Raw genomic sequence first — 113547 nt, 5'->3', positions numbered from 1 at the left:
GCCGGAACCAGAGGGCACGGAGTCGGTTGCCTCCGTCCACAGGTCCTGCTCGGCGCGGTCCGCCTGGATCTGGCGGTACACGAGGAGCCCGCCGATGGCGGCCAGTGCGACCAGGAGCAGCTTCTTCACCGCGCGACCTCGTCTTTCGTTGACGTTGGGGACTTCTGGCGCCCAACAATACACACCGGTCGATACCGATCGGTTACCTGGAACCCCTCAACTGGCCCAACGACGAAGACCCCCAGGCCTGGGGCCTGGGGGTCTTCGACACTGTGGGGCTAACAGGATTTGAACCTGTGGCCTCATCCTTATCAGGGATGCGCTCTAACCAACTGAGCTATAGCCCCATCCGCGCTGCGCGCTGACTCCTGAAGATTAGCGCACAGACGCGGTCGAGCCAAAATCGCCTTCTACGGGGCGTCCGCGCAGGTCATTCGTCCTCGGCGAGCGTGAGCTCGACGCCGCCCACGAAGCCCGCCGACAGGTTGTAGATGAAGGAGCCCAGCGTCGCCAGGGCCGTCATCAGCACCACGTCGATGACCGCGATCACCGAGGTGAAGATCAGTACGCGCGGCAGCGACAGGAACGACTGGAGGTCGAACCCGTTGCTCTCGTTGGACCCGGTGGCCTCGCTGATGGTGCCGCCGACGGTCGAGAAGATGCCCATGGCGTCCATGACCATCCACAGCACCACCGACGCGACGATCGTGCACACGCCGAGCGCGATCGACAGCAGGAAGCTGACCTTCATCACCGACCACGGGTCGGCCTTGGCCACCCGCAGCCGCGCCTTGCGCGTCCTGGGCGCCGTGCGGGTGCCCGGGGCGCCGCGCTGTGCGCCGGGGCCCTTGGGGGCCGCGTACGCCTGCGGGGGCTGGTAGGGCTGCCCGCCGCGGTCCTTGCCCTCGGCGGCGGCCTTCGACTTGGACTGCGACTTCGACTTCGCGGCCGTCTGCGCGTCCGGCTGCGGATCGCGGGTGTCCGTCACCGTTCCCCCTTGTCCCCCCGTGGAGTCCGCGGCGGGGCCACGGGCACCGTTCGCTCCAGTCTTGGCCGGTCCGGCGCCCGTGGCTCCACTCACGCTTACTCCTCGTGCTCCCCAGCCGGAGGCTCGATGCCCCCGGCGGCCTCGGCGGCCTGTCCGTCGGCTGCCCCGGCCTCGATCTCTGTCTCGATCTCGTCGACCTCGTCAGCTTCCTGACCGGCCTCGGCGTTACGAGCGATGCCGACCACGGCATCGCGCTTGCCCAGGTTGATCAGCTGGACGCCCATGGTGTCACGGCCCGTCTCCCTGACTTCGTTGACGCGCGTACGGATCACACCACCGCCGAGCGTGATGGCGAGAATCTCGTCCGTTTCGTCGACCACCAGCGCGCCGACGAGCGACCCGCGGTCTTCGACGATCTTGGCGGCCTTGATGCCCAGACCACCACGGCCCTGGACGCGGTACTCGTCCACTGCCGTCCGCTTGGCGTAGCCGCCGTCGGTCGCGGTGAAGACGAAGGTACCGGGCCGGACGACGCTCATCGAGAGCAGCTCGTCCCCTTCCCTGAAACTCATGCCCTTCACACCCGAGGTGGCACGGCCCATCGGGCGCAGCGCGTCGTCGGTCGCGGTGAAGCGGATCGACTGCGCCTTCTTGCTGATGAGCAGCAGGTCGTCGTCCGCGGACACCAGCTCCGCGCCGATCAGCTCGTCGTCGCTGCCGCTCTCGGTCTCCCGGAGGTTGATCGCGATGACGCCACCCGAACGGGGCGAGTCGTAGTCCTTGAGCGCCGTCTTCTTCACCAGGCCGCCCTTGGTGGCCAGGATCAGGTAGGGCGCCGCCTCGTAGTCGCGGATCGCGAGGATCTGGGCGATCTTCTCGTCCGGCTGGAAGGCCAGCAGGTTCGCCACGTGCTGGCCGCGCGCGTCGCGGCCGGCGTCCGGGAGCTCGTACGCCTTGGACCGGTAGACGCGGCCCTTGTTCGTGAAGAACAGCAGCCAGTGGTGGGTGGTGGAGACGAAGAAGTGGTCGACCAGGTCGTCCTGCTTCAGCTTCGTGCCGCGCACGCCCTTGCCGCCGCGCTTCTGCGAGCGGTAGTCCTCGGTCTTGGTGCGCTTGACGTAGCCGCCGTGCGTGATGGTGACGACGATGTCCTCTTCGGCGATCAGGTCCTCCATGGACATGTCGCCGTCGAAGGGCACCAGCTTGGAGCGCCGGTCGTCGCCGAACTTCTCGACGATCGCGGCCAGTTCCTCACTGACGATGGAGCGCTGCTTCTCCGGCGAGGCCAGGATCGAGTTGTACTCGTTGATCTTGGCCTGGAGCTCGTCGTGCTCGGCGACGATCTTCTGCCGCTCCAGGGCCGCCAGGCGGCGCAGCTGCATCTCCAGGATCGCGTTCGCCTGGATCTCGTCGATCTCCAGCAGGCCCATCAGGCCCTCGCGCGCGATCTCGACCGTGTTGCTGCGCCGGATGAGGGCGATGACCTCGTCGATCGCGTCCAGCGCCTTGAGCAGACCGCGCAGGATGTGGGCGCGCTCCTCCGCCTTGCGCAGGCGGAACTTCGTGCGCCGGACGATGACCTCGATCTGGTGCTGCACCCAGTGCCGGATGAACGCGTCGATCGACAGGGTGCGCGGCACCCCGTCCACCAGCGCCAGCATGTTCGCGCCGAAGTTCGTCTGGAGGTCGGTGTGCTTGTAGAGGTTGTTCAGCACGACCTTGGCGACGGCGTCGCGCTTGAGCACGATCACCAGGCGCTGACCGGTCCGGGACGAGGTCTCGTCGCGGACGTCGGCGATGCCGCCGATCTTGCCGTCCTTCACCAGGTCGGCGATCTTCTGCGCGAGGTTGTCGGGGTTGGTCTGGTACGGGAGCTCCGTGACCACCAGGCACTGGCGGTTCTGGATCTCCTCGACCTCCACCACCGCGCGCATCGTGATGGAGCCGCGGCCGGTCCGGTACGCCTCCTCGATGCCCTTGCGGCCCACGACCAGGGCGCCCGAGGGGAAGTCGGGGCCCTTGATGCGCTCCAGGAGGGCGTCCAGGAGCTCCTCGTGCGAGGCCTCCGGGTGTTCCAGCGCCCACTGCGCGCCCGCCGCGACCTCGCGGAGGTTGTGCGGCGGGATGTTGGTGGCCATGCCGACCGCGATGCCGGCACTGCCGTTGACCAGCAGGTTCGGGAACCGCGCCGGCAGGACGGTGGGCTCCTGGTTGCGGCCGTCGTAGTTGTCCGTGAAGTCGACGGTCTCCTCGTCGATGTCCCGGAGCATCTCCATGGCCAGCGGCATGAGCTTGCACTCGGTGTAGCGCATCGCGGCGGCCGGGTCGTTGCCCGGGGAGCCGAAGTTGCCGTTGCTGTCCACCAGCGGCATGCGCATGGACCACGGCTGGGCCAGTCGCACGAGCGCGTCGTAGATGGAGCTGTCACCGTGCGGGTGGTAGGTGCCCATGACGTCGCCGACGACGCGGGCGCACTTGTAGAAGCCCTTCTCGGGCCGGTAGCCGCCGTCGTACATCGCGTACAGCACGCGGCGGTGGACCGGCTTGAGGCCGTCCCGTACGTCGGGCAGGGCGCGGGAGACGATGACGGACATCGCGTAGTCGAGGTAGGAGCGCTGCATCTCCGTCTCGAGCCCGACGGGCTCGATCCGCATCACGGGCTGCTCCTCCGCGGCGTTCTCGGCGTTCTCCGCGGTGGGGGTGGTTTCGTCGGCCATTGCTGGTCAGAGGTCCTTTCAGGCGGTCAGCTGAGCCGACTCAGATGTCGAGGAAGCGAACGTCCTTGGCGTTGCGCTGGATGAAGGAGCGCCGGGCTTCGACGTCCTCACCCATCAGCACCGAGAACAGGTCGTCGGCCTGCGCGGCGTCGTCCAGGGTGACCTGGCCGAGCACGCGGTGGTCCACGTCCATGGTGGTGACGCGCAGCTCCTCGGCGTTCATCTCGCCCAGACCCTTGAAGCGCTGGATCGAGTCTTCCTTGATCCGCTTGCCGTTCTGCTTGCCCAGTTCGACCAGGGCGTCGCGCTCGCGGTCGGAGTACGCGTACTCGAAGTCGTCGCGGCCCCACTTGATCTTGTAGAGGGGCGGGCGGGACAGGTACACGTGCCCGGCCTCGACCAGCGGCCGCATGAAGCGGAACAGGAAGGTCAGCAGCAGGGTGTTGATGTGCTGGCCGTCGACGTCGGCGTCCGCCATCAGGATGATCTTGTGATAGCGGAGCTTCTCGATGTCGAAGTCCTCGTGCACGCCCGTGCCGAAGGCGCTGATCAGCGCCTGGACCTCGGTGTTCTGGAGGATCTTGTCGATGCGCGCCTTCTCGACGTTCAGGATCTTGCCGCGGATCGGCAGGATGGCCTGGTACATCGGGTTGCGGCCGGACTTCGCGCTGCCGCCGGCGGAGTCGCCCTCGACGATGAAGATCTCGCACTTCGTCGGGTCGTTCGACTGGCAGTCGGACAGCTTGCCCGGCAGCGAGGCGCTCTCCAGGAGGCCCTTGCGGCGGGTCAGGTCGCGGGCCTTGCGGGCCGCGACGCGGGCGGTGGCCGCCTGGATCGACTTGCGGATGATGTCCGCGGCCTCGACCGGGTTGCGGTCGAACCAGTCGTTGAGGTGCTCGTGGACGACCTTCTGCACGAAGGTCTTGGCCTCCGTGTTGCCCAGCTTGGTCTTCGTCTGGCCCTCGAACTGCGGCTCGCCCAGCTTCACCGAGATGATCGCGGTCAGACCCTCGCGGATGTCCTCGCCCGCGAGGTTGTCGTCCTTCTCGCGCAGGAACTTCTTCTCGCGCGCGTAGCGGTTGACCAGGCCGGTCAGCGCCGCGCGGAAGCCCTCTTCGTGGGTGCCACCCTCGTGCGTGTGGATCGTGTTCGCGAAGGAGTAGACCCCCTCCGTGTACTGCGAGTTCCACTGCATCGCGATCTCGACCGAGAGCATGCGCTCCTTGTCCTCGGCCTCGACGTCGATGACGGTCGGGTGGATCAGCTCGCCCTTGCGCGAGTTGAGGTACTTCACGAAGTCGACGATGCCGCCCTCGTAGTAGTACTTCACCGTGCGCGCCAGGTCGTCGTCGGCCTCCTCGGCGGAGTCCGCGCCCACCGTCGCCTTCGCCGACTCGCGCTCGTCCGTCAGCGACAGGGTCAGGCCCTTGTTGAGGAAGGCCATCTCCTGGAAGCGGCGCGAGAGCGTCTCGAAGGAGTACTCGGTCGTCTCGAAGATGTCGCCGTCGGCCCAGAAGGTGACCGAGGTGCCGGTCTCGGCCGTCTCCTCGTTCTTGGCCAGCGGGGCCGTCGGCACGCCCAGCTTGTAGTCCTGGGTCCAGCGGTGGCCGTCCGTCTTGACCTCGACCGCGACCTTGGTCGACAGGGCGTTCACGACGGAGACGCCGACGCCGTGCAGACCGCCGGAGACGGCGTAGCCGCCGCCGCCGAACTTGCCGCCCGCGTGCAGGACCGTCAGGACGACCTCGACGGCCGGCTTCCCCTCGGACGGCACGATGCCGACCGGGATGCCACGGCCGTTGTCGATCACGCGCACGCCGCCGTCGGCCAGGATCGTCACGTCGATCGTGTCCGCGTGCCCGGCCAGCGCCTCGTCGACCGAGTTGTCCACGACCTCGTAGACGAGGTGGTGCAGGCCACGCTCGCCGGTGGATCCGATGTACATACCCGGCCGCTTGCGGACCGCGTCCAGGCCCTCGAGGACCTGGATCGCACTGGCGTCGTAATTCTTCTCGTTGGAGTCGCCGGAATCGGCCACGAAGCGCCCTCTCTGGCACAGCGCAGCCCGTACTCCGGACCAGCATGTACACCGGCGGAGCGGCCGCGTCGATCTGCGTTGTCTGCGTTTGTCGCTGTCACCCCGCGAACCGGGCGGGATTGTCTCCAGTCTACCGGTACCACGGACATGAATGGGGGTTTGCCGGTACCTGAGTACGCATGTGCCGCCCTGAACCTCCTCTCTCCGACTCCCCATATCCGGGGAGGGGCTCAAAGAGGCTCACGCGGGCATCCAGCGCTTCGGCCTGTCAACCCGCGGCTACCGTGAGGGACACCACCGGGAACGGGGGCGACGGGCCGGGCGGGGAAGGCGTGCGGCGGTGCCCGCGGGCGCCCGCCGGAGCCGGGCACGGCTGCGCGGAACCGGGCGCTCCGGCCGCATCGGCACGGGTACGGGTACGGGTACGAGCGGGCGCCGGGCCGGGCGCGGAACGGCGGGCGCGGGCGGGGTGCGGTGCGGTGCGGCTTCGACGGGGTGCGGCGGGCCGGCTCAGCCGTAGGTGTCGCCCGGGCCCGTGCTGCCGGGGCTGCGCCAGGGACCGTGGCGCTTCGGCCGGCCACCGGGACCCTGCACCTTGATCAGCCGGACCGTGCCCTGCCCCAGGTCCGCGTTGAGCCGCGCGACCAGCTGCGGGGCCAGCAGCTTCAGCTGCGCGGCCCAGGCCGAGGAATCGCACCGCACGAGGAGCTCGCGGTCCTCGTAGCGCTCCGGCTCGCAGTGCGCCGCGATCTCGGGGCCGACGATCTCCGCCCAGCGCTCCATCACCCCGGCCACCGCGATCGGCATCTCCCAGCCGCGCTCGGTGCGCAGCCGGTCCAGGGCCGCCATGAGCGGCATCGGGTCGCGGCCGTCCGCCCGCGCGCCGGAGCGCAGCCCCGGCTGCTGCCGGCGCCCCCGCCCGGTCGCCGCGTTGCCACGGGCCCGGGCCTGCTCACGGGCGGCGGCCAGCGCCTGGCGCGCGAGGTCGACCCCGGAGGGCTCCGGGGCCCTGCGCTGCTCCTGACCGCCCTCGCCCGCGCTCACAGCCGGGTCACCTCGCCGCCGGACACCGCGAACCGGGTGCCCGTCAGCACCCCCGGAACGTCGTCGTCCACCGCTGCCGTCACCAGTACCTGCTCGCCCGGAGCGACCAGTTCCGCCAGGCGCTCGCGGCGGCGCGCGTCCAGCTCCGCGAAGACGTCGTCCAGGATCAGCACCGGCTCGGCCCCCTCGGAGCGCAGCAGTTCGTACGAGGCCAGCCGCAGGGCGAGCGCGTACGACCAGGACTCGCCGTGGCTGGCGTACCCCTTCGCGGGCAGGTCGCCCAGGCGCAGCAGGACGTCGTCGCGGTGCGGGCCCACCAGGGTGACGCCGCGCTCGATCTCCTGCTTGCGCACCTCGGACAGGGCCGCCAGCAGGACCTCGTACAGGGCTTCGCGGGTGCGGGCCGCGCCGCTGTCGACCGGCTCGCCGGCCGAGGACTTGTAGCCGAGCCCGAGCGGGCCGCCGCCGGGCGCGAGCTGCTCGTAGGCCTTGTCGGCCAGCGGCAGCAGCGTCGTGAGCAGGTCGAGGCGGTGCGCGAGGAGCTCCGCCCCGGCGCGGGCCAGGTGCTGGTCCCACACGTCGAGGGTGGACAGGTCCATGGAGCGGCCGCCGTGGCGGCGGGCCATCGCGGTGGACTTCAGCAGGGTGTTGCGCTGTTTGAGGACGCGCTCGTAGTCGGAGCGGACGGCCGCCATGCGCGGGGAGCGGGCGGTGACGAGCTCGTCGAGGAAGCGGCGCCGCTCGCCCGGGTCGCCCTTGACCAGCGCCAGGTCCTCGGGGGCGAACAGCACGGTCCGTACGATCCCCAGCACGTCACGGGGTCTGACCTGGGAGGACCGGTTGATCCGGGCGCGGTTGGCGCGGCCGGGGTTCAGTTCCAGCTCCACCAGCTGCTGGCGTTCGCCCTGGGTGACGGCGGCGCGGACGACGGCCCGGTCGGCGCCCATCCGGACGAGGGGGGCGTCCGAGGAGACGCGGTGGCTGCCGAGGGTGGCCAGGTAGCCGATGGCCTCGACGAGGTTCGTCTTGCCCTGCCCGTTGGGCCCCACGAACGCCGTGACGCCCGGGGCGAGGGGAACCTCGGCCCGGGCGTACGAGCGGAAGTCGGCCAGTGAGAGATGCGAAACGTGCATTCGGCGCCGACCTCCCCCGGCTTCCTGCTGCTGTGCTCGTGGTGCTGTGTGGTGCCGTGTGGTGCTTGGCCGCGGTGTGCGGCCCGGCTACTTCTTCTCGACCGCGTGCCCGCCGAACTGGTTGCGCAGCGCGGCGATCATCTTCATCTGCGGCGAGTCGTCCTGGCGCGAGGCGAAGCGGGCGAACAGCGAGGCGGTGATCGCCGGCAGCGGCACCGCGTTGTCGATCGCGGCCTCGACCGTCCAGCGGCCCTCGCCCGAGTCCTGCGCGAAGCCCTTGAGCTGCTCCAGGTGCTCGTCCTCGTCCAGCGCGTTCACGGCCAGGTCGAGCAGCCAGGAACGGATGACCGTGCCCTCCTGCCAGGACCGGAACACCTCGCGGACGTCGGTGACCGAGTCCACCTTCTCCAGCAGCTCCCAGCCCTCGGCGTAGGCCTGCATCATGGCGTACTCGATGCCGTTGTGGACCATCTTCGCGAAGTGGCCCGCGCCGACCTTGCCGGCGTGTACGGCGCCGAAGTCACCCTCGGGCTTGAGGGCGTCGAAGACGGGCTGGACCGCGGCGACGTGCTTCTCGTCGCCGCCGTACATCAGCGCGTAGCCGTTCTCCAGGCCCCAGACACCGCCGGAGACGCCGCAGTCGACGAAGCCGATGCCCTTGGCCTTCAGCTCCTCGGCGTGCTTCTCGTCGTCGGTCCAGCGGGAGTTGCCGCCGTCGACGACGATGTCGCCGGGGGAGAGCAGTTCCGCCAGCTCGTCGACGGTGGACTGGGTGGCGGCGCCCGCCGGGACCATCACCCACACCACGCGGGGGGACTGCAGGCTGTCCACAAGCTCCCGCAGGCTGTGGACATCGGCGAGGTCCGGGTTGCGGTCGAATCCGATGACGGTGTGGCCTGCGCGGCGGATGCGCTCGCGCATGTTGCCGCCCATCTTGCCGAGACCGACGAGACCGAGCTCCATCAGGTGCTTCCTTACGCGTTGGGGCCGTCTTTGCCTGTTCGGGGGCTTCCCCGGGGTCCGGGGTGCCCACCGGATCCGAGCCTACGCCGGGCCGCGCGGCGGGGCCCGCTCCGCACGACGGCGGGCCCGGCCCCCGCAGGCTGCGAGACCGGGCCCGGCGTCGGTGTGCGCGGGGCGTCAGCCGGAGAGGCGCACCGGCATGATCAGGTACTTGTACGCCTCGTCGGCCTCGGCGTCGACGGCCGGACGGCCGCTGAGCAGCGCGGGCTTGGTGGAGGTGGTGAAGCTGAGCTGGGCCGCGGGCGAGTCGATCGCGCTCAGGCCGTCGAGCAGGAAGGTCGGGTTGAAGGCGATCGAGATGTCGTCGCCCTCCAGGTTCGCGTCGACGCGTTCCACAGCCTGTGCATCGTCGCTGGACCCGGCTTCCAGGATCAGGACGCCCTGCTCGAAGCTGAGGCGGACCGGCGTGTTGCGCTCGGCGACCAGGGCCACGCGCTTGACGGCCTCGACGAACGGGGCGGTCTCGATCACCGCGACGGAGTTGAACTCGGTCGGGAAGAGCGTGCGGTACTTCGGCAGGTCGCCCTCGAGCAGCCGGGTGGTGGTGCGGCGGCCCGCGCCCTCGAAGCCGATCAGGCCCTCGCCCTGGCCGGAGCCGGAGAGCGCCAGGGTGACGGTGTCACCGCTGGTGAGGGACTTGGCGGTGTCCAGCAGGGTCTTGGCGGGCACCAGGGCCACGGCGGAGGCGTCCGGGTTCTCCGGCTTCCACAGGAACTCGCGGACCGCGAAGCGGTAGCGGTCGGTGGAGGCCAGGGTGACGCGGTCGCCCTCGATCTCGATGCGGACACCGGTCAGCACGGGCAGCGTGTCGTCGCGTCCGGCGGCGATGGCGACCTGGGCGGCGGCCGAGGCGAAGACCTCGCCGGGCACGGTGCCGGTCGCGGTCGGCATCTCGGGCAGCGCCGGGTACTCCTCCACCGGCAGGGTGTGGAGGGTGAACCGGGAGGAGCCGCAGACCACGGTCGCCCGTACACCGTCTGTGGAAATCTCCACCGGGCGGTTGGGCAGGGCGCGGCAGATGTCGGCCAGCAGCCGGCCGGAGACCAGGACGGTGCCGTCCTCCTCGACGTCGGCCTCGACGGAGACGCGGGCCGAGACCTCGTAGTCGAAGCCGGAGAGGGACAGGGTGCCCTCCTCGGCCTTCAGCAGCAGGCCCGCGAGCACGGGCACCGGCGGCCGGGCCGGGAGGCTGCGTGCAGCCCAGGCCACCGCCTCCGCGAGTACGTCGCGTTCCACCCGGATCTTCACCGGAAACCGCCTCCTGCTGTTGCTCGCTCGTCTGCCGGCCTTCGTCGTCGGCTCGTCGATGCCTCGACCGATGCCGGGGACCAGTCTGACGTACGGCGCCGACAGTCGTCGCGGCTGGCGGTCAAGTCGGGAGCGAGGTGTCGGGGCGGCCGCTCGACGAGTTGTGCACAGGACCTGCTTGAAAACCGAATCCGGCCTAACTCTCTATGGGGGTAGTAGTAGGGCCTGTGGAAACGGTGGATAAGCCCGTTTTCCCAGGTCAGCCCCTGTTTTTTATCCCCACACCCTGTGGGTGGCACCGGTGGACAACACGGTGTCTCTGTGGAGAACGAAAAGTTCTGCACAGGCCGTCCCCAGGAGACCCCCGGTACTCCACAGGTGTGTCCCCAGCTTTTCCCCAGTCATCCACACGGCAAACGTCGACATCCGTGTGACCGCTTTCACTCGCGACGGTGACCGGGGGTGGCTCGTTGCCGAACAGTGGACAAGGGTGTGGAGAACCGCTCCCGTCCTGTGCACAGGACACGGGAACCTGTGGGTCTCCGGTGGACAGAGACGTGGATGACCCTGTGGATGATTTTTCTGTCCACAGCCTGTGGATGAACCTTGCGCACAAGTACACAGGCTGTTGACCTGCCCTGATGGTCCCTCAACCTGCGCTCCTGTGGACAGATTGTGGGTAGTGGAAACTGTCCTCAGGCTGTGGACGGAAGAAAGTCGGCGAATCTGTGGATGACTGCCTTCCGCGGGGGCGTATTCGAACAGACCAGGGGCGCACGGACGAAGAAGGGCGCCCCCGGTTCGATCCGGAAGCGCCCCGTCGTGAGGTGTGAAGCCCCCCTGACGCCACCGCCGGGGGCCCGCGTCAGCCGTTCTTGATGCGGTTGGTGAGCTCCGTGACCTGGTTGTAGATCGAGCGGCGTTCGGCCATCAGCGCGCGGATCTTGCGGTCGGCGTGCATGACGGTCGTGTGGTCGCGGCCGCCGAACTGGGCCCCGATCTTGGGCAGTGACAGGTCCGTCAGTTCCCGGCACAGGTACATGGCGATCTGCCGGGCGGTCACCAGCACCCGGCTGCGCGAGGAGCCGCACAGGTCGTCCACGGTGAGCCCGAAGTAGTCGGCGGTGGCCGCCATGATGTCGGAGGCGGTGATCTCGGGCGCGCTGTCCTCGCCGCCCGGGATCAGGTTCTTGAGGACGTCCTCGGCCAGGCCCAGGTCGACCGGCTGCCGGTTCAGGCTCGCGAAGGCCGTCACCCGGATCAGCGCGCCCTCCAGCTCGCGGATGTTGCGCGAGATGCGGGAGGCGATGAACTCCAGTACCTCCGGCGGGGCGTTGAGCTGCTCCTGCACGGCCTTCTTGCGCAGGATCGCGATCCGGGTCTCCAGCTCGGGCGGCTGGACGTCGGTGATCAGGCCCCACTCGAAGCGGTTGCGGAGCCTGTCCTCCAGGGTGACGAGCTGCTTGGGCGGCCGGTCGGAGGACAGCACGATCTGCTTGTTGGCGTTGTGGAGCGTGTTGAAGGTGTGGAAGAACTCCTCCTGCGTCGACTCCTTGCTCGCGAGGAACTGGATGTCGTCGACGAGCAGGATGTCCATCTCGCGGTAGCGCTTGCGGAACGCGTCGCCCTTGCCGTCGCGGATGGAGTTGATGAACTCGTTGGTGAACTCCTCCGAGCTCACGTACCGCACCCGGGTGCCGGGATAGAGGCTGCGCGCGTAGTGCCCGATGGCGTGCAGCAGGTGCGTCTTGCCGAGGCCCGACTCCCCGTAGATGAAGAGCGGGTTGTACGCCTTCGCCGGCGCCTCGGCGACGGCCACCGCGGCCGCGTGCGCGAACCGGTTGGAGGCGCCGATGACGAAGGTGTCGAAGAGGTACTTGGGATTCAGCCGGGCCGTCGGCTCCAACGGGCCCGAGGTCGAACCGCCGGACGGGGCCGGCGGCGGCGCGGGCCGGCCGGGGGCCTGGCGCGGGGCCGGCTGCTCGTACTGCTGCTGGTCGTAGGACTGCTGCTCGTACTTCTGCTGCTCGTATTTCTGCTGTTCGTACGAGCCCTGGTCGTAGGAGTTCTGCTCGTAGCCGCCGGGCTCCGGCTGCTGGAGGTATCCGGGCTGCGGAGAGGCGTAGGGGTCGCGCTCGGGGAAGCCGCCCAGGCGCGGCTGCTGCCAGCCGTAGTCGTCCTGTCCCCCGCGCGGCCAGGAGCCGGGCTCCGGCCGCTGCTGCTGGTACTCGGGGTAGGCGGGGCGGGCCGTGGGCAGCTGGTCGTCCCCGGGGCCGGTGTGGCCGCCGCCCCGCTGACCGCCGTACGGCTCGTACCCCTCGCGCTGCCCGGAGGCGGAGGGGGACTGCGGCGCGGGCTCGCCCGCGGAGTCGTCCACGGTGATCGCGATCCGGATCGGCCGGCCGCACTCACGGCTGAGGGCATCGCTGATGAGCGGGGCCAGGCGCCCCTCGAGGACCCGCTTGCCCCATTCGTTGGGCACGGCGAGCAGAGCGGTGTCGGCCACGAGGGCCAGCGGCTGGCAGCGCTCCACCCACTGCTTGTCCTTGGGCTCGATCCCCTGCTGACCCTCCCCGAGCAGCTTCTCGAGCACGCGTGGCCACACTGCGGCAAGATCGGCAGGTACGTCAGCCACAGAGCACGCTCTCTCACAGGTCCCGGTCCCACGAATGTGTGGTTCTTTGGGACGGTCGGGACAAAAAATCCGGGATCACACAACGGTAGTCAGGCCGGTGGGTACGGTTCAAGTCGTTGTCCACAGCCTGTGCACAGTGTGGGGCAGGGCGACCTCGGTTTGACCGGATGGCGTAGCCGCGCGTACCGTAACGAGGTCGAATTATCGATGGCTGCTGCCGCCTGCCTACCGATGGGCGAAGGTCACTGATCGTGATCGTTTAGCGGTGTCCACTCGGGCGAACACGCGAGTTCCTCGTGGGCGCACGGTGACAGCCAGGCGATGTAACGCCATACACGATTCATTCTCTGGAGCCCCCGAGTGAGCAAGCGCACCTTCCAGCCGAACAACCGCCGTCGCGCCAAGACCCACGGCTTCCGCCTGCGGATGCGTACCCGTGCCGGTCGCGCGATCCTCGCGAACCGTCGTGGCAAGGGCCGCGCCGCCCTTTCCGCGTAATCACGCGCGGATCGTGACGTCGTGCTGTCTCCCGAGAATCGGCTGAGGCGGCGCGAGGACTTCGCGAGCGCGGTACGGCGGGGCAGGCGGGCAGGACGCCCCCTCCTCGTCGTCCACCTACGTACCAGCGGTGCAACGGACCCGCACGAGCCGGGGGAGATCGATCCCTCGCCGCGTGCGGGTTTCGTCGTCAGCAAGGCTGTCGGCGTCGCCGTCGTCCGGAACCGGGTCAAGCGCCGTCTGCGGCACCTCGTGCGCGACCGGCTGGCCCAGCTGCCCGCCGGTAGCCTGGTGGTGGTACGGGCCCTGCCCGGAGCGGGCGATGCCGGCGTGGACGAGCTGGCCCGTGACCTGGACGCCGCCTTGGCGCGGCTGCTGGGAGGCGTGGCTCGATGAAGTACCCGCTGCTCGCTTTGATCAAGCTGTACCAGTGGACGATCAGTCCGCTGCTCGGGCCGGTGTGCCGCTACTACCCGTCGTGTTCGCACTACGGGTACACGGCCATCGACCGGCATGGTGCGGTGAAGGGGACGGTTCTGACCGCCTGGCGGATCCTGCGGTGCAATCCGTGGTCCCCGGGCGGTGTGGATCATGTCCCACCCCGGAAACGCCCGCGTTGGCACGAGCAGCTGCGCAGTGCGTTGCGTAGATCTCGCAATGCTCAAGGAGCCTGATTAGTGGACACGATTGCCAGTCTGTTCAGCTTTATCACCACACCCGTGTCGTGGGTCATCGTCCAGTTCCACAGCCTGTACGGGGCGATCTTCGGTGCGGACAGTGGGTGGGCCTGGGGCCTGTCCATCGTGTCCCTGGTGGTCCTGATCCGTATCTGCCTGATCCCGCTCTTCGTGAAGCAGATCAAGGCGACGCGTGGCATGCAGGCGCTCCAGCCGAAGATGAAGGCGATCCAGGAGCGCTACAAGAACGACAAGCAGCGTCAGTCCGAAGAGATGATGAAGCTGTACAAGGAGACGGGTACCAACCCGCTCTCCTCGTGCCTTCCCATCCTGGCGCAGTCCCCGTTCTTCTTCGCGCTCTACCACGTGCTCTCGGCCATCGCCAACGGCCAGACGATCGGCGTCATCGACCAGTCGCTGCTGGCGAGCGCCCGCCAGGCACACATCTTCGGCGCGCCGCTCGCGGCCAAGTTCATGGACCCCGCGAGCAAGGTCGAGGCCCTCGGCGCTTCGATCACCGATGTACGCATCGTCACCGCGGTCATGATCATCATGATGTCGCTGTCGCAGTTCTACACGCAGCGCCAGCTGATGCAGAAGAACGTCGACCTCTCGGTCAAGACGCCCTTCATGCAGCAGCAGAAGATGCTGATGTACATCTTCCCGCTGATCTTCGCGGTGATGGGCATCAACTTCCCCGTCGGTGTCCTCGTCTACTGGCTGACCACCAACGTGTGGACCATGGGCCAGCAGATGTACGTGATCAGCCAGAACCCGACGCCGGGCAGCAAGGCGCAGGACCAGTACCTGACCCGCCTCCTGAAGCACGTCTCCACCCACGGCGACGTCAAGGGCCGGGGCAAGAAGAAGATCGTCGCGGCGATCGTGGCCAAGGGGCCGGACCGCAACGACAACGAGCGGAAGTTCATCACCGCGCTCACGAAGCAGGGCATGGCCGCCCAGTCGGACGGCTCCGTGGTGAAGAGCTCCGTGGCCACCGCCGACGCGGACGCGGCGAGCGGCGGTGTCGCGACGAAGCGCCAGCAGCCGAAGCGGCAGTCGAAGTCGAAGCGTCAGACGCCGCCCCCCAGCAAGCCCTCCAATAAGTAGAAGGAGTCCCTCCCGTGACGGAAGGCACCACCACCGCCGCCGCTGAGAGTGGCGACACCCTGACCCGCCTCGAGCAGGAGGGTGAGATCGCGGCCGACTACCTTGAGGGTCTGCTGGACATCGCCGACCTCGACGGCGACATCGACATGGACGTCGAGGCCGACCGTGCCGCGGTGTCGATCGTGAGCGACTCCGCCGGCCGGGACCTGAACAAGCTCGTGGGCCGTGACGGTGAGGTCCTGGAGGCCCTCCAGGAGCTGACCCGCCTGGCCGTGCACCGCGAGACCGGGGACCGCAGCCGGCTGATGCTCGACATCGCCGGTTTCCGGGCGAAGAAGCGCGAGGAGCTCGCGGTCCTGGGTGCCAAGGCCGCGGAGGACGTGAAGGCCTCGGGCGAGCCCCTGAAGCTGGCCCCCATGACCCCCTTCGAGCGCAAGGTCGTCCACGACGCCGTGGCGGCCGCCGGCCTGAAGAGCGAGTCCGAGGGCGAGGAGCCGCAGCGCTTCGTCGTTGTGCTTCCGGCCTGACCGGAGCGTTGTGCGTCGGCCCCGTCTGTGTCGCAGGCGGGGCCGATGTTTGTAAGCCTGACAGTTGAACGGCACGGTATTGGCGTGAGCGGTTCTGTGAGCGGTTCTGTACGGAAGGACGGTCCCCGTGACGGAGGCAGCTGAGCTTCCCCCGGCGCCTGAAGAGGCGCGCGCGGTGTTCGGTGAATTTTTCCCGGAAGCTGTGCGGTATGCGGAGCTGCTGGCGGATGCGGGGGTCAAGCGCGGTCTGATCGGGCCGCGCGAGGTTCCCCGGCTGTGGGAGCGGCACCTGCTGAACTGCGCGGTGCTCTCCGAGGTGGTGCCCGCGGGCGTCACCGTCTGCGACGTGGGCTCCGGCGCGGGTCTGCCCGGCATTCCGCTCGCACTGGTCCGGCGGGACCTGAAGATCACCCTTTTGGAGCCCCTGCTCCGCCGCACGAACTTCCTCCAGGAAGCCGTGGAGCTGCTGGGGCTGGACCACGTCACGGTGGTGCGGGGACGGGCCGAGGAGATGCTCGGCAAGGTCCAGCCGGTGCACGTGGTGACGGCCAGGGCCGTCGCTCCGCTCGACCGGCTCGCCGGCTGGGGCGTCCCGCTGCTGCGTCCGTACGGGGAAATGCTGGCGCTCAAGGGCGACACCGCGGAGGAGGAGCTGGTGGCGGCGAAGGTCGCACTCAGTAAGCTCGGTGTGGTGAAGACCTCGGTGCTCCAGGTGGGCGAGGGCGTCGTCGATCCGCTGTCCACGGTGGTCCGGGTGGAGGTCGGAGAAAGCCCCGGTGGGGTGAGGTTCGCGGCCAAGCGGGCTAAGGCCGCCCGCGTCGGGCGGACCCGCCGACGTCGTTGATCTTGTCGGCTCCGGGGCATTGGGCCCTATAGGTAGGGATTCCGGAGTGTCGTAGCGGCCTGGAGACTCCGTCCGTGCTCCGTCCGGGCATCGTGTTTCACGTGAAACATCGCTCTCTGCTGCACGGAATCATCAGCCGCGGCCGTGCCGCTGCCGCCCCCCGTCACCGCAAGGACGCGGGGGGTACGGAGTTTTCCACAACGGTGGATTCATCCACAGGAGTACGGGCCCCGCTGGTTCGCGACCCGGGTCCCATGGCAGGCTCTGTTCATCGCGAGCCCGCTGCCGAGGAGAGTGACACCGTGCGGTCCGACGCCAACTTCGCGGGGCCGATGGCCGATCCGGTCCCCGGTCCCCGCTCAGAATCACCGGGCGAGGATGTTTCACGTGGAACGTCCCCAGCCACCGCGGAGAGGGACCCCCTGCCTCCGCCCCTCGTCGACAACGACGAGCACGAGGACACTCCGGTCGGCCGGGCCGCCCAGCTCGCGGTCGCGACCATGGGACGGACCGGTGCCGCCCTGCCGCGGCCCGCTCAGACCCGGATCATGGTGGTCGCCAACCAGAAGGGCGGCGTGGGGAAGACCACGACGACCGTGAACCTGGCGGCCTCACTGGCCCTGCACGGCGCACGGGTCCTCGTGATCGACCTCGACCCGCAGGGCAACGCCTCGACGGCGCTCGGCATCGACCACCACGCGGACGTGCCCTCCATCTACGACGTGCTCGTGGACAGCAGGCCCCTGCTGGAGGTCGTCCAGCCCGTGGTCGACGTGGAGGGGCTGTTCTGCGCCCCCGCCACGATCGACCTGGCGGGCGCCGAGATCGAGCTCGTGTCCCTGGTGGCCCGCGAAAGCCGTCTCCAGCGCGCGATCCAGGCCTACGAGCAGCCGCTCGACTACATCCTGATCGACTGCCCGCCCTCGCTCGGCCTGCTGACCGTCAACGCCATGGTCGCGGGCGCAGAAGTGCTGATCCCGATCCAGTGCGAGTACTACGCGCTCGAAGGGCTGGGGCAGCTGCTGCGCAACGTCGACCTCGTGCGGGCCCACCTGAATCCGAACCTGCACGTCTCGACGATCCTGCTGACCATGTACGACGGCAGGACGCGGCTCGCCTCCCAGGTGGCGGACGAGGTGCGCACCCACTTCGGCAACGAGGTGCTGCGTACGAGCATCCCGCGGTCGGTCCGCATCTCGGAGGCCCCGAGCTACGGGCAGACCGTCCTGACGTACGACCCGGGTTCCAGCGGCGCCCTCTCCTACCTGGAGGCGGCCCGCGAGATGGCCCTGCGGGGGGCCGACATCCACTACGACGCCCAGCACGCCCATCTGGGCTCGGGCGCGAACAGCACGAAGAGCATGGCGGAGGGGATCCAATGAGTGAGCGACGTAGGGGTCTCGGGCGGGGGCTCGGCGCGCTGATCCCCCAGGCTCCCCAGGAGAAGGTGCCGGCCGCGGGCGCGGGGCCGGCGGGCCCGTCGGCCGTGCCGGTCCTGACGTCGGAGCGGGGCATCGCCGCGGCGAAGCTCGCCGCGCTGGCGCAGGCCGATGTTTCACGTGAAACATCGGTGGCGAACGTGGTGCCGACGGTGCCGGAGCAGGCCGGCCCGGAGGCGGACACGGTGGCGGGGGCGACGTTCGCGGAGCTCCCGCTGGACACGATCACGCCGAACCCGCGCCAGCCGCGCGAGGTCTTCGACGAGGACGCGCTGGCGGAACTGGTGACCTCCATCCAGGAGGTGGGTCTGCTCCAGCCGGTGGTCGTCCGGCAGGCGAGCCCGGGCCGGTACGAGCTGATCATGGGTGAGCGCCGCTGGCGGGCCTGCCGTGAGGCGGGGCTGGAGCGCATCCCGGCGATCATCCGGGCCACGGACGACGAGAAGCTGCTGCTGGACGCACTCCTGGAGAACCTGCACCGGGCGCAGCTGAACCCCCTGGAGGAGGCGGCCGCTTACGATCAGCTGCTCCAGGACTTCCACTGCACCCACGACCAGCTGGCGGACCGGATCGGCCGTTCCCGTCCGCAGGTCACGAACACCCTGCGACTGCTGAGGCTTTCCCCTCCGGTCCAGCGCCGGGTGGCCGCGGGTGTGCTGTCCGCGGGGCACGCGCGGGCGCTGCTGTCGGTCGAGGACTCCGATGTCCAGGACCGCCTCGCCCACCGGATCGTCGCCGAGGGTCTGTCGGTGCGTGCGGTCGAGGAGATCGTGTCGCTGATGGGGTCAGAGCCGTCGAGCGCGGTGAAGCCGAAGGGCCCCCGTGCGGGCGCCCGGGTGGCTCCGGCGCTCAGTGAGCTGGCGACGCGGCTCTCGGACCGCTTCGAGACCCGGGTGAAGGTGGACCTGGGTCAGAAGAAGGGCAAGATCACCGTCGAATTCGCCTCGATGGAGGACCTGGAGCGGATCCTGGGAACCCTGGCGCCGGGCGAGGGCCGGGTGCTGGATCAGGGTCATTCCGGGGAGTAGTTCCGAGCCTCACCGCACCCTGCCTCTTCGGGCGATGTCCGCACTCGAAGATGCAGGGTGCAGTGGTTACGATGCCGTCATGGGTCGTCGGCTGGTACCGCTCACGCTGGACAACCTCCAGGATCTGCCCAGGCGTTGCAGGAGCTGTGTGTTCTGGGAGCTGGATCCCGTCAGCGGCGGGGCCGCCGTGAAGGCGGGCACCTCGGAGCAGGAGAAGGAGGCCTGGATCTCCGCTGTCCTGCTGGACTGGGGATCCTGTGGCCGGGTGGTCTACGTGGACGAGGTCCCGGTCGGTTTCGTGCTCTACGCCCCGCCCGCTTACGTGCCGCGCGCCGCTTCCTTCCCGACCGGTCCGGTCTCCTCGGACGCGGCGCAGCTGATCACCGCGTGGATCATGCCGGGGTACCAGGGTCAGGGCCTGGGTCGGGTGATGGTCCAGACGGTCGCGAAGGATCTGCTGCGGCGGGGGTTCAAGGCGATCGAGGCCTTCGGCGACGCGCGCTGGGAGCGGCCCGCCTGTCTGCTGCCGGCCGACCACCTGCTGGCGGTGGGCTTCAAGACCGTGCGCCCGCATCCCGCCCATCCGAGGTTGCGACTGGAGTTGCGGACGACGCTGTCGTGGAAGGAAGACGTCGAGCTGGCCCTGGACCGGCTGCTCGGCGGAGCACGGGCGCGCAAGGAACCGGTGCTGCGTCCGCTGTGAGCGAGGACGCCGGATGCGTGAAACGGGGCCGCCCCTTCAGGGGCGGCCCCGTTTCACGTGAAACACGGTGCGGGTCAGACGGCCTTGACCTCGACGAAGTCGGAGAGGTCGCGCAGGATCGCGGCCTTCGGCTTGGCGCCGACGATGGTCTTCGCGACCTCGCCGCCCTGGTAGACGTTCAGGGTCGGGATCGACATGACGCCGTAGCGGGCGGCCGTCGCCGGGTTCTGGTCGATGTTGAGCTTGACGATCTCGATCTGGTCGCCGTACTCGGCCGCGATGGCTTCCAGGGACGGGGCGATCTGGCGGCACGGGCCGCACCACTCGGCCCAGAAGTCCACCAGGACGGGCTTGTCGCTGGCCAGGACCTCGGCGTCGAAGTCGGCGTCGGTCACGGTCTTGAGAGCCACAACGGCCTCCTCTTGATCGGGGTGTGGGGTGTCGGGGGGTGGAGCGTGGATCAGACGGTCGCGGTCGCGGTCGCGTGCTCGGCGTCGGCGAGGGCGGCGAGGAAGCGCTCGGCGTCCAGGGCGGCGGAGCAGCCGGTGCCGGCCGCCGTGATCGCCTGACGGTAGGTGTGGTCCACGACGTCACCGGCACCGAAGACACCGGTGAGGTTGGTGCGCGTCGAGGGGGCGTCCACCTTGAGGTAGCCCTCGTCGTCCAGGTCGAGCTGGTCGGTGAAGAGTTCGGTGCGCGGGTCGTGGCCGACGGCGATGAAGAGGCCGGTCACGGGCAGCTCGGAGGTCTCACCGGTCTTGGTGTTGCGCAGGGTGAGGCCGGAGAGCTTCTGCTCGCCGTGGATCGCGGCGACCTCGCTGTCCCAGGCGAAGCTGATCTTCGGGTCGGCGAAGGCGCGGTCCTGCATGGCCTTGGAGGCGCGCAGGCTGTCCCGGCGGTGGACGATGGTGACCGACTTGGCGAAGCGGGAGAGGAAGGTCGCCTCTTCCATCGCCGTGTCCCCGCCGCCGACCACGGCGATGTCCTGGTCCTTGAAGAAGAACCCGTCACAGGTGGCGCACCAGGAGACACCGCGGCCCGAGAGGGTGTCCTCGTTCGGCAGACCGAGCTTGCGGTGCTGGGAGCCGGTGGTGACGATGACGGCCTTGGCGCGGTGCACCGTGCCGGCGGTGTCGGTGACGGTCTTGATCTCACCGGTCAGGTCCACGGCGACGACGTCGTCCGGGACGAGCTCGGCACCGAAGCGCTCGGCCTGGCCGCGCATGTTGTCCATGAGGTCCGGGCCCATGATCCCGTCCTGGAAGCCGGGGAAGTTCTCGACCTCGGTGGTGTTCATGAGCGCGCCACCGGCGGTGACGGCGCCTTCGAAGACCAGCGGGTTGAGCGAAGCGCGTGCGGTGTACAGGGCGGCCGTGTAACCGGCCGGCCCGGAGCCGATGATGATCACGTTTCGTACGTCGCTCACGGGTTCTTTCCTCGTCTCTGCGGACTTCTTGGTGCCTACCGGGGGCCGGTGCGGACTCTCACCCCACCCAACGGATCCTAAGGCGCCCGCATTCCCCACCTGTCCGCCTCCCGGCCGGGGCGCGGCCGGTTCTGTCGCCGTACGCCTCAGTTCCGGGGATACGTGCTGGTCAGAAGGGGCTTGCCCGGCGCCTGCGCCAGATCGTCCGCGCAGCCGGCGGGGACGAGGTAAGCGTCCACCAAGGAGGCATCCGCCGGATGCGGAACGAGAACGAGGTAGACGGGCGCGCCCTCGTAGTTCCCTCGCTCCGACGCCACCGGTGCCTCCGTGCGGCCGGTGGACCGCAGTACGCAGGGCGGAACCGGTGCGGGCTCCGGTGCCGCCTGCCGGTCGGAGGGAGCCTGCTCGGGGGCGGTGTCCAGTCCCATGGTCTTGTTGGTGCGGTTCTGGCCCGCGGAGGCGAGGAGACGGTGGACGGAGTCCTGGAGGCCCTGGGCCGTGTAGCCGCCGGCGCCCGGGGAGCGGGCGGCGCTGGACGTCTGGTGCGTGGCGCCGTCGGGAGTGCCGGTACCCGTGAACCCGCCGAACAGGTAGACGCCGAGCACGCACGCGGCGGCTCCGGACAGACCGGCGAGCACGGCGATCCTGCGGCGCGCGCGGCGCCGCCCCGGACCCGTTGGCCCGGACGGGTGACCGGCGGGCCGCAGTGCGCCGGTCCGCTCGGGCGCGGGCACGGATGTTTCACGTGAAACACCGGCCGGGGCCGCGGATCCGGTCCCGGCGGGGGGCGGGTCGGCGGGGGCGGCGGCCCGCGAGCCGGTGGAGTCGAGGAGCGCCTCGGCGGCCAGGGCCGCGTCGATGCGTCCGGCCACGGCGGAGGGCATCCGCGGCGGGCCCGGGAGCGTGCCGAGGAGGGAGCGGATCTCCTCCAGGGACGCGCGTACGTCGGCGCACAGGGAGCACGCCCCGATGTGGCGGCGGACCTCGGTGCTGCGGGACGGGGAGAGCAGGCCTTCGGTGAGGTCGGAGATCTCCGAGACCTCCGGGTGCCGGATCGTGCCGGCAGTGCCGGTCGTCGGGGTCACGGTCGTCCACCTCCGCCCTTCACAGCGTCTGGGTCTGGATCCCTGGAGCCGGAATCCCTGGCGTCTGCCGCAGGTGGGACGGGTGTCCCCGGCGTCCGGTTCCTTCCCCGCTCCGCGGCGCTGTTATCCGCGGCATTCGAGCGCAGATGAGTGAGCAGCGGGAGGAGTTTCGCCCGGCCGCGGGCACAGCGGCTCTTCACGGTGCCGGTGGGGACGCCCAGGACGAGGGCGGCCTCGGCGACGGGGTAGCCCTGCATGTCGACGAGGACCAGGGCGGCCCGCTGATCGGGCGGGAGGGTGCTGAGGGCGGCCAGGAGCTGGCGGTGGAGGTCCTCGCGCTCCGCGGGGGCCTCGGCCGACTCGTGGGGCTCCAGGAGGCGCTCCAGGCGCTCCGTGTCGTCGAGCGGCGAGGTCCGGCGGGAGGCGGCCTTGCGCGCGCGGTCCAGGCAGGCGTTGACGGTGATCCGGTGCAGCCAGGTGGTCACGGCGGAGTCGCCGCGGAAGGTGTGGGCGGCCCGGTAGGCGGAGACGAGCGCGTCCTGGACGGCGTCGGCGGCCTCCTCCCGGTCGCCGAGGGTGCGCAGCGCGACGGCCCAGAGCCGGTCGCGGTGACGGCGTACGAGCTCGCCGAAGGCGTGGGGGTCCCCGTCGACGTGCAGCGCCAGGAGTTCCTGGTCGCTGCGTTCCCCGAGCGCGGCTTCGTCCAACGGTGGGCCCCTCCCCTGGCGTGCGTCAGCCCTTGAACTTCACATCCGCGAGGCCCTGCTTGTAGCCGGCCTTGCTGTAGTCGGCGTATCCGCCGTACGGCACGGAGGTGATCCACAGGAGCACGTAGCGGGTCTTGACCGGCGTTTCGGCGGTCAGGTCCACCGCGTTGTCCTTGGTCGTCGCGTCCGCGATCTTCTTCATGTCGCCGACGGAGTTCTTCGGGTGCATGGATTCCGCCGCGTACAGGGCCATCGTGGTGTGGTCCCCGGCGAACTTCATCAGGACCGAGGCGGCGCGGACGTCGTGCTCGGCGCCGAGGTCGTAGATGATCCCCACGCCGGAGGTGATCTGGAGCTTCGGACCGTCGTCGTAGCTCTTGGTCTTCCAGTAGGTCGAGGTGTCGCCGTCGTACGACTTGCCGACCCCGTCGGCGTTCTGGGGGCTGCCGTCCGGGTAGTACTCCGCGGCGCCCTTGATGGAGAGCGGTACGGGGTCCTTCTTCTCCGGGGTGTCGTCCGTCTTCTGCTGCTGGGTGCGCGTGTTGTCGCCGCTGCCCTGCTTGCTGTGGTTCAGCAGGGTGTCCGCGAGCTGCCAGCTGCCCAGGCCGAGGGCGGCGATGAGCAGTGCTGCGACGCTCCACTTCAGGGCGCGGCCGGTGCGGCTCTGCAGCGGGGGCGGCGGCGGAACGGGCTGGGGCGACAGCACGGTGGCCGGGCCGATCGGCGCGGGCCGGCCGTAGCTGCCCTGCTGGTACGTGGTGTGCTGGTACTCGGGCGGGGCGGTGAAGGCGGGCTCCGGCGGCTTGATGCGCGGCATCGCCGCGACGGCCTTGGACAGCTCCTCCGGTGTGGTGCAGGCGGGCTCCTGACGGGACGCGGTGGCCCCGTCGTTGGCCAGGGCGCGCATGGCGAGCTCGCCGAGGCCCCGGTGGACACCGGCGCGGACCTGGTCGGGAGCGATCAGCCCGACGCCCTTGGGCAGGCCGGTGAGGCCGTAGGCGTCGTTCTCGTAGGGCCAGCGCTGGGTCAGGGCGGCGTACAGGAGCGCGCCGATGGCCTCGGTGTCGGCCTGCTGCGGGGTTTCGCTGGTGATGCCGCGCAGGGCGGCGTTCACGGCGAGGCCGCGGATGCGGTACTGGCCCGTGGAGGTGCGCAGTATCGCGCTGGGCGTCAGGCGCAGGTGGGCCAGACCCTCTCGGTGGGCGGCGGCCATGGCCTGGGAGACCTGGCTGACCAGCTGGTAGGCCTCGTGGGGCTCCAGCGGGCCGGCCGCGAGGATGGCGGTGAGCTCCGTGGCGTCGGGCAGCCACTCGTGGACGACGTAGACGAGGTCGTTCTCCTCCACGGCGTCGAGGACCTGGACGAACCGGGGGTCGCCGAGCAGGGCGGAGGAGCGGGCGGCGGCCAGTACGGTGCGGGCCCGGGGGTGGTCGGCGGGCAGGAGGTGGACGCCCACCGCACGGCGCAGCTTCTCGTCCATCGCGCGCCAGCTGCTGAATCCGTCCAGACGGGTGACGCACTCCTCGAGCCGGTAGCGCCGGGCGAGCTTGTGTCCGCTGTGCAGTTCGGGTGCGGCCGCCGGTGCCGCGCTTCTGCGTTCGCCGTCCGTCTCTGGCATGGATCCGTCCGCGGCTCGTCCGTCCTGGGTGTCCACCCCGTCGGCCGTGGCCTTGGCCGCATCTGCGGCCAGCGGCTCGTCGCCGCTGTTGTCGGCCACGTCGACGGCAGCCGTGCTACGTTCCGCCACCGTCGTCCCTGCCTCCCCATCCGTTACGCGCTGTCGGCCAGTCTGCGAAGCCATGCCAATTGTGCCCACAGTCCGGCGCTCCGCACGACACGCGATCGGGGTCCGGTCCGTGAGCGGGCGCCCGCATCAGCGCCCCAGACGTCCGCGGACCATCCCGACCATCGAGTTGAGTTCCTCGATCCTCATCCGCTTCGCGGCGATGAGGAAGACCGCGCCGAGTGCGATGCCGCCACCGATCAGGGAGGCGAGGGACCCCGCCGCGTTGTTGCCCAGCCAGTGCGTGATGGCGTAGGCCACGCCGCCCGCCACGGCGGCCGCCGGTACGCAGGCCCCGATCAGGCGGGTGTAGGTCCGCATCACGTGGGCGCCGTCCAGGTCGCCGCCCAGGCGCTTCTTCAGGCGGCGCCAGGCCACGCCGACGCCGACGGCGTAGCCGAGACCGTAGGCGGCGGCCATGCCGACGACCGCCCAGCGCGCGGGCAGGACGAAGAAGGCGAGCGCGGAGACGCCCGCGTTGACGGCCGCGACGATGACGGTGTTGTAGAAGGGGGTCCGGGTGTCCTCGTAGGCGTAGAACCCGCGCAGGACCACGTACTGGACGGAGTACGGGATCAGGCCGAGGCCGAAGGCCATCAGGATGTAACCGATGTTGGTGGCGTCGTCGGCGCCGGTGCTGGCGTACAGCAGGGTGGCCATCGGAACGCCCAGGGCCAGGAAGGCGAAGGCGCAGGGCACGATCGCGACCGCGGAGGTGCGCAGGCCGTAGGAGATGTCGTCGCGGACGGCCGCGGCGTCCCCGTCGTGCGCGGAGCGGGAGATGCGCGGCAGGACCGCGGTCATGACGGAGACGGTGATGATGGCCTGCGGCATCTGCCACAGCAGCAGGGCGTAGTTGTAGCCGGTGATGCCGGTACCGCCGTGGCCCTGCCTGTCGGCGACCTCTCCCGCCCAGGTGGCGAGCTGGGTGACGACGACGAGGCCGATCTGGTTGGCGAGGACGAAGAAGAACGTCCACTTGGCCAGTCCGGCGGCCTTGCCGAGCCCGTGGCCCTTCCAGTCGAAGCGCAGGCGCATCTTGAAGCCGGCGTCGCGCAGGTAGGGGAGCATCGCCAGGGACTGGACGACGAGGCCGAGCAGGGTGCCGATGCCCAGCAGGCGGACGCCTTCGGCGGTGATGGTCTGCTCGGTGACCCCGGTGCTCGTGAAGCCGCCGAAGGCCCAGATGAAGGCGCCGAAGGTGGAGATGACGATGATGTTGTTGAGGACCGGGGTCCACATCATCGCGCCGAACCGGCCGCGGGCGTTGAGGATCTGACCGAGGACCACGTGCACGCCCATGAAGAACATCGTGGGCAGGCAGTAGTGGGCGAAGGCGACGGCCACGTCCAGGCGCTGCGGATCGTCGGCGATCTTCTGCGACATCATGCCGATGAACAGGGGTGCGGCGAGGACGCAGACGACGGTCACCGCGCCCAGCAGCACGACGACGAGCGTCAGCAGCCGGTTGGCGTAGGCCTCTCCGCCGTCGTCGTCGTTCTTCATGGCGCGGACGAGCTGGGGGATGAACACCGCGTTGAGGGCGCCGCCGCCGACGAGGACGTAGATCATCGTCGGCAGGGTGTTGGCGACCTGGTAGCTGTCGTTGAGGGAGGCGACGCCGATGGCGCCGGCGATCACCAGGGTGCGCGCGAAGCCGGTGATGCGGGAGACGATCGTGCCGGCCGCCATCAGCGCGCTGGACTTGAGCAGGCTGGACGCCCGGCCGGCGGGCTTGGCCGGGGCGGGCGCCGCGACGGGCGCTTCCTCGGCCGGGGCGCCGGGGGCGGCCTGCTGGTCGCGGTAGAGGTGCGTGAAGGCGTCGGGCTGGGGCTGCTCGTCCGTCGCGCTCGTCACGAGCGAGTCCACACCGACGAACTGCGTCGTCGCCGCGTGGTCGCCGTACGGCAGATGGCGGGAGGGGCCGTCGGGCTCGGGCGGCGGGGTCTGGGCCCAGACGCGCGGATCGGGGCCGTGCGAGGGCATCTGCGGGGCCGCGTAGAGGGGACCGGGCTCCTGATAGGTGCCCGGCGGCGGCGGGGGGTGCGAGGCCCGGTCGTAGAGGACCTCGGCGACGGGGTCCTGTGCCGAAAGGTCCTGCGCCCGGTACGGGTCGTAGTCGTAGGCGTCCTGGACATACGGGTCGTGGTCCGGCGCGGGCGCGGGCGCGGGAACCTGCCCGGGCACCGGAGTGCCCGGGGCAGTGCCCTGGGAGGGCGTCGGCCCGCCAGTGCCCTGCGCGCGGTCACCGTCGTACGGCGCGTTCATCGCAACCCCACCTCATCGTCCCCAGGCCGAACGGCCACGGCATCGCTCAACGGTCCACTGTCTCACCCGTGCCGGACCCCTCGGCGCTTTGCGGTCCGGTGTCCGTGGACACGTCACTCGGCTGCGTGTCCTCCCCGTTGACCGCGCGCGCGGCGACGCGCTTGCGGCTGGCGTACATCTTGATGCCCGCCAGGACGAGGAGGAGCACGCCGCCGGCGATGACGAGCATGACGGTGGGAGTGATCTCGGTGGCCTCGACGGTGAACCTGCGTTCCTTGCCGTAGGGCACGCCGTCCTTGGTGAAGAGCCGCGCGGTGACCTCGACCGGACCGCTCGCCGTGGCGTTGGCGGTGAACTTTACCGTCTGGCTGTGGCCGCCCTGGACGGTGACCTCCTGCTCGGCCTCACCGCTGTCGCCGAACATCAGACGGGTGGGATTGGCGGACTTCACGCGCAGTACGAGGTTGTGGACGTCCTGGACGAGGCTGTTCTGGACGCTCACCGGGATGGTGGCGCTGTGCCCGGAGAGGGTGGCGTCCGACTTGGGGACGACCTTGACCTTGTCGGCCAGTCCGATCAGGTAGTCCTGGACCTGGTCCCGGTAGATGCGGCCGTCGTCCTCGCGGCCGCGCCAGGTGGTGGACATCTCCCGGTTCGTGGTGTTCCCGAAGGGGATCTCGACACGGTCCGGGGCGGTGAGGATGACCTTGAAGTGGTCGAGGGTGTTCTGCGTCGTACGGATCTGCTCGAACGCCGAGACCGGAAGTTCCTGCTTGCTCAGCGCCTCCGGGTACTGGCCCGCGCCGGGGACCTGGGTCGCGGCGCCCGGGTCGGGCTTGGCGGCGGCGGCCGCCTCCAGGTCGGAGGGCTGGGTCCAGCGCGCCCCCTGAAGGCCGCGCAGGGCCGTGGCCATCGAGTCCACCTGGCTGGCGGTGGGCCTGCGCTGGGGCGTGACGACGTAGCTGCGGGGCTCTTCGCTGTTCTGCAGGTTGAGGGCGAGGCTGTGGGCCAGGAACTGCTGGATGGCCAGGGTGGAGTCCCCGGCACGGGCCATGTCGCCCTCGAAGGCGGTGGAGAGGTCGGCATCGGCGACGACGGCGGTCGTGCCGGCGCCGATGGGGCGGGCGGCGGACGGCGTGTAGCCGAGGGTGCCCGTCTCCTGGAGGCTGTCACTGCGGGTCAGGACGTTGTGCGCGCCGGCCGAGGTGGCGACGTTGACGATCGACGGGTCGATGGCCCCGTCCACCGGCCACGAGAAGTCCGTGGACGGGGTGACGTGCAGCACGGTCTCGACGGCCTGCTTCGCCTTGTCCGTGGCCGGGCGCAGCTGGCCCAGGGTCCCGGAGACGTCTTTGCCGTGGTGGGCGAGGGAGGCGATGTCCGGGTCGGCGAAGGGCAGCGCGACGACCTTCTTGCCCTGGACGGCGTTCTCCAGGGCGCTCAGCCACTGCTCGGCCACGGCCTTGTTCCTGCCCGGTACGGGCTTCCCCTCGGGGTCGGGGCTGCGGACCCGGTACCCCTTGGTCATGGCGTCGACGGTGGTGAGCAGGTCGGGATCGATGACCCAGGTGACCGGGAGGTCCTTGCCGAGGGAGACCATGCGCTCCAGGCGGCCGCCCGGTGCCAGCTCGGCGGCGAGCGAGTCGTCGAGGAAGACGGGGGTCTGCAGCTCGTCCGAGCCGGTCTCCGCGCTGACGCGGGTGTTGGAGACCAGCGGCCAGACGTAGGTGAGGGGGGAGCGCTTCGCGGCGGGGTCCGGCTGCCAGGGCAGGAAGGTCCGCTGGATGCCCAGGACCTGCTCCGAGGGGTGGCTGTCGGTCGTGCCGGACAGGGAGACGCCGAGCTGGTAGACGCCGTCCGCGCCCAGGTCCAGCTTGTTGACCGGCACCTTGATCGTGAACTGCTGGGCGACCTTCGAGGGCAGCGAGTCGACCTTCACGGCGAAGGCGGAGTCGATCTCCCCCGGGTCCACGCCGGGCCGGAAGCCCTTGCGGTCGGCCACCTCGCCGATGGAGGAGCGGTCGGCGAGCATGGGGCCGACCCGGAGGCCGACGTGGGCGCCCTTGATCGTCTCGCGGCCGTTGTTGACCACCGTCCCCGAGATCGTCAGCGTGTCGCTCTTGACCGGAGCGCTGGGGGACACCTCGTTCAGCTGGACGTCCACGGAGCTGTCGGCGGCCTGGGCCGGTGGCGCGGGGGCGTAGATCAGAGCGGCCAGAACCGGCGTTCCGGTGAGCAGGACGACCGCCCGCCGCAGCCATCGGCGCCGGGCAGGGGAGGGAGCTGCCCCCTGGATGTCTGCCGCCTCGGCCACGCGTCCGCCCGTCCTCGAAGTGTCAGTGGTCGTCGTTTCTGCGTCCACGCATGGTAACGAGGCGCGCTGTGCGCGAGTGCCGCGCCTTGCTCCACATGATCGGTGCGGCCCGTGACCCCCGGGCAGGGGGGTGCCGGGAAACGGGGGAGCCCGCGCCGGGCGGGCCACGTACCCTTTTCTGTTGTGCCGAACGCCAATGAAGACACCCCCCGTGCCCTGAGTCAGGTGCAGCGCCGAGCGGTCAGTGAACTGCTGCGGGTCGCCCCTGTCGCCGACGAGCTCGGCCGCCGTTTCCAGGAGGCGGGTTTCCGCCTCGCCCTGGTCGGCGGTTCCGTCCGCGACGCGCTGCTCGGGCGTCTCGGCAACGACCTCGACTTCACCACCGACGCCCGTCCCGAGGCGGTGCTGAAGATCATCCGGCCGTGGGCCGACTCGGTGTGGGACGTCGGCATCGCCTTCGGCACGGTCGGCGCGCAGAAGGACGGCTTCCAGATCGAGGTGACGACGTACCGCTCCGAGGCGTACGACCGCACCTCGCGCAAGCCCGAGGTCTCCTACGGCGACTCCATCGAGGAGGACCTGGTCCGGCGCGACTTCACGGTCAACGCCATGGCCCTGGCCCTGCCGGAGCAGGAGTTCGTCGACCCGCACGGCGGCCTCGAGGACCTGGCCGCCGGGGTGCTGCGGACCCCGGGCACCCCGGAGGACTCCTTCTCCGACGATCCGCTGCGCATGCTGCGTGCGGCCCGGTTCGCCGCCCAGCTGGACTTCGAAGTGGCCCCCGAGGTCGTCGCGGCCATGAAGGCCATGTCCGACCGGATCGAGATCGTCTCGGCGGAGCGGGTGCAGGGCGAGCTGAACAAGCTGCTGCTGTCCGCGCACCCCCGCAAGGGCCTCGGCCTGCTCGTGGACACCGGTCTCGCGGACCGGGTGCTGCCGGAGCTGCCCGCGCTGCGGCTGGAGAGCGACGAGCACCACCGGCACAAGGACGTGTACGACCACTCGCTGATCGTGCTGGAGCAGGCCATCGCGCTGGAGGAGGACGGCCCGGACCTCGTCCTGCGGCTGGCCGCCCTGCTGCACGACATCGGCAAGCCCCGGACCCGCCGGTTCGAGAGCGACGGCCGCGTCTCCTTCCACCACCACGAGGTGGTGGGCGCGAAGATGACCAAGAAGCGCATGACCGCGCTGAAGTACTCCAACGACATGGTCAAGGACGTGTCCCGGCTGGTGGAGCTGCACCTTCGCTTCCACGGCTACGGGGACGGGGAGTGGACCGATTCGGCGGTGCGGCGCTACGTGCGCGACGCCGGCCCGCTGCTGGGGCGGCTGCACAAGCTGACCCGGTCGGACTGCACCACCCGCAACAAGCGCAAGGCCAACGCGCTCTCCCGGACCTATGACGGTCTGGAGGAGCGGATCGCCCAGCTCCAGGAGCAGGAGCAGCTGGACGCGATCCGCCCGGACCTGGACGGCAACGAGATCCAGCGGGTGCTGGAGATCGGCCCGGGCCCGGCGGTGGGCAAGGCGTACGCCTTCCTGCTGGAGCTGCGCCTGGAGAACGGCCCGATGGACCACGACGCGGCGGTGGCGGCCCTCAAGGAGTGGTGGGCCGCCCAGGCCTGAGGCCGGGCCTCAGATCCGGTCCGGCATGTTTCACGTGAAACATCGCGCACGCGATGGCGCGATGTTTCACGTGAAACGTCGCGCGTCCCGTCGCCCCTGCCAGTGCAGGAGGGCGGCCGTGGCGGCGTAGAGGACGGCCACGCTCAGGACCAGCGCGGCCGACCTGCCGTCGGCGGGCAGCACCAGGGCGGCCACGGCGGCGGCGCCGACGAAGGCCACGTTGACCAGGACGTCGTACACGGAGAAGACCCGGCCCCGGAAGTCGTCGTCGACCTGGGACTGGACCACGGTGTCGGTGGAGATCTTGGCGCCCTGGGTGGCGAGGCCCAGGACGAACGCGGCGGCGAGCATCGGCCCGGGGGCGAAGGCCAGGCCGAGTGCCGGGACCAGAACGGCGGCGCCGGCGGCGCAGGCGACGATCCACCCCCGTGTGCCCATGCGGCCGACGAGCCAGGGGGTCACGACGGCGGCGGCGAAGAACCCGGCGCCCGAGACGCCGATCGCCATGCCCAGCAGCGCCAGCCCGTGGGCCTCGTCGTCCGACCAGGAGTAGCGGCAGAGCATCAGCAGCATCACGAAGAGGGCCCCGTAGCAGAACCGCATCAGGGTCATCGCGGTGAGGGCCTGGGCCGCCTCACGCCGGACGGCCAGGTGCCGCAGGCCCTGGACCATGCCCCGCACGGTCAGGACCACCCCCTGGGCGACCGTGGGATGGACCCGGCCCGGCGGGTGGTCGGGCCCGAGGAGTCCGGCGGCCAGCCGCAGCGCGGCCAGGGCGGCGCACAGGTAGAAGACGGCGCCGACCAGCACGACCAGGGCGTTCGAGTCGGAGACGAGCAGCCGTACGAGGAAGGCGAGGCCTCCTCCGGCGGTCGCCGCCAGGGTTCCGGCGGTCGGTGAGAGGGCGTTCGCGGTGACCAGCTGGCCGGCGCCGACGACCCGGGGCAGGGAGGCGGCGAGCCCGGCCAGCACGAACCGGTTCACGGCGGTCACGGACAGGGCCGAGGCGTAGAACAGCCAGTCGGGCACGTGCGCGACGATCAGCACGGCCGTCACACCGGCGAGGAGGGCCCGCAGCAGGTTGCCGTAGAGGAAGACCTGCCGGCGCCGCCACCGGTCCAGCAGCACTCCGGCGAAGGGTCCGATCACGGAATAGGGCAGCAGCAGCACGGCCATGGCCGAGGCGATGGCCGCGGCCGAGGTCTGCTTCTCCGGCGAGAAGACCACGTAGGTGGCGAGGGCCACCTGGTAGACCCCGTCGGCGGCCTGGGAGAGCAGCCGTACGGCGAGCAGGTTGCGGAAGTCCCGCAGGCGCAGGAGTACGCGCAGATCACGTACGACGGGCATGAGGGCAAGGGTCACACACGCCGAGGGTCCCCGGACACATTTGCCCGGGGACCCTCGGCGGAAGAACAGTCGAAAACCAGCTGTCCTCGAGGACGCCTGGTTCGGCTAGCGCTCGACCTCGCCCTTGATGAACTTCTCGACGTTCGCGTACGCCTCGTCGTCGAAGTACTGCACCGGCGGGGACTTCATGAAGTAGCTCGACGCCGACAGGATCGGGCCACCGATGCCGCGGTCCTTGGCGATCTTCGCGGCGCGCAGGGCGTCGATGATGACACCGGCGGAGTTCGGGGAGTCCCACACCTCGAGCTTGTACTCGAGGTTCAGCGGGACGTCGCCGAACGCGCGGCCCTCGAGGCGGACGTACGCCCACTTGCGGTCGTCGAGCCACGCGACGTAGTCGGACGGGCCGATATGGACGTTCTTCTCGCCGAGCTCACGGTCGGGGATCTGCGAGGTGACGGCCTGCGTCTTGGAGATCTTCTTCGACTCGAGGCGGTCGCGCTCGAGCATGTTCTTGAAGTCCATGTTGCCGCCGACGTTGAGCTGCATGGTGCGCTCGAGACGGACACCGCGGTCCTCGAACAGCTTCGCCATCACGCGGTGCGTGATGGTCGCGCCGACCTGGGACTTGATGTCGTCGCCGACGATCGGGACACCGGCCTCGGTGAACTTGTCAGCCCACTCCTTGGTGCCGGCGATGAAGACCGGGAGGGCGTTGACGAAGGCGACCTTGGCGTCGATGGCGCACTGGGCGTAGAACTTCGCCGCGACCTCGGAACCGACGGGCAGGTAGCAGATCAGGACGTCGACCTGGCGGTCCTTGAGGATCTGGACCACGTCGACCGGAGCCTCGGCGGACTCCTCGATGGTCTGGCGGTAGTACTTGCCCAGGCCGTCGTGGGTGTGGCCGCGCTGAACGGTCACGCCCGTGTTCGGGACGTCGCAGATCTTGATGGTGTTGTTCTCGCTGGCGCCGATGGCGTCCGAGAGGTCGAGGCCGACCTTCTTCGCGTCGACGTCGAACGCGGCGACGAACTCGATGTCACGCACGTGGTAGTCGCCGAACTGGACGTGCATCAGACCGGGGACCTTGGCCGCCGGGTCGGCGTCCTTGTAGTACTCGACGCCCTGCACCAGCGAGGCGGCGCAGTTGCCCACGCCGACGATGGCTACGCGAACCGAACCCATTCCGGTTGCTCCCTGTTTGTTCTCGGAACGAGGTCTGCGAGCTGCAGACCTCATTTTGCAGTTTCGTCGGACGGACCGGGTCGTCTCTGATCCCGTCCCGCCCGCTCGCTCTCGATGAGCTCGTTCAGCCAGCGCACTTCACGCTCCACGGATTCCATTCCGTGGCGTTGCAGCTCGAGCGTGTAGTCGTCGAGGCGCTCCCGCGTGCGGGTGAGGGAGGCACGCATCTTTTCCAGACGCTCCTCCAGCCGGCTGCGCCGGCCCTCCAGCACGCGCATCCGCACCTCTCGTTCGGTCTGGCCGAAGAAGGCGAAGCGGGCGGCGAAGGACTCGTCCTCCCAGGTGTCGGGGCCGGTGTGGGAGAGGAGCTCTTCGAAGTGCTCCTTGCCCGCGGCCGTCAACCGGTAGACGATCTTTGCCCGGCGCCCTGCGAGTGAAGCGGCGACGGCATCCTCCGGGGCGTTGCCCGGCTCCTCGATCAACCAGCCGTTGGCGACCAGCGTCTTGAGGCAGGGATAGAGGGTCCCGTAGCTGAACGCCCTGAAGACCCCCAGCGAGGTGTTGAGCCGCTTGCGCAGCTCGTAGCCGTGCATGGGGGATTCGCGAAGCAGGCCGAGGACGGCGAACTCGAGGATGCCTGAGCGCCTGCTCATCCGCCTGCTCCTCTCTCCGCCGCTGAGTTTATGCCGAGCTGATGTATCGGCTCGATACATCCAGACGATAGAACGGGCCGCTCCCATCGACAAGGGGTGACGTGGTGACCGGCGTCACATCACCAATTCGCACGACGCAAGTTGCCTGATTTGGGGTGAACTTCGGCACTGGTTGGGTTTTGACCGTGCGTAGTCTGTGCGGGCAAGACTCCGGGGGAACCGGAATCACCTGCCGCTTCCAGGCCACTCGCCTGCCCGAGGAGTAGTCGTTCGATGAGCGAGCACCGCCGCAAACCGCCGCAGTCCCAAGGTGGCGGCCGCGCCGCCTCCCGTCGGGCTGCCCAGCAGCGCCCCGGCCGGGGCTCCGGCCCCGGGCACGACGTGCCCACCGCCTCGCCCTCCGCCCCGCCCGGCGGACCGTACGCGGGGCAGTCCGCGTCCGGCAGCCGGGCGGACGCCCGCCGGGCCGCCCAGCGGGGAGCCGCGGGCCGCGGCCGCGCGGGAGGCAAGGGGGGCAAGGGCGGCCGGCTCATCAACTACCCGCGCGCCGAGAAGGAGGGCTGGAAGCGTTTCGTCCCCTCCTGGAAGCTGGTCGGGGGTACGACGCTCGGCTTCTTCTCGGTCATCGTCGCGGGCGCGGGCATCGGCATCGCCAGTGTGGGAACGCCCGACGTGAACAAGGCGGCCAAGGCGGAGAACAACGTCTACGAGTGGGCCGACGGCAGTCAGATGGTGGCGACGGGCGGCTCCACGAACCGCCAGATCGTGCCCATCGACCAGATCCCGCTGTCGATGCGGAACGCCGTGATCGCCGCGGAGAACGAGTCCTTCGAGACGGACAAGGGCGTCGACCCGACGGGCATCGCCCGCGCCGTGGTCAACATGGCCTCCGGAGGATCCACCCAGGGCGGCTCGACGATCACCCAGCAGTACGTGAAGAACATGTACCTGGACTCCGAGCAGACCCTGAAGCGCAAGGTCACCGAGCTCTTCATCTCGATCAAGCTGGGCGTGTCCGAGCGCAAGGACACCATCCTCGCGGGCTACCTGAACACCGCCTACTACGGCCGCGACGCCTACGGCATCCAGGCCGCCGCGCGCGCCTACTTCGGCAAGGACGCCAAGGACCTCAACCCGTCCGAGAGCGCCTTCCTCGCCTCCATGCTCAAGGGCCCCAACCTCTACAACCCCGACGGCGGCGCCGGCAGCGCCGCGACCCCCGAGGCCAACGAGAAGCGGGCCCGCGCGCGCTGGGCCTGGGTCCTCGACCGCGAGGTCTCCGTCGGGCGGATGGAGCAGTCCGAGCGGGACAAGTACAAGGACTTCCCCGAGCGGGTCGACCTGTCCCAGGGCCGCGGCCTGACCGGGCAGATCGGCTACCTCGTCGACGTGGCCAAGGCGTACGTCATGAAGACCGGCGACATCAGCGCCGAGAAGATGGCGCTCGGCGGCTACACGATCCGCACGACCTTCGAGAAGCCGAAGGTCGACGCGCTCGTGAAGGCGGTCGAGGAAACCCGCAACGACTTCCTCGACGAGAAGAAGCGCCCCGAGTACGACACCTTCGTCCAGTTCGGCGCCGCCTCGGTGGACGTGAAGTCCGGGGCGATCGTGGCCCTGTACGGCGGCCCCGGCTTCGACCAGAAGCACTTCACCAACAACGCCAACACCTCCGGCGTCCCGGTCGGCTCGACCTGGAAGCCGTACGTCCTGGCCGCCGCCCTCGAGTACGGCACCCAGAACTCCAAGGGTTCGGGCATCTCGATCGACAGCAAGTACAACGCCGACGACCTCACCGTGATCAACAACCGGGAGGGCAAGCCGCTGCTCAACGAGAACGGCAGGCCCTTCCAGCAGAAGAACGAGAGCCCCGAGGCCCACGGCTACGTGACCCTCAACGAGGCGATGCGCCAGTCGATCAACGTGCCGTTCGCCCAGCTCGTCTTCGACGTCGGTCACACCAAGGTCCGCAACGTCGCGAAGTCCACCGGCATCCTCCCGGAGTCGATGGACGCCAACGACAACGCCTCCTTCGCCCTGGGCACCTCGACACCCAGCGCCATCCGGATGGCCGACTCGTACGCCACCTTCGCCGCCTCCGGCACCCACCGCGAGCCCTACTCGGTGCAGACGGTCCAGAAGGAGGGCAAGGCCCTGCCCGGCTTCGAGCCCCCGAAGGAGTCCCGGGCCATGGACGACGCCGTCGCGAACAACATCACCAAGGTGCTGCAGAACGTCGTCGAGAACGGCACCGGCACCAAGGCGAAGAAGCTCGGCCGGCCCGCCGCGGGCAAGACCGGCACCACCGACCAGAACAAGTCGGCCTGGTTCGTCGGCTACACCCCGCAGCTGTCCACCTCGGTGACCCTCTTTCGCAACGACCCCAATGCCAAGGGCAAGGACCGCAAGCTGCTCTCCATGAACCACGTGGGCGGTGTCGACTCCATCCACGGTGGTGACATCCCGGCCGTGATCTGGACCGAGTACATGCGCGAGGCGCTCAAGGGCACCCCGAGCAAGGAGTTCCCGGAGGCGGAGGACATCGGCGTCGTCGCGGACGCGGCCGGCGCCCCGAAGCCCACGCCCCCGGCGGCCCCCTCGCCGTCGGTCTCGCCCTCGACCTCCCCGTCCACCTCCCCGTCGATGGTCTCCCCGTCCCCGTCCGACGGCGGCAAGCCGTCCTGCAAGCCGTGGCAGATCTTCAGCTGCGACCCGGAGACGGCGGCCGGCGCGGGCAACGGCGGCAACGGGACCGGCGGCAACGGGGGCAACGGCGGACGCGGCGGCGCCGGCAACGGCGGCAACGGGAACGGCGGCAACGGCGGACTGCCCGCCGGCGGCACCACCGGAGAGGCCTCCCCGCCCACCGGCAGGCCGGGCAGGCCCGGCGGGACGACCAACTGGGGCACCACCATGGGCACCGGAGGCTGATCCCGCCCGCCCCGTACCGGTGAGGGCCGTCGCACCCCGTGCGGCGGCCCTCCCGCGCGTCCGGCCGCGTACGGCAGGATGAGCGCATGACCAAGGTGCACGAGGACCGGCCCGTACTGCCCACCCAGCAGGACGAGGTCTCCGCCGCCGGCAGCGAGCTCATCGGCGGCCCCATCGGCCGCCGTGCCCGGCTGGGCGGCCACTGGCTGAACCCGGTCCGCGTCGTGGTCCTCGTGGCCATCGGCATGTTCGCGCTCGGCATGGCGCAGAAGGTGCCCTGCTACGACTGGGCGTGGTTCCGGGGAGCGGGCTCGCAGTACACCCACGCCTGCTACTCCGACATCCCCCACCTGTACTCCGCGCGCGGCTTCGCCGACGGCCTCGTGCCCTACCTCGACCGCTTCCCCGACATCGCGGCCGACCCTAAGTACGGCGGCATGCAGTACCTGGAGTACCCGGTGCTCACCGGGGCCTTTATGCAGGTCGCGGCCTGGCTGACGCCCTCCTCCGGGAGCATGCAGCACCGCGAGCAGCTGTACTGGATGGTCAACGCCGGCATGCTGATGGCCTGCGCCGCCGTCATCGCCGTGTGCGTGGCCCGCACCCACCGCCGGCGCCCCTGGGACGCCCTGCTGTTCGCCCTGGCCCCGGCCCTCGCGCTCAACGCGACCATCAACTGGGACCTGCCCGCCGTCGCCCTGGCCGCCGTCGCGATGCTGATGTGGGCGCGCAGCCGTCCCCTGCTCGCCGGTATCTTCATCGGCCTGGCGACCGCGGCCAAGCTCTATCCGGTGCTGCTGCTCGGGGTGCTGTTCGTACTGTGCTGGCGGGCCGGGAAGTGGCGGGCGTTCGGCGCCGCGGCCCTGGGCGCCGTCGTCTCCTGGCTGGTGGTGAACGCCCCGGTCATGTTCCTCGCCTGGGACGGCTGGAAGCGGTTCTACGTCTTCAGCCAGGAGCGGCCCATCGACTTCGGCTCCGTGTGGCTGCTGATCTCCCAGCGCACCGGCAACCCCCTGGAGGGGGCCAACGCGTACGCGACCGGGCTGACCCTGCTGCTGTGCCTGGCCATCGGACTGCTCGCGCTGACGGCCCCCAGGCGGCCCCGCTTCGCCCAGCTCGCCTTCCTGGTCGTCGCCGCGTTCATCCTGGCGAACAAGGTCTACTCGCCGCAGTACGTGCTGTGGCTCATCCCGCTGGCCGCACTGGCCCGGCCGCGTTGGCGGGACTTCCTGATCTGGCAGGCCGGCGAGATCGCGTACTTCCTCGGCATCTGGTTCTACCTGGCCTACACGACCAGCGGCGACAAGCACCAGGGTCTGCCGGTGGAGGGCTACCAGGTGGCCATCGCCGCGCACCTGCTGGCCACGCTCTACCTGTGTGCCGTCGTCGTACGGGACGTCCTGCTGCCGGAGCGGGACGTCGTGCGCCGCGACGGCTCGGACGACCCCTCCGGAGGCGTACTGGACGGGGCCGAGGACGTGTTCACGCTCTCGGACAAGGCGAAGGCGCCGCGGTACGCGGCGCCTTCGGAGGGACAGCGGGTCGACTGGGGAACGGATCCCCGGCACTGACCGAGGGGGTGCTCAGGCGTCGAGCACCCGGTCGAACTGGGTGGTGGTGTGCCGCAGGTGCGCCACCAGCTCGTCGCCCACACGGGGTTCGGTCGCGTCCGAGGGCACGAACAGGATCGACACCTGCATGTGCGGCGGCTCCGCGAACCAGCGCTGCTTGCCCGCCCACACGAAGGGCGACAGGTTGCGGTTGACCGTGGCCAGACCGGCGCGGGCGACGCCCTTGGCGCGCGGCATGACGCCGTGCAGGGCCTTCGGGGCCTCCAGGCCCACCCCGTGCGAGGTACCGCCCGCGACGACGACCAGCCAGCCGTCGGAGGCGGCCTTCTGCTGGCGGTAGCCGAAGCGGTCGCCCTTGGCGACCCGCGTGACGTCCAGGACGGCACCCCGGTACTGGGTCGCGTCGTGGTCGCCCAGCCACAGCCGGGTGCCGATCCGGGCCCGGAAGCGGGTCTGCGGGAACTGCTGCTGGAGCCGCGCCAGCTCCTCGGCCCGCAGGTGGCTGACGAACATGGTGTGCAGCGGCAGCCGGGCCGCGCGCAGCCGGTCCATCCAGGCGATGACCTCCTCGACGGCGTCCGAGCCGTCGGGGCGGTCCAGGGGCAGGTGCAGGGCGAAGCCCTCCAGCCGCACGTCCTCGATCGCCGACTGGAGCAGGCCCAGGTCCTGCTCGGAGATGCCGTGACGGCGCATCGAGCTCATGCACTCGATGACCACGCGGGCGCCGACCAGGCCGCGCACCCCGTCCACCGAGGAGACCGAGCGGATGACGCGGTCAGGCAGCGGCACCGGCTCCTCACCCCGCCGGAACGGGGTCAGGACCAGCAGGTCGCCGCCGAACCAGTCCTTGATCTTCGCGGCCTCGTACGTGGTTCCGACGGCCAGGATGTCGGCGCCCATCCGGGTCGCCTCCTCGCACAGCCGCTCGTGGCCGAAGCCGTAGCCGTTGCCCTTGCAGACCGGGATCAGTCCGGGGAACTGATCGGTGATCTGCTTCTGGTGCGCACGCCAGCGCGCGGTGTCGACGTAGAGCGTGAGCGCCATGCCCGTCCGGAGCCTCTCTGGGAAAGCTGCTTGGTGCAGCGGTGCGATGTGCGGGGGTGGGGCGGGGTCAGCGGCGGGACATGTAGATGTCGAGCGCCTTGTGCAGCACCTTGTTGAGCGGGAAGTCCCACTCGCCGACGTACTCGACCGCCTCGCCGCCCGTGCCGACCTTGAACTGGATCAGGCCGAACAGGTGGTCGTTCTCGTCCAGCGTGTCGCTGATGCCGCGCAGGTCGTAGACGCTCGCGCCGAGCGCGTACGAGTCGCGCAGCATGCGCCACTGCATCGCGTTCGAGGGCCGGACCTCGCGCTTGTGGTTGGCGGAGGCGCCGTACGAGTACCAGACGTGCTGCCCGACGGTGAGCATCGTGGCGGCGGCCAGCGGCTCGCCCTCGTGCTGGGCGATGTACAGGCGCATGCGGTTGGGGTCCTCGGAGTTGAGGGCCGTCCACTGGCGCTGGAAGTAGCTGAGCGGGCGCGGGCGGAACTTGTCGCGCTCGGCCGTGATCTCGTACAGGTACTGCCAGGTCGGCAGGTCGTCGTAGCCGCCCTGGACGACCTCGACGCCGGCCTTCTCGGCCTTCTTGATGTTGCGGCGCCACAGCTGGTTGAAGCCCTTGAGGACGTCGTCCAGCGAACGGTTCGCCAGCGGCACCTGGAAGACGTAGCGCGGCTGGACGTCGCCGAAGCCGGCGCCGCCGTCCTCGGCCTGCTGCCAGCCCATGCGGCGCAGCTTGTCGGACACCTCGAAGGCGCGGGGCTCGATGACCGAAGCCTCCACGTCCCGCAGGCGCTTGACGTCCGGGTCCTGGATGCCGGCCTTGATGGCGGCGGAGTTCCAGCGGCGGATGACGACGGGCGGGCCCATCTTCACGGTGAAGGCGCCCTGGTTCTTCAGGTGCGCCAGCATCGGCTGGAGCCACTCCTCCAGGTTCGGGGCGTACCAGTTGATGACCGGGCCCTCGGGGAGGTACGCGAGGTAGCGCTTCACCTTGGGCAGCTGCCGGTACAACACGAGAGCGGCACCGACGAGTTCGCCGGACTGGTTGAACCAGCCGAGGTTCTCCGAGCGCCACTCGTTCTTGACGTCGGCCCATGCCGGGACCTGGCAGTGGCTAGCCGAGGGCAGGCTCTGGAGGTAGGCCAGATGCTGCTCTCGGCTGATGGTGCTCAGGGACAGGCTCATGCGGGGTGTCTCCTCCGGCGGCTTCGCTGGCTATGGCGCGAAGCCTACTGCGACGGGGGCGCCACCCTTATGGGGGACGGGCCGGAGCCCCGGCCGGTGTCAGGCCGGCGCCCCGTCGCGGAGGTCCCCCGGTCAGCCCAGCCAGCCGCCGAAGAGGCCTCCGTGCGCCATGCCGAGGAAGAAGCCGATGGCAGACGCGCCAAGGCCGATGATCAGTGCGAAGCGCTCGCGTGTCGTGACCGAGATGAACTGGCCGTAGAGCCCGGTCGCGATGCCGACCAGCCCCGTCCACGAGCTGAGCAGGTGCAGATTGTGGAAGAACGCAGTGACGAACGCCACGGCGCCGAGGACGAGGGTGACCGCCATCAGGGTGTCCTGGAGCGGGTGGGGCTTGCCGTCGGTGGAGAACAGCGAGATCGACTGGGAGGACTGGCGACGCATTGCCTGTGCCATCGGAAGGCACCTCCTGGCTGCAGCAGAGCGGTGCTGCGGGGCCGCCCCCGGCGGGAGCCGGAGGACATAGCACCGAGCACACCCGGTGCTTACAGATTGTGGCCCTCTCCTGCCGGATTTCAACCGGAAGGAGTCGACGGGGTAGTCTGTACGGTCTGCGCGGTGTCTGCTCTCGGACGCCGTGCGTCACGCATCACGACCCTCCTGCCACGGAACGACCGTGGCCGCTGAGTCCAAAGGAGGTGGGTTCCACATGCGTCACTACGAAGTGATGGTCATCCTCGACCCCGATCTCGAGGAGCGCGCTGTCTCCCCGCTGATCGAGAACTTCCTCTCCGTCGTCCGTGAGGGCAACGGAAAGGTCGAGAAGGTCGACACCTGGGGCCGTCGTCGTCTCGCTTACGAGATCAAGAAGAAGCCCGAGGGCATCTACTCGGTCATCGACCTCCAGGCCGAGCCTGCGGTCGTCAAGGAGCTTGACCGACAGATGAACCTGAACGAGTCGGTTCTCCGGACCAAGGTCCTTCGCCCCGAGACCCACTGAACTTCGGTTCAGCGGTAATCGGGACCGAGTAGCACAGCAGCCCAGCAGCAATCCCCGCCGAGAGGTTCATCCATGGCAGGCGAGACCGTCATCACGGTCGTCGGCAATCTCGTCGACGACCCCGAGCTGCGCTTCACCCCCTCGGGTGCGGCGGTCGCGAAGTTCCGTGTCGCGTCCACTCCCCGCACCTTCGACAAGCAGACCAATGAGTGGAAGGACGGCGAAAGCCTGTTCCTGACCTGCTCGGTCTGGCGCCAGGCGGCGGAGAACGTCGCCGAGTCGCTCCAGCGAGGCATGCGCGTCATCGTGCAGGGCCGGCTGAAGCAGCGGTCGTACGAAGACCGTGAGGGTGTCAAGCGCACGGTCTACGAGCTGGACGTCGAGGAAGTCGGCCCCAGCCTGAAGAACGCCACGTCCAAGGTCACCAAGACCACGGGTCGCGGTGGCCAGGGTGGATACGGCGGCGGTCAGCAGCAGGGCGGCGGCGGTGGCAACTGGGGCGGAGCCCCCGGTGGCGGCGCCCCCCAGGGCGGCGGAGCTCCCTCCGACGACCCGTGGGCGTCCAGTGCGCCGGCCGGCGGCCAGCAGCAGCAGGGCGGCGGCGGTGGCGGCTGGGGCGGAAGCTCCGGCGGCTCCGGCGGTGGCTACTCGGACGAGCCGCCCTTCTAAGGCAGCTCGCACCCCCACTTCTTGATTTCACAGGAGAGACACAATGGCGAAGCCGCCTGTGCGCAAGCCTAAGAAGAAGGTCTGCGCTTTCTGCAAGGACAAGACCGCGTACGTGGACTACAAGGACACGAACATGCTGCGGAAGTTCATTTCCGACCGTGGCAAGATCCGTGCCCGCCGCGTCACCGGCAACTGCACGCAGCACCAGCGTGACGTCGCCACGGCAGTCAAGAACAGCCGTGAGATGGCGCTGCTGCCCTACACGTCCACCGCGCGATAAGGAAAGGGTGACCGAACAATGAAGATCATCCTGACCCACGAGGTCTCTGGCCTCGGCACCGCCGGCGATGTCGTCGACGTCAAGGACGGTTACGCTCGCAACTACCTGGTCCCGCGTGGTTTCGCGATCCGCTGGACCAAGGGTGGCGAGAAGGACGTGGCGCAGATCCGCCGCGCCCGCAAGATCCACGAGATCGCGACCATCGAGCAGGCCAACGAGTTTAAGGCCAAGCTCGAGGCCGTCAAGGTCCGTCTGGCCACCCGCGCGGGTGACGCCGGCCGTCTGTTCGGCTCCGTGACGCCGTCCGACATCGCTTCGGCGATCGAGGCGTCCGGTGGCCCGAAGGTCGACAAGCGTCGCGTGGAGCTGGGCTCCCCGATCAAGACCCTCGGTTCGTACCAGGTCTCCGTGCGTCTGCACGCCGAGGTCGCCGCGAACGTGGGCATCGAGGTCGTCGCCGCCTAAGGGCAGCGCATGAAGGGCCGCACCCCGCTGGGGTGCGGCCCTTCTTCGTTTCACGTGAAACATCGCTCCACGGGATGTTCCACGCGGAGCTGCGCATGTCGGTCCACGCGATGTTTCACGTGAAACGTCAGCGGGTGGCCCCCGCGACCAGCCAGCGCCCCGAGCGGGCCCGCAGCTGGAGGGTGACCATCCGGACCAGCATCATCAGGGTCATGGCCCACCAGAGGGCGCTCAGACCGCCGCCGAGGGCCGGAACGAGCAGGGCGGCGGGTATGAAGACCGCGAGCGTCACCAGCATCGCCCGGGCGAGGTAGGGCCCGTCTCCGGCTCCCATGAGCACGCCGTCCAGGACGAAGACCACTCCGCAGACGGGCTGGGCCAGGGCCACGACGAGCAGGGCGGGCAGCAGGGCGTCCTCGACGGCCGGGTCACCGGTGAAGAGCGGGATGAGGACGGGCCGGACCAGCACGACCAGCAGGCCCAGGACGAGGCCCGCGGCGATGCCCCACTGGACCATGCGGCGGCAGACGGCCTTCGCGCCCGAGGTGTCCCCCGCGCCGAGGTAGCGGCCGATGATGGCCTGCCCGGCTATCGCGATGGCGTCCAGGGCGAAGGCGAGCAGGCTCCACAGGGACAGCAGGATCTGGTGGGCGGCGATGTCCGCGTCGCCCAGCCGGGCGGCCACCGCGGTGGCGATCATCAGGATGGCGCGCAGGGAGAGGGTGCGGACCAGCAGGGGTGCGCCGGCCTGGGCGCAGGCCCTGATCCCGGCGGGGTCCGGTCGGAGGGAGGCGCGGTGGCGGCGGGCTCCGCGGACGACCACGACGAGGTAGGCGGCGGCCATGGCGCACTGGGCGATGACGGTGCCCCAGGCCGATCCGGCGATGCCGAGGCCCGCGCCGTAGACGAGGGCCACGTTCAGGCCGCCGTTGAGGGCGAAGCCGCCGATGGCCACGTAGAGCGGGGTACGGGTGTCCTGGAGGCCGCGGATGACGCCGGTGGCGGCCAGTACGACGAGCATGGCGGGGATGCCCAGGGCGGAGATCCGCAGGTACGTCACCGCGTACGGGGCGACGGTGTCGGAGGCGCCGAAGAGGGAGATCAGCCAGGGGGCGGTGGGCAGCACCACGGCGATGACGGCAGCGCCGAGCAGCAGGGCGAGCCAGATGCCGTCCATTCCCTGCCGGATCGCCGCCTGGAGGTCGCCCGCGCCGACCCGCCGGGCGACGGCCGCGGTGGTGGCGTAGGCGAGGAAGACGAAGACGCTCACGGCGGTGGTGAGCAGGGCGGCGGCGATGCCCAGTCCGGCCAGCTGGGGGGTGCCGAGGTGTCCGACGATGGCGCTGTCCGCCATCACGAAGAGGGGCTCGGCGACGAGGGCGCCGAACGCCGGGACGGCGAGGGTGAGGATCTCGCGGTCGTGCCGTCTGGGGGCGGCCTTCGGCGCTGGGGGAGCCTGTGTCATGGGTCCAATCTAATCTTCCACAGGTAAGAGATGCAATTGTCTTTTGATCCTTACCTGGGCGCTGACTTGGGCGTTCCCCACAACCCGTTGGAGGCGATCTTGAGACAGTGGCCAAGAATTTTCTTTCCCACAGCCGGGGAGCATGAAAATCGCAGGTCAGTGGGGTGAGGGGGCGGGGTTGGTGATTTTGTCCACAGCGTCGTCCCCCGCTCCGTGCACAGCTTCGGGGGAGTTACCCACAGCATTCGCTCCGTCGTCCACATCTCATCCACACAGCCTGTGGATAACCAGATTGGCTGACGTCGCCCGCGGGCCTACCGTTGGGCGTTGCCCGACGCGCCGAGAGCCGGTTCGGGCGCCCCGAATGTCAGAGCCGTGTCGTAGAAAGAGTGACACGGCGAGGTCCGCGTTGCGGACGGGAGGAGGCGGCCCGGTGAGCATGCCCGAGCCCACGGACGACCCCTGGGCCGACACTGGTCCCAGTGACCGTCTGCCCGCCCGTACCCGCCGCAACGGCGAGGGCCGCGGCCGCGGGGACGACCGGGACGACCGGGGTCGCGACAGCGGCTCCTGGGACGGCGGCGGAGGCGGCTTCGAGCGCGTCCCGCCCCAGGACCTCGATGCCGAACAGTCGGTCCTGGGCGGCATGCTGCTGTCCAAGGACGCCATCGCGGACGTGGTCGAGGTCCTCAAGGGCCACGACTTCTACCGGCCCTCGCACGAAACGATCTACCAGGCCATCCTCGACCTGTACGCCAAGGGCGAGCCGGCCGACCCCATCACGGTCGGTGCCGAGCTCACCCGGCGCGGCGAGATCAGCAAGGTGGGCGGGGCCTCCTACCTGCACACTCTCGTGCAGTCCGTGCCGACGGCGGCGAACGCCGAGTACTACGCGGAGATCGTCCACGAGCGGGCCGTCCTGCGCCGCCTGGTCGCGGCCGGTACGAAGATCACGCAGATGGGGTACGCGGCGGACGGCGACGTCGACGAGATCGTCAACAGCGCCCAGGCGGAGATCTACGCCGTCACCGAACAGCGGACCTCCGAGGACTACCTGCCGCTGGGCGACATCATGGAGGGCGCGCTCGACGAGATCGAGGCGATCGGATCGCGCTCCGGCCAGATGTCGGGCGTGCCCACCGGCTTCACCGACCTCGACTCACTCACCAACGGCCTGCACCCGGGCCAGATGATCGTCATCGCGGCCCGTCCCGCGATGGGCAAGTCGACGCTCGCCCTGGACTTCGCCCGGGCCTGCTCGATCAAGAGCAACCTGCCCAGCGTCATCTTCTCCCTCGAAATGGGCCGCAACGAGATCGCGATGCGCCTCCTGTCGGCCGAAGCCCGGGTGGCCCTGCACCACATGCGTTCGGGCACCATGACCGACGACGACTGGACCCGGCTCGCCCGCCGCATGCCCGACGTCTCGGCCGCCCCGCTGTACATCGACGACTCCCCCAACCTGTCGATGATGGAGATCCGCGCCAAGTGCCGTCGGCTCAAGCAGCGCAGCGACCTCTCGCTCGTCGTCATCGACTACCTCCAGCTGATGCAGTCGGGCGGCTCGCGCCGGCCCGAGAGCCGTCAGCAGGAGGTCTCGGACATGTCCCGAAACCTCAAGCTCCTCGCCAAGGAGCTGGAGGTGCCGGTGATCGCGCTGTCGCAGCTGAACCGTGGCCCCGAGCAGCGCACCGACAAGAAGCCGATGGTCTCCGACCTGCGTGAGTCCGGTTCGATCGAGCAGGACGCCGACATGGTGATCCTGCTGCACCGTGAGGACGCGTACGAGAAGGAGTCCCCCCGCGCGGGCGAGGCGGACCTGATCGTGGCCAAGCACCGCAACGGCCCGACGGCCACCATCACCGTGGCCTTCCAGGGCCACTATTCGCGGTTCGTGGACATGGCCAACACGTAGCATCCGATCATGGACGCCCTTTCTGAAGATCTGGAACTGCTGCCCTCCACCCGCCGCGCGCTGAGGCACCGGATCGCCGTGGCGCAGAGCGAGGGGCGGACCCCGTCGCTGGTGGCGGCCGTCTCGCGCGGCGGGGAGCTGGTCTGGGAAGGGTCCGCCACCTCCGTCGCGGGCCACGGACCGGACGGAGACGTGCAGTACCGGATCGGGTCGATCACCAAGACCTTCACGGCCGTACTGGTGATGCGGCTGCGGGACGAGGGGCTGCTGGACCTGTCGGACCCGTTGGGCCGGCATCTGCCCGGGACCGCCGCCGACGCGGTGACCGTCGCCCAACTGCTCGCCCACACGGGCGGACTGGCGGCCGAAACCCCCGGCGAATGGTGGGAACGCTCGTCGGCGGCCCTGCGTCCCGGGCTGGCCGAGGTGCTGGGCGAGGATCCCTTCCGGCACGCGCCCGGACGCGTCTTCCACTACTCGAACCCCGGTTACACGCTGCTGGGTTCGCTCGTGGAGGCGCTGCGCGGGAAGCCCTGGGAAGAGGTGCTGCGGGCCGAGGTGCTGGAGCCGCTGGGCCTGCACCGCACGAGCGGTGAGCCGCGCGCCCCGCACGCCGGGGGCTGGGCGGTGCATCCGTGGGCGGACCTGATGGCGCCGGAGCCCTCGGAGGACCTCGGCGTGATGGCCGCGGCCGGACAGCTGTGGTCCACGCCCCGGGACCTGGCGCGGTTCGCGGACTTCCTGCTGCACGGCGACGAGCGGGTGCTCAGCGCGGCGAGCGTACGGGAGATGCGCGCCCAGGCCGCCACCTCCGCGCCCGGCACCGTCGAAGGCGGTTACGGGCTGGGTCTCCAGCTGAGCGACACCGGCGGCCGACGGCTCGCGGGTCACGGCGGCTCCCTGCCGGGATTCGTCGCGGGGCTGTGGCTGAGCGAGGAGGAGGACCTGGCGGCGGTGGTCCTGTCCAACTGCACCTCGGGAGTGCCCGCTTCGACGGTGGCCACCGACCTGATCGGGATCGTCGCGGACGCGGAGCCGCGGTTCCCCGAGCCGTGGCGGCCGTTCCGCGCGTCCGACGCCGTACCGCTGGAACTGGCCGGGCTCTGGTACTGGGGCACCGCGGCGCACGTGCTGCGGCTGCGCGCGGACGGCTCGCTGGAGCTGGCCCCGGCGGGCACGAGCGGGCGCGCGGCCCGCTTCCGCGCCGAACCGGACGGCAGCTGGACGGGACTGACGGGCTATTACGCGGGGGAGACCCTGCGTGCCGTCCGCCGCGGGGACGGTACGCCGAGCCATCTGGACCTCGGCTCGTTCGTGTTCACGCGCGAGCCCTACGACCCGGAGGTCCCGGTGCCCGGCGGGACGGACCCGCAGGGCTGGCGCGGCATCGGCTGACGGGCCCGCTCAGGCGGTGAGTTCGCGCTCCAGAGGGGTGCGGAACCGCGGGGTGACACGGGCGGCGCCCACCCAGTCGGCGAGCCGGGCGGCCTCCGCCGCGACCGCGTCCGCGGCTTCCCGGCCGGGGTCGGTGAGCAGCCGCCACACGACCTCGCCGTCGGGCCGCTGGGCCCAGCCGCCGATGATCTCGCCGTTCCACCACACGGTCGGACCGATGTTCCCGGCGTAGTCGAACAGGGCGGGCCGGTGGGCGGGGTCGAGGTGGAAGCTCCGGTCGGCCCAGCCCATACCGCTGGGGTCCAGACCCGGAAGCAGCGCCGCCCAGGGCTCCGGGGCCGGTTCCGGAGCGGTGTCACCGGGTGAGACGAGCGCGGTCCTGCCGTCGTCGAGCCGGACCTCCTCGGGTCCGACGGCGGCCAGTGCCGTGCGCACCTCGGTGAGGGTCCAGCCGGTCCACCACTTGAGGTCGGCCTCGGTGGCGGGTCCGTAGGAGCGCAGCCAGCGGCGGGCGAGCTCGGCGCGGGCCTCCGCGGCGGGTACGGAGGGCCAGGGCAGGGTGTGGACCCAGCGGAACTGGCTGGATGTCCACGTTCCGCGAGGCCGGTCCCGGCGGATGCGGCCGTCGGCGGCCAGCAGCCGGATCACCCGGGTGGCGACGCCCGTCCGGGCCTCGTACTTCTTGCCCCGGCCGATGGTGATCTTCTGCCGGAGCGCGGGGACCGCCGCCGAGAGCTGGCTCCCGGTGGCGGGCCCACCGGTGTCGAGGGCGTCGAGCGCCGCTGCTTCGGCCGAGGCCAGCCAGTCGGCGTCGAGGCCCCCGCCGTCCTCGGCGAGGTGCTTGAGCAGGCTCCTGCGTTCCCTGGCGGCGATCCCCCGTGCGGTGGAGGAGTCCACGTACGGGGCGGACTCGGCGGACACGGCGAACAGGGTGTTGCGCATGCTGAGCAGGCGGACCAGGCTGACGTCCTCGTACAGAGCCCGCTCGACCTCCGCCGGCCCGCCGCCGCCGAGGCGGGCGCGGGCGGAGAGGTAGACGGTGGCGGCGTCGGTGGCGTGGAGGGCGACGACGGCGTCCGCCGCCAGGACCGCGGACGCCGCACGGGCCGACGGAGCCAGGCAGTGGCGCCGGCCAAGCCGGTCGCGGCGTTCGGCGGCGGTGACGAGGGGGAGGCTGCGGCTCATCCTCCGGATGGTAGGCCGGGCCGCCGACAGCGGCCCGGCGCGCGCCCGGACCCGTCAGAGCTGGAGCTTGAACCCCACGTGGGACGCGGTGAAGCCGAGCCGCTCGTAGAACCGGTGGGCGTCGGTGCGCGTGACGTCCGAGGTGAGCTGGACCAGCTGGCAGTTCTCGGCCCGGGACCGCTCCACGGCCCATTCGACGAACCGGGTGCCCAGACCGCTGCCGCGCTCGTCGGCGTGCACCCGCACTCCCTCGATGATCGAACGGGTGGCTCCCTTGCGGGAGAGGCCCGGCACGATCGTGAGCTGGAGGGTGCCCACCACGCGGTCGCCGCGGACGGCGACGACCACGTGCTGGCAGGGGTCGTCGGTCAGCCGCTTCAGGGCGGCGACGTACGGGGTCAGGTCCTCCGGGGACTCCCGGGTGGCGCCCAGCGGGTCGTCGGCCAGCATGGCGACGATGGCGGGCAGGTCCGCCTCGGTGGCGGGCCGGATGGCCAGCTCGGGGGTTTCGGTCATGGGAATGCCTTCCTGTCTGTTTTCCGGCCCCTGGATCGGGCCGTACTCGTTCAGCCCGCGGCGACGGTCAGCGGGGCCCAGCGCCGGGTCCAGTCGCCGGGAAGACCGGGGACGTCCCGGGTCATCACGGCGTTGAACGCCAGGGATTCCAGGCCCCGGGCCTTGAGCCACGTGAGCAGTTCCTCGTGGCGGACGTCGACGTCCGTGCGCAGGGGCCGGTCGGTGGTGGCGGCCAGCGCGGTCACCAGGGCCCGGGCCGTGGCGGTGTCACGGGCGATCAGCGGGCCGACGACATGGGTGTCCATGTTGGGCCAGAGGGCCGCGTAACCGATGAGCGAGCCGGAGCCGTCCTCCGCCACGAGCACCTTGTCGGCGAAGGCGGGCAGCCGCGTGATCATGTGGGTCCGGTCGGCGCCGAACACCTCCGTGTCCAGCCGCAGGATCCGGGCCAGGTCCTCGGCCCTGGCCGGCCGGACCGGGACGGCCGGGGTGCCATCGGGCTCGGGCAGGAACGGGCCCCGGACCATTTCCGCGCGGCCGGTCGTGTCGAAGCCGAGCTCCTCGTAGAGCGGGCGTCCGTACGGGGTGGCGTGCAGGGTGAGCGGGACGCCGGCGAGGACGTCGTCGCAGACGTGCGCCATGAGGCGGCGCCCGAGGCCCTGGCGGGCGTACCGGTCGGCGACGAGCACCATGCCGATGGCGGCGAGCTCCGGTGTGGCCGGGCCGTACCCGTAACGGGTGACGACACAGGCCGCGGCCAGCCCCCGGCCGTCGGGTGCGTCGACGCCGTAGCCGGTTCCGGCCGCGAGGAGCAGTCCCCACTTGTGGTCTTCGCGGGGCCAGCCGCGGTCCTCGGACAGGTCGGCGCAGTGACGGAGGTCGTCCGGGTGCAGCGCGCGAATGGGCAGGCCGGTGAGTGGTGATGGTGTCACCGGCCCAGAGTGGATCATCCGCTCGGGAGGCGTCCAGGGGATTCGGAAGGTCGGTCAGGTCGGTGTTTCACGTGAAACACCGGCCGGCACCCGGCGCCGGGGCGGCCGTTTCACGTGAAACGGCATTGTTTCACGTGAAACACCGGGACTAGCCTCGGCAACCATGACGCTGCTGCACCTCTTCGATCTCGACGGAACGCTGATGTACGGGTCGGCCGCGCCCGTGGAGATCTCCCGGCAGCTCGGCAAGGCGGCCGAGATCGCCGAACTGGAGCGGGCCTTCGGCGCGCGGGAGATCGGCCCGCACGAGTTCTCGGTGGCCGCCCATCTGCTGTGGGCGGACCTGACGCCCGCACACGTCCGTGCCGCCTTCGACGGCTCCCCCTGGCTGTCGGGCATCCGGGAGGTCTGGCAGGAGATCCGCGAGCGCGGCGACTACTGCGCGGTCATCTCGCTGTCGCCGTCCTTCTTCGTCGAGCTGCTCCTGGAGTGGGGCGCACACGCCGCGCACGGGTCCGTCTTCCCGGAGGTGCCGTTCACCCGCCCCGTCGAGGTGGCGGGGATCTTGACCCCCGAGGCCAAGGTGGACGTCGCGGAACGGCTCTGCGAGCGGTTCGGGGTGACCCGGCGGGACTGCGTGGCCTACGGGGATTCCATGACCGACGCGGTGCTCTTCGAGGCGGTGCCGCGCTCGGTGGCGGTCAACGCCCGGCCCTATCTGGCCGAACGGGCGACGCACGTCTACGAGGGCCGTGACCTGCGGGAGGCCTATCGGCTTCTGGGCCCGGGCCGCCCGGGGGCCGAAGCATCTTAGGGGGGAAGGGGCGCCCGAACCCGGGTTTTCCCCATTCCCCCGCAGTGCCTTCGGGCGGCTGGCACGCTGTGAAACCCGGAACCACGGATTCGAGGCCGTGGCGCGTGCAGACCGACCGAGATGCTCGAAGCGAGGCACCGCATGGACGCTCCGCCCACCAGATCGGCCAGACCGACGGGCCGGATACCGTCCGGGGACGGTGCGATCGAACCCTCCCCGGACGCCGTGCTCATCCGCCGGACCCTCACGGAGATCGCACCCGTCGCCGACAGGGTGACGTCGTACTTCTACGCCCTGTTCTTCACGGGCCATCCGGAGGTCCGGGACATGTTCCCCGTGGCCATGGACACCCAGCGGGACCGGCTGCTGAAGGCACTGCTCACCGCGGCCGAGCACATCGACGACCCGGCGGTGCTGACCCCGTACCTGCGCCGTCTCGGCACCGGCCACCGCAAGTACGGCACCATGGCCGGCCACTACCCGGCGGTGGGCGAGGCCCTTCTCGGGGCCCTGGCCCGGTACGCGGAACGCAGCTGGGGTCCGGAGACCGAGGCGGCATGGGTGCGCGCCTACACCGCGATCTCCCAGATCATGATCGACGCCGCGGCCGAGGACGCGGCCACCCCGGCCTGGTGGCACGCGGAGGTGGTCTCCCACGACCTGCGCACCTCGGACATCGCGGTGCTGACGGTCCGCCCCGACCAGCCCTACCCCTTCCTCGCCGGGCAGTACACGAGCCTGGAGACCCCGTGGTGGCCCCGGGTGTGGCGGCACTACTCCTTCGCCTCGGCCCCGCGCGCCGACGGCCTGCTGTCCTTCCACGTCAAGGCCGTCCCCGCGGGCTGGGTCTCCAACGCCCTGGTGCGCCACGCCCGGCCCGGCGACGTACTGCGGCTGGGACCGCCCGCCGGGTCGATGGTGGTGGACCACAGCACCGACAACGGGATGCTGTGCCTGGGCGGGGGAACCGGCATCGCTCCGATCAAGGCACTCATCGAGGACGTGGCCGGACACGGCGAACGGCGTCCGATGGAGGTCTTCTTCGGGGCGCGCAGCGACCACGGCCTCTACGACAAGGACACCCTGCTCGGCCTGCAGCGTTCCCACCCGTGGCTGTCGGTGCGCCCGGTGGTCGGCGAGGGGCTGGCGGGCCAGTTGCCGCAGGCGGTCGGCGAGCACGGGCCGTGGAGTTCCTACGACGCCTTCGTCTCGGGGCCGCCCGCGATGATCCGCAACGGCGTCGACGCCCTCAAGCGCATCGGGATCCCCGGGGAGCGCATCCGGCACGACGCGATCGAGGAGCTGGCGGGCGCGGCCGGCTGAGACCGGTCCGGGCCCGCCCGCTCCCCTCGGCGGTCAGCCCAGGTCGGGGGCGTGCATCGCACGCACCCCCTCGATGTTGCCGTCGAGGTAGTGACGCAGGGAGAGCGGGACCAGGTGGACGGCGGCGATGCCGACCCGGCTGAAGGGCACACGGACGATCTCGTACTCGCCCTCGGGCTCGTCGATCTCGGGTCCGTGCCGTTGGGCGAGGTCCATCGACTCCAGGTGGCAGACGAAGAAGTGCTGCACCTTCACGCCGGTCACGCCGCCGGAGGCGATGTGCTCGACGGTGTCGACGAAACAGGGCACCACGTCGGTGATCTTGGCGCCGAGCTCCTCGTGGAGCTCTCGGTGGAGGGCATCGACGACGGTGGCGTCGGAAACCTCCACTCCCCCGCCCGGCGTGAGCCAGTACGGGTCGACGCCGGGCTTGGTGCGTTTGATGAGGATCAGGTCGTCACCGTCGAGCAGGATCGCGCGGGCGGTGCGTTTGACCACGGGGCGTTCGGTCATGGGAGAAGAGTGGCCCAGGACGCGGGTTCGCAAACGCGCCACGGTCCGGAACCCGGCGGCTCACCAGAGCGCGGCGGCGCGCAGCAGGCGGTCGTGGGCGCGGGCGAGGTGCGCGAGGGCCAGGCTGCCGGTCCGTACGGCGAGGAACCAGGTCCGCAGCGGCGGCAGGGCGGGTTCCAGCAGGGCGACGGCCTCCCCGCGGTCGAGGGCGTCGTGGCACAGGTAGCGGGGCAGGACGGCGAGGCCGGCTCCGGCGCGCACGCAGTCCCGTACCGCCCGCAGATCGGGCACGACGACGGTGGCGGCGCACTCGGGCACGGAGTCGAACACGGTGGCCCAGTACCGCGTGACCAGCGGCAGGCTCTCGTGGACCTCGACGACCGGGATCCCGTCGAGGGCCTCCGGCCCCTTCGCGCGCAGTTCGGCCGGGTCGGTCAGCGCGGCCCAGTACGGAGCCGCGACCAGGACCAGCTCCTCGTCGCAGAGCGGGCTGGTGGTGAACAGCGCGCCGCGCGGCCGGGAGGTGGTGACGACGAGGTCGTGCTGCCCGGCGGCCAGCCCGTCCAGGCTCTCCCGGGCGTCGGGGGTGAGGGCGGTGCGCAGGCTCTGTCCCTGCCCGACCAGGGGCGCGAGGGCGGGGAGCACCCGCAGGCACAGGAATTCGGGGGGACCGGCGAGGTGCAGGGTGCGCGAGGTGCCGCTGGCCTCGCGCTCGGTTTCGGCGATCCGCAGCAGCGCGTCCAGGTGCGGGGCCGCCTTGTGGGCCAGCTCGTCGCCGACGGCGGTGGGCGTGACCCCGCGGGCCCGGCGGTGGAACAGGGGCCGGCCGAGCTGTCGCTCCAGGGTGCGGATCTGTGAGGTGACGGCGGGCTGGGACAGCCCGAGCAGCGCGGCGGCCCGGGTGAAGGAGCCGGCCCGGTGGACGGCGACGAAGGTGCGCAGCAGGGCCAGGTCCATGGCGGCACCTCTCGGTGGGGGCCTTCAACTATAAATATCCCGATAGGCCCCTGTCGTTACCGTGATTGGACTCTGACGCTGAGTCAATTAGCCTTGTGAACGTGGTTCTTCTGGTACGGAACCCGGGGCGGTCCGAGCCACCAGGGGGGAGGCTCGGACCGCGTTCCCCCGTTGCCGTTCAGGCTCCGGGGCCGGACAGGGCAAGGGCCCGCAGGACGTCCGCGACCAGGTCCGCGGGGTCTTCGGCGCCGGCGGAGAAGCGGATGAACCCCTCCGGCACGGCGTCGCCGCCCCAGCGTCCGCGCCGCTCCGCGGTGGACCGTACTCCGCCGAAACTCGTGGCGTCCTCCACCAGGTGCAGAGCGTCCATGAAGCGTTCCGCGTGCCCCCGGTCGGGCAGCACGAAGGAGACGACCGAACCGAACCCGGTCATCTGCCGGGCCGCCGTCTCGTGCGAGGGGTCCGAGGGGAGGCCCGGGTAGCGCAGCCCGGTCACCTCGGGCCGGCCGGCCAGGGCTTGGGCCACGGCCAGGGCGTTGCCCCACTGGCGCTGGGCCCGCAGCTGGATGGTGGCCAGCGAACGGTGGGCGAGCCAGGCTTCCATCGGACCCGGGACCGCGCCGACGATCTTGCGCCAGCGGCGGACGCCCGCGGCCAGGGCGGGGTCGCGGCAGACGACGTAGCCGAGGAGCAGGTCGCCGTGGCCGGTGAGGCCCTTGGTGCCGCTGGCGACGGAGAAGTCCGCGCCCAGCTCCAGGGGCCGTTGCCCGAGGGGGGTGGCGAGGGTGTTGTCGACGGCGACCAGGGTGCCGCCCTCGTGCGCGGCCGCCACCAGACGACGTACGTCGCAGACGTCGAGCCCCGGGTTGGAGGGGGTCTCGATCCACAGGAGCCGGGCCCCGTCGAGCGCGCCGAGCTGCGCTTCCCCGCCCGTCGGCGCGGTGCGCACGTGGATCCCGTACGCCTCCAGCTGCTCGCGGACCAGGGGGAGCGCCTGGTAGCCGTCGTCGGGCAGGACGACGGTGTCGCCGCTGCGGGCCTGGGAGAGCAGCACGGCGGAGACCGCGGCCATGCCGGAGGCGAAGACGATGGTGTCCACGTCCCCGCCGGGCGCCTCCAGTTCCCCGATGGCGCGTTCCAGCAGGGTCCAGGTGGGGTTGGTGTCGCGGCCGTAGGTGTACGGGCCCGCCACGTCACCGGGGAGGTGGAAGTGGGCGGCGAAGACCGGCCCGGGCAGCGGCGGCTCGTTCTTCACGGCTTCGGGCAGGCCGGCCCGCACGGCGCGGGTGGCGTCGGCGTACCGGCTGGCGGCGGGGGGTCCGCCTGCGGGGTGATCGTTCACGGGGTGGTCTCCTTCAGGGCTGCGCGTACGGCGTCCAGCAGGCCGGGGCTCGCGGCCTCCACCAGCTCCAGGCACTCCTCGAACCCGTCGAAGGAGCCGTAGTACGGGTCCGGCACGTCGAGTTCCTCCCGCGCCTCGTCGTACGAGCGCAGCAGCCGGACCTTGGCGGCGGCCCGCGGGTTCGGGGCGAGGGCGCGCAGGTCCCGCAGGTGGCCGGCGTCGAGGGCGATGACCAGGTCGAGGCGGTCGAACCAGGAGGCCCGGAATTGCCGGGCCCGGTGGTCCTGCTCGTACCCGGCGGCCTCCAGGACGGCGACGGTGCGCGGGTCGGCGCCGTCGCCCTCGTGCCAGCCGCCGGTGCCCGCGCTGTCCACCTCGACCAGGCCGTCGAGGCCGGCGGCGGCGACGTGGGAACGGAAGACGGATTCGGCCATGGGGGAGCGGCATATGTTGCCGGTGCAGACGAAGCACACGCGGTACACGGCGGGCCGCTCAGTTCTTGTCGGGGAGGGCCAGGTTCACGGCCCACGAGACGATGGAGATGATGAGTCCGCCGAGGACCGCGGTCCAGAAGCCGTCCACGTGGAAGCTGAGGTCGAACTGCTTGGCCAGCCACGAGGTCAGCATCAGCATGAGCGCGTTCACCACGAGGGTGAACAGACCGAGGGTGAGGACGAACAGCGGGAACGACAGCAGCTTCACCACGGGCTTGACGATCAGGTTGACGAGGCCGAAGACCAGCGCCACCAGGATCAGGGAGAGCGCCCGTCGGCCCGTGCTGCTGCCGTCGTCGAGGGTGATTCCGGAGAGCAGCCAGACGGCGACGGCCAGGGCCGCCGCGTTGGCGAGCGTCTTGACTACGAAATTCGTCATGTGTCTGATCGTGGCAGAGAAGATCCCGGTGGGACATCGGCAGATCAGCGGATCCCACGGCGGCACCGAGCAAGGGCAAGGGGCACGACAAGGATGAAGGCCTTCAGGCTGGATGAGCTCGAAGCGGAGCGGGCCGCCAATGACGGCGCCTACCTCCAGTTCCTGCGCGAGCGGAACATGTCGGTGGGGCTGTACGCCCTGGACGCCGGACAGAGCGATCCGCAGCAGCCGCACCGGCAGGACGAGGTCTACTTCGTGGTGAGCGGGCGCGCCTCGATCACGGTCGGGGACGAGACGACGACGGTGGCGAACGGGAGCGTCGTCTACGTGCCGGCCGGGGTGGCACACAAGTTCCACCACATCACCGAGCCCTTGAAGGTGATGGTGGTCTTCTCCCCGCCGGAGGGCTGAGGGCCCCCGGGCTGAGGGTCGGGCCCCCTGGCCCCCTAGGGGGCGGATCAGGGGGTTCCGGGGGCTCGCGGCCCCCCGCCGGAGACCCCCTCCTCCTAGCATCGGAGCAGGAAGTCACGGACGAGGAAGAGGTAGGGATATGGACGGCATCCGAGCGACGTTCGCGGGCATGCCCTGGTGGGTCAAGTGGGTGGCCGTTCCGCTGCTGGCGCTGTTCGTGTTCGGCGGGGTGATCCTCAGCATCCTCAGCACGCTGATCACCTTCGTCTTCAAGGCGCTGCTCTTCGTCGCCCTCGTCGGCGGTCTGATCTTCGTGGTCAAGAAGTTCACGGGCCGCGACTCGAAGTCCCCCTCCGGCAACTGGTAGTCCGCCCCTCCCGGGCGTTCCACCCGGGAGCGGTACGGGGATTGACCCAGGAGAGGGAACGGCGCCTTCCAAACCGCCCGCACCACGCGGCCGGTGGATAGGGTCGCGATCTGCGCCGTTCCCTGGGGGTGAGCATTGTCTTCGGTCCACAACGCCGGCGTGCCGACCCTCATCGGTTCGGTACAGCGGGCGCTGCGGCTGCTGGAAGCGGTGGGATCCCATAGCGAGGGAGCCCCGGCGAAACAACTGGCGCGCGAGGCCGGGCTCCCGCTCCCGACGGCGTACCACCTGCTGCGCACCCTGACCCACGAGGGGTACCTGCGCCGGGAGAGCGGGGTGTTCCTGCTCGGCGACGCGGCCGGCCGGCTGGCGGACGCCGGACTTCAGCAGAAACGTCGCAGCATGATCCTCGACTCGCTCGCGCACTTCCGCGACGCGGTCGGCGCCCCGGTCTACTTCGCGGTCTACCGCGAGGGCGAGATCGAGGTCGTGGGCGTCTGCGACACCCCGGCCAGCCCGGCCTGCGAGGAATGGGCCGACTTCCGCGAGACCGGCCACGCGCACGCCGTCGGGCAGTGCCTGCTGGGCCAGCTCGACGCGAGGGCGCGCAGGGACCACTACGACCGCCATCCGGTCGCGGGCATCACGCCCTACACCGTGCGGGACCTCGGCGCTCTGGAGGCGCGGATCGGTTCCATGGAACGGATGCAGCCCGTGGTCGAGCGCCAGGAGTACGCGCTCGGAACCGTGTGCGCGGCCATCCCGATCACGGCCGGAGACACCGCCGCGACGATGGCCATTTCTCTACCCCTGTGCCAAGAGGACCGGTTGCTGTCCGTAGTCGATCGACTGCGTCGGGAAGTAGGCGCGCTGCTGAGCAGCCTCTCCTTCTCTATCAGTATCTGAAAACTCACTCCTTGTGATCTGCTGGCGCTTCCACCACCCTTGTGAGACGGCCTCGAGGGACCATTCCTGGCCACTTCCACTACAGCGGGGTAGGCAATGCGCGAGTCGGTACAGGCAGAGGTCATGATGAGCTTCCTCGTTTCCGAGGAGCTCTCGTTCCGGATCCCGGTGGAGCTGCGGTACGAGTCCCGCGACCCCTACGCGGTGCGCCTGACGTTCCACCTGCCGGGAGACGCACCCGTGACGTGGGCGTTCGGCCGGGAACTGCTGCTCGACGGCATCAACAAGCCGTGCGGCGACGGGGACGTGCACATCGCGCCCACCCACCCGGAGGGGCTGTCCGACGTCCACATCCGTCTCCAGGTCGCCGGTGACCGGGCCCTGTTCCGCGCGAGCGCGGCGCCGCTCGTCGCGTTCCTCGACCGCACCGACCGGCTGGTTCCGCTCGGTCAGGAGCGCAACCTCGGCGACTTCGAGGAGAACCTCGACGAGGCACTCGGCAAGATCCTCGCCGAGGCGCGGCAGAACGAGCAGAACGCCGGCTGAGGAGCGGCCGCCGGCGTTCCGTCAGCGCTTGCGCCTGCGGCCCCGCCCACCGCGGCCGGCCTTCACGGGCCCGTTGACGGCCTCGGGTCCCGGCCGGTCGGCGGACACCACCAGCGCCGCGAGCGCCGTCGTCACGGGGACCGAGGCCACGAGCCCGATCGAGCCCACGAGCGTCCGTACGATCTCCTCCGCGACGAGCTCGCTGTTGGCGACCGAACCCATACTGCTGTTCGCGATGGAGAACAGCAGCAGCAGGGGCAGTGCGGCACCCGCGTACGCGAGCACCAGGGTGTTGACGACCGACGCGATGTGGTCGCGGCCGATCCGGATGGCGGCCCGGTACAGGGCCCGCGGGCCCATCTTCGGGTCGGCCTGGTGGAGTTCCCAGACGGCCGAGGTCTGCGTCACGGTCACGTCGTCGAGGACGCCGAGCGAACCGATGATCACACCCGCGAGCAGCAAACCGCTCATGTCGATCGACGGATAGAGGCCGTGGATCAGACCGGTGTTGTCGTCCGTGTTGCCGCTCAGGAACGCCCAGTCGATGAACAGCGAGCCCAACAGCCCGATCAGCAGCAGGGAGGCGAGGGTGCCGAGGACGGCGACCGAGGTCCTCGCCGTCAGCCCGTGGCACATGTAGAGGGCGATCAGCATGATCGCGCTGGCGCCGATGACGGCCACGAGCAGCGGGTTCGAACCCTGGAGGATCGCCGGGAGGATGAACAGCGTCAGGATCCCGAAGCTGACCACCAGCGCGATGAGCGCGAACAGACCGCGCATCCGCCCGACCACGACGACCGCCACCGCGAAGATCGCGGCCAGCAGCGCCATGGGGAGCTTGCGGTTCACGTCGATCACGGAGTACTGGAGGTCCCGCGGAGCGTCCGGCGCGTAGGCGACCACCACCTCCTGGCCCTTCTCCAACTGCCGTGGCGCGCCCGGCTGGACGATCTCGAAGAAGGCCCGGCCCTTCTCCGGCCCGCTGCCGACCTCGACGGTCGCCTTCTTGCACTCGCCGGACTGCGCGGCCTGCGCCTCGCGCCCCTCGGGGGTGGAGGTGTCGCCGGTGGGCGGCACCTGGGAGGCGTTCACCGATTTGCAGTCGACCTTCGCCAAGGCGACGACCGTGCCCTGCTGGGTCTGGCGGTCGAAGCCCACCCCGGTCCGCTCGTGCGCCGGGGCGCCGCCCGGCCAGAGCACCGCCATGCCGATGAAGACGGCGGCGGCGAAGGGGATCAGCACGGCGGCGATGACCTTGCGCAGGTGCTTGGAGACCGGCGCCGCCGGCCCGTGGCCGTGGCTGTGGCCGTGCGCGTGACCATGGGAGGCACCGGCCGCGGGTCCATGAGGCGCGTGTTCGTGACCGGTGTGGCCGTGGTGATCCGTGGGCTCGGTGGGGGGCTGCAGCGAGGACGTCACCGGCAGATCATCGCAAGAGATGAGGGGGCCCACTGTTCAGCACGCCACAGATGACGCTAGCGTGGGGGCACCTTTGCACAACGCGGGAGCTCGGAGCACCGGGCTGAGAGGGCGCTGATCACCGTACGCGCATGAGAATGCGTACGGGAAGAGGCTGCGTCGACCGCCGAACCTGTTACCGGGTAATGCCGGCGTAGGGAGATCAGGTCTCATGACCATTCAGGACGCACGCACGCCTGCCGCCAGCCAGGACGCCGACGGCCAGACCGAGCGCCAGCCCGGCTGGCACAAGGGATACCTGGCGGGCTCCCGCCCGGACATCCGGGTGCCGGTCCGCCAGGTCCACCTCACCAACGGCAAGGACGTCACGCTCTACGACACGTCCGGTCCGTACACCGACCCGCAGATCGAGACCGACGTCCGCAGGGGCCTGGCGCCCCTGCGCGAGAACTGGATCATCGGCCGCGGTGACACCGAGGAGTACGCGGGCCGTCCCGCGCGCCCCGAGGACGACGGCATCAAGCACACCTCGCCGCGCGGCGGCCTCAAGAACCTCGACGCGGTCTTCCCGGGCCGCCCCCGCCTGCCCCGCCGGGGCCGCGGCGGCGCCGCCGTCACCCAGCTCGCGTACGCCCGCCGGGGCGAGATCACCCCGGAGATGGAGTACGTGGCGATCCGCGAGAACGTCTCCCCCGAGGTCGTCCGCGAGGAGATCGCCGCAGGTCGCGCGGTGCTTCCCGCGAACGTGAACCACCCGGAGATCGAGCCGATGATCATCGGCAAGAGGTTCCTGGTGAAGGTCAACGCCAACATCGGCAACTCCGCGGTCACCTCCTCCATCGAGGAGGAGGTCGACAAGATGACCTGGGCCACCAAGTGGGGCGCCGACACGGTCATGGACCTCTCGACCGGCCGCAACATCCACACCACCCGCGAGTGGGTGCTGCGCAACTCCCCCGTCCCGATCGGCACCGTGCCGCTGTACCAGGCGCTGGAGAAGGTCGACGGCCGGGCCGAGGACCTGACCTGGGAGATCTACAAGGACACGGTCATCGAGCAGGCCGAGCAGGGCGTCGACTACATGACGGTCCACGCCGGCGTGCTGCTGCCCTACGTGCCGCTCACCGCCCGCCGCAAGACGGGCATCGTCTCGCGCGGCGGCTCGATCATGGCCGCCTGGTGCCTGGCGCACCACAAGGAGAACTTCCTCTACACGAACTTCGAGGAACTCTGCGACATCCTCGCGACGTACGACGTCACCTACTCGCTCGGTGACGGCCTGCGCCCCGGCTCGATCGCGGACGCCAACGACGCCGCGCAGTTCGCGGAGCTGAAGACGCTGGGCGAGCTGAACACGATCGCCAAGCGCCACAACGTGCAGACGATGATCGAGGGCCCGGGCCACGTCCCGATGCACAAGATCAAGGAGAACATCGACCTCCAGCAGGAGATCTGCGAGGAGGCGCCGTTCTACACGCTCGGCCCGCTGACCACCGACGTCGCGCCCGCCTACGACCACATCACCTCAGGCATCGGCGCCGCGATGATCGCCTGGTGGGGCACCGCGATGCTCTGCTACGTCACGCCCAAGGAGCACCTGGGCCTGCCGAACCGGGACGACGTCAAGACCGGTGTGATCACCTACAAGATCGCCGCCCACGCCGCCGACCTGGCCAAGGGACACCCCGGCGCCCAGGACTGGGACGACGCCCTTTCGGACGCGCGGTTCGAGTTCCGCTGGGAGGACCAGTTCAACCTGGCGCTCGACCCGGTCACGGCCCGTGAGTTCCACGACGAGACCCTGCCGGCCGAGCCCGCGAAGACCGCGCACTTCTGCTCCATGTGCGGACCGAAGTTCTGCTCGATGAAGATCTCCCAGGACATCCGCCGCGAGCACGGCGGCGACCTGAAGGCCGACGAGATCCAGGCGGGCATGGCGGAGAAGTCCGCCGAGTTCGCCGCCGCCGGGAACAGGGTGTACCTGCCGCTGGCGGACTGACCGGACACACCGGGGGGAGTGCTGTTCCCGGCCGGCGGACCACCGCCGGCCGGGAACAGCACGTGTCCGGAACGCCGAAGGTGACTGACCGGCGGAACGCTCTTGCCCTGGAGTGCGCTCCAGCTCCTAGAGTGCGGCCGCATGACCATGCGATACCGAAATCTTGGCGGGACCGGCATCGAGGTGAGTGCGCACTGCCTCGGCACGATGATGTTCGGGGCGGTGGGGAACCCGGACCACGAGGAGTGCGCCCGGATCATCCACGCGGCGCTCGACCGGGGCATCAACTTCGTCGACACCGCGGACATGTACTCGGCCGGCGAGTCGGAAGTGATCGTCGGCAAGGCGCTCAAGGGGCGGCGCGACGACGTCGTGCTGGCCACGAAGGTCCACTTCCAGATGGGAGAGGGCCGCAACCGCAGCGGGAATTCGCGGCGGTGGATCGTGCGGGCGGTCGAAGACAGCCTGCGCAGGCTCGACACCGAGTGGATCGACCTCTACCAGGTGCACCGGCCTGACCACACGACCGACGTCGAGGAGACGCTGGCCGTCCTCGGCGACCTGGTCAGGGCCGGGAAGATCCGGGCCTTCGGGTGCTCGACCTTCCCGGCGGAGGAACTCGTCGAGGCCCATCACACCGCCGAGCGGCGGGGGCTGCCCCGCTTCCGGACCGAGCAGCCGCCGTACTCGATCCTCGCGCGGGGGATCGAGGCGAACGTGCTGCCCGTCGCCCAGCGCTACGGGATGGGCGTGCTGACCTGGAGCCCGCTCGCGTCCGGCTTCCTGAGCGGGAAGCAGCGCCTTGGCCGGCCCGTGGACCTGACGTCCGGCCGGGCGGCCTTGAACCCGGCGCGCTTCGACCCGGCGATCCCGGGCAACGTCGCCAAGCTGGAGGCCGTGGAGCGGCTCGTCGAGCTGGCCGACGAGATCGGCTGCACGCTTCCGGAGCTGGCGGTCGCCTTCCCCGTCGCGCACCCCGCGGTCACCTCGGTGATCATCGGGCCCCGGACGATGGAGCAGATGGAGTCGCTGGTGAAGGGCGCCGGCCTGGTCCTCGACGACGCCGTGCTGGACCGGATCGACGAGATCGCGCCGCCGGGCGTGAACATCTACCACCCGGACGGGGTGTGGCGTCCGCCGGCGCTGACGGACGCCGCACTGCGGCGGCGGCCCCTCGGCCAGCGGGCCGCGGGCTAGGGGGCGGGGTCGCGGCGGGGGCCCGGAGGGGCGCCCCGCGCGATGTTTCACGTGAAACACCCTCCGGCCGTACGGGCAACCCGGAACGGAGCCCGGAGCCCGGAGCCGGGCCGGGGTCACTCCGGCTCGTGCTCCGGGCCGCCGAAGTCCGGGCTGGTGAAGTCAGGCGGCGTGTAGCCGGGCCGGGGTCCCTGCGAGCGGGATCCCGGACTGCTGAAGTCGGGCCGGGAGTACCCCAGGTTGGGGATGCGCCCGGCTTCCGGGGTGCGGGGTACGGGATACCCCGGCCCGGCACTCGGATCGGCCAGTGCGTCCCGCAGGAACGGCACGATGCCCCGTTCCAGCAGGGCGTGCCGCCAGGCCTCGCGGGCCCGTGCGAGCTCGTCGGGTACGGACACGGCCTCCTCGGCGGCCACTTCGGTGGAGCTGTTGCGTATCGCGGTCACCAGCAGCCCGATCACCGCGAACAGCAGGGCGGCCACGGTCAGCGCGCCGAACAGCCAGCCCGCCGTCAGCATCGTGTCGGCGAACGCCGGAGCGGGCTCGACCACCTTCAGGCTGTAGCCCACCAGCAGGAAGATGAGCATGGCGGTGCCCGCGAGGACGGGCGCGAGGACCCCGACCACGGCGCTCACACCGGCGCCGCCGCCGTCGCCCGGGCCGTCGGGCCCCTCTTCGCCGGCATGGGCCGGGGCCGTCAGGATCCCGTCGCGCAGTTCCTCGCGGAGCGTGACGTAGTGGGCGTACTCGGCGGCGGCCGCCGCGGTCAGCAGTGCGGTGGCGCCGAGGGCCATCGTGCGCAGTTGTTCGGCATTCAGCCGTTCGCCCACGGTGGCGAGTTCGGGCCGCTCATCCGCCGTGCGCAGCGCCTCGTCGAGGAGCCGGTGGAATTCGGGCCGGTCTTCGGTCAGCAGGTGCGGAGCGCTGGTCATGTGCATCCCCCGATGCTCCGTAGAAGCCGGTATGCCCGCGTAGACCCGGGCGCCGGCACAAACGGAGGAGAGCCTGCTACGGATAGAGCGATGGTAGAGCGCCCCTGCCACGCGGTGACAGGGGCTTTGCTGAAATACCCCGCTCCGAGAACGCTCAGTCGCTCAGAGGTAGTTGAACGACGAGGAGCTTGCCTGCCATGGTGACGCCGCCGTCCATGGCGATGGCCAGTCCGTCCGCGTACACGTGGGGTCCGTCGACGGCCTCCGGGCCGCGCGACTCGTCGCCGTCCTCGGTGCCCACTTCACCGAGCAGGTAAGGGATCGGGCTGTGCCCGTGGACGACGCGGCCGCCGCCGTAGGTGCCGATGAGCTCGCGCACGGCGTCGGGGCCGGTCTCCTCGTCGCGGAAGGCGAACCGCTTGGTGAACTTCCGGAACAGGTCCCACGTGATGTCCGCGTCGTGGCGGTTGAGCAGCTCGTGGATGGTGTCGTTGACGTCCTCGATGGAGCTGCCGTAGTCGAGGTAGGCGGTGGTGTCGGAGTGCAGGAGCAGGTGCCCGTCCGCCAGGGTGGCCGCGTCCAGCCGGGACATCCACTGGAGGTGGACGTCCTCCAGCCGGTCCATGTCGGTGCGCTGGCCGCCGTTGAGCAGCCACGCCGCCTGGAAGGTGGCGGTACCGGCGCCGGACTGTACCGGCGTGTCACCGAACCGCTTGGCGCCGATGAGGAGCAGCTCGTGATTGCCCATCAGGGCCTTGCAGTAGCCGCCCGCGGCGGCGGCCTCGGCGGAGAGCCGCATGACGAGGTCGATGACCCCGATGCCGTCGGGTCCGCGGTCGGTGAAGTCGCCGAGGAACCAGAGCCGGGCGTTTCCGGCGGACCAGTGGCAGTCGGCGTCGATCAGGTCCTGCGCCTGGAGTTCGGCGATGAGCTCGTCGAGGTAGCCGTGGACGTCCCCGACGACGTAGAGGGGGCCGGGGCCCGCGGCCGCCGGAGCCTCCTGGGGGACGTACTGGACCTGGACGGTGTCGCCGGGCCCGCTCGGTGCGGCGCCGCGGCCGATGACGGGCAGATCGCGCTGGGTCGGGGTGTAACCGTCGTCCTCGGCGTCCGCGTCGGGGAACTCCGCCCGGGCGGCGGGCCGCTGCTGCGGGACGGTGTCCGTACCGGAGTGTGCGACGGGTACGGGCTCCGGGTGGCCGCCGGGCTCCGGGGCGTACCCGGGCCGCGGGCCGGCGGGTGCGCCCTCCGCGTAGTAGGCGGGGTACTCGCCGTACACCGGGCCCTCACCGGGCATGACGGCGGACGCGGGGTACGGGGCGGGTTCGCTGACCGGCACCCGGAAGTCCCGCAGCGTGTCCGTCCGCATCGCGGGTCCCTGACCGGCCCCCTGAGTCATCGACCCCTCCACCACCGTCGCGCTGCCGTACACCTGCGGACCCTCCTGACCTCCTGGGCGGAGGGTCCGTGATGTCGTGCGCCCATCATAGGAATGCGGCTCGCGCTCTGTGACGCACCAGGGGTGGTGAATCCTGGCCGGAGCCGGTCCTTCCTGCCGTTTTCTCCCGTTATGGGTGTTGTCGAAATCCTCGACGGGGTCGGCGGCCCCGTCGTTGCGGCCGTGTGGCGGTCAGTCCTGGGCCGGTGAGCGGGGTGGGCTGACGGTGGTGCGGGGTGTCCTGCGCTGCGAGGAGGTACGGATGATCAGCTCGGTCGGGACGACCTGTTCGACGGGCCGCCCGGTGTCGACCCCCTCGATCGCGTCGATCAGCAGCTGCACGACGGCGGTGCCGATGCGGCGCGGTTTGAGGGAGAGGGTGGTGATGGGCGGCTCGGTGTTCGCGTAGACGGTCGATTCGCTGCAGCACACGAGGAGCAGGTCCTCGGGGACGCGCAGGCCGTAGCGTCGGGCGGCGGCGAGCAGGTCGGTGCCGTTCGGGTCGAACAGGCCGTACACGGCGTCGGGCCGGTCGGGCCGGGCGAGGAGCCGGTCGGCGGCGACGGCGCCGGCGCACGGATCATGGGCGGGGTAGGACTCGTAGACGGGGTCCTGTCCGACGCGCTCGCACCAGCTGAGGTAGGCGGTGGTGGAGAGCCGGGTGTAGGTGTCGGTGGTGGTGCCGGTCAGGAGCCCGATGCGGCGGGCTCCGGCGGCGGCGAGGTGGTCGAGCAGGCCCAGGACGGCGGCTTCGTGGTCGTTGTCGACCCAGGCGGTGACGGGGAGGGTGCCGGCCGGGCGGCCGTCGGAGACCACGGGCAGGCCCTGGCGGACCAGTTCGCTGACGACGGGATCGTGGTCGGAGGGGTCGATGACGACGGTGCCGTCCAGGGCCACGTTGGACCAGACGTCGTGTCGCGAGGTGGCGGGGAGGATGACCAGGGCGTAGCCGCGGGCGAGCGCGGCGGAGGTGGCGGCCCGGGCCATCTCGGCGAAGTAGGCGAATTCGGTGAAGGTGAAAGGTTCATCCCCGTACGTGGTCACGGTCAGGCCGATGAGGCCGGACTTGCCGGTACGGAGGGTGCGGGCGGCGGCTGAGGGCCGGTAGCCCAGCCGGTCGGCCACCTCGCGGACGTGGCGGCGGGTGGCGTCCGGCAGCCGCCCCTTGCCATTGAGCGCGTCGGAGACGGTCGTGATCGAGACGCCCGCCGCGGCGGCCACGTCTCTGATGCCGGCGCGGCCCTGTCGCCCGCCGGCTCGCCGGGTGGTCTCGGTCCGGCTCACCTGATGCTTCCCTGCTGCTGTCATGGCGAGCCGATAGTAGGGCTCCGAGGGGTGGGTGGTCCGGGTGCATATGCACGCGTTGACAGGCACGATTCTGCATGGTTCGCCACCCCCAATGACCTTGGAAAACAAGGCGTTTGGCGACTCTGGGTCGGAGGGTGGCTAGTCGGCGGGTACGAGCATGCCAAAACGGGGCCGCTCCGGACCGGTCGCAACTCACCTGTACGAGGGACGCGCGCCACGGCGCAGGCCAGTGGCGCGCGCATATATGCGCGCGCTCCCCCTGTGTTCCTGGCGCCCGCCATTCTCGGATCGGCGGAATCCTCATATGGTGAGCAGTATTGAGTCGGCGGGGACGTCGACGGGACGGTCGAGGAGGACCTGCGGTGAGCGAGAAGAGCCCGAAGCTGCGCGCCGAGCTGGACGGCATTCCCACCTACAAGCCCGGCAAGCCCGCGGCCGGGGGCGGGGCCGCGGCGTTCAAGCTGTCCTCGAACGAGAACCCGTACCCCCCGCTGCCGGGCGTCCTGGAGAGCGCGGTCGCGGCCGCGGGCCGGTTCAACCGCTACCCGGACATGGCGTGCACCGACCTGGTGAACGAGCTGGCGGAGCGCTTCGGGGTGCCGGTCGAGCACATCGCGACGGGCACCGGCTCGGTGGGCGTGGCCCAGTCGCTGATCCAGTCGACGGCGGGCCCGGGCGACGAGGTCATCTACGCCTGGCGTTCCTTCGAGGCCTACCCGATCATCACGCAGATCTCGGGTGCGACGTCCGTCCAGGTGCCGCTGACCGATGGAGACGTGCACGACCTGGACGCCATGGCCGCCGCGATCACCGACCGGACGCGCCTGATCTTCGTCTGCAACCCGAACAACCCCACCGGCACCGCGGTGCGCCGCGCCGAGCTGGAGCGGTTCCTGGACCGGGTCCCCTCGGACATCCTGGTGGTGCTGGACGAGGCGTACCACGAGTTCGTGCGGGACGCCGATGTTCCGGACGGCATCGAGCTCTACCGCAGCCGCCCCAACGTGGCCGTGCTGCGTACCTTCTCCAAGGCGTACGGTCTCGCCGGCCTGCGGGTCGGCTTCGCGGTGGCGCACGAGCCGGTGGCCGCGGCGCTGCGCAAGACGGCGGTGCCCTTCGGGGTGAGCCAGCTCGCGCAGGACGCCGCCGTGGCCTCGCTGCGGGCGGAGGACGAGCTGATGGGCCGGGTCGGGTCGCTGGTGGGCGAGCGTGCGCGGGTCCACGCCACGCTGCTGGCCCAGGGCTGGACCGTGGTCCCGGACACCCAGGCCAACTTCGTGTGGATGCGGCTGGGGGAGCGGACCGCCGAGTTCGCGGCGGCCTGCGAGAAGGCCGGTGTGGTGGTCCGGCCCTTCGCGGGCGAGGGCCTGCGGGTCACGATCGGTGAGACCGAGGCGAACGACCTCTTCCTGCACACGGCGGAGGCCTTCTTCAAGGAGATGTAGTCCTCGTCGGGACTGTGGTGCCGCCGGGGCCGAGGTCTCCGTCGGGGCGGCTGCCCTGGCGGGCGAGGGCTCCGGCGGGACTAGGCCAGTTCCACGCGGATGGGGTCGCCGTCACGGACGGTGGCCAGCAGGCGGGGGTCGCCGTCGAACGAGCCGAGGACGTTGCACGGGCTCGCCAGGCGGCTCTCGTCCCCGCGCGAGATGGGCGTGGGGCCGTAGGGCAGCGCGAGCGCGTTCCCCTCGGTCCAGAAGGCGACCGTGCCCGGGTCGACGACCTGGCGGGCGTCGCCCTCCAGCGCCACGGAGACACCGGTGTCGAAATAGACCTCCTCGCCCCAGGTGTTGGCGGACGCGGAGATCGGCAGCGCGGCGGCCAGGGCCTTGCTCGTGGGAGTGTCTTCGAGGGTCGCCGTGAGATGGCCGGCGGGCCAGGAGAATCGAATCTTCATAGCGCCGATTCAACAATCTGTTGAATGTCTTGGCTAGAGGACCCCCGGCTGAAAGTCGCCGAAGTGGGTGCGCCATAATGCTTGTGAATGTGAACGCGTTCACAAGCGTGTCCCGCTTCCTCCCGGATTGGGTGGGATATGCCCGGCAAACCGCCGCTGTGACCACGGCGACACGAAGGAGACGAGGACGTGGACCTAGCTCTGGCGCCAGAGACTCTGGCGCGATGGCAATTCGGCATCACCACCGTCTATCACTTCCTGTTCGTACCGCTCACGATCTCGCTCGCCGCGCTGGTCGCGATCTTGCAGACCGCCTGGGTGCGCAGCGAGAAGGAGAAGTACCTCAAGGCGACGAAGTTCTGGGGCAAGCTCTTCCTGATCAACATCGCGATGGGCGTGGTCACGGGCATCGTCCAGGAGTTCCAGTTCGGCATGAACTGGTCGGACTACTCGCGCTTCGTCGGCGACATCTTCGGGGCCCCGCTCGCCTTCGAGGCCTTGATCGCCTTCTTCTTCGAATCCACCTTCATCGGTCTGTGGATCTTCGGCTGGGACAAGCTGCCGAAGAAGATCCACCTGGCCTGCATATGGATGGTCTCGATCGGCACCGTCCTGTCCGCGTACTTCATCCTCGCGGCGAACTCCTGGATGCAGCACCCGGTCGGCTACCGGATCAACAAGGAGCGCGGCCGGGCCGAGCTCACCGACTTCTGGCGCGTTCTGACGCAGGACACCGCGCTCACCCAGTTCTTCCACACCCTCACGGCCGCCTTCCTGGTCGGCGGCGCGTTCATGGTCGGCATCGCGGCCTTCCACCTCGCCCGCAAGAGGCACGTGCCCGTGATGCGCACCTCCCTGCGGCTCGGTCTGGTCGTCATGATCATCGCGGGTCTGGGCACCGCCATCAGCGGTGACCTCCTCGGCAAGGTCATGTTCAAGCAGCAGCCGATGAAGATGGCCGCCGCCGAGGCCCTCTGGGACGGCGAGGCGCCGGCTCCCTTCTCCGTCTTCGCCTACGGCGACGTCGACGAGGGCCACAACAAGGTCGCGATCGAGATCCCCGGCCTGCTCTCCTTCCTCGCCGACAGCAACTTCAGCTCCTTCGTGCCCGGCATCAACGACGTCAACAAGGCCGAGCAGGAGAAGTTCGGCCCCGGCGACTACCGGCCGAACATCCCCGTCGCCTACTGGGGCTTCCGATGGATGATCGGCTTCGGCATGGCCTCCCTCGGCGTCGGCATGCTGGGCCTGTGGCTGACCCGCAAGCGGTTCATGCTGCCGCCGGCCCTGCGCACCGGTGAGGACGAGGTCCCGCACCTGGTCCTCTTCCGGAAGGCGCTGAGCCCCCGGTTCTCCCACCTCTACTGGGTCGTCGCGCTCTGGACGATGTGCTTCCCGCTCATCGCCAGCTCCTGGGGCTGGATCTTCACCGAGATGGGCCGTCAGCCCTGGGTGGTCTACGGCGTCCTGCGCACCCGCGACGCGGTCTCGCCGGGCGTGACGCAGGGGGAGGTGCTCACCTCGATGATCGGCTTCACGTCCCTCTACGCCGCGCTTGCCGTGATCGAGGTCAAGCTCCTGGTGAAGTACGTCAAGGCAGGTCCTCCCGAGCTGACCGAGGACGACCTCAACCCGCCCACCAAGATCGGTGGGGACGACAAGAACCCCGACCGGCCGATGGCCTTCTCGTACTGAGGCTGAGGAGACCGCACCATGCAACTCCACGACGTCTGGTTCGTACTCATCGCGGTCCTGTGGACCGGCTACTTCTTCCTGGAGGGCTTCGACTTCGGAGTCGGCGTCCTGACCAAGCTGCTCGCCCGGGACCGGCGCGAGAAGCGGGTCCTGATCAACACGATCGGGCCGGTCTGGGACGGCAACGAGGTCTGGCTGCTCACGGCGGGCGGCGCGACCTTCGCCGCCTTCCCCGAGTGGTACGCCACCCTCTTCTCCGGCTTCTACCTGCCGCTGCTGATCATCCTGGTCTGCCTCATCGTCCGGGGCGTCGCCTTCGAGTACCGCCACAAGCGGCCCGAGGACAAGTGGCAGAGCAACTGGGAACACGCGATCTTCTGGACCTCGCTGATCCCCGCGTTCCTCTGGGGCGTGGCCTTCGCCAACATCGTCCGGGGCGTCAAGATCGACAAGGACATGGAGTACGTCGGCAACTTCTTCGACCTGCTCAACGTCTACTCGATCCTCGGCGGCCTGGTCACCCTCACGCTCTTCACCTTCCACGGAGCGGTCTTCACCTCGCTGAAGACCGTCGGGGACATCCGGGACCGCTCGCGCGCGCTGGCGACCCGGCTGGGCGTGGTGACGGCCGTACTGGCCCTGGTCTTCCTGATCTGGACCCAGGGCTCGCGCGGTGACGGCTGGAGCCTGATCGCGATGGCCGTCGCCGTGGTGGCGCTGGTCGCGGCCCTCGGCTTCAACCTCGTCGGCCGGGAGGGCTGGTCGTTCGCCCTGTCGGGCGTGACCATCGCGGCGGTCGTCGCGATGCTCTTCCTGACGCTGTTCCCGAACGTCATGCCGTCCTCGCTGGACGACGCCTGGAGCCTCACGGTCACCAACGCCTCGTCGACCCCGTACACGCTGAAGATCATGACCTGGTGCGCCGCCGTGGCCACGCCGCTCGTCATGCTCTACCAGGGCTGGACGTACTGGGTGTTCCGCAAGCGCATCGGTACGCAGCACATCTCCGACGCGCACTGAGCCCGTGCCGGTCCGCGCGGCGTCCGCACCGGACGGCCGCCGCGCGGACCGGACCTCCTGCCCGACCCTGCCGAGGGGATGTTTCACGTGAAACCGATCGACCCGCGCCTGCTGCGGTACGCCCGTTCCACTCGCCTCTTCCTCGCGGCGGTGGTGGCCCTGGGGCTCGCCGGAGCGGGTCTGGTGGTCGGTCAGGCGATGCTCATCGCCGAGATCGTGGTCGGCGCCTTCGAGGAGGGGCTCGACGGCGGGGCCCTGCGGACCCCCCTGCTGTTGCTCGCGGCGGTGGCCCTGGGCCGGGCCCTGGTGGCCTGGCTGACGGAACTGGCCGCGCACCGGGCCAGCGCGGCGGTCAAGTCGGAGCTGCGGGGCCGGCTGCTGGAACGGGCGGCCGACCTGGGGCCGGGCTGGCTGAGCGGCCGGAGCACCGGCTCGCTGGTGGCCCTGGCGACCCGGGGCGTCGACGCCCTCGACGACTACTTCTCCCGCTACCTGCCCCAGCTGGGGCTCGCCGTGGTGGTACCGGTGGCGGTCCTGGCCCGGATCGTCACCGAGGACTGGGTGTCGGCGGCCATCATCGTGGTCACGCTCCCGCTGATCCCGCTGTTCATGATCCTCATCGGCATGGCCACCCAGAGCCGGATGGACCGCCAGTGGCGCCTGCTGTCGCGGCTCTCGGGGCACTTCCTGGACGTGGTGGAAGGGCTGCCGACGCTCAAGGTGTTCGGCCGGGCCAAGGCCCAGGCCGAGTCCATCCGGAAGATCACCGACGATTACCGCCAGGCCACGATGCGCACGCTGCGCATCGCCTTCCTCTCCTCGTTCGCACTGGAGCTGCTCGCCACCCTCTCGGTCGCCCTCGTCGCGGTGACCATCGGCATGCGGCTCGTGCACGGGGAACTCGACCTGTACACCGGCCTGGTCATCCTGGTCCTGGCGCCGGAGGCGTACCTGCCGCTGCGCCAGGTCGGAGCGCAGTACCACGCGGCCGCCGAAGGGCTGGCGGCCGCCGAGGAGATCTTCGAGGTCCTGGAGACCCCGGCGCCCGCGACCGGCGCAGGGGCGTCCGGCACCGGTGCGTCCGTGCCGGCCGGCGACCAGCGGATCGCCTTCGAGGCGGTCGAGGTCCGGTACGAGGGGCGGAGCACGAGCTCGCCCGGGCCGGTGTCCTTCAGCGTCGGACCGGGCGAGTGCGTGGCCCTCACCGGCCCCAGCGGGGCGGGCAAGTCCACGCTGCTGGGCGTCCTGCTGGGTTTCGTGACGCCCACCTCCGGGCGGGTGCTGGTCGGGGACGCAGACCTGGCCGGCCTGTCGCCGCAGCAGTGGCGCGAGCGGGTGGCCTGGGTACCGCAGCGTCCGCACCTGTTCGCGGGGACCATCGCGGAGAACGTCCGGCTGGCCCGTCCCGGAGCGCCGGAGGAGGCCGTGGAAGCGGCCCTGCGCGACGCCGGGGCGTGGGAGTTCGTGTCCGCCCTGCCGAACGGAGCGCGGACCCGGCTCGGTGAGGGCGGGGTGGGCCTGTCGGCCGGCCAGCGCCAGCGCCTCGCCCTGGCCCGGGCGTTCCTCGCGGACCGGCCGGTGCTCCTGCTGGACGAGCCGACGGCGGCCCTGGACGGGGAGACCGAGGCCGCCGTGGTGGAGGCCGTACGCCGCCTCGCGGTGGGCCGGACCGTACTGCTGGTGGTGCACCGGCCGGCGCTGCTGGCCGTGGCCGACCGGGTGGTCCGGGTGGGCGAAGGCGCTGCCCTGGCCGTGGCCCCCGGCCCGGCGCCCGAGGGAGGTCCGCAGCGGGCGGCGGCGGTGGCCGACCCCGGGGAGTGGGTCCTCGGAGCGGCGCCCGAGCGGGAGCCGGTCAGCGGTGGCGCCGACACGGGTGGCGGTGACCCCCTGCGGCGGGTGCGGGCGGTGGCGTCCGCGTGGCGCGGCCGTTTCCGGCTGGGGCTGCTGCTGGGCGCGCTGGCCGTGGGGTGCAGCGTCGGGCTGATGGCGGTGTCGGGATGGCTGATCTCCAGGGCTTCGCAGCAGCCTCCGGTCCTCTACCTGATGGTGGCCGTAACGGCCACGCGGGCCTTCGGCATCGGGCGGGCCGTCTTCCGGTACGCCGAGCGGATCGTGTCGCACGACGCGGTCCTGCGGATGCTCGCCGACCTCAGGGTCTCGGTGTACCGGCGGCTGGAGCGGATCGCGCCGGCCGGGCTGCGCGAGCAGCGCCGCGGGGACCTGCTGTCCCGGCTGGTGGCCGACGCCGACGCCTTGCAGGACTACTGGCTGCGCTGGCTGCTGCCGGTGGGTACCGCGGTGCTCGTCGGCGCCGGGTCCGTGGCCTTCACCGCCTGGCTGCTGCCCGAGGCGGGCGCCGCCCTCGCGGTTGGGCTGCTGCTGGCCGGAGTGGGGGTGCCGCTGGTCAGCGGGGCCTGCGCGCGGTCCGCCGAGCGGCGGCTGGCGCCCGCCCGGGGCGAGCTCGCCACCCGGGTGGCCGATCTGCTGACCGGTACCGCCGAACTGACCGTGGCCGGGGCCCTCGCCGACCGGAAGGCGCGGGCCCGGGAGAGCGACGGGGTGCTGACCCGGATCGCCTCGCGCGGGGCCGCCGCCACCGGGCTCGGCGGCGGCCTGTCGGCGCTGGTGTGCGGGCTCACCGTGGTGTGCGCGGCGCTGGCGGGGGCCGACGCCGTCGCCTCCGGACGGCTGTCCGGGGTGGCCATGGCGGTGGTCGTACTGACTCCGCTCGCGGCCTTCGAGGCGGTCAGCGGGCTGCCGCTGGCCGTCCAGTACCGCCAGCGGGTCCGGCGTAGCGCCGAGCGGGTCCACGAGGTGATCGACGCTCCCGTGCCGGTCACCGAGCCGGCCGAGCCGGGCACGCCGCCGGCCTCCCCCTTCCCGCTGCGGCTCACCGGGCTCGCCGCCCGTCACCCGGGCCAGGAGCGCGACGCGCTGCGGGGGCTGGACCTGACGCTGGAAGCCGGCCGGCGCATCGCGGTCGTCGGGCCCTCGGGCTCGGGAAAGACCACCCTCGCCCAGGTCCTGCTGCGGTTCCTGGATCCGTCCGAGGGCGACTACGCCCTGGGCGGGACCGACGCGCGGACGCTCGACGGCGACGACGTACGCCGTGTCGTGGGTCTGTGCGCCCAGGACGCGCACCTCTTCGACAGCTCGGTGCGGGAGAACCTGCGCCTGGCCCGGACCGGGGCGGGCGAGGAGGAGCTGCGCGGGGCGCTCGCCGCGGCCCGGCTGCTGGAGTGGGCGGACGCACTGCCGGACGGGCTGGACACCCTCGTCGGCGAGCACGGGGAGCGGATCTCGGGCGGTCAGCGCCAGCGGCTGGCCCTGGCGCGGGCGCTGCTCGCGGACTTCCCGGTGCTGGTGCTGGACGAGCCGGCCGAGCACCTGGACCTGGCCACCGCGGACGCGCTGACGGCGGACCTGCTGGCGGCCACCGAAGGGCGGACCACCGTACTGATCACGCACCGGCTCGCCGGGCTCGAGGCGGTGGACGAGGTGCTCGTGCTGGACCGCGGTGCGGTCGTCCAGCGGGGTCCCTATGCGGAGCTGGCGGCGGTCGAGGGACCGCTGCGCGGGCTCCTGGACCGGGAGCGGGAGGCGGACGGAACCCTGGCCGAGTTCCACCATGCTGACTTTCCCTCCTAAAGGGGACTAACTAGGCTCAACAGCATGTCAGTGCAGGAGTCTCAGGAATCGCCGGATCCCACACGGGAAACACCGGACCCGCTGGAGGCCGCGACCCGTGCCACCCGGAGCCTCCAGGGGCTGTCCACCGAGCTGACCGCTCGGGTGCCGCAGCTGCTGGAGGCCATGCGCTCGGTCGGTACCGGGCTCGAACTGCACTCCACGCTCGACCGCATCTGCGAGACCGCCGCCGAGCTGGCGGACGCCCGCTACGCGGCGATCGGCGTCGTCGACACCGAGGGACGGGGACTTTCGGACTTCGTCACCTTCGGCGTCAGCGCCGAGCTGGCCCGCAAGATCGGGCACCGCCCGGACGGCAAGCGGGGCCTGCTCGGCGCGCTGATCTCCCATCCCGACACGGTTCACCTCGCCGATCTGACGAAGGATCCGAGGGCGTCCGGGTTCCCCGCGCACCACCCGCCCATGAAGACCTTCCTCGGCGTGCCGATCCGGGTGCAGGGGGAGATCTTCGGAAACCTCTACCTCGCCGAGAAGAACGGCGGCGGCGAGTTCAACGACTACGACGTCCACATGGTCCGGGTCCTGGCCACCGAGGCGGGCATCGCCATCGGCAACGCCCGGCTCTACGAGGCCGCCACCCAGCGCGAGCGGTGGATCGACGGATCGGTGGCCGTCACCACCGCCCTGCTCTCCGGCGGGGACGCGGACGATGCCCTCGCGGTGGTGGCCGAACAGGCCCGGCGGCTGGCCGACTCGGCCGCCGGGATCGTGATGCTGCCCGCCGAGGAGGGCGGGATGGAGATCGTCGCCGTCTCCGCCGAGAACCCGGCCACCTCGCTCGGCGTGGTGGTCCCCGCCGAGAGTCCCGTCGTGGACAAGCTGCTCCGGGGCGAGCCGGTGTTCGTGGAGGACGCCGCCAGCGATCCGCGCATGATCAGTCGGCTGACCAGCCAGTACGGTCCCTGCATGATGCTGCCGCTGCACAGCGGCGGCCGGGTGCTGGGCGCCCTGGTCACCCCGCGGGCCCGGGGCAAGCGGCCGTTCAGCGAGGCCGAGCGGACCCTGGCCACGCAGTTCGCCTCCCAGGCGGCCCTCGCGCTGATGATGGCCGAGGCGCAACGCGACCGGGAGCGGCTCGCGGTGTTCGAGGACCGGGACCGGATCGCCCGCGATCTGCACGACCTGGTGATCCAGCGGCTGTTCGCCACCGGAATGATGCTGGAGGGCGCCCAGCGCCGCTCGATCGTCCCCGAGGTCCGCGACGGCGTCGGCAAGGCCGTCGACGAACTGGACGTGACCATCCAGGAGATCCGCACCGCGATCTTCGCGCTCCAGCAGGGGCCTGCCGAGGCGCCCTCGGGGCTGCGCACCCGGGTGCTGCGGGAGATCAACATGGCGGCCGTGCCGCTGGGCTTCAAGCCCGCGCACCGCTTCCTGGGCCCGATCGACGCCGTCGTCGGCGAACTGGTGGGCAAGAACCTGATCGCCGCCCTGCGCGAGGCCCTGTCGAACGCTTTCCGGCACGCGGAGGCGTCCCGCATCGAGGTGGTGCTGGACTCCACCATCGCCCTGGCCGACGGCCGGCCCGGCGTCCGGCTGGAGGTCGCCGACGACGGCGTGGGCATTCCGGAGGGCGGCCGGCGCAGCGGACTGCGGAACCTGCGCCGCAGGGCGGAGTCGCTGGGCGGAACGAGCCACTACGGACCCGGCCTCGGCGAGGACGGCGGCGGAACCACCCTGGTGTGGGAGGCCCCGCTCTAGGAGCACCGGGCCCGGGGTGCCCCGGCCCCGGCCCGGCTAGAGCGCTTCGTGGCCGGTGGCCGCCGCGCGGTCGGCGAGGATGCGCTCGATGACCACGGCCACCCCGTCCTCGTTGTTGGCGACCGTACGGCCCGACGCCGCCGCGATCACATCGGGGTGGGCGTTGCCCATGGCGTACGAGGTCCCGGCCCAGCGGAGCATCTCGATGTCGTTCGGCATGTCTCCGAAGGCGACGACCTCGGCGGGCGTGATGCCGCGCTCGGCGCAGCAGCGCTCCAGGGTGCTCGCCTTGGACACGCCGAGCCCGCTGATCTCCAGCAGGGCGGTCGGGCTGGAGCGGGTGATCGAGGCATAGGCCCCGGCTGCCGAGCGGGCCAGGGCGAGGAACTCGTCCGGGGCCAGTTCGGAGTGGTGGGCGAGCAGCTTCAGTACGGGCGCCGTCTCCTCGGGCTCCTCGTGCAGCAGCTTCTCGGCGGTGGCGACGGTGGCGCCGGGGTCCTGGAAGAAGGGCGGGTAGGCCGGCTCGTAGTTGATGCCGGTGGTGCGCTCGACCGCGAAGGAAGTGCCGGGGGCGGCGTTGCGCAGGGTCTCCACCACCGTGAGGGCGGTGGCCCGGGGCAGCGCGCGGACCTCCACGAATTCCCGGCCCGCGTGCAGATCGACGACGGCGGCGCCGTTCGCGCAGATCGCCAGGCCGTGGCCGTGGACGTGATCGCTGACCGCGTCCATCCAGCGGGCCGGCCGGCCGGTGACGAAGAAGACCTCGATCCCGGCCTCCTCGGCGGCGGCGAGCGCGGCAACCGTGCGGAGCGAGACGGATTTGTCGTCGCGCAGCAGGGTGCCGTCGAGATCGGTGGCGATGAGCCGGGGTGCGGGGGTGGGCCCGTCCGGGCGCTGGGGAGCCGAGGTCACCGTTCCATCTTCGCCCATGGGCTCCCGCACCCCGACCAGCTCGGGCCGAGATGTTTCACGTGAAACACCGACCCCCGTCCAGCTCTGGCGCGATGTTTCACGTGAAACGGTGGCGTGTTTCACGTGAAACACGGGCGTTCGGCCCACGGTGGGGCCCCTGGTGCGCAATGTGCGGTGGGCGCGGATGCGGTCGTAGGCTCGAACGCATGAGTCTGCGTCTGAGCACAGTGATCCTCCCGGTCCGCCCCTGGCACGAGGGCGGCCGAGCCCAGTGGGAGCGGGCCGAGCGGCTCGGGTTCCACACCGCCTACACCTACGACCACCTCACGTGGCGAACCTTCCGTGACGGCCCCTGGTACGCGGCGGTGCCCACCCTGACCGCCGCTGCCGCCGTCACCGACCGGCTCCGGCTCGGCACGCTGGTCACCTCGCCGAACTTCCGCCACCCGGTCACGCTGGCCAAGGACCTCATGACGCTGGACGACGTGTCCGGCGGGCGCATCACTCTCGGCATCGGCGCGGGCGGCAACGGCTTCGACGCCGTGGCACTGGGCCAGGAGCAGTGGACCCCGCGCGAGCGCGCCGACCGCTTCGCGGAGTTCGTACCGCTGCTGGACCGGCTGCTCACCGAGGACGCCCTCACCCACCACGGCACCTACTACTCGGCCGAGGAGGCCCGCAACATTCCCGGCTGCGTCCAGCGGCCACGGCTGCCCTTCGCCGTGGCCGCAACCGGCCCGCGCGGTGTCAAGCTCGCCGCGAGCCACGGCCAGGCCTGGGTGACCGCCGGTGACCCGAAGGTCTTCGAAGGCACGCCCGAGCAGTCGCTGGAGGCCCTGCGCGGCCAGATCGGGAAGCTGGACAAGGCCCTGGCGGAGATCGGACGCGAGTCCGGTTCCATCGAGAAGGTCCTGCTGACCGGCTTCACCCCCGAGCGCAGCACCCTGCTGGAGTCCGTGGACGCGTTCGTCGACTTCGCGGGGCGCCACCGGGAACTGGGCTTCACCGAGATCGTCGTCCACGCACCGGTCCCGGACTCCGACTTCGCCGCGGACGAGGACGTCTTCGAGCGGATCGCCACCGAGGCGCTCGCCCAGCTCGGCGACTGAGGAACCGGACCCGGCCTGCCCGGGCGCGGTTGCGAGGAACGGGTTTCCTCGGAACCGCGCCCGGGAGCCGGCCGGATCCTCAGCTGGTCAGGCCCGTGACGACGCGCCGCGCCTGCGGCAGCAGCCACTCGGGGCCCGTGCCCTCGGGCAGCGCCTCGACCTCCTCGATCAGCGCGGAGATCCGGGCGGCGCCCGCTGCAGGGCGGCCCAGTTCCTGCTCGGTCCAGGCGGCGTTGTTCAGGCACTGGAAGCGGTCCTGGAGGTATTCCGTCCCGAGCCCGGCGTAGAGCGCGGCCGCCCGCTCCCAGAGCAGCACCTCCTCCGTCCGCAGCGCCTCGATCCCGGCCGCGCCCAGCGTGCTCTCCGGGGCGGGGCCGCTCCCGTCGTCGGGTTGCTCGGCATCGACCCGCCGGTCCAGCACCTGTGCCAGCTGGTGCCAGGTCTGCGCCAGCTCGGCGCGCAGCTCCGGATCCAGGGGCTCGTCGGCGAGGGCCGTCTCCAGCACGCGGGCCGCCTCGTCCATCCGGGCCCGGGCGGCGGCGACGGTGGCGTCGGTGGCCTCCTCGCGCAGCCCCAGCCAGGCCAGCGAACGCAGGATCCGTACCTCGGAGATCACGGACTCCCCCGTCAGCCGGCGCAGCTCCAGGGCGCGCTCGTACGCGGCGACGGCTTCCGCGGCCAGCCCGGCGTCGCTCAGGCAGTCGGCGGCGGCCTGGGCGAAGGAGGCCTGTGGCCGCGGGTCCTCCCAGTCCTTGACCAGTTCCGCCGCCAGCAGGAACTGCTCCGCCGCGGCCCGCGACTCGCGCAGGTCCCGCAGCAGGTTGCCCAGGAAGTCCCGGGCGGAGACGGCCTGCCCCTCACCGTGCTCCAGCAGCTCGGGCAGCGTGGACTGGAGCACCTCCGCCGCGTCGGCGGCCCGGCCCTCCCGCGCGTGGGCCCGGGCCAGCAGCAGCCGGGCCTGGGCCCCGCCGTCCGCGGTCAGGCCGGCCTGGTCGAACCAGTGGGCCGCCGTCAGGGCGTGCTCGGCGGCCTCGCCCGCCGCGTCCCGGCGCAGCAGGACGTCCGCCAGGGTGATCCGTACGACGGCCTGCTGTTCGGCGTCGGTCACCTCGGCGGCGTGTTCCAGGGCGGACCGGGCCGCCTGCTCGGCCTCCTCGGGCCGCTTGAGGGACATCAGCACCCCGGCCCGCAGGACGAGCGGGTCCACCGCCTGCCAGGGCCGGGCCGCCGTGACCGCCCGGTCCGCGGCGGAGGCCAGCAGCACCAGGGCCCCGTCGGTGTCGCCACGGGAGAGCGCCAGCCGGCCCAGCATCTCCTCCGCCTCGGCGGCGAGGTCGGGCAGGGTCGGACCGTAGGAGGCGACGAACGCGGTGAGCTCGGCCACCAGCAGCTCGTGGCCGTGCTCCTCCGCGTGATCGTGGTCCCCGTGGCCGTGCTCCCCGTGGGCGTGCCCGGCCTCGCCGCGCTCGCGTGCGGGCGCGGCCTCGACCGAGCGGAGGTAGGACTCCACGCGGATCGCGGACAGTTCCGCGAGGGCGATCCGGCGCGGGCGCAGCGGTTCGGCCGCGTCCAGGGACTCGGCGGCCCGCAGTCCGGCCGCCAGCAGTTCCCGGATCCGTCCCGGCTCCTCGCCCGACTGGGCGGCCGCGGTCGCCAGCCGCAGTTCCGCGAGCGCCGCGCGCTCCGCCCGGCCCAGCGCCCGGTATTCGTCGCGGACGCCGGCCAGCAGCAGCGCGGCGTCCTTCGCGCCGGCCCGCGCGGCGGTCAGGGCCTGCTGGTCGGCGAGGTCGGCGGCGAGGAGCGGGTCCGTCTGCGACGGCGCCGGCGCGGAGATCCGTACGGAGACCTCGGCCCACAGGGCATCCGCCCCCGGGTGGCCCGTGTCGCGTGCTGCGCGGGCCCGTTCCACCAGTTCGGGAAGGCCGGCGGCGGGGGCGGCCGGGCGGGCCGGAGCCGCCGCGGGCACCGCGGTGCCCGACGGCGGGGGCAGCGCGGTGCTGCGCACGCCCAGCGGGAGCGAGCCGGCCAGCGGCTCCCGTGCGATCCGCTCGCGCAGCTCGTCCGTGACCCGGGTGGTGCCGTTGCGGGCGTCGAAGCGCGCCGCGACGGCGAGGGCCTGCCCGAGGAGGATCCCGTAGAGCTCGTCGACGGTGCGCGCCGAGCCTTCGTAGGGGACGCACGGGTCCGCGCCGTGGCCGAGCCGCTTGAGCCGGCCCAGCAGGACGAGGACGCCGCCGAAGAGCTCCCGCTGCGTGTCGGCGTCCGAGAGCGAGCCGAGGAGCGCCGCGTGCTCGGAGAGGATCTCCAGGCCGCGGGCCTCGTTGCCGGTCAGGGCGCAGAACTCGATGTGCTCGCCGATGGAGCGCAGCAGGCTCTCCTTGCCCCGGGCCAGGCGGTATCCGCGCAGGTGGTGGGAGCGCGCCTCGGCGGTGCGGCCGAGGCGGACGAGGGGGAGCAGGGCGCGGGCGAGGACCCGGTGGGGTTCCTCCATGCAGGTCTGGCGGCCGCTCAGGACGGGTTCCCAGATCTCGATCGCCCTGGCGTCCTCGCCCCGGTCGGCCCAGAACCAGCCCTGGGTGTGGGTCTCGCAGGCGTGGCAGTCGCTCATGGAGTCGCGGTCGGCGGCCCGCCAGCGTTCGACGGCGCGTTCGGCCCGCTCGCGGTCGCCGGTGGCGTGGGCCAGGTAGTACTCGGACTGGCGCACGGCGCGTTCGCTGTACCCGGCGATCCGGTAGCGGCGTTCCATGTCGTCGAGCCAGTGGGTGACGGTTTCGACGGGGATCTCGGGGGATTCGACGATCCGGCCGGCGACCCACTTGAAGCGCCAGAACAGGGAGTGGGTCTCGGACGCGTCGAAGGCTCCCGGATCGCGGTCGTACTCCTGGAGCAGGCGGGCGAACGGGACGACCATGCGGGTGCGTTCGGCGCTGTACTCGTAGGCGTCGATCTGCCCGACCAGGGCCTGGCGGAACAGGGCGCGGTCGCCGCCGGCTTCGGCGGCCGCCGTGAGGGTCTCGGCCTGTGCGTTGCGGGCGGCGCCGTAGGGCAGGCCGCGGTTCTGGTGGAGCGCGTGGCGGATCTCTTCGCTGGTCAGGGTGGTCACTTGCCGTCCTCCTGGGCCGGGGTGGAGTGGGTCGCCCATTCCAGGAGCCCGAGGAAGGCCCGGTTGAGCAGGGTGGAGTCCGCCGGTCGCAGCGGCCGTTGGGACATCAGCAGGGCCTGTCCGTAGAGCGATTCGACGGCCGTGCCGGTCAGCGTGGGGTCGGGCAGTGCGGCGATCCGCCGGATCAGCGGGTTGTTGTGGTTGAGGACCAGGCGGGCGCGCGGTCCGGAGCCGCGCAGCGAGCCGAGGATGCCGCTCCACAGGGAGTCGGCGCTCTCCAGCGCGGCGGTCCGGTCGCGTTCCTGGCGGGCCTGGCGGTCGTCGAGGTAGAGGGCGGGAACGGCCACGGGCTGGAAGGCGCGCAGCACGACGTCGCAGCTCTGGGGCTCCAGGCGGATGCGGGCCGTGGACAGGAAGGAGGCGAGGGCCAGTTCGACGTCGGTGGGTACGGTGTCGAGGCGCTCGGTGACGGCTCCGGCGTCGAGTTCGGCGACCTTGAGGTCCGGGCGTACGGAGGGCAGCAGGGCCAGCAGGTCGGCGTCGTAGGTGTATCCGGCGTTGATGACGCCGAGGCCGTGGGCCGCCGCGATCGGGGCGATCTGGCGGAACTCCTCCACGGTGCGCGTGAAGTGGATCTCGGTGTGGGCCGCCGCGAACTCCTCCAGGCTCATGGAGCCGTCGGAGGTCTCGAACGGCAGCCAGGGAAGCATCAGGGCGAGCAGCTCGGCGTCGTGCCGGGCGAGGGACTTCACACCGAGGTGGTGCACGCTCAGGAAGGCCGCCAGCCGGTCGGGTTCGCTCGCCGCGAGCTCGGCCAGCCAGCCGCGGACGCGGGCGCCGAGGGCCTCGCGGACGGCGGCCAGGGTCTCGTCGTCGTAGAGGTTCTCGCGGGAGGCCGTGGGCCGCAGGGTGTCGGTGTCGAGGACGGCGCGGACGAAGAAGGCCCAGTCGGGGAGCAGGTTGTCGGCCTGGTCGGTGAGCAGCATGCCCTTGAGGTGGACGCGGTGTCCGGACCGGTGGGCGGGGCTGGTCGGTTCGGGCAGGACGTACGCGACTCCGCGCACCCCCGCGACCGGCAGGTCGAGGTCGATGCTGTCGAGCGGGGTGAAGCCGAACAGGGCCGTGCAGTGCCCGGCGAGCGCGACGCGGCGGGCGGCCGGGGTGGGGAAGGACCGGTCCCACACGGCGGGCCGGTCGGTGACGGGGCGCGGCTCGCCGCCGAGGCCGTCGTCGAAGGTGATCTCGTAGGGCAGGAGGGAGCCGTAGTCACGGGCGAGCCGTTCGACCCGGGCGGGCTGGGTCCACTCCTCGGCGCCCGCGCGGGCCTCCAGGTGGACGGTGGTGCCGGGCTCGGTGCGGGCCTCGTGCGGCAGTTCGCGCACGGTGTAGGAGCCGTCGTCGGTGGCGAGCCATTCCACGGGCGCGGCCAGCGGGTCGCGGGCGGAGCGGGTGACGACCCGGATCTGCCGGGCGACGACGAAGCAGGCGAGCAGGCCGATGCCGAACTGGCCGAGGAACTCCTGACGGGTGGTCTCCAGGCCGTGCTGTCCGCCGCGCTTGGAGCTGCGGCCGATGGTGGCGAGGAGGGAGTGGGCCTCGGCGGCGGTCAGGCCGATGCCGGAGTCCTCGATGGTGACGCGGCCGGCGGACGCGGACAGGCGGATGCGGACCTGTGCGCCGGGCTCGTGGGCGTGGCGGGCGGTGACCGCGTCGACGGCGTTCTGCAGCAGCTCGCGGACGTAGACGCGCGGGCTGGAGTAGAGGTGGTGGGAGAGCAGGTCGACGAGGCCGCGCAGGTCGACCTGGAAGTTGTTGACCTCGGCTTCGGCCGGGGATGCGGACGTCATGGGGTGTCACCTCGCGTGATCACATGGGAGGTCGGTGATCGCGAGGTTCCCCCCTCACTGATCCCGGAACGAGAACAGAGTAGGGGGATGATCGGACAGTCCTCCCGTGAATTCCGCGCGGCGGGCCGGGGCCTGTCCTCGGGCTCCCGTCCGCCCTCGCCGGGATCCGCCGGGACCGTGACGTCGAGCGTTAGGGGAACCGCAGGAACCGCGGCGGTACGGAGTCGGCGAGCCACACCCCGTTGGCGCTGATCCGGAACACGTGCCCGGCAGCGCGCATCGCGCCCGCGTCCACCGCCAGGACCACCGGCCGGCCCCGGCGCGCCCCGACCCGCGTCGCCGTTTCGCGGTCGGGCGACAGGTGCACGTGGTGGCGGGCCATCGGGCGCAGGCCTTCGGCACGGATGGCGGCCAGGGCTGCGGGGACGGTGCCGTGGTAGAGGTACGCGGGCGGTTCGGCCTCCGGCAGGTCCAGGTCCACCGCCACGGTGTGCCCCTGGCTGGCCCTGATGCGGGTGCCCTCGACGGCGAAGCGCTGTTTGTCGTTGGCGGCGACCACGTGGTCGAGCTCGGCCCGGTCGAAGGGGAATCCGTGGGCGGCCGCGGCGCGCAGGAGGTCGTCGATCTCCACCCATCCCCGGGGGTCGAGCACCAGCCCGATGCGTTCCGGCTGATGCCGCAGGTGTTTCGAGACGTATGTGGAAACCTTCACGGTGCGTCTGTCGTCCATGGCCCCAGCTTGCCGCGTCGGGCGGGGTGCGAGCAGCGATTTTTCGCCGCTCCGGCGGCTGCGGACTCCCTCTATCGCGTTTCCAAGATACGGAATACATTTTCCGCTGAACTGCTGCCCAGAGGGGGAAACCGTGACAAAGAAGGCTTCACTGCTGCGTCGTGTGACTGCCGAACTCATCGGCACCGCGAGCCTGCTCGTGGTGGTGATCGGCTCCGGCATCCAGGCCGCGACACTCAGTGCCGACACGGGTGTGGCCCTCGTGGCCAACTCGCTCGCCTCCGCCATCGGCCTCGGTCTGATCATCACCTTGTTCGGACCGCTGTCCGGAGCCCACCTCAACCCGGTCGTCACCCTGACGGCCTGGTGGGCCCGGCGCTCCGGCGGCGAAGGGCTCGACGTCCGTGAGGCCCTCGCCTACGCCGGCGCGCAGACGGCCGGCGCCATCGGCGGAGCCGTCCTCGCGGAGACGATGTTCGGCCGCACCCCGGGCACCTTCTCCACCCAGGTGCGCGACGGCGGGCACCTGCTGATCGGGGAGATCGTCGCGACGGCCGGGCTGGTCCTGGTCATCCAGGGGCTCGGCCGCATCGGCCGGTCCCGGCTGATCCCGGCCGCCGTCGCCGCGTACATCGCCGCCGCCATCTGGTTCACCTCCTCCGGCTCGTTCGCCAACCCCGCGGGCACGGTCGGGCGCGCCTTCAGTGACTCCTTCACCGGGATAGCCCCGCAGTCCCTGCCCGGCTTCGTCGCGGCCCAGCTGGTCGGCGGCGTCCTCGGACTGGCCCTGGCCACGCTCCTCTACGGACGCGGGGGCGGAGCCGGTTCCGGCGGCGACGCCCAGGTCCCGGTGGCCGGGGCGGAGCCGACGGTGGTCGAGGTCCCCGTGGCCGATATTCCCCGCACCGGCCCCTCTTTCGAGGCCCTCGTCTGAGGTTTGATCCCCGTTCCCCACAGGCGAGGCCGAGTTGTCCACAGCCGTTTCGGTGGATTTCAGCGGCAAGCGTGTGATTCGCCCTGTGGACTACTGATCGAGCACTATCGGCCGCCCCTGCTGACCAGATCGTTCATGGTCCGGGCCTGGAGCTCCCGCTCCGTCGCGGCCCGTACGAATTCCGCCACGTGCTCCGCCCCCACCAGTTCCTGCACCGCCCGCACCGTCTCCGCGGGCAGCGCGACCGGCGCGGGCCCCGAGGGCGCGGCCCCGCCCGCGGCCCCCAGATGGCGCTGGAGGTGCCGCGTCGCGAACAGCCGCATCGCCCGCGCCAGCTCGGCGTCCACCGTCTGCTGGGCCAGCGGCCGCAGTCTGCGCACCATCGTCGCCGCCTCCGCCGCGTCCGCGTCGGTCGGCGGCACCTGCCCCAGGTAGCGGGCGAACACGTGCTCCGTGGTGAACTCCAGGAACCGGGAGGCGATGTGCTCCACCTGCCCGCGCAGTTCGCGCAGGTGCCCGGTGATCGCCGGGAGCGGCACCCCGGCGGCATACAGCTCGGCCGCGACCGCCAGCTCCTGCGGGGAGGGGACCAGGAACTCGTCCGCCCGCCCCGCGATCCGCTCCAGCACCCCCAGCTCGCACGCCTCGTCGACGGCGTCGTCGTCGGGCCGGCCGCCGAAGCGCTCGTTGAGGTCGGACCGGCTGATCCGGGCCGCCTCCTCATCCGTCCACGGCCCGTGCACCTCGGCCACCAGACCCAGTACGCCGCCCAGCCCGCGCCCCGCGTCCCAGGCCTCCAGCAACTCCTTGATGGAGGCCAGGGTGTAGCCGCGGTCCAGCAGGTCGGCGATCTGCCGCAGCCGCGCCAGATGCGTGTCCCGGTAGACGTTGGACCGGCCGCGGCGCTCCGGCTTCGGCAGCAGACCGCGGTCCTGGTACGCCCGGATCGTGCGCACCGTCGCCCCGCTGTGATGGGCCAGATCCTCGATCCGGTACTCGGCTACCGCCTGATCGGACAATCCCGGCTCCCTACGACATGGCGGCTCGGCCTACGGCGCCCACCGCGGCCCGGGCGGCAGATGACGCCGCCAGGTACTCGACCGCCCTGCGCAGCGAGCCCTCCTGCGAGGGATGGTACGACCGCCGGAAGGAGCCGGGTATGGCCGCGCCCGCCTCTCTCCACGCCGGCGGCGGCCCCCCCGGCCGCCGCCCGGCGGTCACCGCCCGGTGAACGGCGCTCCCGCCGGGCGGGTTCGGGGCCGTGGCGCATCAGGTACGAGACCCCGCGGGCCCGCGGTGCCCGTACACGCCGACGGCGACGGAGCGGTGCTCCGGCTGCTCCGCGCCCGTCGGCGCCGCCTTCACAGCCGCGGCTCCAGCTTCGCGAACCGCCGCAGCGTGCGCGGGGCGAAGCGGGACATCCACAGGGCGCCCTTGGACTCCGGGGTGACGGGCACGACGGCCTGGTTCTTCACCACCGCGGTCAGGATCGCGTCGGCGACCTTCTCCGGCGGGAAGTTGCGCAGCCCGTACAGCCGTGAGGAACGCTCCTGGCGGCGCTTCTCCTCGGCCGCGTCCACCCCGGCGAAGCGTGAGGTGGCGGTGATGTTGGTGTTGACGATGCCCGGGCAGATCGCCGAGACGCCGATCTGCCGCCCGGCCAGCTCCGCGCGCAGGCACTCGCTCAGCATCAGCACCGCCGCCTTGGAGGTGCTGTAGGCCGGCAGGGTCTTGGAGGGCAGGTAGGCGGCGGCGGAGGCGGTGTTGACGATGTGACCGCCCTGGCCGCGCTCCGCCATCTGCTTCCCGAAGACCCGGCAACCGTGGATGACTCCCCAGAGGTTGACGTCGAGGACCTTGCGCCAGTCCTCGGCCGACGTCTCCAGGAACGCGCCCGACAGTCCGATGCCGGCGTTGTTCACCAGCACGTCGACGATCCCGTACTCGGCGGCGACCTTCGCCGCGAGCTTCTCCATCGCCTGCTCGTCACTGACGTCCACGCACTCGCCCCAGGCCTCGGGGGCGCCGACGAGCCGGGCCATCTCGGCCGTGCGCGCCGCGCCCTCGGCGTCCCGGTCCACGGCCACGACCCGGGCCCCGGCTTCGGCGAACGCGAAGGCGGTGGCCCGCCCGATGCCGCTGGCGGCGCCGGTGACCAGCACCAGCTGCCCGCCGAACCGGTCTGCGTACCGGCCGGGCGGCTGCTGCCGCGGCGCCCGCGCCGCCGGCTCCTCCCGGGCGGTCACGAACTCGGTGACCCACGCCGCCACCTGGTCCGGCCGGGTCCGGGGGATCCAGTGCCGCGCGGGCAGCGTCCGCCGCACCAGGTCCGGGGCCCACAGCCCGGTGTCGTCGTAGAGCCGCTCGGACAGGAACCCGTCCCCGGTGGGGACGATCAGCTGCACCGGGACGTGCGCGTACGCGTCGGCGCGGGGCCTGCGCATCCGGGGCCGGACGTTGTCGCGGTAGAGCCAGGCTCCGTGCGCCGCGTCCTCGGCGACCGAGGCGGTCGGGTAGGAGCTGTCCGGGAAGTTCTCCGCCCGCTGGACCAGCTTGGGCCACCGCTTGCCGAGCGGCCCGCGCCAGGCCAGCTCCGGCAGCGCCGGGGTGTGCAGCATGTAGACGTACCAGGACTTCACGGCCTGGTTCAGCAGCTGGGCCGTCCGGCGCGGGGTGGGGCGGGCCATCCGCTTCTTGATCCAGTGGCCGAAGTGGTCCAGGGAGGGGCCGGACATGGAGGTGAAGGAGGCGATCCGCCCTTCCGTCCGGGCGACCGTCGCGAACTCCCAGCCCTGGACGGAGCCCCAGTCGTGGCCGACCAGGTGCACCGGGCGGTCCGGACTGACCGCGTCGGCCACGGCCAGGAAGTCGTCCGTCAGCTTCTCCAGGGTGAAGCCCCCGCGCAGCGGCCGGGGCGCAGAGGAGCGCCCGTGGCCGCGCACGTCGTACAGGACCACATGGAAGCGGGCCGCGAGCCGCTCGGCGACCTCGGACCAGACCTCCTTGCTGTCCGGGTAGCCGTGGACCAGCACCACCGTCGGCCGGTCCGGATCCCCGAGCTCGGCGACGCACAGCTCGATGCCGCCGGTGCTCACCCAGCGCTCGCGCGCGCCCGCCAGTGCCGTACCGCTGCTCAGCTCGCTCATGCCGCCTTCTCCTCAGCCCAGCGCCGCACGTGCGGCAGATCGTCGTCCAGCCAGAAAGCGCTTTCCGCGGGATCCGTGGAATCGGTGACCACGAGGATCTCCTCGAACTTCGCGCCGGTGCCCCGGAAGCCCAGGTGCGGTTCCACCGCCCACAGGCCGGGCTGCGGCGGGTGGTCGGAGAAGTGGTAGGGACTCCACAACGGGGACCAGCCCTCGCGGTGCCCGTGCAGGGCGTCCGCGGCCAGCCCCTTGAGGGACTGGGTGCCGAAACCGAACGCGGTCGGGGACCAGCGCCGCTCCCGGACCCGGTCAATCTTGTGCGCGATCACGCCGAAGGGGTAGGCCCGGTGCCGGTTCGCGTACCCCTGGCGAGTCATCAGCCGCTCGACGTTCTCGTAGATCTCGCGCAGCGGGCGGCGTTCGCGGACCTGCTCCAGGATCAGGTCGCGGTGCGGCCGCAGGTCGGACATCAGCCGGTCCTGCACCGGATGGAGGCCGAGGCTGCCGGAGTACCCGATGTCGGCCGCGTACCCCCGGTGGACGGGGGCCATGTCCAGGATGAACGGCATGCCCGGCTCCAGCCGCCGCCCGGTCGGGAAGAACTGGAGGGGGACCTTGAAGCCCGCGAAGGCGGTGCGGTCCCCGAACCAGGCGAACGGCAGGTGGAACCAGTCCCGCACACCGCGCTCGCGCAGCCAGTCGCGCTGCATCCGCGCCGCTTCGCGCTCGGTCACGCCCGGCCGCAGCTGCGCCGCCACCGTCTCGGCGCACTCGTAGGCGAGGCGCTGCACCTCCCGGAAGCCGCGCAGCTCCGCGGAAAGCCGCCCACGGTCGTGCGCGGTGCGTTGCTTGGTGTGCCCAGCCATGCCAGCCGTCCGTCCCTGTAGCCGTACGCGCCCGTAACTTGACACTGATGAATGTGACAATGACCGGAGATCACGTCAAGGGCCGTGCACGGACCTGTGGACGGACGCGGCGCTTTCCCGCCGGGCCGATTTCGGCCTTCCGTCCGTGTTGCGGCCCTCTTCCGTCAGCCTTCCGTCAGGCTCCGTAGTCCTCAAGGCGGAGAGGGGATCCCGCTCCAGGTCTGACGACCCGCGCCCCGGGCGGCACTAACGTCGTTCGCGTGACTGTCATCGCGACCGAAAGCCTGAGCAAGCGGTACCCCCGAGTGACCGCCCTCGACCGGCTCTCCCTGGACATCGGGCCCGGAGTGACCGGCCTCGTGGGCGCCAACGGAGCCGGCAAGTCCACGCTGATCAAAATCCTGCTGGGACTGTCCCCCGCCACCGAGGGCCGCGCCGCCGTGCTCGGACTCGACGTCGCCACGCACGGCGGTGCCATCCGCGAGCGCGTCGGCTACATGCCCGAGCACGATTGCCTGCCGCCCGACGTCTCCGCCACGGAGTTCGTCGTCCACATGGCGCGCATGTCCGGGCTGCCGCCGACCGCCGCCCGCGAGCGGACGGCCGACACCCTGCGCCACGTCGGGCTGTACGAGGAGCGCTACCGCCCCATCGGCGGCTACTCCACCGGCATGAAGCAGCGCGTCAAGCTGGCCCAGGCGCTCGTCCACGACCCGCAGCTGGTGCTCCTCGATGAGCCGACCAACGGCCTCGACCCGGTCGGCCGTGACGAGATGCTCGGCCTGATCCGCCGCATCCACACCGACTTCGGCATCTCGGTCCTGGTCACCTCCCACCTCCTCGGAGAGCTGGAGCGGACCTGCGACCACGTGGTCGTCGTCGACGGCGGCAAGCTGCTGCGCTCCAGCTCCACCAGCGACTTCACCCAGACCACCACCACGCTGGCGATCGAGGTCACCGACTCCGACACGCACCCGGACGGCACCGCGGCCCTGCGCCGGGCGCTCACCGCGGCGGGCATCACCCTGCACGCGGGAGAGGAGCAGGGCCTGCCCGGGGCCGGCCACATCCTCCTGGTGGAGGCTTCCGGCGAGGACACGTACGACGTGGTCCGCGACACCGTCGCCGACCTCGGGATCGGCCTGGTCCGCATGGAGCAGCGCCGCCACCACATCGCGGAGGTCTTCCGCGACAGCGACCGGGCCGCGCAGGCCGCCCAGGCCGTCCCGCCGGTCCCGTCCGTCCCGTCCGTCCCGCAGTTCCAGACCCAGCAGAAGGGAGCCGGTTCCGATGGCGCCTGACACCTCGACCCAGATCCACAACATCGGCTACCGGTCCTACGACGGCCCGCGCCTCGGCCGCGCCTACGCCCGCACCTCCCTCTTCTCGCAGTCCCTGCGGGGCGCGTACGGGCTCGGCCGCTCCGCCAAGTCCAAGGTGCTGCCGATGATCCTCTTCGCGGTGATGTGCGTGCCCGCGCTGATCATCGTCGCGGTGGCGATCGCCGTCCCCGGGTCCACCGAGCTGCCGATCAAGTACACGACGTACGCCCTGACCACCCAGGTGATCATCGGCCTCTACCTCGCCTCCCAGGCACCCCAGTCGGTCTCCCGGGACCTGCGCTTCAAGACCGTGCCGCTGTACTTCTCGCGGCCCATCGAACGGGTCGACTACGTCCTCGCCAAGTACGCGGCGATGGCCTCCGCCCTCTTCATCCTCACCGCCACGCCACTGCTGATCATGTGGATCGGCTCGCTGCTGGCGAAGTTCGACTTCGCCGACCAGACCAAGGGATTCGGACAGGGACTGGTGTCGGTACTGCTGCTGTCGCTGCTCTTCGCGGGCCTCGGCCTGGTGATGGCCGCGCTCACCCCGCGACGCGGATTCGGCGTCGCCGCCGTCATCGGTCTGCTGCTGATCCCGTTCGGCGCCGTCACGGCCGTCCAGGGCGTCGCCTACGGCACCGGTCACACCGGCGCCATCGAGTGGATGGGCCTGTTCTCCCCCGTCACCCTGATCGACGGAGTGCAGACCGCCTTCCTCGGCGCGACCTCCGCCTTCCCCGGTGGCGAGGGCCCCTCCGCCGGCGTCGGCGTCGTCTACCTGCTCGTCGCCCTCGGCCTCATCGTCGGCTCGTACGCCGCCCTGATGGCCCGCTACCGGAAGGCCGGTCTGTGACCATCATCGACATCGACCACACCTCCCGCTGGTTCGGGAACGTCGTCGCGGTCAACGACGTGACCATGCGGATCGGTCCCGGGGTCACCGGCCTGCTCGGCCCGAACGGCGCCGGCAAGTCGACCCTCATCAACATGATGGGCGGCTTCCTCGCCCCCTCCACGGGCACGGTCACCCTCGACGGCGCGCCGATCTGGCGCAACGAGCAGGTCTACCGGCAGATCGGCGTCGTCCCCGAGCGGGAGGCGATGTACGACTTCCTCACCGGCCGGGAGTTCGTCGTCGCCAACGCCGAGCTCCACGGACTCGACGACGCGGCGGCCCAGCGGGCGCTCGCCACCGTCGAGATGGAGTACGCCCAGGACCGCAAGATCTCCACCTACTCCAAGGGCATGCGCCAGCGCGTGAAGATGGCCTCCGCGCTGGTCCACGATCCGTCCGTGCTGCTCCTCGACGAACCCTTCAACGGCATGGACCCGCGCCAGCGCATGCAGCTGATGGACCTGCTGCGGCGGATGGGCGACGAGGGCCGCACCGTGCTGTTCTCCTCCCACATCCTGGAAGAGGTCGAGCAGCTCGCCTCCCACATCGAGGTGGTCGTCGCCGGCCGGCACGCCGCCTCCGGCGACTTCCGCAAGATCCGCCGCCTGATGACGGACCGTCCGCACCGCTACCTCATCCGCTCCTCCGACGACCGGGCCCTCGCCGCGGCCCTGATCGCCGACCCGTCCACGGCCGGCATCGAGGTCGACGTCAAGGAAGGCGCCCTGCGCATCCAGGCCGTCGACTTCGGACGCTTCACCGAACTGCTGCCGCGGGTCGCCCGCGCGCACGGCATCCGGCTGCTGACGGTCTCGCCCTCGGACGAGTCCCTCGAGTCGGTCTTCTCCTACCTCGTCGCGGCCTGAAGGAGCTGGCACCCATGTACAACCCCACCGTCGCCCGGCTCACCTACCGGGCCCTCCTCGGCCGCCGCCGCGCGCTGATCCTCTTCGCGCTGCCCGCCCTGCTGATCGTCATCTCCATCGCCGTCCGTGCCTTCACCGGAGTGGACGACAAGGTGGCGGCCGATCTGCTCGGCGGCTTCGCCCTCGCCACGATGGTCCCGCTGATCGGCGTCATCGCCGGCACCGGAGCCATCGGCCCCGAGATCGACGACGGCTCGATCGTCTACCTGCTCTCCAAGCCGGTGAAGCGCCCGACGATCATCCTCACCAAGCTGATCGTGGCGATCGCCGTCACGATGGCCTTCTCGGCCATCCCGACCCTGATCGCCGGGTTCATCCTCAACGGCAACGGCCAGCAGATCGCCGTCGCCTACACCGTCGCCGCGCTCGTCGCCTCGGTCGCCTACAGCGCGCTGTTCCTGCTCCTGGGCACGGTCAGCCGGCACGCGGTCGTCTTCGGCCTGGTCTACGCCCTGATCTGGGAGTCCCTCTTCGGCAGCCTGGTGTCCGGAGCCAAGACCCTCAGCGTCCAGCAGTGGGCGCTGTCTCTGGCCGAGAAGGTGGCCGGACAGGGGTACGTGGACGCCAGCGTCGGCCTGCCCACCGCCGTGATCCTGCTGCTCGTGGTCACCGTCGGCGCCACCGTGTACGCCGGCCAGAAGCTGCGCCGCCTCACCCTCGCCGGCGAGGAGTAGGCCCGCCACACCGGCCCGCAACCCGTGCCCCGCCCGGCCCATCGGCCGGGCGGGGCGCCGTTTCTCACGGCATCATTCGGTGCATGATCGAGCACACGGAGCCGGAGCCGTCCAGGCCCCTGAGGTCGTGGATACGCACCTCGCCCGGAACCCACATCTGGCTCCTGATCATCGCCGTGACCAGCCTGATCGTCGTGATAGCGCCCGACCGGGTCGAGCACGTCCTGCTCCACCGCAACAGCAGCAACATCCACCAGCTCGTCCAGTACCCCGTGCGCGCCCTGGTCAGCAGCGCCTTCTGGATCGAGAACCCGTCCTCGCTGGCGCTCTACGCGGTGCTCTTCGAGGTCTTCCACGCCACCGTCGAGCGATGGCTCGGCACCCTGCGCTGGCTCGTGATCGTCGCGACCGCCCACATCGTCGCCACCCTCGCGAGCCAGAAGGTCCTCTCGATGGCCATCCAGGACCACCGGGCGCCGCACAGCATGACCCATGTCGTGGACATCGGGGTCAGCTACGGGATCGCGGCCTCCGTCGGCGTCCTGACCTACCGGCTTCCCGGCCCCTGGCGCTGGCTCTACCTGGCCGGGGCCGTGGCCTTCTTCGGGGCGCCGCTCTTCACCGGCGGCACTTTCACCGACCTGGGGCACGCCATCTCGCTCGCCGTGGGCCTGCTCGCCTGGCCGCTCACCCTGCACCCGCATCCGCGCACGGCTTCGGCCTGACCCTGACGCGCCGGGGAAGTTTCACGTGAAACACGGCCGGTGTTTCACGTGAAACACGGTCCGGTTTCACGTGGAACACCAGTCGGGCCTCAGCGCCGCCGGGGCGAAATTCGCTGGTACGGGGCCTGCTCCCCCGGCAGAGTGAGGGGTGCGGGGAGCACCAAAAGGCCCGGGACGGCCACTTCGAGCGCGCCTCGCGGCGCGGGCCGTCCCGGACCTCTCGTACGTCCGCCCGGGCTGCTCAGGCGGCGCCCAGCAGGCGTTCCAGCACCACCGCGATGCCGTCCTCCTGGTTGGAGGTGGTCACCTCGTCGGCCACGGCCTTCAGCTCCGCGTGGGCGTTGGCCATCGCGACACCGTGCGCGGACCAGCCGAACATCGGGATGTCGTTGGGCATGTCGCCGAAGGCGATCGTCTCGGCGGCCTTCACGCCCAGCCGCCGGGCGGCCAGCGAGAGGCCCGTCGCCTTGCTCAGGCCCAGCGGCAGGATCTCCACTATCCCCGGACCGGCCATGACGATGTCGACCAGGTTGCCGACGGTCTCCCGCGCCACCCTGACGAGCTCGTCCTCGCCCATCCCCGGATGCTGGATGTACAGCTTGTTGAGCGGAGCCGTCCAGACGGCCGCCGTGTCCTCCAGGTAGATCGCCGGCAGGCCCTCCTGCACCTGGTAGCCGGGGCCGAACAGCACCTCGCCGTCCACCCCGTCCCGGCTGGCCGCCAGGGCCAGCGGACCCACCTCGGCCTCTATCTTCGACAGCGCGAGACCGGCCAGCTGCCGGTCCAGCGTCACCGAGGTCAGCAGCCGGTGCGCTCCCGCGTCGTAGACCTGCGCACCCTGCCCGCAGACCGCGATCCCCTCGTAGCCGAGGTCGTCGAGCACGTGCCGGGTCCAGGGCACGGCCCGGCCGGTGACGATGATGTGCGCCGCGCCCGCCGCGGTGGCCGCGGCGAGCGCTTCACGGGTGCGCTCCGAGACGGTGTCGTCATCACGCAGCAGCGTGCCGTCGAGGTCCGTCGCGACGAGCTTGTAGGGGAAGGGGGCCGGGCTCACTTGGCGATCGGCTCCAGCACCTCGCGGCCGCCCAGGTACGGACGGAGCACCGGGGGCACCCGCACCGAACCGTCGGCCTGCTGGTGGTTCTCCAGGATGGCGACGATGGTGCGCGGGACGGCGCACAGGGTGCCGTTCAGCGTGGACAGCGGAGCGGTCTTCTTGCCCTCGCGGTAGCGGATCGACAGGCGGCGGGCCTGGAAGCCGTCACAGTTCGAGGCGGAGGTCAGCTCGCGGTACTTGCCCTGCGTCGGGATCCAGGCCTCGCAGTCGAACTTGCGCGAGGCGGAGGAGCCCAGGTCGCCGGTGGCGACGTCGATGACCTGGAACGGCAGCTCCAGGCTGGTCAGCCACTGCTTCTCCCAGTCGAGGAGACGCTTGTGCTCGGCCTCGGCCTCCTCCGGCGCGACGTACGAGAACATCTCGACCTTGTCGAACTGGTGGACGCGGAAGATGCCGCGCGTGTCCTTGCCGTACGTACCGGCCTCACGGCGGAAGCACGGCGAGAAGCCGGCGTAGCGCAGCGGCAGCTTGTCGGCGTCGATGATCTCGTCCATGTGGTACGCGGCGAGCGGGACCTCGGAGGTGCCGACCAGGTAGTAGTCGTCCTTCTCCAGGTGGTACACGTTCTCCGCGGCCTGGCCGAGGAAGCCGGTGCCCTCCATGGCGCGCGGGCGGACCAGCGCCGGGGTGAGCATCGGGATGAACCCGGCTTCGGTGGCCTGCGCGATGGCGGCGTTCACCAGGGCCAGCTCCAGCAGGGCGCCGACGCCGGTGAGGTAGTAGAAGCGCGAACCCGACACCTTGGCGCCGCGCTCGACGTCGATGGCGCCCAGGGACTCGCCGAGCTCCAGGTGGTCCTTGGGCTCGAAGCCCTCGGCGCCGAAGTCGCGGATCGTGCCGTGGGTCTCGAGGATGGTGAAGTCCTCTTCGCCGCCGACCGGGACGTCGCTGTGGACGATGTTGCCGAGCCGCAGCAGGAGCTGCTTCGCGGCCTCGTCGGCCTCGTTCTGCTCGGCCTCGGCGGCGCGGACGTCCTGCTTGAGCTGTTCGGCCTTGCCCAGCAGCTCCGCGCGCTCCTCCGGGGAGGCCTTGGGGATGAGCTTGCCGAGCGACTTCTGCTCGTTCCGCAGTTCGTCGAAGCGCATGCCGGAGGACCTGCGGCGCTCATCGGCGGAGAGGAGTGCGTCGACGAGCCCGACGTCCTCTCCACGGGCGCGCTGCGAGGCGCGGACACGGTCAGGGTCTTCACGGAGCAGCCGGAGGTCAATCACCCCTCCAGGCTACCGGGCTGGGGTTCCTGGGATCACACCGATATCACGCTGCGTGTCGCTATGTCCCAATTGCGGCTAATGGAAAACTCTGCGCCGACGGCCGGATCCGACCCCCGGCCTCCGGTCAATAAAAGCGGCCCATTCCCCGAAAAGGGGCACAACGCCGCCCGGCGGGCAGGGCCTGAGCAGGGTCGCAGGGGCTTCCTTGTCCACAGGAATTCCCCTCGGGGCGGTCTTATCCACAGGCTGTGTGCTGGATCTGTGGACACGGAATTAGATCAATAGGGATCGGCGAGCGGCCGGGGCCGATCAGGGTTCAAACCACCCTCACACACTCATTCGGGTGGGAATGGCTCGCTCCAAAGAGTTGATCGGCGATACCTGGGTGACGCCGTTCACCCACCGCTCCCCAGCGCGAAACCTGGGTCGCCCGGCCGATATGTCGACCTTGTCGTGCCGACCTGTCGACTTGTCCCCAGGTCCCCATCCCGCCCTGTGGATAACTCTGTGGACAGTGGACGGAGCGCTACGGCCGGCCGTCGAGGCAACGCGTCAGCCAGTCCGAGGCCTCCGTGAAGTCGCTGTCGGAGGTCCCCGGCCGCGCGGCCCGCACCTCACTCAGAGCGACGCCCGCGCGCGGGTACGAGCCCAGGAAGCGCACCTGCGGGCAGGTCCGCTTCAGACCCATCAGCGCCTCGCTCACCCGGCGGTCGGAGACGTGCCCCTCGGCGTCGACGGCGAAGCAGTAGTTGCCGATTCCCTCCCCGGTCGGCCGGGACTGGATCAGCATCAGGTTCACCCCGCGCACGGCGAACTCCTGGAGGAGCTCCAGCAGCGCACCGGGGTGGTCGTCGCCCAGCCACAGGACCACCGAGGTCTTGTCGGCACCCGTCGGCGCCGCGGGCCGGGCGGGCCGGCCGACGAGCACGAAGCGGGTTTCGGCGTTCTGCGCGTCGTGGATCTCGGTGACCAGCGCCTCCAGCCCGTACGTGGCCGCGGCGAACTCCCCCGCGAAGGCGGCGTCGAAGCGGCCCTCCTGGACCAGCCGGGCGCCGTCGGCGTTCGAGGCGGCCGACTCCCACAGCGCGTCGGGCAGGTTCGCCCGCAGCCAGTTGCGGACCTGCGGCTGGGCCACGGGGTGCCCGGTGACGGTCTTGACGTCCGACAGCTTGGTACCGGGCCGCACGAGCAGCGCGAACGCGATCGGCAGCAGCACCTCGCGGTAGATCATCAGCGGTTCGCCGGAGGACAGCTCGTCGAGGGTGGCGGTGACCCCGCCCTCCACCGAGTTCTCGATCGGCACCAGCGCGGCAGCGGCCTCGCCGTTGCGCACGGCGTCCAGCGCCGCCGGGACCGACACCATCGGGACGAGCTCCCGGGTGGCTGCTTCCGGCAGAGTGCGCAGGGCGGCTTCGGTGAAAGTGCCCTCGGGACCGAGATAGGTGAAGCGGGTGGCCGACATGCGGTCAGCCTAATGCCGGGGCACCCGCCCCCGCCGGGCCGTTCACCCTTCGAGCAGAGGCTGCCCGACGTACTCCCCGGCGCGCGGCCCGGGCGGAACGGCGTACAGGCCGCTCGACTCGTGCCGGATGAACTCCGACAGTGCGTCCCCCCGGTCGAGCTTGCGCTGGACCGGTACGAAACCGCGCAGCGGGTCGGCCTGCCAGCAGATGAAGAGGAGCCCGGCGTCGGGGGTTCCGTCGGCGGCGATCCCGTCGTGGAAGGAGAAGGGCCGCCGGAGCATCGCGGCCCCGCCGTTCTGCTCGGGCGCGGAGATCCGGGCGTGGGCGTTGGAGGCGATGACGGGCTTGCCGTCGGGACCGAGCTTGTCCAGGGCCGGCTCCGTGGTCTCGGCGCCGCCGGTCAGGGGGGCGCCGTCGGCCTTGGTCCTGCCGATGACCTGCTCCTGCTGGGCCGTGGACCGCTTGTCCCAGTCGTCGAGCAGCATCCGGATCCGGCGGACGACCGCGTACGAACCCCCGGCCATCCAGGCGTGCTCCGCGGGTCCGGGACCGGCGCCCGGTACGAAGATCCGCTTGTCGAAGTCGGCGTCGGCCGGCTTCGGGTTGCCGGTGCCGTCGACCTGCCCCATCAGGTTCCGCGCGGTCATCGGGGCGGCGGTCGCGCCGGGCGAGCGGTTGAAGCCGTTCATCTGCCAGCGCACGCGGGCGGCGTCCCCGGCGTCCTTCTGTACGGCGCGCAGGGCGTGGAACGCGACGAGCCCGTCGTCCGAGCCGATCTGGACCCACAGGTCGCCGTTGCTGCGCTGCGGGTCCAGGCGGTCGGAGGAGAAGTCCGGCAGCGGGTCGAGGGAGGCCGGCCGCCGGGCGGTGAGGCCGGTCCGCTCGAAGAAGGAGTGCCCGAACCCGAAGGTCACCGTCAGGGACGAGGGCCCCGCGTCCAGCGCGATGCCGCTGTCGCCATGGGGCGCGGTCTCGCCCGCCATGAGCCGGCGCGCGGTGTCGGACCAGCGGCGCAGCAGCGCCGCGGCCTCCTTGCGCCCGGCGCCGGGTGCCAGGTCAAAGGCGACGACGTGGCCCTTGGCCTGGAGCGGGGTGGTGATGCCCGCCTGGTGGTCCCCCTCGAAGGCCACCCGGGTAGCCCCGAGGGCGGCGAGGGGGCCGCCCCGGCCGGAGGCGGCGCCGGCCGGGGAGTCGGAGACCGCCGCGTGCACCAGGGCGCCGCCGGTGGCGCCGAGCGCGAGCCCGGCGGCGCCCGCGGCGCCGACGGTGCCCAGCAGCCGGCGCCGGGAGATCTCGATGTCGGGGTTGCTCCCGGTGCTGTCGGTCACGCTGTTCAGCCGATCTTCACGTTCTTCTGGACGGTCGTCTGGTCGATGTCGGAGGTCCGTACGGTCACGTCGATGCGCCAGTCGCCGGCGAGCGGCAGCTGGACCCCGGTCGCGCTCCAGTGTCCGGGAGCGTCGCGGTCCGGGGCGACCGGCAGCGGGCCGATCTCCTTGGCCTCGAGGGTGAAGGAGATCTTGATCTCGGGGAGGTCGAGCGGCTTGCCGTCGGCCCCGTCGGCCCACAGGTGCAGGGTGTTGGCGCCGACCCGGCCCGGATCGAGTTCCAGGCGGACGGATCCCTTGCCGTTCTGGCCGCCGGTGTCGAACGGCAGGGTGATCTTGACGGCCCGGTTGGGGACGGCGGGACCCGCGGAACTGCTGCGGCCCGTCTCCTGCTCAGCGGCGCGGCCCGGTTCGGTACTGGTCAGGACGGTCGTCACGGCCAGCAGGACGACGGCCACGCCGGCCTCGGCGAGCACCGAGCGGCGCAGGCCCGCGCGGCCCGGATCGGCGTCGCGGACCTGCTTCTCGCGGGCCTTGTCCCGGGCGGCGCGCTGACGGGCCAGCTGGGCCGCGCGCCGGGGGTCGGCCTCCGCGTCGGAGGCCTCCACAGCGGCATCCGCCCCGGAGCCGGCGGTACCGGACGCCGTTTCACGTGAAACATCCGCCGTTTCACGTGAAACATCGGCGCCCGCCGTCACCGCCGCGTGCTCTTCGGCGGAGACCTCGGCGTCCTCGGCGCGTCCGGCCGCACCGAGCCGGCCGGTCCACTTGCGCGAGACGTAGGCGATGGCGATGAGGACCGCGACCAGCCCGACCTTGATCATGAGCAGTCGCCCGTAACTGGTGTCCGTCAGGGCCGACCAGCTGCCGAGCTGGCGCCAGGACTGGTAGATGCCGGTGGCGGCGAGCACCAGGACGCTGGTGAAGGCGACCTTGGAGAACCGCCGGACGGCCTCGCGCTCGATGTCCGGCACCTTGTGCAGGGTCACCAGCAGGGCCACCAGACCGCCGAGCCAGGTGGCCACGGCCAGCAGGTGCAGCACGTCGACCGGCATGGCGATGCCGGGCTGGATGCCGGTGGAGGCGTGCTCGGCGAGGGCCCAGGTCGCGGCGATGCCGCCGGCCACGACCGTGCCGCCGATGGCGAGCCCGAAGCCGAGGTCGCTGGTCTCCTTCTTCGCCGCCTCGGCGGCCGAAGCCGCGTCGTCCGCGGAGACGTCGGCGAAAACGTCGGCGGAGGCATCGGCGGAGACACCGGTGGAGCCGTCGGCCCCTTCCGTCCCCGAGGCCTTCTGGCGCCGCGCGTAGGCGCCGAAGAGCACGGCGATGAACAGGGCGGCCGCGCCCAGGAGCAGCAACCGGGAGACGAAGGAGGCACCGGTCTTCGTGTCCAGGACGGCCCGCAGCCCGTCGAGGTCGAAGGCGTCGGCGAACTTCCCGGAGCCGGTGTAGGGAGTGCGCAGCACCAGCATCGCCAGGGTGGCGGCGGTCAGGGTGACCCAGCCGCGCACCACCAGCTTCTGCAGCGAGCGCTCGGCGGCGCCCCTGCGCCAGCACAGCAGGATGAAGGCGCCGCCGCCGACGAGGACGGTGAACCCGGCGTAGGCGGCGTAGCGGGCGATCCCGTACGCGATGCCGACGGGCCCGCCGCCCGCCTGCTGGTCGGGCAGGGCGACGCTGGTGGCGGAGGGGGCGCCGACGGAGAAGGTGAAGGCGCCGGACACCGGGTGGCTGTCGGCGGAGACGGCCTGCCAGGCGACGGTGTAGGTGCCGTCCGGCAGGCCGGAGTGCAGGGCGGTGCCGTAGCGGACGGTCGAGCCGCTGCACATGTCCCGCAGCTCGCCGGTGTCGACGCGCTTGCCCGCCGGGTCCATGACGCGGATGGAGTCGTCACCCATGGCGACCTGCTCCGAGAAGGAGAGGGTCACCTGGGCGGGTGCCGTGGCGACCACCGCCCCGTCCTGGGGGTCGCTCGCGGTGAGTGCGGCGTGTGCCGAGGCCGGGGCGGCCGCGGCGAACAGGGCTGCCAGCAGGGCTGCGAGGACCAGCACCAGCCGCGGCAGGCGTGCCGTGGCGCGGGCGGCGCGGGCCGGGGAAGGAGCGGGGGCGGTGGCCGTCATGGCGTGTCAGTTCCTCGGTCCGTCAGTGGGCGGTGGAGTTCTGTGCGGTGTACGTCCGTTCCTTGACGTCCAGGTCGACCTTGACCGGGCCGGCCTTCTCGAAACGCAGTTCGACGGTGATCTTGTCACCGACCTTCGGCTTGTTCTTGAGCCCCATGAACATGATGTGGTTGCCGCCCCGGTCCAGCCGCAGCTCGCCGTTGGCGGGCACGTCCAGGGCCTGGACGTGCTGCATCTTCTGGTCCTTGGTCTCGTGGATCTGCAGATCGTCCGAGAGCGGGCTGGTGACGGCGGTCAGTTTGTCGGCCGTCTTCGAGCCGTTCTCGATGACCATGAAAGCGCCGGCCATCTTGTCGTCGACCGGTTCGGGCATGTAGGCCCCGCTGACGGTCAGCTCCGGCTTGCCCGACGCCCCGGAGGAGTCCGAGGACGAACAGCCGGATATGGCGAGCGCTGCCGTCAGGGAGAGGGCGGCGGCGAGGGTACGGGTGGTGCGGGCGTTCACGGGTTCTCCCCCTTGACGATCTTCGGCAGGTCCTTGGTGTAGTCATCGACGGTGGTGCCCTCGCCGTAGAGGACGTAGCCCTCGTCGGTCTTGGGCGAGAAGCCGATGACCTGGGCCCCGTGCATGGAGACGACGCTGCCGTCGGCCTCCTTCTTCGGGGCCTCGATACCGATGCCGAGCGATCGTGCGGCGGCCTGGATGGTGGCGAAGTCCCCGGTCAGCCCGGTGAAGGACGGATCCTGGGCCCTGAGCCACTTGCCGAGGGAGTCGGGGGTGTCGCGTTCGGGGTCCGTGGTGACGAAGACGACCTGGAGCTTGTCCTGGGCCTCCTTCGGGAGCGCCTTCTTGGCGACGGCGATGTTGCTCATCGTCAGGGGGCACACGTCGGGGCAGTTCGTGTAGCCGAAGTAGATGAGGGTCGGCCGGCCCTTGGTCTGCTCCCGCAGGTTCCACGGCTTGCCGGTGGTGTCCGTGAGGACCAGCTCCGGCTTGTCGAAGGGGCGGTCGAGGACGGTCGCGGCTCCGGTCTTGTTCTGACCGGAGATCTGGGTGACCGAACCTGTGGTCTTGGCCGTCTCACCGCCGCAGGCGGTGAGAGCGAGCGCGGTCGCCACCGCGAGGGCGGCGACCGTCACACGAGTGGTGCGCATGGAGAGATGTCCCTGGGATCGGGGATGGTGGTGCGGACGTACGGGAAACGACGGGGCTCGCGTACGGGCTCCCGCCGTTCCGGGAGGGCCCGCCGACGGCCGCCTCCGGGAGGCGGCCGTCGGAAGGCGGCAGCGGCCGGCGTGAGGCGCGGTCAGGAAGCGCGGCGGCGCGAGGCGATGCCGAAGGCGAGACCGCCGAGGCCGACCACGATGCCCACGATGCCGAGCGTGCGCGCGGTCGTGTCGGAGCCGCTCTCGGCGGTGGCCTCGTCGTGCGTGTCCTTCGCGGCACCGTCGGCGCCCTTGGCGTCGGCGGCGGGCTTCGCGGCGGCGTCGTGGCCGTCGGCGGCCTTGGCGGCCGTCAGCTTCAGCACGGGCGCCGGGGTCTGCGGCTCGGGGGCTCCCGCCTTGGTCTCCTCGATCCAGCGCACGACCTCGTTGTTGTCGTACGTCTGGATGGTCTTGAAGACCATCTGGTCGGCGTTGTCGGGGAGCTTGCCGACGGAGAGCGGGAACTGCTGGAACTTGCCGGGCTCGATCTTGCCGCCGGTCCAGGTCACCTTGGTGACGGCCTCGTTGATCTGCTTGCCGTGCACGGTCAGCGGCTTGTCGAGCTTGGTCTTCTCGACGTTCACGGTCCAGCCGGGGACGTCCTGCGGCATGACGGACGTGAGCGGCTGGTCGATCGGGAAGTTGACCTCGAGCTGCGTGGTCGAGGCGTTGTCGCGCTCGTTGGGCACCTTGAAGTTGATGACCGCGTACCCGCCCTTGGCGGCCTCGCCCGAGGGCTGCACGCTGACGTGCGCGAAGGCGGGACCGGACAGGACGAGGACGGCGCCGGCGGCGAGGGCGGCGGCGAGGGACACACGAGAGGTCTTCACGGCGGAAACGCTCCAGGTAGGCAGGGTGACGTCGCTCCGCGCACGGGCGCGCGCGGAGTCCGCGGCACCGCTGCTCCCGCCGGGTGTCCGGGGAAGGGGGTGCCGCGTCAGGCTGCGAGGGCGAACGCCGTGGGCGGCCCGCGCCTGATCACCGAGTGCAGGAGTGCTTCCCGGCCGGTCGCCGCGACGCTCGCCGGGACGGTCCGTCGGGCCAGGGGGCCGCGCGAGGGCGTACCCGGGAGTCCGGCCGCGAGGGCGCGCACGAAGGACAGCGCGGCCCGCAGCGGACGTACGGGGTCGGCCTGCGAGGAGCGCCGGGACAGTTCGACGAGCCGGAACAGCGCGGCGTCGCCGCGGCCCAGCAGCCAGCCGGCCGCGAGCGCGGCCAGCAGGTGGCCGAGCAGCATGGCCGGGCTGAACAGCCCGATGGCGGGCTCCCCGGCGGCTCCCGCCATGTGCGCGTGGGCCATGTGGCCCTGCGCCGCGGCCTGCCCGGCCATGGCGGCCGGGTCCAGTCCGGCGGTTTCCAGGATCTGCCGGGCATCGGCCTGGCTGAGCGGCACGGAGTTGCCCCCGCACACCAGCCGGGCGGCGAGCGCCGCCAGCGAGGTGTCGGCGGCGTCGGCCGGCATCGGGGCCGCGCCGTGCTGGCCGAGGCCGAACAGCGCGTGCAGTGCGAGCTGCCCGACGGTGAGTCCGGCGGCGATGCCGGGCAGCGACCGGCGGCGCCCCGCGAGGGGCGCCGCGACCGCGAAGACGCCGACGAGGGCCAGGGCCAGCGCCCACCACGGCACGGTCGCGCACGAGGCCACCGCGTGGCCGGCCGCGGACAGCACGACGCAGACCGCGGTGAACACCGCGGCCCGGGTCATCCGCAGGCCCGCTCCGGCGCGTGTCGTGTGGGTGGCAGTCATGGCCGGGTCATCATCGCACTGGGCCCGTGCCCTGCATACGGCAGGTGCTGGAGGGACCCTCGGGTTCCGGCCCAGGGTCAGTGCGGGGTCAGTGCGGGGGCAGCGCGCGGTCGGCGCGCGGTCAGGACGGGCACGGCGGACGGTCAGCGCGGTGCGGCCGGGCCGGGGGGCCGTCGGGCCGCCTCGCATACACCGCCGCCCGGGAGGGTCGCATCGGCCGAACGAGGGCTCTGACGACGCCCGGGGGCTTACGGCCCGCCGAGGGCGGCAATAGGTAACCGTATGAGCATCTGGTGGTCTCTCCACTTGAGGCGGGAAGCCGCGAGCGTGCCGCTCGCGCGGCGACTGCTGCTGGGGACGATGGAGACCGCGGGGGTGGACCCGGACATCTCCTTCGACCTGTCGGTCGCCTTGACCGAGGCGTGCGCCAACGCGGTGGAGCACGGCGGCCTCGGCGGCCCCTGCGAAGGCGACGCGGAACCGCGCCCCGGCGGCGACGGTGTCCCGGACGGAACCGAGGCGTACCACGTCACGGCCTATCTGGACGGGGACCGCTGCCGCATCGAGGTGACCGATTCGGGGCCGGGCTTCCCGCCGGCGACGGTCTCCCGCCCCAGACCCTCGCTCGCCGAGCACGGCCGGGGCCTGCACCTGATCGCCGAGCTCGCCGATCACGTCCGCTTCCGCAACCGGCCGGGCCGGGGCGCGGTGGTGAGCTTCGACAAGATGCTGAAGTGGCGTGACGGCGCCCTGCTGCACGTCTCGTAGCCACCGCCACCGCAGCCGCCACCACCGCAGCCACCGCCACCACCGCAGCCACCGCCACCACCCGTCCGCCCGCAGCGGCGCTCCGCCCCGACACGCCGGTGGGCGGGGACCGGTCCGGTCCCCGCCCACCGTCACGCACGCCCCCTCGGGCAGGTGCGCGTCAGCCCTTGAGGCGCGCCATCCACGCCTCGACCTCGTCCGACCGGCGCGGCAGCCCGGCGGACAGGTTCCGGTTGCCGTCCTCCGTGACGACGATGTCGTCCTCGATCCGGACGCCGATGCCCCGGTACTCCTCGGGCACGGTCAGGTCGTCGGCCTGGAAGTACAGACCGGGCTCGACCGTCAGGCACATGCCCGGCGTCAGCGTGCCGTCGACGTAGGCCTCGGTGCGCGCGGCGGCGCAGTCGTGGACGTCCATGCCGAGCATGTGGCCGGTGCCGTGCAGGGTCCAGCGGCGCTGCAGGCCGAGCTCCAGGACGCGCTCGACGGGGCCTTCGACCAGGCCCCACTCGACGAGCTTCTCGGCGAGCACGTGCTGCGAGGCGTCGTGGAAGTCGCGGAACTTGGCGCCCGGCTTCACCGCCGCGATGCCGGCTTCCTGGGACGCGTACACGGCGTCGTAGATCTTGCGCTGGATCTCGCTGAACGTGCCGTTGACCGGCAGCGTGCGCGTGACGTCGGCCGTGTAGAGGGAGTGGGTCTCCACACCGGCGTCGAGCAGCAGCAGGTCGCCCGAGCGGACGTCGCCGTCGTTGCGGACCCAGTGCAGGGTGCAGGCGTGCGGGCCGGCGGCGCAGATGGAGCCGTAGCCGACGTCGTTGCCCTCGACGCGGGCGCGCAGGAAGAAGGTGCCCTCGATGTAGCGCTCCGAGGTGGCCTCGGCCTTGTCGAGGACCTTCACGACGTCCTCGAAGCCGCGGACGGTGGAGTCGACGGCCTTCTGCAGCTCGCCGATCTCGAAGGCGTCCTTCACCGCGCGGGCCTCGGAGAGGTAGACGCGCAGTTCCTCGTCGCGCTCGGCGGTGACCTTGTCGGTCAGCGCCTTCTCGATGACCGCGTCGTGCCCGCGTACGCCGCGGACCGGCCCCTCGGCCTCGGCGAGGGCCTCCGCCAGCTCGCGCACGTCCTTCGCCGGGATCCCGAGCAGCTGCTCGGCCTCGGTCAGGGAGTGGCGGCGGCCGACCCACAGCTCGCCCTGGCCGGACAGCCAGAACTCGCCGTTCTCGCGGTCGGAGCGGGGCAGCAGGTAGATGGTGGCGGTGTGGCCCGCGGGGCCCGTGGGCTCCAGGACCAGTACGCCGTTCTCGGTCTGGTCGCCGGTGAGGTACGCGTACTCGGTCGACGCGCGGAAGGGGTACTCCGTGTCGTTCGAGCGGGTCTTCAGGCGGCCGGCCGGGATCACCAGGCGCTCGCCGGGGAAGCGCGCGGCCAGCGCGGCGCGCCGCTCGGCGGTGTGGCCCGCCTGGGCGATGGGCTCCAGGCCGTGCAGCTCGGTGTCGGCCCAGCCGCTGCGCATGTTCTCGGCGAGCTCTTCGCTGACGCCCGGGTACAGCCCGTTCTTGCGCTGCTTGTGCTTCTTCTGGGGCTGCTCTTCTTCCGGGGTCTCCGGGGTGAGCTCGTCAGCCACGTCTTCTCCTCAGCCGCATCGACACGCAGGTCCGGGTGTGTGGACCTCGTTCATCGTATGTGCGTCGGGGAGGCGCCCGGCGATGGCTGTGACATATCAGTCATACCGGGCGTCTTCGCGGCTCCGTCACCCCGTCCACCCCGCGCGGGCGGACGCGGCTCAGTCGAACCGGGCCGCGAGCAGGACGATGTCCTCGGCCGGGTCCGCCCCGGTGGCGCCCGGGTCCTCCCCGGGCAGGACGGTGCGCAGGATGTGGTCGCAGAGGGCCGCCGGGTCGTCCCGGGCGCTACGGGGAACCCCCGCGGCCGCCGCGTGCAGCCGGGCGTAGGCCCGGTCCATGGGGTCGCCGGTGCGCCGCAGCAGGCCGTCGGTGTAGAGCAGCACCGTTTCTCCGGGTGCGGGCTCGATCTCCACGCTCGGCGCCTCCCAGCAGGCCAGCATGCCCAGCGGCGCGGAGAGGGAGGTCTCCACGTACTCGGTGCGGCGCTCGCCGATGAGCAGCGGCGGGGTGTGCCCGGCTCCGGCCAGGATGATCTTGCGGGCGGCGGGCTCGCAGTACGCGAAGAGCGCGGTGGCCGAGCGCGCGGGCTCGGTCAGGCGCAGCAGCAGCTCCAGGTCGGACAGGACCGCGACGGGGTCCTCCCCCTCCATGACGGCGTACGCGCGCAGCGAGGCCCGCAGCCGGCCCATCGCGGCGACGGCGCTCGGCCCGGAGCCGGTGACGGATCCGACGGCCAGGCCCATGGCCCCCTCGGGCAGCGGCAGGGCGTCGTACCAGTCGCCGCCGCCGCGCGGGCCGGTGTGGTGCCGGGCGGCGAGCTGGACCCCGGGGATCCGGGGCAGCCGGCTGGGCAGCAGTTCCTCGGCGACGGTGGCCAGCCGGGTGCGGGAGCGGTCCACCTCCAGCATCCGGGCCAGGTGCTCGGCGGCGTAGCGCACGTAGAGCCCGACGAGGTCGCGCTGGCGCTCGCTCGGCTCGGCCTGCTCGTCGTAGAGCCAGACGGCGGCGCCGAGCCGGCCGGTGGCGTCCGCCGCCAGCGGCAGCGCGTAGCTGGCGGCGTAGCCGAGCCGGGCCGCGACCTCGCGGTGGCGGGGGTCGACGGGGGGTTCGTGCTCCCCGGCGCCGCCGGCCGCCGGAGCGGCGGCCGGTTCGGGCAGGAAATCGGAGCCGCCGTGGGCGTCGGGCAGTCCGTCGAGGATGCGGCCGTACGAGGTGGCGCTGCGCGGCACCGTCTCGATGTGACCGAGGTCGGCGCGGCCCAGGCCGAGGCCGATCGTGGTGCTGGGCCCGAGCCCGTCGGAGGGCTCCAGGACGACCAGTCCGCGGCGCGCGCCGACGAGGACGGCTCCGGCGCGCAGGAACTCCTGGAGGGAGGAGGCGAGGTCGGTGGCCCGTGCGAGGCGTTCGGTCAGCTCGTGCAGGGTCGTGAGGTCGGAGACCATGCCCGCCAGCCGGTCCTGGATGACGCTGCTCGCGGCAGGCGTTGCGGCCTGGGCGGGGGCGGTTCGAGGGGCGGGGGAGGCGTTCGTGGACGTCGAGGTGGATGCGGGCGTGGGCACCGCAGTGTGCGCTGACGCTGTAACTGCTGGATCGATTCCAGCCACTTTCGGCAGATGCGGGGCGCTCATGGCGTCCGCCTTTCCACCTGGTGCGATTCGCCATATAGCATCGCAAACCCCCAGATCGTGCTGCGCCGCCATCAATGGATCCACATCTACACGCACACGAGGAGCGATGTCCAGCATTGCCCAGGCGGGAATCCTGGTGTCCGTGGGACGGCGACTCACTGTTCAGCCGGGGCTAAAACTTGGCCGGAAAAAGCGGCAAGCGGACGTTTTTTGCGATCGACTGGACAGGCGTCCCAGCCGGTCCGGGTACGTAATCGGCAGTGCCCGGGGCCAGTTGGCGACTCCCGGCACCGCCGGGAACCGTCCGGCGCGGGCCGTCGTCCTTAGCGGCGGCAGCCGGTTTCGGTAGCGGCGCGGGTCGTCCGGGTCGTCCGGGAGGTCCCGCCGGACCCCCGGCGGACGTTCGATGGACCAGTGAGAAAACTGCACGAACCGTGTGAACCTGCTTGCGGCGGACAGTGACGCGAAACGTGTACGTGTGGTGAAAAACCGCTCACATGGTGTGATGTGGCCCTCGACGTTCAACGGAAAGGAACGAGCGCTCATGCGCGAGATCCTCGGAAGGCGTCTCCAGCGGCTCCGCGATCGTTTCAAACTCCCGCGCGCCGCCCCCTCCCCCTCCCGCTCCACCGCGACGGGCGCGGCCGGCGCCGTCCCGTCCCTCCTCGACGGCGCGCTGACCTGCGCCACCGTCCACCACTGGCCGGTACTCCCCGGCGTCGGCCGGGCGGCCGGGGACGGTGCGCGCTGCGCCTGCCCCGACCCCGACTGCGTGGTTCCCGGAGCGCATCCCTTCGACCCCGGGCTGCTGGCCGCCACCACCGACCCCCGGATGGTGACCTGGTGGTGGACCCGGCGTCCCGGGGCCCCGCTGCTGCTGGCCACCGGCGGGGCGGCGCCGTGCGCGGTGAGCCTGCCGGCCGGGGCGGCCGCGCGGGCCGTCGAACGGCTGGACGCGCAGGGGCTGCGGCTCGGTCCGGTCGTCGCCACCCCCACCCGGTGGTCCCTGCTGGTGGCGCCGTACTCGCTGGAGCGGCTCGGCGAACTCCTCTACGCCAAGGACCACGTGCCGGCCTCGCTGCGCTTCCACGGCGAGGGCGGATACCTGCTGCTGCCGCCCTCCACGGCTTCCGGCGGCGGGCAGGTCCGCTGGGAGCGGGAGCCCGCGGCGGGAGCCGGCGGGCTGTGGCTGCCGGAGGTCGAAGCGGTCGTGGACGCGCTCGTCGAGGCGAGCAGCGGCGCTCCCGGCGGGGGCAGCAGGCTCGCGTACTGAGTCACTCGTACGGGTGCCAGTACGACGAGTTTCCCGGGGAATTGGGCGCGGGGATCTCCGCGCCCCTTTCCCGCGTCGCTATCTTCGGCGAATGAATCTCCGCCTGATCGGTATCGGCGCCGGTGTGCTGATCATCTTGTCGCTTCCCCTGGCCGGAGCGATCGCCGGGCCGGATTTCGCCGGTCAGGGCGACGGAAAGGGCGGGGGGCTGCTCTCCTCGCTCGGCCTTTCGGACCCGTCCCGTACGCCGCCCGGGGCGCGGGCCGCCGCCGCGCAGGCGAGCCCCGGGCCGGCCCTCCAGGCACGCACGGACTCCCGCTGCGGTCCCGAACTCTCCGCCCCGCAGGGCCTGGAGGCGCAGACCTGCGTTCTGGAGGGCGAGGGGCAGACGTGGGGCCGCAGTTACTACCGCAACACCAGTGGCCGCGCGCTGGACGCCGTACTGACCGTCATGGGGCCGGCGGGGCGCACGGTGCAGATCCGCTGCGCCGTGGCGGCGGGGGACGAGCCGGGCCTGTGCGAAACGCCGCGGGGGGAGTCGGTCGGGACTCCGGACGGCTACTCGGCAGTTGCGGAGTTTGCAGTTCCGGATGATGAAGGGCGGCTGCTGCTGCGGTCCGGGAGCAACACACCGGCACCGCGCGAGGGTTGAGCACCACCTGAAAAGCAAGGGCCCGGTCGCTGGCGACGGGGGATGCACCAGCGACCGGGCTACAAGAACGGTAACAAGAGATCGCCTGTTCGCAAATTCGATCTCTGATATTCAGACATCGATTTGCAGGCGATTAGCGGGAGTTGTGACTCCGGTCACCGCTCCCGCGGGCCTCCGGGACGTCAGCTGAGCGTCACCTGACGGTTGGTGAGGCCGCCGCGCGCACGACGCTCCTCCGTGGTCAGCGGGGTGTCCGTGGCCAGGGCCGCGGCCAGCCGCTCCGCGAGCTCGGCCGCGGGCTTCTCCACGTCCTCGGCGCCGACCCCGGTGGGCAGGTCCCAGACTGGGACCATCAGGCCGTGGGCCCGGAAGGAACCCACGAGCTTCGTGCCCTCGCCGAGCGAGGAGGTGCCGGCGGCGTGCAGCCGCGCGAGGGCGTCGAGCAGCTTCTCCTCGGGGTGCGGCATGACCCAGCGCAGGTGGTTCTTGTCCGGGGTCTCGCACCAGTAGGCGGCGTCCACGGAGGTCAGCTTCACGGTCGGGATGGCGGCCGCGTTGGCGCGCTCCAGCGAAGCGGCGATCTCCGGGGAGGCGTTGCGGTCGTCCTCCGACTCCGGAATCCAGAATTCGAAGCCGCTGTGCACAACCGGCTCGAAAACGCCGTCGAGGTCCAGGAGATCCTGAAGTCGGCTGCCCTCGGCCGGCACGCGCCGGGCGGCAACCGGAGTGCCAGGATCCGCAACGAGCGCCCGCTCCAGGGTGTCGGCCATGTCGCGGGCCAGGTCCCCGGTGCTCGAGTCGTTCTGCAGGCCGAGCAGGACGGAGCCGTCCTCGCGGCGCAGGGCCGGCCACGCCATGGGCAGTACGGTCACCAGCGTGACGGACGGGACGCCCTCGGGCAGGCCGCCCTTGAGGGTCAGCGGGATGGTGGCCGCGGGGACCAGCTCGCGCAGCGCGACCCAGTCGCACTCGCCCGGCAGTCCCTCGAACGGTCGCCGCACGTGCTCGGTGACGGCGTGCGAGGCGGCCGCGCCGTGACAGGCCTTGTAGCGGCGCCCGGAACCGCAGGGGCAGGGCTCGCGCGCACCCACCACCGGGATCTCCCCGTTGGTGATCTGCGGCTTCGCGGTCTTCGCGGCGGGGCGCTTCTTGGCCATCGTGGGTGTCTCCCGGTTGCGGCGGTACGGCGGTCTCTCTGGTCGCGAGCCTAGCCGTTCGTACCGCCGCATCCGGTGGGGTGCGGCCGGGAGCACGGTCGGCGTGCGCTCCCGGGGGCCGTCCCCCCGTGCATCCGGGGGATCCGCTTCACGGATCCAGATCGTCGAAGGCGGACGCGAAGTCGATCGCCGGGGCAGTGACGCGCGTAGCGAAGTCGTCGTGCCGGGGCCCGCAGGCGACGATCACCCACACGGTGACCTCACCCGCCGCTCCGTCCCGGACACCCCAGTCCTGGGCCAGGGCGCTGATGATGTTCAGTCCCCGGCCGCCGTGCGCGGTGACCGAGGGCGTGGAGGGGACCGGGCGGGTCGGGCCGCCGCCGTCCGTGACCTCGACCGTCAGCCGTCCCGCCTTGTCGACGCGCCAGGCGGCGCGTACGTCCCCGTCCCCGACCTCCCGCGCGCCCAGCGGCCGGCCGTGCCGGCAGGCGTTGCTGAGCAGTTCGGAAAGGATCAGTACGGCATCGTCCACGACCGTGTCGGACAGGCCGCCGATGCGCAGCTGTTCGCGCATGCGGTGCCTCGCCTCGCCCACGCCCGCCGGTCCATGGGCTATGTCCATGCACGACGACGTGGGCACTTCCTGTGCCATCACCAACGCCACCCCCGGAACCTCCTTAGCCCCACGCCATGGTCTGGATGCCCCAATGGCCTGGACCGGAAACCGCTCTGACGAGGCCCTCTGACGCATTCATGACCAATGAACGCGGAGCGGATGCGCCGGTGCACACCCTGTCACGCGCGGGTCGCGTGGGGCGGGTGCGCAAACCGGGACGTCAGCGTCCCAGTTGTGACAGAACCTGACGTGGCCTGTTCGTGATGATCGCCTCCACACCCAGATCCGCGCATAGCTGAACATCTTCGGGCTCGTTCACGGTCCATACGTGGACGGAGTGCCCCGCGGCCTGGAGCTTGCGGATGAAGCCGGGGTGGTTGCGCACGATGCGCATCCCGGGCCCGGCGATGCGCACCCCGGCCGGCAGCCGCCCGTCGCGCATCCGCGGGGAGATGAACTGCATGAGGTAGACGGCCGGGATCGTGGGGGCCGCCGCGCGCACCCGGTGCAGGGAGCGGGCGGAGAAGCTCATCACCCGGACCGGGTGCGGGCCGTCGGCGGGCGGGGCGTCGAGGCCGAAGCGCTTGAGGAGGAAGAGCAGGCGTTCCTCCACCTGTCCGGCCCAACGGGTCGGGTGCTTCGTCTCGATCGCGAGCTGGACGGGGCGGCCGGCGTCGGAGGTCAGTTCCAGCAGCCGCTCCAGGGTGAGCACGGAGGTGCGCTCGGGGTCCGCGTCCCAGTCGGGGGACTCCTCGCGGTCCTTCCACGAGCCGAAGTCGAGCGCGGCGAGCTCGGACAGCTCCAGGGCGGAGACGGCCCCGCGGCCGTTCGAGGTGCGGTTCACCCGGCGGTCGTGGACCAGGACCAGGTGGCCGTCGGCCGTCAGCCGGATGTCGCATTCGAGGGCGTCGGCGCCGTCCTCGATGGCCTTGCGGTAGGCGGCCAGGGTGTGCTCGGGGGCATCCTCCGAGGCGCCGCGGTGGGCGACGACCTGGATGGGGCGAGGCAGTGCGTGGGTCACCCGGTCATGGTGCCATCGAGGGGGCTTCGCGCGTCGGGGTGAGTCCTGGGGATGCGCCCGATATGTCGGAGATAAAGGATGGGGGGCGACGCACAGGTCCGGCTTACAGTGCTCTGACGGGTCATGGGAAAGGCTTCACCCTGGAACTTGTGCGGCATGTCGAACGTTCAGTCGGACCGATGCCGGGCCGGTTCAGGGCCGGCATCGCCTGATTTCCAGTGGCCTTGAAGGCCGTGTAGCCGTGTGTGACTGAGGAGAGAGCGCTGTGAGCACCGAGAACGAGGGCACCGCGGCCCCGACGCCCCCCGCGGCCCCGTCCGCACCCCCTGTGCCGGTGGCCGCCTCCGCCCCCGAGCAGGCTCCGGCCCAGCCGCCCGCCGCCCCGCCGGCCCCCGCGCAGGCTCCGGCCGCGCCCGGCGCCGAGCAGACCCAGCAGCTCCCGCCGACCCCGGCCGGGCCG

At 71.2% G+C, this 113547-nt stretch carries 99 protein-coding genes, 1 tRNA gene, 1 pseudogene and 1 riboswitch (2 of these 102 running past the window's edge); of the genes and pseudogenes, 42 read left to right on the top strand and 59 right to left on the bottom strand.

Going from position 1 to position 113547, the window contains the following annotated elements:
- The 11 genes and pseudogenes from ACGFXC_RS14125 to dnaA (ACGFXC_RS14075) all read right to left on the bottom strand — a co-directional run.
- Positions 1-129, bottom strand: partial view of a DLW-39 family protein gene (locus tag ACGFXC_RS14125; protein ID WP_208809277.1) — the 5' portion only. It extends 6 nt beyond the left edge of the window; 129 of the gene's 135 nt are visible here — the first part of the coding sequence; its start codon is at positions 127-129; its stop codon lies off the left edge, out of view.
- A gap of 144 nt (positions 130-273) precedes the next feature.
- A tRNA-Ile gene (locus ACGFXC_RS14120) sits at positions 274-347 on the bottom strand.
- An 83-nt stretch (positions 348-430) separates the two neighbouring features.
- Positions 431-1081, bottom strand: a complete 651-nt coding sequence (locus tag ACGFXC_RS14115) for a DUF3566 domain-containing protein (protein ID WP_393712568.1) — start codon at positions 1079-1081, stop codon at positions 431-433.
- A 2-nt stretch (positions 1082-1083) separates the two neighbouring features.
- Entirely contained in the window at positions 1084-3705 is a 2622-nt protein-coding gene (gyrA, locus tag ACGFXC_RS14110) for a DNA gyrase subunit A (RefSeq protein WP_393712566.1), read from the bottom strand.
- Positions 3706-3745: 40 nt separating this feature from the next.
- Positions 3746-5764 (bottom strand): DNA topoisomerase (ATP-hydrolyzing) subunit B, encoded by a 2019-nt coding sequence (gene gyrB, locus ACGFXC_RS14105; RefSeq protein WP_393713181.1) that lies wholly within the window; start codon positions 5762-5764, stop codon positions 3746-3748.
- Positions 5765-6253: 489 nt separating this feature from the next.
- A complete protein-coding gene (locus tag ACGFXC_RS14100; protein WP_393712565.1) occupies positions 6254-6787 on the bottom strand; it encodes a DUF721 domain-containing protein in 534 nt (177 codons plus the stop codon).
- Positions 6784-7920 (bottom strand): DNA replication/repair protein RecF, encoded by a 1137-nt coding sequence (gene recF / locus ACGFXC_RS14095; RefSeq protein WP_393712564.1) that lies wholly within the window; start codon positions 7918-7920, stop codon positions 6784-6786. Before recF ends, ACGFXC_RS14100 begins: the two co-directional genes overlap by 4 nt.
- Positions 7921-8007: 87 nt before the next feature.
- The gene (gene gnd, locus ACGFXC_RS14090; RefSeq protein WP_393712563.1) at positions 8008-8883 is read right to left on the bottom strand and encodes a phosphogluconate dehydrogenase (NAD(+)-dependent, decarboxylating); all 876 of its coding nucleotides are present in this window, start codon (positions 8881-8883) and stop codon (positions 8008-8010) included.
- A gap of 177 nt (positions 8884-9060) precedes the next feature.
- Complete coding sequence (dnaN, locus tag ACGFXC_RS14085; protein ID WP_393712561.1) at positions 9061-10191, bottom strand: DNA polymerase III subunit beta; 1131 nt, start codon at positions 10189-10191, stop codon at positions 9061-9063.
- A gap of 865 nt (positions 10192-11056) precedes the next feature.
- Positions 11057-12343, bottom strand: coding sequence for a chromosomal replication initiator protein DnaA (dnaA, locus tag ACGFXC_RS14080; RefSeq protein ID WP_393713179.1), 1287 nt, complete (start codon positions 12341-12343; stop codon positions 11057-11059).
- Positions 12334-12826 (bottom strand): annotated as a pseudogene (gene dnaA / locus ACGFXC_RS14075) (chromosomal replication initiator protein DnaA); the annotation flags it as partial. The pseudogene dnaA (ACGFXC_RS14075) and the gene dnaA (ACGFXC_RS14080), both read right to left, overlap by 10 nt.
- Before the next feature lie 360 nt (positions 12827-13186).
- On the opposite strand from dnaA (ACGFXC_RS14075), the gene rpmH reads away from it, so the two are divergent.
- The 9 genes from rpmH to ACGFXC_RS14030 all read left to right on the top strand — a co-directional run bounded on the left by rpmH (position 13187) and on the right by ACGFXC_RS14030 (position 19652).
- The gene (rpmH, locus tag ACGFXC_RS14070; protein ID WP_008741645.1) at positions 13187-13324 is read left to right on the top strand and encodes a 50S ribosomal protein L34; all 138 of its coding nucleotides are present in this window, start codon (positions 13187-13189) and stop codon (positions 13322-13324) included.
- 21 nt (positions 13325-13345) lie between these two features.
- Complete coding sequence (gene rnpA / locus ACGFXC_RS14065) at positions 13346-13720, top strand: ribonuclease P protein component (protein ID WP_266575660.1); 375 nt, start codon at positions 13346-13348, stop codon at positions 13718-13720.
- Entirely contained in the window at positions 13717-13998 is a 282-nt protein-coding gene (gene yidD, locus ACGFXC_RS14060) for a membrane protein insertion efficiency factor YidD (RefSeq protein WP_075970728.1), read from the top strand. Before rnpA ends, yidD begins: the two co-directional genes overlap by 4 nt.
- A 3-nt stretch (positions 13999-14001) precedes the next feature.
- The gene (gene yidC / locus ACGFXC_RS14055; RefSeq protein WP_393712558.1) at positions 14002-15111 is read left to right on the top strand and encodes a membrane protein insertase YidC; all 1110 of its coding nucleotides are present in this window, start codon (positions 14002-14004) and stop codon (positions 15109-15111) included.
- A gap of 14 nt (positions 15112-15125) precedes the next feature.
- The gene (locus ACGFXC_RS14050; protein ID WP_393712557.1) at positions 15126-15638 is read left to right on the top strand and encodes a protein jag; all 513 of its coding nucleotides are present in this window, start codon (positions 15126-15128) and stop codon (positions 15636-15638) included.
- A gap of 127 nt (positions 15639-15765) precedes the next feature.
- Complete coding sequence (gene rsmG, locus ACGFXC_RS14045) at positions 15766-16482, top strand: 16S rRNA (guanine(527)-N(7))-methyltransferase RsmG (protein WP_351822096.1); 717 nt, start codon at positions 15766-15768, stop codon at positions 16480-16482.
- Positions 16483-16736: 254 nt separating this feature from the next.
- Positions 16737-17864 carry a ParA family protein gene (locus tag ACGFXC_RS14040; RefSeq protein WP_393712555.1) on the top strand — a complete coding sequence of 376 codons (1128 nt, stop codon included), beginning with the start codon at positions 16737-16739 and terminating at the stop codon, positions 17862-17864.
- Positions 17861-18949, top strand: a complete 1089-nt coding sequence (locus ACGFXC_RS14035) for a ParB/RepB/Spo0J family partition protein (protein ID WP_393712553.1) — start codon at positions 17861-17863, stop codon at positions 18947-18949. Before ACGFXC_RS14040 ends, ACGFXC_RS14035 begins: the two co-directional genes overlap by 4 nt.
- A 79-nt stretch (positions 18950-19028) precedes the next feature.
- A complete protein-coding gene (locus ACGFXC_RS14030; RefSeq protein ID WP_351822105.1) occupies positions 19029-19652 on the top strand; it encodes a GNAT family N-acetyltransferase in 624 nt (207 codons plus the stop codon).
- Positions 19653-19726: 74 nt separating this feature from the next.
- Here the strand turns inward: ACGFXC_RS14030 and trxA are convergent, their stop codons facing one another.
- The 7 genes from trxA to ACGFXC_RS13995 all read right to left on the bottom strand — a co-directional run bounded on the left by trxA (position 19727) and on the right by ACGFXC_RS13995 (position 29235).
- The gene (trxA, locus tag ACGFXC_RS14025; RefSeq protein WP_030225203.1) at positions 19727-20062 is read right to left on the bottom strand and encodes a thioredoxin; all 336 of its coding nucleotides are present in this window, start codon (positions 20060-20062) and stop codon (positions 19727-19729) included.
- Positions 20063-20112: 50 nt separating this feature from the next.
- Positions 20113-21078 carry a thioredoxin-disulfide reductase gene (gene trxB / locus ACGFXC_RS14020; RefSeq protein WP_393712552.1) on the bottom strand — a complete coding sequence of 322 codons (966 nt, stop codon included), beginning with the start codon at positions 21076-21078 and terminating at the stop codon, positions 20113-20115.
- A gap of 146 nt (positions 21079-21224) precedes the next feature.
- Entirely contained in the window at positions 21225-22163 is a 939-nt protein-coding gene (locus ACGFXC_RS14015; protein WP_393712551.1) for a hypothetical protein, read from the bottom strand.
- Positions 22160-22870, bottom strand: a complete 711-nt coding sequence (sigM, locus tag ACGFXC_RS14010; protein WP_393712550.1) for an RNA polymerase sigma factor SigM — start codon at positions 22868-22870, stop codon at positions 22160-22162. Before sigM ends, ACGFXC_RS14015 begins: the two co-directional genes overlap by 4 nt.
- 25 nt (positions 22871-22895) lie before the next feature.
- A complete protein-coding gene (locus tag ACGFXC_RS14005) occupies positions 22896-24617 on the bottom strand; it encodes a protein kinase family protein (protein ID WP_393712548.1) in 1722 nt (573 codons plus the stop codon).
- A gap of 126 nt (positions 24618-24743) precedes the next feature.
- Positions 24744-26921 (bottom strand): murein biosynthesis integral membrane protein MurJ, encoded by a 2178-nt coding sequence (gene murJ, locus ACGFXC_RS14000; RefSeq protein ID WP_393712547.1) that lies wholly within the window; start codon positions 26919-26921, stop codon positions 24744-24746.
- A gap of 46 nt (positions 26922-26967) precedes the next feature.
- Positions 26968-29235 (bottom strand): DUF6049 family protein, encoded by a 2268-nt coding sequence (locus ACGFXC_RS13995; protein WP_393712545.1) that lies wholly within the window; start codon positions 29233-29235, stop codon positions 26968-26970.
- 183 nt (positions 29236-29418) lie between these two features.
- Between ACGFXC_RS13995 and ACGFXC_RS13990 the strand changes: the two genes are divergently transcribed.
- Positions 29419-30861, top strand: a complete 1443-nt coding sequence (locus ACGFXC_RS13990) for a CCA tRNA nucleotidyltransferase (protein ID WP_393712543.1) — start codon at positions 29419-29421, stop codon at positions 30859-30861.
- Positions 30862-30927: 66 nt separating this feature from the next.
- Here ACGFXC_RS13990 and ACGFXC_RS13985 read toward each other — a convergent pair whose 3' ends face one another.
- From ACGFXC_RS13985 to ACGFXC_RS13975, 3 genes are all read right to left on the bottom strand, one after another.
- Entirely contained in the window at positions 30928-32208 is a 1281-nt protein-coding gene (locus tag ACGFXC_RS13985; protein WP_393712541.1) for an MFS transporter, read from the bottom strand.
- Between the two features lie 105 nt (positions 32209-32313).
- Positions 32314-33396 (bottom strand): inositol-3-phosphate synthase, encoded by a 1083-nt coding sequence (locus tag ACGFXC_RS13980; protein ID WP_351822136.1) that lies wholly within the window; start codon positions 33394-33396, stop codon positions 32314-32316.
- A 50-nt stretch (positions 33397-33446) separates the two neighbouring features.
- Positions 33447-34049: a PadR family transcriptional regulator gene (locus ACGFXC_RS13975; protein ID WP_351822139.1), complete on the bottom strand. Its 603-nt coding sequence runs from the start codon at positions 34047-34049 to the stop codon at positions 33447-33449.
- Between the two features lie 273 nt (positions 34050-34322).
- Between ACGFXC_RS13975 and ACGFXC_RS13970 the strand changes: the two genes are divergently transcribed.
- Both ACGFXC_RS13970 and ACGFXC_RS13965 read left to right on the top strand, forming a co-directional pair.
- Complete coding sequence (locus ACGFXC_RS13970) at positions 34323-36980, top strand: transglycosylase domain-containing protein (RefSeq protein ID WP_393712539.1); 2658 nt, start codon at positions 34323-34325, stop codon at positions 36978-36980.
- Positions 36981-37066: 86 nt separating this feature from the next.
- Positions 37067-38551 carry a glycosyltransferase family 87 protein gene (locus ACGFXC_RS13965; protein WP_393712537.1) on the top strand — a complete coding sequence of 495 codons (1485 nt, stop codon included), beginning with the start codon at positions 37067-37069 and terminating at the stop codon, positions 38549-38551.
- Positions 38552-38563: 12 nt separating this feature from the next.
- Here ACGFXC_RS13965 and ACGFXC_RS13960 read toward each other — a convergent pair whose 3' ends face one another.
- From ACGFXC_RS13960 to ACGFXC_RS13950, 3 genes are all read right to left on the bottom strand, one after another.
- Entirely contained in the window at positions 38564-39595 is a 1032-nt protein-coding gene (locus ACGFXC_RS13960) for an alanine racemase (protein WP_393712535.1), read from the bottom strand.
- A 67-nt stretch (positions 39596-39662) separates the two neighbouring features.
- Positions 39663-40781 (bottom strand): lipid II:glycine glycyltransferase FemX, encoded by a 1119-nt coding sequence (locus ACGFXC_RS13955; protein WP_393712533.1) that lies wholly within the window; start codon positions 40779-40781, stop codon positions 39663-39665.
- 132 nt (positions 40782-40913) lie between these two features.
- Positions 40914-41234, bottom strand: a complete 321-nt coding sequence (locus tag ACGFXC_RS13950) for a hypothetical protein (protein ID WP_393712532.1) — start codon at positions 41232-41234, stop codon at positions 40914-40916.
- A gap of 253 nt (positions 41235-41487) precedes the next feature.
- Between ACGFXC_RS13950 and rpsF the strand changes: the two genes are divergently transcribed.
- From rpsF to rplI, 4 genes are all read left to right on the top strand, one after another.
- A complete protein-coding gene (gene rpsF, locus ACGFXC_RS13945; RefSeq protein ID WP_004950685.1) occupies positions 41488-41778 on the top strand; it encodes a 30S ribosomal protein S6 in 291 nt (96 codons plus the stop codon).
- A 72-nt stretch (positions 41779-41850) separates the two neighbouring features.
- Entirely contained in the window at positions 41851-42447 is a 597-nt protein-coding gene (locus ACGFXC_RS13940) for a single-stranded DNA-binding protein (protein WP_393712530.1), read from the top strand.
- Positions 42448-42490: 43 nt separating this feature from the next.
- Positions 42491-42727 (top strand): 30S ribosomal protein S18, encoded by a 237-nt coding sequence (gene rpsR / locus ACGFXC_RS13935; RefSeq protein ID WP_005315025.1) that lies wholly within the window; start codon positions 42491-42493, stop codon positions 42725-42727.
- Between the two features lie 18 nt (positions 42728-42745).
- Positions 42746-43192, top strand: coding sequence for a 50S ribosomal protein L9 (rplI, locus tag ACGFXC_RS13930; RefSeq protein ID WP_393712528.1), 447 nt, complete (start codon positions 42746-42748; stop codon positions 43190-43192).
- 127 nt (positions 43193-43319) lie between these two features.
- On the opposite strand, the gene ACGFXC_RS13925 is transcribed toward rplI, so the two are convergent.
- Positions 43320-44657, bottom strand: coding sequence for an MATE family efflux transporter (locus ACGFXC_RS13925; protein WP_393712526.1), 1338 nt, complete (start codon positions 44655-44657; stop codon positions 43320-43322).
- Positions 44658-45096: 439 nt separating this feature from the next.
- Between ACGFXC_RS13925 and dnaB the strand changes: the two genes are divergently transcribed.
- Both dnaB and ACGFXC_RS13915 read left to right on the top strand, forming a co-directional pair.
- Positions 45097-46572 (top strand): replicative DNA helicase, encoded by a 1476-nt coding sequence (gene dnaB, locus ACGFXC_RS13920; protein ID WP_393713177.1) that lies wholly within the window; start codon positions 45097-45099, stop codon positions 46570-46572.
- Positions 46573-46581: 9 nt separating this feature from the next.
- Positions 46582-47967, top strand: a complete 1386-nt coding sequence (locus tag ACGFXC_RS13915; protein ID WP_393712524.1) for a serine hydrolase domain-containing protein — start codon at positions 46582-46584, stop codon at positions 47965-47967.
- Positions 47968-47976: 9 nt separating this feature from the next.
- On the opposite strand, the gene ACGFXC_RS13910 is transcribed toward ACGFXC_RS13915, so the two are convergent.
- The 3 genes from ACGFXC_RS13910 to ACGFXC_RS13900 are packed head-to-tail and all read right to left on the bottom strand — an operon-like array spanning position 47977 to position 50618.
- Entirely contained in the window at positions 47977-49152 is a 1176-nt protein-coding gene (locus ACGFXC_RS13910; RefSeq protein WP_393712523.1) for a winged helix DNA-binding domain-containing protein, read from the bottom strand.
- A 54-nt stretch (positions 49153-49206) separates the two neighbouring features.
- Entirely contained in the window at positions 49207-49668 is a 462-nt protein-coding gene (locus ACGFXC_RS13905) for a GNAT family N-acetyltransferase (protein WP_393712521.1), read from the bottom strand.
- A 50-nt stretch (positions 49669-49718) separates the two neighbouring features.
- Complete coding sequence (locus tag ACGFXC_RS13900) at positions 49719-50618, bottom strand: GNAT family N-acetyltransferase (RefSeq protein ID WP_393712519.1); 900 nt, start codon at positions 50616-50618, stop codon at positions 49719-49721.
- A gap of 145 nt (positions 50619-50763) precedes the next feature.
- Here ACGFXC_RS13900 and ACGFXC_RS13895 point away from each other — a divergent pair, with 145 nt between their 5' ends.
- Both ACGFXC_RS13895 and ACGFXC_RS13890 read left to right on the top strand, forming a co-directional pair.
- Positions 50764-51414, top strand: a complete 651-nt coding sequence (locus ACGFXC_RS13895; protein WP_393712517.1) for an HAD family hydrolase — start codon at positions 50764-50766, stop codon at positions 51412-51414.
- Positions 51415-51534: 120 nt separating this feature from the next.
- Entirely contained in the window at positions 51535-52737 is a 1203-nt protein-coding gene (locus ACGFXC_RS13890; RefSeq protein ID WP_393712515.1) for a globin domain-containing protein, read from the top strand.
- A gap of 33 nt (positions 52738-52770) precedes the next feature.
- On the opposite strand, the gene ACGFXC_RS13885 is transcribed toward ACGFXC_RS13890, so the two are convergent.
- The 5 genes from ACGFXC_RS13885 to ACGFXC_RS13865 form a co-directional block, all read right to left on the bottom strand.
- Positions 52771-53250 carry an NUDIX hydrolase gene (locus tag ACGFXC_RS13885; protein WP_351822179.1) on the bottom strand — a complete coding sequence of 160 codons (480 nt, stop codon included), beginning with the start codon at positions 53248-53250 and terminating at the stop codon, positions 52771-52773.
- A gap of 60 nt (positions 53251-53310) precedes the next feature.
- A complete protein-coding gene (locus tag ACGFXC_RS13880) occupies positions 53311-54207 on the bottom strand; it encodes a LysR family transcriptional regulator (protein WP_393712513.1) in 897 nt (298 codons plus the stop codon).
- Positions 54208-54385: 178 nt separating this feature from the next.
- Positions 54386-55549 carry a cystathionine gamma-lyase gene (locus tag ACGFXC_RS13875; protein WP_393712511.1) on the bottom strand — a complete coding sequence of 388 codons (1164 nt, stop codon included), beginning with the start codon at positions 55547-55549 and terminating at the stop codon, positions 54386-54388.
- On the bottom strand, positions 55546-55983 hold the full coding sequence (locus tag ACGFXC_RS13870; protein ID WP_393712509.1) for a low molecular weight protein-tyrosine-phosphatase: 438 nt from the start codon (positions 55981-55983) through the stop codon (positions 55546-55548). The genes ACGFXC_RS13875 and ACGFXC_RS13870 overlap by 4 nt, the downstream gene beginning before the upstream one ends.
- A gap of 58 nt (positions 55984-56041) precedes the next feature.
- Positions 56042-56422, bottom strand: a complete 381-nt coding sequence (locus ACGFXC_RS13865) for a phage holin family protein (RefSeq protein WP_393712507.1) — start codon at positions 56420-56422, stop codon at positions 56042-56044.
- Positions 56423-56515: 93 nt separating this feature from the next.
- On the opposite strand from ACGFXC_RS13865, the gene ACGFXC_RS13860 reads away from it, so the two are divergent.
- The 4 genes from ACGFXC_RS13860 (at position 56516) to ACGFXC_RS13845 (ending at position 58652) form a co-directional block, all read left to right on the top strand.
- Positions 56516-56833 (top strand): cupin domain-containing protein, encoded by a 318-nt coding sequence (locus ACGFXC_RS13860; RefSeq protein WP_393712505.1) that lies wholly within the window; start codon positions 56516-56518, stop codon positions 56831-56833.
- A 139-nt stretch (positions 56834-56972) separates the two neighbouring features.
- Positions 56973-57200, top strand: a complete 228-nt coding sequence (locus ACGFXC_RS13855; RefSeq protein WP_393712504.1) for a DUF5326 family protein — start codon at positions 56973-56975, stop codon at positions 57198-57200.
- A 159-nt stretch (positions 57201-57359) separates the two neighbouring features.
- A complete protein-coding gene (locus ACGFXC_RS13850; RefSeq protein ID WP_393712502.1) occupies positions 57360-58106 on the top strand; it encodes an IclR family transcriptional regulator in 747 nt (248 codons plus the stop codon).
- 96 nt (positions 58107-58202) lie between these two features.
- On the top strand, positions 58203-58652 hold the full coding sequence (locus ACGFXC_RS13845) for an SsgA family sporulation/cell division regulator (RefSeq protein ID WP_393712500.1): 450 nt from the start codon (positions 58203-58205) through the stop codon (positions 58650-58652).
- Positions 58653-58673: 21 nt separating this feature from the next.
- On the opposite strand, the gene ACGFXC_RS13840 is transcribed toward ACGFXC_RS13845, so the two are convergent.
- Positions 58674-60071 (bottom strand): YibE/F family protein, encoded by a 1398-nt coding sequence (locus ACGFXC_RS13840; protein ID WP_393712498.1) that lies wholly within the window; start codon positions 60069-60071, stop codon positions 58674-58676.
- Positions 60072-60143: 72 nt separating this feature from the next.
- Positions 60144-60288, top strand: a riboswitch (TPP riboswitch).
- Here ACGFXC_RS13840 and thiC point away from each other — a divergent pair.
- Both thiC and ACGFXC_RS13830 read left to right on the top strand, forming a co-directional pair.
- Entirely contained in the window at positions 60283-62070 is a 1788-nt protein-coding gene (thiC, locus tag ACGFXC_RS13835) for a phosphomethylpyrimidine synthase ThiC (RefSeq protein ID WP_393712496.1), read from the top strand. Its footprint overlaps the riboswitch before it by 6 nt.
- Before the next feature lie 147 nt (positions 62071-62217).
- Positions 62218-63267 carry an aldo/keto reductase gene (locus ACGFXC_RS13830; RefSeq protein WP_393713175.1) on the top strand — a complete coding sequence of 350 codons (1050 nt, stop codon included), beginning with the start codon at positions 62218-62220 and terminating at the stop codon, positions 63265-63267.
- A gap of 116 nt (positions 63268-63383) precedes the next feature.
- On the opposite strand, the gene ACGFXC_RS13825 is transcribed toward ACGFXC_RS13830, so the two are convergent.
- From ACGFXC_RS13825 to ACGFXC_RS13815, 3 genes are all read right to left on the bottom strand, one after another.
- A complete protein-coding gene (locus ACGFXC_RS13825) occupies positions 63384-64205 on the bottom strand; it encodes a hypothetical protein (RefSeq protein ID WP_393712495.1) in 822 nt (273 codons plus the stop codon).
- A 148-nt stretch (positions 64206-64353) separates the two neighbouring features.
- Entirely contained in the window at positions 64354-65598 is a 1245-nt protein-coding gene (locus tag ACGFXC_RS13820; RefSeq protein WP_393712493.1) for a metallophosphoesterase, read from the bottom strand.
- A gap of 231 nt (positions 65599-65829) precedes the next feature.
- Positions 65830-66945: a LacI family DNA-binding transcriptional regulator gene (locus ACGFXC_RS13815; protein WP_351822214.1), complete on the bottom strand. Its 1116-nt coding sequence runs from the start codon at positions 66943-66945 to the stop codon at positions 65830-65832.
- A 362-nt stretch (positions 66946-67307) separates the two neighbouring features.
- Here ACGFXC_RS13815 and hisC point away from each other — a divergent pair, with 362 nt between their 5' ends.
- The gene (gene hisC, locus ACGFXC_RS13810) at positions 67308-68390 is read left to right on the top strand and encodes a histidinol-phosphate transaminase (RefSeq protein WP_393712491.1); all 1083 of its coding nucleotides are present in this window, start codon (positions 67308-67310) and stop codon (positions 68388-68390) included.
- An 80-nt stretch (positions 68391-68470) separates the two neighbouring features.
- On the opposite strand, the gene ACGFXC_RS13805 is transcribed toward hisC, so the two are convergent.
- Positions 68471-68839 (bottom strand): cyclophilin-like fold protein, encoded by a 369-nt coding sequence (locus ACGFXC_RS13805; RefSeq protein WP_393712489.1) that lies wholly within the window; start codon positions 68837-68839, stop codon positions 68471-68473.
- A gap of 189 nt (positions 68840-69028) precedes the next feature.
- Here ACGFXC_RS13805 and ACGFXC_RS13800 point away from each other — a divergent pair, with 189 nt between their 5' ends.
- The 4 genes from ACGFXC_RS13800 (at position 69029) to ACGFXC_RS13785 (ending at position 76963) form a co-directional block, all read left to right on the top strand.
- Complete coding sequence (locus tag ACGFXC_RS13800) at positions 69029-70534, top strand: cytochrome ubiquinol oxidase subunit I (protein WP_393712488.1); 1506 nt, start codon at positions 69029-69031, stop codon at positions 70532-70534.
- 18 nt (positions 70535-70552) lie between these two features.
- Positions 70553-71554, top strand: coding sequence for a cytochrome d ubiquinol oxidase subunit II (gene cydB / locus ACGFXC_RS13795; protein WP_393712486.1), 1002 nt, complete (start codon positions 70553-70555; stop codon positions 71552-71554).
- A 78-nt stretch (positions 71555-71632) separates the two neighbouring features.
- Positions 71633-75202 carry a thiol reductant ABC exporter subunit CydD gene (gene cydD, locus ACGFXC_RS13790; RefSeq protein ID WP_393712484.1) on the top strand — a complete coding sequence of 1190 codons (3570 nt, stop codon included), beginning with the start codon at positions 71633-71635 and terminating at the stop codon, positions 75200-75202.
- A gap of 24 nt (positions 75203-75226) precedes the next feature.
- Positions 75227-76963 (top strand): GAF domain-containing sensor histidine kinase, encoded by a 1737-nt coding sequence (locus tag ACGFXC_RS13785; RefSeq protein ID WP_393712482.1) that lies wholly within the window; start codon positions 75227-75229, stop codon positions 76961-76963.
- Between the two features lie 36 nt (positions 76964-76999).
- Here ACGFXC_RS13785 and ACGFXC_RS13780 read toward each other — a convergent pair whose 3' ends face one another.
- Entirely contained in the window at positions 77000-77893 is an 894-nt protein-coding gene (locus ACGFXC_RS13780; protein WP_393712480.1) for a Cof-type HAD-IIB family hydrolase, read from the bottom strand.
- A 188-nt stretch (positions 77894-78081) separates the two neighbouring features.
- Here ACGFXC_RS13780 and ACGFXC_RS13775 point away from each other — a divergent pair, with 188 nt between their 5' ends.
- Positions 78082-78984 carry an LLM class flavin-dependent oxidoreductase gene (locus ACGFXC_RS13775; RefSeq protein ID WP_393712478.1) on the top strand — a complete coding sequence of 301 codons (903 nt, stop codon included), beginning with the start codon at positions 78082-78084 and terminating at the stop codon, positions 78982-78984.
- 79 nt (positions 78985-79063) lie between these two features.
- On the opposite strand, the gene ACGFXC_RS13770 is transcribed toward ACGFXC_RS13775, so the two are convergent.
- The 3 genes from ACGFXC_RS13770 to ACGFXC_RS13760 form a co-directional block, all read right to left on the bottom strand.
- Positions 79064-82087 (bottom strand): tetratricopeptide repeat protein, encoded by a 3024-nt coding sequence (locus tag ACGFXC_RS13770; RefSeq protein WP_393712476.1) that lies wholly within the window; start codon positions 82085-82087, stop codon positions 79064-79066.
- Positions 82084-83934, bottom strand: a complete 1851-nt coding sequence (locus tag ACGFXC_RS13765) for an HSP90 family protein (protein WP_393712475.1) — start codon at positions 83932-83934, stop codon at positions 82084-82086. Before ACGFXC_RS13765 ends, ACGFXC_RS13770 begins: the two co-directional genes overlap by 4 nt.
- A gap of 190 nt (positions 83935-84124) precedes the next feature.
- Entirely contained in the window at positions 84125-84664 is a 540-nt protein-coding gene (locus tag ACGFXC_RS13760; protein WP_393712473.1) for an RNA 2'-phosphotransferase, read from the bottom strand.
- 163 nt (positions 84665-84827) lie between these two features.
- Between ACGFXC_RS13760 and ACGFXC_RS13755 the strand changes: the two genes are divergently transcribed.
- Positions 84828-85598, top strand: a complete 771-nt coding sequence (locus tag ACGFXC_RS13755) for an aquaporin (RefSeq protein WP_393712472.1) — start codon at positions 84828-84830, stop codon at positions 85596-85598.
- 104 nt (positions 85599-85702) lie between these two features.
- Here the strand turns inward: ACGFXC_RS13755 and ACGFXC_RS13750 are convergent, their stop codons facing one another.
- The 3 genes from ACGFXC_RS13750 to ACGFXC_RS13740 all read right to left on the bottom strand — a co-directional run bounded on the left by ACGFXC_RS13750 (position 85703) and on the right by ACGFXC_RS13740 (position 89610).
- Positions 85703-86617, bottom strand: a complete 915-nt coding sequence (locus ACGFXC_RS13750; protein WP_393712470.1) for a MerR family transcriptional regulator — start codon at positions 86615-86617, stop codon at positions 85703-85705.
- Between the two features lie 342 nt (positions 86618-86959).
- The gene (locus ACGFXC_RS13745; protein ID WP_393712468.1) at positions 86960-88744 is read right to left on the bottom strand and encodes an SDR family oxidoreductase; all 1785 of its coding nucleotides are present in this window, start codon (positions 88742-88744) and stop codon (positions 86960-86962) included.
- Complete coding sequence (locus ACGFXC_RS13740) at positions 88741-89610, bottom strand: M24 family metallopeptidase (RefSeq protein WP_393712466.1); 870 nt, start codon at positions 89608-89610, stop codon at positions 88741-88743. Before ACGFXC_RS13740 ends, ACGFXC_RS13745 begins: the two co-directional genes overlap by 4 nt.
- Before the next feature lie 260 nt (positions 89611-89870).
- Between ACGFXC_RS13740 and ACGFXC_RS13735 the strand changes: the two genes are divergently transcribed.
- From ACGFXC_RS13735 to ACGFXC_RS13715, 5 genes are all read left to right on the top strand, one after another.
- Complete coding sequence (locus tag ACGFXC_RS13735; RefSeq protein ID WP_393712464.1) at positions 89871-90911, top strand: ABC transporter ATP-binding protein; 1041 nt, start codon at positions 89871-89873, stop codon at positions 90909-90911.
- Complete coding sequence (locus tag ACGFXC_RS13730) at positions 90901-91788, top strand: ABC transporter permease (protein ID WP_393712462.1); 888 nt, start codon at positions 90901-90903, stop codon at positions 91786-91788. Before ACGFXC_RS13735 ends, ACGFXC_RS13730 begins: the two co-directional genes overlap by 11 nt.
- Positions 91785-92696, top strand: coding sequence for an ABC transporter ATP-binding protein (locus tag ACGFXC_RS13725; protein ID WP_393712460.1), 912 nt, complete (start codon positions 91785-91787; stop codon positions 92694-92696). The genes ACGFXC_RS13730 and ACGFXC_RS13725 overlap by 4 nt, the downstream gene beginning before the upstream one ends.
- A gap of 14 nt (positions 92697-92710) precedes the next feature.
- Complete coding sequence (locus tag ACGFXC_RS13720; RefSeq protein WP_393712458.1) at positions 92711-93430, top strand: ABC transporter permease; 720 nt, start codon at positions 92711-92713, stop codon at positions 93428-93430.
- Between the two features lie 83 nt (positions 93431-93513).
- The gene (locus ACGFXC_RS13715; protein WP_393712457.1) at positions 93514-94155 is read left to right on the top strand and encodes a rhomboid-like protein; all 642 of its coding nucleotides are present in this window, start codon (positions 93514-93516) and stop codon (positions 94153-94155) included.
- A 241-nt stretch (positions 94156-94396) separates the two neighbouring features.
- Here ACGFXC_RS13715 and ACGFXC_RS13710 read toward each other — a convergent pair whose 3' ends face one another.
- The 9 genes from ACGFXC_RS13710 to ACGFXC_RS13670 form a co-directional block, all read right to left on the bottom strand.
- Positions 94397-95209, bottom strand: a complete 813-nt coding sequence (locus tag ACGFXC_RS13710; RefSeq protein ID WP_393712455.1) for an HAD family hydrolase — start codon at positions 95207-95209, stop codon at positions 94397-94399.
- A complete protein-coding gene (gene serS / locus ACGFXC_RS13705; RefSeq protein WP_393712453.1) occupies positions 95206-96483 on the bottom strand; it encodes a serine--tRNA ligase in 1278 nt (425 codons plus the stop codon). The genes ACGFXC_RS13710 and serS overlap by 4 nt, the downstream gene beginning before the upstream one ends.
- A 526-nt stretch (positions 96484-97009) precedes the next feature.
- The gene (gene pheA / locus ACGFXC_RS13700; protein WP_351823200.1) at positions 97010-97945 is read right to left on the bottom strand and encodes a prephenate dehydratase; all 936 of its coding nucleotides are present in this window, start codon (positions 97943-97945) and stop codon (positions 97010-97012) included.
- Positions 97946-97987: 42 nt separating this feature from the next.
- Positions 97988-99274 (bottom strand): iron uptake transporter deferrochelatase/peroxidase subunit, encoded by a 1287-nt coding sequence (efeB, locus tag ACGFXC_RS13695; protein ID WP_393712451.1) that lies wholly within the window; start codon positions 99272-99274, stop codon positions 97988-97990.
- A gap of 5 nt (positions 99275-99279) precedes the next feature.
- Positions 99280-101394: a copper resistance CopC/CopD family protein gene (locus tag ACGFXC_RS13690; RefSeq protein ID WP_393712449.1), complete on the bottom strand. Its 2115-nt coding sequence runs from the start codon at positions 101392-101394 to the stop codon at positions 99280-99282.
- Between the two features lie 22 nt (positions 101395-101416).
- Positions 101417-101899 carry a copper chaperone PCu(A)C gene (locus ACGFXC_RS13685; RefSeq protein WP_393712448.1) on the bottom strand — a complete coding sequence of 161 codons (483 nt, stop codon included), beginning with the start codon at positions 101897-101899 and terminating at the stop codon, positions 101417-101419.
- The gene (locus ACGFXC_RS13680; RefSeq protein ID WP_393712446.1) at positions 101896-102549 is read right to left on the bottom strand and encodes an SCO family protein; all 654 of its coding nucleotides are present in this window, start codon (positions 102547-102549) and stop codon (positions 101896-101898) included. The genes ACGFXC_RS13685 and ACGFXC_RS13680 overlap by 4 nt, the downstream gene beginning before the upstream one ends.
- A 152-nt stretch (positions 102550-102701) precedes the next feature.
- A complete protein-coding gene (locus ACGFXC_RS13675; protein WP_393712444.1) occupies positions 102702-103430 on the bottom strand; it encodes a YcnI family protein in 729 nt (242 codons plus the stop codon).
- Positions 103431-103537: 107 nt separating this feature from the next.
- Complete coding sequence (locus ACGFXC_RS13670; RefSeq protein ID WP_393712442.1) at positions 103538-104344, bottom strand: hypothetical protein; 807 nt, start codon at positions 104342-104344, stop codon at positions 103538-103540.
- A 282-nt stretch (positions 104345-104626) separates the two neighbouring features.
- Between ACGFXC_RS13670 and ACGFXC_RS13665 the strand changes: the two genes are divergently transcribed.
- Entirely contained in the window at positions 104627-105112 is a 486-nt protein-coding gene (locus ACGFXC_RS13665) for an ATP-binding protein (RefSeq protein ID WP_393712440.1), read from the top strand.
- 160 nt (positions 105113-105272) lie between these two features.
- Here ACGFXC_RS13665 and ACGFXC_RS13660 read toward each other — a convergent pair whose 3' ends face one another.
- Together ACGFXC_RS13660 and ACGFXC_RS13655 are read right to left on the bottom strand one after the other, a co-directional pair.
- Positions 105273-106739 carry an aminopeptidase P family protein gene (locus ACGFXC_RS13660; protein ID WP_393712438.1) on the bottom strand — a complete coding sequence of 489 codons (1467 nt, stop codon included), beginning with the start codon at positions 106737-106739 and terminating at the stop codon, positions 105273-105275.
- A 159-nt stretch (positions 106740-106898) separates the two neighbouring features.
- The gene (locus ACGFXC_RS13655) at positions 106899-108485 is read right to left on the bottom strand and encodes a PP2C family protein-serine/threonine phosphatase (RefSeq protein ID WP_393712436.1); all 1587 of its coding nucleotides are present in this window, start codon (positions 108483-108485) and stop codon (positions 106899-106901) included.
- Between the two features lie 427 nt (positions 108486-108912).
- On the opposite strand from ACGFXC_RS13655, the gene ACGFXC_RS13650 reads away from it, so the two are divergent.
- Positions 108913-109641 (top strand): bifunctional DNA primase/polymerase, encoded by a 729-nt coding sequence (locus ACGFXC_RS13650; RefSeq protein ID WP_393712434.1) that lies wholly within the window; start codon positions 108913-108915, stop codon positions 109639-109641.
- Between the two features lie 91 nt (positions 109642-109732).
- Entirely contained in the window at positions 109733-110293 is a 561-nt protein-coding gene (locus ACGFXC_RS13645) for a hypothetical protein (protein WP_393712432.1), read from the top strand.
- 182 nt (positions 110294-110475) lie between these two features.
- On the opposite strand, the gene ACGFXC_RS13640 is transcribed toward ACGFXC_RS13645, so the two are convergent.
- From ACGFXC_RS13640 to ACGFXC_RS13630, 3 genes are all read right to left on the bottom strand, one after another.
- Complete coding sequence (locus ACGFXC_RS13640; RefSeq protein WP_393712430.1) at positions 110476-111450, bottom strand: DUF5926 family protein; 975 nt, start codon at positions 111448-111450, stop codon at positions 110476-110478.
- A 148-nt stretch (positions 111451-111598) separates the two neighbouring features.
- Complete coding sequence (locus ACGFXC_RS13635) at positions 111599-112201, bottom strand: ATP-binding protein (RefSeq protein WP_393712428.1); 603 nt, start codon at positions 112199-112201, stop codon at positions 111599-111601.
- Positions 112202-112286: 85 nt separating this feature from the next.
- Positions 112287-113087, bottom strand: coding sequence for a glycerophosphodiester phosphodiesterase (locus ACGFXC_RS13630; RefSeq protein ID WP_393712426.1), 801 nt, complete (start codon positions 113085-113087; stop codon positions 112287-112289).
- Positions 113088-113352: 265 nt separating this feature from the next.
- Here ACGFXC_RS13630 and ACGFXC_RS13625 point away from each other — a divergent pair, with 265 nt between their 5' ends.
- On the top strand, positions 113353-113547 hold the 5' end (the start) of the coding sequence (locus ACGFXC_RS13625) for a S1C family serine protease (RefSeq protein ID WP_393712424.1). 1404 nt of this gene lie beyond the right edge of the window; 195 of the gene's 1599 nt are visible here — the first part of the coding sequence; the start codon lies at positions 113353-113355; the stop codon falls past the right edge of the window.

Source organism: Streptomyces sp. NPDC048507 (assembly GCF_043199995.1).
Classification (GTDB): domain Bacteria; phylum Actinomycetota; class Actinomycetes; order Streptomycetales; family Streptomycetaceae; genus Streptomyces.
Note: the sequence above shows the minus strand (reverse complement) of the source record. Positions and strands in the feature narration are given on the sequence as shown.

Bases quoted from the DNA above. Each gene is read 5' to 3' on its own strand.
- thiC (WP_393712496.1), top strand. From the start codon at position 60,283: ATGACCATTCAGGACGCACGCACGCCTGCCGCCAGCCAGGACGCCGAC.
- ACGFXC_RS13680 (WP_393712446.1), bottom strand. From the start codon at position 102,549: ATGCGCACCACTCGTGTGACGGTCGCCGCCCTCGCGGTGGCGACCGCG.
- ACGFXC_RS13745 (WP_393712468.1), bottom strand. From the start codon at position 88,744: ATGAGCGAGCTGAGCAGCGGTACGGCACTGGCGGGCGCGCGCGAGCGC.
- ACGFXC_RS13870 (WP_393712509.1), bottom strand. From the start codon at position 55,983: ATGGCCGAATCCGTCTTCCGTTCCCACGTCGCCGCCGCCGGCCTCGAC.
- ACGFXC_RS13910 (WP_393712523.1), bottom strand. From the start codon at position 49,152: ATGAGCCGCAGCCTCCCCCTCGTCACCGCCGCCGAACGCCGCGACCGG.
- ACGFXC_RS13845 (WP_393712500.1), top strand. From the start codon at position 58,203: ATGCGCGAGTCGGTACAGGCAGAGGTCATGATGAGCTTCCTCGTTTCC.
- gnd (WP_393712563.1), bottom strand. From the start codon at position 8,883: ATGGAGCTCGGTCTCGTCGGTCTCGGCAAGATGGGCGGCAACATGCGC.
- ACGFXC_RS13965 (WP_393712537.1), top strand. From the start codon at position 37,067: ATGACCAAGGTGCACGAGGACCGGCCCGTACTGCCCACCCAGCAGGAC.
- ACGFXC_RS13905 (WP_393712521.1), bottom strand. From the start codon at position 49,668: ATGACCGAAACCCCCGAGCTGGCCATCCGGCCCGCCACCGAGGCGGAC.
- ACGFXC_RS14030 (WP_351822105.1), top strand. From the start codon at position 19,029: ATGGGTCGTCGGCTGGTACCGCTCACGCTGGACAACCTCCAGGATCTG.
- ACGFXC_RS13805 (WP_393712489.1), bottom strand. From the start codon at position 68,839: ATGAAGATTCGATTCTCCTGGCCCGCCGGCCATCTCACGGCGACCCTC.
- ACGFXC_RS13855 (WP_393712504.1), top strand. From the start codon at position 56,973: ATGGACGGCATCCGAGCGACGTTCGCGGGCATGCCCTGGTGGGTCAAG.
- cydB (WP_393712486.1), top strand. From the start codon at position 70,553: ATGCAACTCCACGACGTCTGGTTCGTACTCATCGCGGTCCTGTGGACC.
- ACGFXC_RS13985 (WP_393712541.1), bottom strand. From the start codon at position 32,208: ATGCCCGTCGTACGTGATCTGCGCGTACTCCTGCGCCTGCGGGACTTC.
- ACGFXC_RS13815 (WP_351822214.1), bottom strand. From the start codon at position 66,945: ATGACAGCAGCAGGGAAGCATCAGGTGAGCCGGACCGAGACCACCCGG.
- ACGFXC_RS13885 (WP_351822179.1), bottom strand. From the start codon at position 53,250: ATGACCGAACGCCCCGTGGTCAAACGCACCGCCCGCGCGATCCTGCTC.
- ACGFXC_RS13780 (WP_393712480.1), bottom strand. From the start codon at position 77,893: ATGGGCGAAGATGGAACGGTGACCTCGGCTCCCCAGCGCCCGGACGGG.
- rpsR (WP_005315025.1), top strand. From the start codon at position 42,491: ATGGCGAAGCCGCCTGTGCGCAAGCCTAAGAAGAAGGTCTGCGCTTTC.
- rpsF (WP_004950685.1), top strand. From the start codon at position 41,488: ATGCGTCACTACGAAGTGATGGTCATCCTCGACCCCGATCTCGAGGAG.
- ACGFXC_RS13720 (WP_393712458.1), top strand. From the start codon at position 92,711: ATGTACAACCCCACCGTCGCCCGGCTCACCTACCGGGCCCTCCTCGGC.
- ACGFXC_RS13975 (WP_351822139.1), bottom strand. From the start codon at position 34,049: ATGAGCAGGCGCTCAGGCATCCTCGAGTTCGCCGTCCTCGGCCTGCTT.
- ACGFXC_RS13980 (WP_351822136.1), bottom strand. From the start codon at position 33,396: ATGGGTTCGGTTCGCGTAGCCATCGTCGGCGTGGGCAACTGCGCCGCC.
- ACGFXC_RS13665 (WP_393712440.1), top strand. From the start codon at position 104,627: ATGAGCATCTGGTGGTCTCTCCACTTGAGGCGGGAAGCCGCGAGCGTG.
- ACGFXC_RS13950 (WP_393712532.1), bottom strand. From the start codon at position 41,234: ATGGCACAGGCAATGCGTCGCCAGTCCTCCCAGTCGATCTCGCTGTTC.
- ACGFXC_RS13925 (WP_393712526.1), bottom strand. From the start codon at position 44,657: ATGACACAGGCTCCCCCAGCGCCGAAGGCCGCCCCCAGACGGCACGAC.
- ACGFXC_RS13970 (WP_393712539.1), top strand. From the start codon at position 34,323: ATGAGCGAGCACCGCCGCAAACCGCCGCAGTCCCAAGGTGGCGGCCGC.
- rplI (WP_393712528.1), top strand. From the start codon at position 42,746: ATGAAGATCATCCTGACCCACGAGGTCTCTGGCCTCGGCACCGCCGGC.
- ACGFXC_RS13915 (WP_393712524.1), top strand. From the start codon at position 46,582: ATGGACGCCCTTTCTGAAGATCTGGAACTGCTGCCCTCCACCCGCCGC.
- ACGFXC_RS13955 (WP_393712533.1), bottom strand. From the start codon at position 40,781: ATGAGCCTGTCCCTGAGCACCATCAGCCGAGAGCAGCATCTGGCCTAC.
- ACGFXC_RS13775 (WP_393712478.1), top strand. From the start codon at position 78,082: ATGAGTCTGCGTCTGAGCACAGTGATCCTCCCGGTCCGCCCCTGGCAC.
- ACGFXC_RS13670 (WP_393712442.1), bottom strand. From the start codon at position 104,344: ATGACTGCCACCCACACGACACGCGCCGGAGCGGGCCTGCGGATGACC.
- ACGFXC_RS14035 (WP_393712553.1), top strand. From the start codon at position 17,861: ATGAGTGAGCGACGTAGGGGTCTCGGGCGGGGGCTCGGCGCGCTGATC.
- gyrA (WP_393712566.1), bottom strand. From the start codon at position 3,705: ATGGCCGACGAAACCACCCCCACCGCGGAGAACGCCGAGAACGCCGCG.
- ACGFXC_RS13640 (WP_393712430.1), bottom strand. From the start codon at position 111,450: ATGGCCAAGAAGCGCCCCGCCGCGAAGACCGCGAAGCCGCAGATCACC.
- ACGFXC_RS13655 (WP_393712436.1), bottom strand. From the start codon at position 108,485: ATGCTGGACATCGCTCCTCGTGTGCGTGTAGATGTGGATCCATTGATG.
- ACGFXC_RS13865 (WP_393712507.1), bottom strand. From the start codon at position 56,422: ATGACGAATTTCGTAGTCAAGACGCTCGCCAACGCGGCGGCCCTGGCC.
- dnaB (WP_393713177.1), top strand. From the start codon at position 45,097: ATGCCCGAGCCCACGGACGACCCCTGGGCCGACACTGGTCCCAGTGAC.
- cydD (WP_393712484.1), top strand. From the start codon at position 71,633: ATGTTTCACGTGAAACCGATCGACCCGCGCCTGCTGCGGTACGCCCGT.
- ACGFXC_RS13760 (WP_393712473.1), bottom strand. From the start codon at position 84,664: ATGGACGACAGACGCACCGTGAAGGTTTCCACATACGTCTCGAAACAC.
- ACGFXC_RS13740 (WP_393712466.1), bottom strand. From the start codon at position 89,610: ATGGCTGGGCACACCAAGCAACGCACCGCGCACGACCGTGGGCGGCTT.
- ACGFXC_RS13940 (WP_393712530.1), top strand. From the start codon at position 41,851: ATGGCAGGCGAGACCGTCATCACGGTCGTCGGCAATCTCGTCGACGAC.
- ACGFXC_RS13825 (WP_393712495.1), bottom strand. From the start codon at position 64,205: ATGCACATGACCAGCGCTCCGCACCTGCTGACCGAAGACCGGCCCGAA.
- ACGFXC_RS13860 (WP_393712505.1), top strand. From the start codon at position 56,516: ATGAAGGCCTTCAGGCTGGATGAGCTCGAAGCGGAGCGGGCCGCCAAT.
- ACGFXC_RS13830 (WP_393713175.1), top strand. From the start codon at position 62,218: ATGCGATACCGAAATCTTGGCGGGACCGGCATCGAGGTGAGTGCGCAC.
- murJ (WP_393712547.1), bottom strand. From the start codon at position 26,921: ATGAACGCGCCGTACGACGGTGACCGCGCGCAGGGCACTGGCGGGCCG.
- ACGFXC_RS13900 (WP_393712519.1), bottom strand. From the start codon at position 50,618: ATGATCCACTCTGGGCCGGTGACACCATCACCACTCACCGGCCTGCCC.
- ACGFXC_RS13765 (WP_393712475.1), bottom strand. From the start codon at position 83,934: ATGACGTCCGCATCCCCGGCCGAAGCCGAGGTCAACAACTTCCAGGTC.
- ACGFXC_RS13890 (WP_393712515.1), top strand. From the start codon at position 51,535: ATGCTCGAAGCGAGGCACCGCATGGACGCTCCGCCCACCAGATCGGCC.
- ACGFXC_RS13820 (WP_393712493.1), bottom strand. From the start codon at position 65,598: ATGACTCAGGGGGCCGGTCAGGGACCCGCGATGCGGACGGACACGCTG.
- ACGFXC_RS13635 (WP_393712428.1), bottom strand. From the start codon at position 112,201: ATGCGTCAGAGGGCCTCGTCAGAGCGGTTTCCGGTCCAGGCCATTGGG.
- ACGFXC_RS14040 (WP_393712555.1), top strand. From the start codon at position 16,737: ATGGCAGGCTCTGTTCATCGCGAGCCCGCTGCCGAGGAGAGTGACACC.
- ACGFXC_RS13895 (WP_393712517.1), top strand. From the start codon at position 50,764: ATGACGCTGCTGCACCTCTTCGATCTCGACGGAACGCTGATGTACGGG.
- ACGFXC_RS13650 (WP_393712434.1), top strand. From the start codon at position 108,913: ATGCGCGAGATCCTCGGAAGGCGTCTCCAGCGGCTCCGCGATCGTTTC.
- recF (WP_393712564.1), bottom strand. From the start codon at position 7,920: ATGCACGTTTCGCATCTCTCACTGGCCGACTTCCGCTCGTACGCCCGG.
- ACGFXC_RS13730 (WP_393712462.1), top strand. From the start codon at position 90,901: ATGGCGCCTGACACCTCGACCCAGATCCACAACATCGGCTACCGGTCC.
- ACGFXC_RS13785 (WP_393712482.1), top strand. From the start codon at position 75,227: ATGTCAGTGCAGGAGTCTCAGGAATCGCCGGATCCCACACGGGAAACA.
- ACGFXC_RS13645 (WP_393712432.1), top strand. From the start codon at position 109,733: ATGAATCTCCGCCTGATCGGTATCGGCGCCGGTGTGCTGATCATCTTG.
- ACGFXC_RS13960 (WP_393712535.1), bottom strand. From the start codon at position 39,595: ATGGCGCTCACGCTCTACGTCGACACCGCGCGCTGGCGTGCGCACCAG.
- yidD (WP_075970728.1), top strand. From the start codon at position 13,717: ATGAAGTACCCGCTGCTCGCTTTGATCAAGCTGTACCAGTGGACGATC.
- ACGFXC_RS13715 (WP_393712457.1), top strand. From the start codon at position 93,514: ATGATCGAGCACACGGAGCCGGAGCCGTCCAGGCCCCTGAGGTCGTGG.
- ACGFXC_RS13690 (WP_393712449.1), bottom strand. From the start codon at position 101,394: ATGACGGCCACCGCCCCCGCTCCTTCCCCGGCCCGCGCCGCCCGCGCC.
- pheA (WP_351823200.1), bottom strand. From the start codon at position 97,945: ATGTCGGCCACCCGCTTCACCTATCTCGGTCCCGAGGGCACTTTCACC.
- ACGFXC_RS13880 (WP_393712513.1), bottom strand. From the start codon at position 54,207: ATGGACCTGGCCCTGCTGCGCACCTTCGTCGCCGTCCACCGGGCCGGC.